Annotated in this window: 98 protein-coding genes, 1 tRNA gene and 1 pseudogene (2 of these 100 only partly in view); 34 read left to right on the forward strand and 66 right to left on the reverse strand. The window is 46.3% G+C overall.

The window, feature by feature from the left end; all coding sequences use genetic code 11:
* Nucleotides 1–35, forward strand: a pseudogene (locus tag RUMAL_RS22980) (hypothetical protein) (its annotated part extends 193 nt beyond the left edge of the window); the annotation flags it as partial.
* A 150-nt stretch (nt 36–185) separates the two neighbouring features.
* On the opposite strand, the gene RUMAL_RS13910 reads toward RUMAL_RS22980, so the two are convergent.
* Entirely contained in the window at nt 186–719 is a 534-nt protein-coding gene (locus tag RUMAL_RS13910) for a cysteine hydrolase family protein (protein WP_013499323.1), read from the reverse strand.
* A gap of 124 nt (nt 720–843) precedes the next feature.
* Between RUMAL_RS13910 and RUMAL_RS21875 the strand changes: the two genes are divergently transcribed.
* Together RUMAL_RS21875 and RUMAL_RS21880 are read left to right on the forward strand one after the other, a co-directional pair.
* A complete protein-coding gene (locus tag RUMAL_RS21875) occupies nt 844–981 on the forward strand; it encodes a hypothetical protein (RefSeq protein WP_154662897.1) in 138 nt (45 codons plus the stop codon).
* Between the two features lie 87 nt (nt 982–1,068).
* Nucleotides 1,069–1,377 carry a hypothetical protein gene (locus RUMAL_RS21880; protein ID WP_154662896.1) on the forward strand — a complete coding sequence of 103 codons (309 nt, stop codon included), beginning with the start codon at nt 1,069–1,071 and terminating at the stop codon, nt 1,375–1,377.
* Nucleotides 1,378–1,876: 499 nt separating this feature from the next.
* Here the strand turns inward: RUMAL_RS21880 and RUMAL_RS20890 are convergent, their stop codons facing one another.
* From RUMAL_RS20890 to RUMAL_RS13945, 5 genes are all read right to left on the reverse strand, one after another.
* Nucleotides 1,877–4,363, reverse strand: coding sequence for a glycoside hydrolase family 11 protein (locus tag RUMAL_RS20890; protein WP_013499324.1), 2,487 nt, complete (start codon nt 4,361–4,363; stop codon nt 1,877–1,879).
* 762 nt (nt 4,364–5,125) lie between these two features.
* Nucleotides 5,126–6,691, reverse strand: a complete 1,566-nt coding sequence (locus RUMAL_RS13930; RefSeq protein ID WP_013499325.1) for a glycosyl hydrolase 53 family protein — start codon at nt 6,689–6,691, stop codon at nt 5,126–5,128.
* A 201-nt stretch (nt 6,692–6,892) separates the two neighbouring features.
* On the reverse strand, nt 6,893–8,698 hold the full coding sequence (locus RUMAL_RS13935) for an SGNH/GDSL hydrolase family protein (RefSeq protein WP_013499326.1): 1,806 nt from the start codon (nt 8,696–8,698) through the stop codon (nt 6,893–6,895).
* Nucleotide 8,699: 1 nt separating this feature from the next.
* Nucleotides 8,700–10,604 carry a class I adenylate-forming enzyme family protein gene (locus tag RUMAL_RS13940; protein ID WP_013499327.1) on the reverse strand — a complete coding sequence of 635 codons (1,905 nt, stop codon included), beginning with the start codon at nt 10,602–10,604 and terminating at the stop codon, nt 8,700–8,702.
* 195 nt (nt 10,605–10,799) lie between these two features.
* Complete coding sequence (locus RUMAL_RS13945) at nt 10,800–11,675, reverse strand: IS1595 family transposase (RefSeq protein WP_013483548.1); 876 nt, start codon at nt 11,673–11,675, stop codon at nt 10,800–10,802.
* A gap of 477 nt (nt 11,676–12,152) precedes the next feature.
* Between RUMAL_RS13945 and RUMAL_RS13950 the strand changes: the two genes are divergently transcribed.
* Entirely contained in the window at nt 12,153–15,089 is a 2,937-nt protein-coding gene (locus RUMAL_RS13950) for a fibronectin type III domain-containing protein (RefSeq protein ID WP_013499328.1), read from the forward strand.
* 146 nt (nt 15,090–15,235) lie between these two features.
* Here RUMAL_RS13950 and RUMAL_RS13955 read toward each other — a convergent pair whose 3' ends face one another.
* The 16 genes from RUMAL_RS13955 to RUMAL_RS14035 all read right to left on the reverse strand — a co-directional run bounded on the left by RUMAL_RS13955 (nt 15,236) and on the right by RUMAL_RS14035 (nt 33,324).
* The gene (locus RUMAL_RS13955) at nt 15,236–16,513 is read right to left on the reverse strand and encodes a leucine-rich repeat domain-containing protein (RefSeq protein ID WP_013499329.1); all 1,278 of its coding nucleotides are present in this window, start codon (nt 16,511–16,513) and stop codon (nt 15,236–15,238) included.
* Nucleotides 16,514–16,799: 286 nt separating this feature from the next.
* The gene (locus RUMAL_RS13960) at nt 16,800–18,590 is read right to left on the reverse strand and encodes a peptidoglycan DD-metalloendopeptidase family protein (protein ID WP_013499330.1); all 1,791 of its coding nucleotides are present in this window, start codon (nt 18,588–18,590) and stop codon (nt 16,800–16,802) included.
* Nucleotides 18,591–18,717: 127 nt separating this feature from the next.
* The gene (locus RUMAL_RS13965; RefSeq protein ID WP_013499331.1) at nt 18,718–20,304 is read right to left on the reverse strand and encodes a murein hydrolase activator EnvC family protein; all 1,587 of its coding nucleotides are present in this window, start codon (nt 20,302–20,304) and stop codon (nt 18,718–18,720) included.
* A 184-nt stretch (nt 20,305–20,488) separates the two neighbouring features.
* Nucleotides 20,489–21,394 (reverse strand): permease-like cell division protein FtsX, encoded by a 906-nt coding sequence (gene ftsX, locus RUMAL_RS13970; RefSeq protein ID WP_013499332.1) that lies wholly within the window; start codon nt 21,392–21,394, stop codon nt 20,489–20,491.
* The gene (ftsE, locus tag RUMAL_RS13975) at nt 21,384–22,073 is read right to left on the reverse strand and encodes a cell division ATP-binding protein FtsE (RefSeq protein WP_013499333.1); all 690 of its coding nucleotides are present in this window, start codon (nt 22,071–22,073) and stop codon (nt 21,384–21,386) included. The genes ftsX and ftsE overlap by 11 nt, the downstream gene beginning before the upstream one ends.
* A 55-nt stretch (nt 22,074–22,128) precedes the next feature.
* Nucleotides 22,129–23,214, reverse strand: coding sequence for a PucR family transcriptional regulator (locus RUMAL_RS13980; RefSeq protein WP_013499334.1), 1,086 nt, complete (start codon nt 23,212–23,214; stop codon nt 22,129–22,131).
* Nucleotides 23,215–23,618: 404 nt separating this feature from the next.
* On the reverse strand, nt 23,619–23,891 hold the full coding sequence (locus RUMAL_RS13985) for an HPr family phosphocarrier protein (protein ID WP_013499335.1): 273 nt from the start codon (nt 23,889–23,891) through the stop codon (nt 23,619–23,621).
* A gap of 295 nt (nt 23,892–24,186) precedes the next feature.
* On the reverse strand, nt 24,187–24,921 hold the full coding sequence (trmD, locus tag RUMAL_RS13990; RefSeq protein ID WP_013499336.1) for a tRNA (guanosine(37)-N1)-methyltransferase TrmD: 735 nt from the start codon (nt 24,919–24,921) through the stop codon (nt 24,187–24,189).
* Nucleotides 24,918–25,436 carry a ribosome maturation factor RimM gene (gene rimM / locus RUMAL_RS13995; protein WP_013499337.1) on the reverse strand — a complete coding sequence of 173 codons (519 nt, stop codon included), beginning with the start codon at nt 25,434–25,436 and terminating at the stop codon, nt 24,918–24,920. The genes trmD and rimM overlap by 4 nt, the downstream gene beginning before the upstream one ends.
* A 75-nt stretch (nt 25,437–25,511) precedes the next feature.
* On the reverse strand, nt 25,512–26,345 hold the full coding sequence (locus RUMAL_RS14000) for a polysaccharide deacetylase family protein (RefSeq protein WP_013499338.1): 834 nt from the start codon (nt 26,343–26,345) through the stop codon (nt 25,512–25,514).
* A 187-nt stretch (nt 26,346–26,532) separates the two neighbouring features.
* A complete protein-coding gene (locus RUMAL_RS14005) occupies nt 26,533–27,723 on the reverse strand; it encodes an SGNH/GDSL hydrolase family protein (RefSeq protein WP_013499339.1) in 1,191 nt (396 codons plus the stop codon).
* Between the two features lie 248 nt (nt 27,724–27,971).
* On the reverse strand, nt 27,972–29,207 hold the full coding sequence (locus tag RUMAL_RS14010; protein WP_013499340.1) for a phenylacetate--CoA ligase family protein: 1,236 nt from the start codon (nt 29,205–29,207) through the stop codon (nt 27,972–27,974).
* 694 nt (nt 29,208–29,901) lie between these two features.
* A complete protein-coding gene (locus RUMAL_RS14020) occupies nt 29,902–30,876 on the reverse strand; it encodes a hypothetical protein (RefSeq protein WP_013499341.1) in 975 nt (324 codons plus the stop codon).
* Between the two features lie 3 nt (nt 30,877–30,879).
* Complete coding sequence (locus RUMAL_RS14025; protein ID WP_013499342.1) at nt 30,880–31,203, reverse strand: cyclic-di-AMP receptor; 324 nt, start codon at nt 31,201–31,203, stop codon at nt 30,880–30,882.
* A gap of 95 nt (nt 31,204–31,298) precedes the next feature.
* Nucleotides 31,299–32,714 carry an aminotransferase class I/II-fold pyridoxal phosphate-dependent enzyme gene (locus RUMAL_RS14030; RefSeq protein WP_242843393.1) on the reverse strand — a complete coding sequence of 472 codons (1,416 nt, stop codon included), beginning with the start codon at nt 32,712–32,714 and terminating at the stop codon, nt 31,299–31,301.
* Between the two features lie 274 nt (nt 32,715–32,988).
* Nucleotides 32,989–33,324 (reverse strand): sigma factor-like helix-turn-helix DNA-binding protein, encoded by a 336-nt coding sequence (locus RUMAL_RS14035; protein ID WP_013499344.1) that lies wholly within the window; start codon nt 33,322–33,324, stop codon nt 32,989–32,991.
* Nucleotides 33,325–33,799: 475 nt separating this feature from the next.
* On the opposite strand from RUMAL_RS14035, the gene RUMAL_RS14040 reads away from it, so the two are divergent.
* From RUMAL_RS14040 to RUMAL_RS14065, 6 genes are all read left to right on the forward strand, one after another.
* Nucleotides 33,800–34,021 carry a DUF896 domain-containing protein gene (locus RUMAL_RS14040; protein WP_013499345.1) on the forward strand — a complete coding sequence of 74 codons (222 nt, stop codon included), beginning with the start codon at nt 33,800–33,802 and terminating at the stop codon, nt 34,019–34,021.
* 1 nt (nt 34,022) lies between these two features.
* Nucleotides 34,023–35,009: a helix-turn-helix transcriptional regulator gene (locus tag RUMAL_RS14045; protein WP_013499346.1), complete on the forward strand. Its 987-nt coding sequence runs from the start codon at nt 34,023–34,025 to the stop codon at nt 35,007–35,009.
* Between the two features lie 145 nt (nt 35,010–35,154).
* A complete protein-coding gene (locus tag RUMAL_RS14050; RefSeq protein WP_013499347.1) occupies nt 35,155–35,574 on the forward strand; it encodes a hypothetical protein in 420 nt (139 codons plus the stop codon).
* Nucleotides 35,575–35,589: 15 nt separating this feature from the next.
* Nucleotides 35,590–35,883, forward strand: a complete 294-nt coding sequence (locus tag RUMAL_RS14055; protein WP_013499348.1) for a hypothetical protein — start codon at nt 35,590–35,592, stop codon at nt 35,881–35,883.
* Nucleotides 35,884–35,885: 2 nt separating this feature from the next.
* Nucleotides 35,886–36,713 carry a purine-nucleoside phosphorylase gene (locus RUMAL_RS14060; RefSeq protein WP_013499349.1) on the forward strand — a complete coding sequence of 276 codons (828 nt, stop codon included), beginning with the start codon at nt 35,886–35,888 and terminating at the stop codon, nt 36,711–36,713.
* A 242-nt stretch (nt 36,714–36,955) separates the two neighbouring features.
* Nucleotides 36,956–37,516, forward strand: a complete 561-nt coding sequence (locus tag RUMAL_RS14065; RefSeq protein ID WP_013499350.1) for a TIGR04002 family protein — start codon at nt 36,956–36,958, stop codon at nt 37,514–37,516.
* Nucleotides 37,517–37,601: 85 nt separating this feature from the next.
* Here the strand turns inward: RUMAL_RS14065 and RUMAL_RS14070 are convergent, their stop codons facing one another.
* From RUMAL_RS14070 to RUMAL_RS14090, 5 genes are all read right to left on the reverse strand, one after another.
* A complete protein-coding gene (locus RUMAL_RS14070) occupies nt 37,602–38,231 on the reverse strand; it encodes an MBL fold metallo-hydrolase (RefSeq protein ID WP_013499351.1) in 630 nt (209 codons plus the stop codon).
* 81 nt (nt 38,232–38,312) lie between these two features.
* Nucleotides 38,313–39,971 carry a sensor domain-containing diguanylate cyclase gene (locus RUMAL_RS14075; protein WP_013499352.1) on the reverse strand — a complete coding sequence of 553 codons (1,659 nt, stop codon included), beginning with the start codon at nt 39,969–39,971 and terminating at the stop codon, nt 38,313–38,315.
* 77 nt (nt 39,972–40,048) lie between these two features.
* Nucleotides 40,049–40,759 (reverse strand): hypothetical protein, encoded by a 711-nt coding sequence (locus tag RUMAL_RS14080; protein ID WP_013499353.1) that lies wholly within the window; start codon nt 40,757–40,759, stop codon nt 40,049–40,051.
* 604 nt (nt 40,760–41,363) lie between these two features.
* On the reverse strand, nt 41,364–42,572 hold the full coding sequence (locus RUMAL_RS14085; RefSeq protein WP_013499354.1) for a hypothetical protein: 1,209 nt from the start codon (nt 42,570–42,572) through the stop codon (nt 41,364–41,366).
* A 143-nt stretch (nt 42,573–42,715) separates the two neighbouring features.
* Nucleotides 42,716–44,716: a hypothetical protein gene (locus tag RUMAL_RS14090; RefSeq protein ID WP_013499355.1), complete on the reverse strand. Its 2,001-nt coding sequence runs from the start codon at nt 44,714–44,716 to the stop codon at nt 42,716–42,718.
* Between the two features lie 311 nt (nt 44,717–45,027).
* Here RUMAL_RS14090 and RUMAL_RS14095 point away from each other — a divergent pair, with 311 nt between their 5' ends.
* The 4 genes from RUMAL_RS14095 to RUMAL_RS14110 all read left to right on the forward strand — a co-directional run bounded on the left by RUMAL_RS14095 (nt 45,028) and on the right by RUMAL_RS14110 (nt 48,126).
* Nucleotides 45,028–45,621, forward strand: coding sequence for a cytidylate kinase-like family protein (locus RUMAL_RS14095; protein WP_013499356.1), 594 nt, complete (start codon nt 45,028–45,030; stop codon nt 45,619–45,621).
* On the forward strand, nt 45,621–46,103 hold the full coding sequence (gene ybaK, locus RUMAL_RS14100; protein ID WP_013499357.1) for a Cys-tRNA(Pro) deacylase: 483 nt from the start codon (nt 45,621–45,623) through the stop codon (nt 46,101–46,103). Before RUMAL_RS14095 ends, ybaK begins: the two co-directional genes overlap by 1 nt.
* A gap of 147 nt (nt 46,104–46,250) precedes the next feature.
* Nucleotides 46,251–47,057, forward strand: coding sequence for a hypothetical protein (locus RUMAL_RS14105; RefSeq protein WP_013499358.1), 807 nt, complete (start codon nt 46,251–46,253; stop codon nt 47,055–47,057).
* Nucleotides 47,058–47,142: 85 nt separating this feature from the next.
* Entirely contained in the window at nt 47,143–48,126 is a 984-nt protein-coding gene (locus RUMAL_RS14110) for a leucine-rich repeat protein (protein WP_013499359.1), read from the forward strand.
* Between the two features lie 416 nt (nt 48,127–48,542).
* Here RUMAL_RS14110 and RUMAL_RS14115 read toward each other — a convergent pair whose 3' ends face one another.
* Together RUMAL_RS14115 and RUMAL_RS14120 are read right to left on the reverse strand one after the other, a co-directional pair.
* On the reverse strand, nt 48,543–49,475 hold the full coding sequence (locus tag RUMAL_RS14115) for an alpha/beta hydrolase fold domain-containing protein (RefSeq protein ID WP_037304040.1): 933 nt from the start codon (nt 49,473–49,475) through the stop codon (nt 48,543–48,545).
* A gap of 221 nt (nt 49,476–49,696) precedes the next feature.
* Nucleotides 49,697–51,637 carry a cellulase family glycosylhydrolase gene (locus tag RUMAL_RS14120; RefSeq protein WP_013499361.1) on the reverse strand — a complete coding sequence of 647 codons (1,941 nt, stop codon included), beginning with the start codon at nt 51,635–51,637 and terminating at the stop codon, nt 49,697–49,699.
* Between the two features lie 217 nt (nt 51,638–51,854).
* On the opposite strand from RUMAL_RS14120, the gene metF reads away from it, so the two are divergent.
* Nucleotides 51,855–52,712: a methylenetetrahydrofolate reductase [NAD(P)H] gene (metF, locus tag RUMAL_RS14125; RefSeq protein WP_013499362.1), complete on the forward strand. Its 858-nt coding sequence runs from the start codon at nt 51,855–51,857 to the stop codon at nt 52,710–52,712.
* 204 nt (nt 52,713–52,916) lie between these two features.
* Here the strand turns inward: metF and RUMAL_RS14130 are convergent, their stop codons facing one another.
* Complete coding sequence (locus RUMAL_RS14130) at nt 52,917–56,357, reverse strand: glycoside hydrolase family 2 TIM barrel-domain containing protein (protein ID WP_013499363.1); 3,441 nt, start codon at nt 56,355–56,357, stop codon at nt 52,917–52,919.
* A gap of 331 nt (nt 56,358–56,688) precedes the next feature.
* On the opposite strand from RUMAL_RS14130, the gene RUMAL_RS14135 reads away from it, so the two are divergent.
* Nucleotides 56,689–57,501: a hypothetical protein gene (locus RUMAL_RS14135; RefSeq protein ID WP_013499364.1), complete on the forward strand. Its 813-nt coding sequence runs from the start codon at nt 56,689–56,691 to the stop codon at nt 57,499–57,501.
* 127 nt (nt 57,502–57,628) lie between these two features.
* On the opposite strand, the gene RUMAL_RS14140 is transcribed toward RUMAL_RS14135, so the two are convergent.
* From RUMAL_RS14140 to RUMAL_RS14170, 8 genes are all read right to left on the reverse strand, one after another.
* Nucleotides 57,629–59,053: an ABC transporter substrate-binding protein gene (locus tag RUMAL_RS14140; RefSeq protein WP_013499365.1), complete on the reverse strand. Its 1,425-nt coding sequence runs from the start codon at nt 59,051–59,053 to the stop codon at nt 57,629–57,631.
* 385 nt (nt 59,054–59,438) lie between these two features.
* Nucleotides 59,439–61,802: a glycogen/starch/alpha-glucan phosphorylase gene (locus RUMAL_RS14145; RefSeq protein ID WP_013499366.1), complete on the reverse strand. Its 2,364-nt coding sequence runs from the start codon at nt 61,800–61,802 to the stop codon at nt 59,439–59,441.
* A gap of 46 nt (nt 61,803–61,848) precedes the next feature.
* On the reverse strand, nt 61,849–61,995 hold the full coding sequence (locus RUMAL_RS21885; protein WP_154662774.1) for a hypothetical protein: 147 nt from the start codon (nt 61,993–61,995) through the stop codon (nt 61,849–61,851).
* Nucleotides 61,988–62,518 carry a hypothetical protein gene (locus RUMAL_RS14150; protein ID WP_013499367.1) on the reverse strand — a complete coding sequence of 177 codons (531 nt, stop codon included), beginning with the start codon at nt 62,516–62,518 and terminating at the stop codon, nt 61,988–61,990. The genes RUMAL_RS21885 and RUMAL_RS14150 overlap by 8 nt, the downstream gene beginning before the upstream one ends.
* A 53-nt stretch (nt 62,519–62,571) precedes the next feature.
* Nucleotides 62,572–63,324: a DUF4241 domain-containing protein gene (locus RUMAL_RS14155; protein WP_013499368.1), complete on the reverse strand. Its 753-nt coding sequence runs from the start codon at nt 63,322–63,324 to the stop codon at nt 62,572–62,574.
* Between the two features lie 31 nt (nt 63,325–63,355).
* Nucleotides 63,356–63,832 carry a hypothetical protein gene (locus tag RUMAL_RS14160; protein WP_013499369.1) on the reverse strand — a complete coding sequence of 159 codons (477 nt, stop codon included), beginning with the start codon at nt 63,830–63,832 and terminating at the stop codon, nt 63,356–63,358.
* Nucleotides 63,829–64,575 carry a DUF4241 domain-containing protein gene (locus tag RUMAL_RS14165; RefSeq protein WP_013499370.1) on the reverse strand — a complete coding sequence of 249 codons (747 nt, stop codon included), beginning with the start codon at nt 64,573–64,575 and terminating at the stop codon, nt 63,829–63,831. Before RUMAL_RS14165 ends, RUMAL_RS14160 begins: the two co-directional genes overlap by 4 nt.
* A 210-nt stretch (nt 64,576–64,785) precedes the next feature.
* Nucleotides 64,786–65,571, reverse strand: coding sequence for an HAD family hydrolase (locus RUMAL_RS14170; protein ID WP_013499371.1), 786 nt, complete (start codon nt 65,569–65,571; stop codon nt 64,786–64,788).
* Between the two features lie 463 nt (nt 65,572–66,034).
* On the opposite strand from RUMAL_RS14170, the gene RUMAL_RS14175 reads away from it, so the two are divergent.
* The gene (locus tag RUMAL_RS14175; RefSeq protein ID WP_013499372.1) at nt 66,035–68,308 is read left to right on the forward strand and encodes an LTA synthase family protein; all 2,274 of its coding nucleotides are present in this window, start codon (nt 66,035–66,037) and stop codon (nt 68,306–68,308) included.
* Between the two features lie 502 nt (nt 68,309–68,810).
* Here RUMAL_RS14175 and rpmB read toward each other — a convergent pair.
* A complete protein-coding gene (rpmB, locus tag RUMAL_RS14180) occupies nt 68,811–68,996 on the reverse strand; it encodes a 50S ribosomal protein L28 (protein WP_013499373.1) in 186 nt (61 codons plus the stop codon).
* 288 nt (nt 68,997–69,284) lie between these two features.
* Here rpmB and RUMAL_RS20895 point away from each other — a divergent pair, with 288 nt between their 5' ends.
* The 10 genes from RUMAL_RS20895 to RUMAL_RS14230 all read left to right on the forward strand — a co-directional run bounded on the left by RUMAL_RS20895 (nt 69,285) and on the right by RUMAL_RS14230 (nt 79,663).
* Nucleotides 69,285–70,076, forward strand: coding sequence for a site-2 protease family protein (locus tag RUMAL_RS20895; RefSeq protein ID WP_013499374.1), 792 nt, complete (start codon nt 69,285–69,287; stop codon nt 70,074–70,076).
* Between the two features lie 14 nt (nt 70,077–70,090).
* Nucleotides 70,091–71,797, forward strand: coding sequence for a segregation and condensation protein A (locus tag RUMAL_RS21415; RefSeq protein ID WP_013499375.1), 1,707 nt, complete (start codon nt 70,091–70,093; stop codon nt 71,795–71,797).
* 14 nt (nt 71,798–71,811) lie between these two features.
* On the forward strand, nt 71,812–72,381 hold the full coding sequence (gene scpB, locus RUMAL_RS14195; protein ID WP_013499376.1) for an SMC-Scp complex subunit ScpB: 570 nt from the start codon (nt 71,812–71,814) through the stop codon (nt 72,379–72,381).
* Nucleotides 72,382–72,436: 55 nt separating this feature from the next.
* Nucleotides 72,437–73,411 (forward strand): hypothetical protein, encoded by a 975-nt coding sequence (locus RUMAL_RS14200; protein ID WP_013499377.1) that lies wholly within the window; start codon nt 72,437–72,439, stop codon nt 73,409–73,411.
* Nucleotides 73,412–73,427: 16 nt separating this feature from the next.
* Complete coding sequence (locus RUMAL_RS14205) at nt 73,428–73,853, forward strand: GerW family sporulation protein (protein WP_013499378.1); 426 nt, start codon at nt 73,428–73,430, stop codon at nt 73,851–73,853.
* Nucleotides 73,854–73,942: 89 nt separating this feature from the next.
* Nucleotides 73,943–75,091 (forward strand): D-alanyl-D-alanine carboxypeptidase family protein, encoded by a 1,149-nt coding sequence (locus RUMAL_RS14210; protein WP_013499379.1) that lies wholly within the window; start codon nt 73,943–73,945, stop codon nt 75,089–75,091.
* A gap of 55 nt (nt 75,092–75,146) precedes the next feature.
* On the forward strand, nt 75,147–75,752 hold the full coding sequence (locus tag RUMAL_RS14215) for a hypothetical protein (protein WP_013499380.1): 606 nt from the start codon (nt 75,147–75,149) through the stop codon (nt 75,750–75,752).
* Nucleotides 75,753–75,796: 44 nt separating this feature from the next.
* Complete coding sequence (locus RUMAL_RS14220) at nt 75,797–76,531, forward strand: pseudouridine synthase (RefSeq protein ID WP_013499381.1); 735 nt, start codon at nt 75,797–75,799, stop codon at nt 76,529–76,531.
* A 16-nt stretch (nt 76,532–76,547) separates the two neighbouring features.
* Nucleotides 76,548–77,552 carry an SGNH/GDSL hydrolase family protein gene (locus tag RUMAL_RS14225; RefSeq protein ID WP_013499382.1) on the forward strand — a complete coding sequence of 335 codons (1,005 nt, stop codon included), beginning with the start codon at nt 76,548–76,550 and terminating at the stop codon, nt 77,550–77,552.
* 491 nt (nt 77,553–78,043) lie between these two features.
* On the forward strand, nt 78,044–79,663 hold the full coding sequence (locus RUMAL_RS14230) for a SulP family inorganic anion transporter (RefSeq protein WP_050793318.1): 1,620 nt from the start codon (nt 78,044–78,046) through the stop codon (nt 79,661–79,663).
* A 145-nt stretch (nt 79,664–79,808) separates the two neighbouring features.
* On the opposite strand, the gene RUMAL_RS14235 is transcribed toward RUMAL_RS14230, so the two are convergent.
* The 6 genes from RUMAL_RS14235 to RUMAL_RS14260 form a co-directional block, all read right to left on the reverse strand.
* Complete coding sequence (locus RUMAL_RS14235; protein ID WP_028504221.1) at nt 79,809–80,711, reverse strand: AEC family transporter; 903 nt, start codon at nt 80,709–80,711, stop codon at nt 79,809–79,811.
* 170 nt (nt 80,712–80,881) lie between these two features.
* Nucleotides 80,882–81,589 carry an acyl-[acyl-carrier-protein] thioesterase gene (locus RUMAL_RS14240; RefSeq protein ID WP_013499385.1) on the reverse strand — a complete coding sequence of 236 codons (708 nt, stop codon included), beginning with the start codon at nt 81,587–81,589 and terminating at the stop codon, nt 80,882–80,884.
* Nucleotides 81,590–81,646: 57 nt separating this feature from the next.
* Nucleotides 81,647–82,435, reverse strand: a complete 789-nt coding sequence (locus RUMAL_RS14245; protein WP_013499386.1) for a CpsD/CapB family tyrosine-protein kinase — start codon at nt 82,433–82,435, stop codon at nt 81,647–81,649.
* On the reverse strand, nt 82,422–83,210 hold the full coding sequence (locus tag RUMAL_RS14250) for a YveK family protein (RefSeq protein WP_013499387.1): 789 nt from the start codon (nt 83,208–83,210) through the stop codon (nt 82,422–82,424). Before RUMAL_RS14250 ends, RUMAL_RS14245 begins: the two co-directional genes overlap by 14 nt.
* Before the next feature lie 212 nt (nt 83,211–83,422).
* Complete coding sequence (locus RUMAL_RS14255) at nt 83,423–84,184, reverse strand: SH3 domain-containing protein (protein WP_242837707.1); 762 nt, start codon at nt 84,182–84,184, stop codon at nt 83,423–83,425.
* Entirely contained in the window at nt 84,181–84,981 is an 801-nt protein-coding gene (locus tag RUMAL_RS14260) for an amidohydrolase family protein (RefSeq protein ID WP_013499389.1), read from the reverse strand. The genes RUMAL_RS14255 and RUMAL_RS14260 overlap by 4 nt, the downstream gene beginning before the upstream one ends.
* Before the next feature lie 217 nt (nt 84,982–85,198).
* Here RUMAL_RS14260 and RUMAL_RS14265 point away from each other — a divergent pair, with 217 nt between their 5' ends.
* The 4 genes from RUMAL_RS14265 (at nt 85,199) to RUMAL_RS14280 (ending at nt 88,326) form a co-directional block, all read left to right on the forward strand.
* Nucleotides 85,199–85,741 carry a DUF6106 family protein gene (locus RUMAL_RS14265; RefSeq protein WP_013499390.1) on the forward strand — a complete coding sequence of 181 codons (543 nt, stop codon included), beginning with the start codon at nt 85,199–85,201 and terminating at the stop codon, nt 85,739–85,741.
* The gene (acpS, locus tag RUMAL_RS14270; RefSeq protein ID WP_013499391.1) at nt 85,741–86,118 is read left to right on the forward strand and encodes a holo-ACP synthase; all 378 of its coding nucleotides are present in this window, start codon (nt 85,741–85,743) and stop codon (nt 86,116–86,118) included. The genes RUMAL_RS14265 and acpS overlap by 1 nt, the downstream gene beginning before the upstream one ends.
* A gap of 54 nt (nt 86,119–86,172) precedes the next feature.
* Nucleotides 86,173–87,762, forward strand: coding sequence for a bifunctional ADP-dependent NAD(P)H-hydrate dehydratase/NAD(P)H-hydrate epimerase (locus tag RUMAL_RS14275; protein ID WP_013499392.1), 1,590 nt, complete (start codon nt 86,173–86,175; stop codon nt 87,760–87,762).
* A 63-nt stretch (nt 87,763–87,825) separates the two neighbouring features.
* On the forward strand, nt 87,826–88,326 hold the full coding sequence (locus tag RUMAL_RS14280; protein WP_013499393.1) for a hypothetical protein: 501 nt from the start codon (nt 87,826–87,828) through the stop codon (nt 88,324–88,326).
* A 48-nt stretch (nt 88,327–88,374) separates the two neighbouring features.
* On the opposite strand, the gene RUMAL_RS14285 is transcribed toward RUMAL_RS14280, so the two are convergent.
* The 3 genes from RUMAL_RS14285 to RUMAL_RS14295 all read right to left on the reverse strand — a co-directional run bounded on the left by RUMAL_RS14285 (nt 88,375) and on the right by RUMAL_RS14295 (nt 90,875).
* The gene (locus tag RUMAL_RS14285; RefSeq protein ID WP_013499394.1) at nt 88,375–89,382 is read right to left on the reverse strand and encodes a hypothetical protein; all 1,008 of its coding nucleotides are present in this window, start codon (nt 89,380–89,382) and stop codon (nt 88,375–88,377) included.
* 227 nt (nt 89,383–89,609) lie between these two features.
* On the reverse strand, nt 89,610–90,494 hold the full coding sequence (locus RUMAL_RS14290) for a cyclic di-GMP-binding domain-containing protein, MshE-related (protein WP_013499395.1): 885 nt from the start codon (nt 90,492–90,494) through the stop codon (nt 89,610–89,612).
* Nucleotides 90,495–90,875, reverse strand: a complete 381-nt coding sequence (locus tag RUMAL_RS14295) for a response regulator (RefSeq protein WP_013499396.1) — start codon at nt 90,873–90,875, stop codon at nt 90,495–90,497.
* Nucleotides 90,876–91,125: 250 nt separating this feature from the next.
* Between RUMAL_RS14295 and RUMAL_RS14300 the strand changes: the two genes are divergently transcribed.
* Together RUMAL_RS14300 and RUMAL_RS14305 are read left to right on the forward strand one after the other, a co-directional pair.
* Nucleotides 91,126–91,209, forward strand: a tRNA-Leu gene (locus RUMAL_RS14300).
* A gap of 113 nt (nt 91,210–91,322) precedes the next feature.
* Nucleotides 91,323–91,910, forward strand: a complete 588-nt coding sequence (locus RUMAL_RS14305; protein ID WP_013499397.1) for a helix-turn-helix domain-containing protein — start codon at nt 91,323–91,325, stop codon at nt 91,908–91,910.
* Nucleotides 91,911–91,976: 66 nt separating this feature from the next.
* Here RUMAL_RS14305 and RUMAL_RS14310 read toward each other — a convergent pair whose 3' ends face one another.
* The 18 genes from RUMAL_RS14310 to RUMAL_RS14395 all read right to left on the reverse strand — a co-directional run bounded on the left by RUMAL_RS14310 (nt 91,977) and on the right by RUMAL_RS14395 (nt 113,354).
* On the reverse strand, nt 91,977–92,894 hold the full coding sequence (locus RUMAL_RS14310) for a hypothetical protein (RefSeq protein ID WP_013499398.1): 918 nt from the start codon (nt 92,892–92,894) through the stop codon (nt 91,977–91,979).
* Nucleotides 92,891–93,226, reverse strand: a complete 336-nt coding sequence (locus tag RUMAL_RS14315; RefSeq protein ID WP_013499399.1) for a hypothetical protein — start codon at nt 93,224–93,226, stop codon at nt 92,891–92,893. The genes RUMAL_RS14310 and RUMAL_RS14315 overlap by 4 nt, the downstream gene beginning before the upstream one ends.
* Nucleotides 93,227–93,229: 3 nt before the next feature.
* Nucleotides 93,230–95,986 (reverse strand): glycoside hydrolase family 3 protein, encoded by a 2,757-nt coding sequence (locus tag RUMAL_RS14320; RefSeq protein WP_013499400.1) that lies wholly within the window; start codon nt 95,984–95,986, stop codon nt 93,230–93,232.
* A 53-nt stretch (nt 95,987–96,039) separates the two neighbouring features.
* Nucleotides 96,040–97,824 (reverse strand): Rqc2 family fibronectin-binding protein, encoded by a 1,785-nt coding sequence (locus RUMAL_RS14325; protein ID WP_013499401.1) that lies wholly within the window; start codon nt 97,822–97,824, stop codon nt 96,040–96,042.
* Nucleotides 97,825–97,855: 31 nt separating this feature from the next.
* Entirely contained in the window at nt 97,856–98,377 is a 522-nt protein-coding gene (locus RUMAL_RS14330; RefSeq protein WP_013499402.1) for an NAD(+) diphosphatase, read from the reverse strand.
* Nucleotides 98,378–98,573: 196 nt separating this feature from the next.
* The gene (locus RUMAL_RS14335; RefSeq protein WP_013499403.1) at nt 98,574–99,191 is read right to left on the reverse strand and encodes an SseB family protein; all 618 of its coding nucleotides are present in this window, start codon (nt 99,189–99,191) and stop codon (nt 98,574–98,576) included.
* A gap of 43 nt (nt 99,192–99,234) precedes the next feature.
* On the reverse strand, nt 99,235–100,191 hold the full coding sequence (locus tag RUMAL_RS14340; protein ID WP_013499404.1) for a glycosyltransferase family 2 protein: 957 nt from the start codon (nt 100,189–100,191) through the stop codon (nt 99,235–99,237).
* 29 nt (nt 100,192–100,220) lie between these two features.
* Nucleotides 100,221–101,021, reverse strand: a complete 801-nt coding sequence (locus RUMAL_RS14345; RefSeq protein WP_013499405.1) for a TatD family hydrolase — start codon at nt 101,019–101,021, stop codon at nt 100,221–100,223.
* A 172-nt stretch (nt 101,022–101,193) separates the two neighbouring features.
* Nucleotides 101,194–102,795, reverse strand: coding sequence for a PASTA domain-containing protein (locus RUMAL_RS22570; RefSeq protein ID WP_013499406.1), 1,602 nt, complete (start codon nt 102,793–102,795; stop codon nt 101,194–101,196).
* A 4-nt stretch (nt 102,796–102,799) separates the two neighbouring features.
* The gene (locus RUMAL_RS14355) at nt 102,800–103,276 is read right to left on the reverse strand and encodes an RNA polymerase sigma factor (RefSeq protein WP_013499407.1); all 477 of its coding nucleotides are present in this window, start codon (nt 103,274–103,276) and stop codon (nt 102,800–102,802) included.
* 262 nt (nt 103,277–103,538) lie between these two features.
* Nucleotides 103,539–104,228, reverse strand: a complete 690-nt coding sequence (gene araD / locus RUMAL_RS14360) for an L-ribulose-5-phosphate 4-epimerase (protein ID WP_013499408.1) — start codon at nt 104,226–104,228, stop codon at nt 103,539–103,541.
* A gap of 22 nt (nt 104,229–104,250) precedes the next feature.
* On the reverse strand, nt 104,251–104,703 hold the full coding sequence (locus tag RUMAL_RS14365) for a GNAT family N-acetyltransferase (RefSeq protein ID WP_013499409.1): 453 nt from the start codon (nt 104,701–104,703) through the stop codon (nt 104,251–104,253).
* The gene (locus tag RUMAL_RS14370) at nt 104,663–105,082 is read right to left on the reverse strand and encodes an MmcQ/YjbR family DNA-binding protein (protein ID WP_013499410.1); all 420 of its coding nucleotides are present in this window, start codon (nt 105,080–105,082) and stop codon (nt 104,663–104,665) included. The genes RUMAL_RS14365 and RUMAL_RS14370 overlap by 41 nt, the downstream gene beginning before the upstream one ends.
* Before the next feature lie 18 nt (nt 105,083–105,100).
* Nucleotides 105,101–106,681, reverse strand: coding sequence for a xylulokinase (locus RUMAL_RS14375; protein ID WP_013499411.1), 1,581 nt, complete (start codon nt 106,679–106,681; stop codon nt 105,101–105,103).
* A gap of 34 nt (nt 106,682–106,715) precedes the next feature.
* On the reverse strand, nt 106,716–107,321 hold the full coding sequence (locus tag RUMAL_RS14380) for a hypothetical protein (RefSeq protein WP_013499412.1): 606 nt from the start codon (nt 107,319–107,321) through the stop codon (nt 106,716–106,718).
* A gap of 213 nt (nt 107,322–107,534) precedes the next feature.
* Nucleotides 107,535–110,939 carry an FtsX-like permease family protein gene (locus RUMAL_RS14385; protein ID WP_013499413.1) on the reverse strand — a complete coding sequence of 1,135 codons (3,405 nt, stop codon included), beginning with the start codon at nt 110,937–110,939 and terminating at the stop codon, nt 107,535–107,537.
* Nucleotides 110,940–110,944: 5 nt separating this feature from the next.
* Nucleotides 110,945–111,649 (reverse strand): ABC transporter ATP-binding protein, encoded by a 705-nt coding sequence (locus tag RUMAL_RS14390; protein WP_013499414.1) that lies wholly within the window; start codon nt 111,647–111,649, stop codon nt 110,945–110,947.
* 181 nt (nt 111,650–111,830) lie between these two features.
* Nucleotides 111,831–113,354: an ATP-binding protein gene (locus RUMAL_RS14395; protein WP_013499415.1), complete on the reverse strand. Its 1,524-nt coding sequence runs from the start codon at nt 113,352–113,354 to the stop codon at nt 111,831–111,833.
* Nucleotides 113,355–113,858: 504 nt separating this feature from the next.
* Between RUMAL_RS14395 and RUMAL_RS14400 the strand changes: the two genes are divergently transcribed.
* Nucleotides 113,859–115,343: the 5' portion of a vWA domain-containing protein gene (locus RUMAL_RS14400; RefSeq protein ID WP_013499416.1), read on the forward strand. Its footprint extends 864 nt past the window's final position; only the first 1,485 of its 2,349 coding nucleotides appear in the window; its start codon is at nt 113,859–113,861; its stop codon lies off the right edge, out of view.

Genomic DNA, 115,343 nt, shown 5'->3' on the forward strand with positions numbered 1-115,343 from the left:
TTTACTATCAGTGGAAAACGGAGAGTGGTAAATAAAAAACAGCAAGGGTGTCCTTGCTGTTTGGGGATAGCTTTACAAATTAGAATTTGTGTAGTTGGCGTTGGTGATATGTTTACTATCAGACAGTACAATCGCCCCTGCGCAAGGCGTTCCGGGCACTGTGCCTGTCCGGTTATGCAGATCAGTCAGGATTTCTCATCCATCATCAAGCCGATTGCTTCATCAAATGAAATGCACTTGGCATATCTTCCATTCCATATGAATTCATTGTAGTACTTGTATGTCATTTCAGAATCCATGAACCGATTATCAAATGTACTGTTCGTGTTTTCTGGCACAATCATTTCAAAGCCGTGTTCAAATCCGCTTTTAATCGTGGCATCAATGCAATACTCTGTTTGCAGTCCGATAATCACAATGCTTTTTTCATTTTTTCGCTTCAAATATTCTGACAGGCCGGTATTGATAAAAGCACTGTTTACGTATTTATCAAAAATAGCCTCATTGTCAGCAGGGGTAAAATCAGCATATATTTCGTAGCCATCCTTTCCTCTTGTCAGCTCGCTGTCTGAACCGTCATCATGTCTTACGTAAATGACTTCAACATGATTCTTCCGGGCAGTATCAATCAGCTTTTTCACACTGGAAACAAACAGCTCAAACTGATACAGTCTGTTGTTTACGATCGCTTTTTGCGTATCAACAACCAAAAGCACCACAAAACCATCTCCTAAATTCCGATTTGTAGGGCAGTCAACCCGCCCATTACTCACCCTTATTATACCAAACCGCCCCGAAAAAGTCAATCGCTTGCGGTGCTGAATCCAGAAAGGAGTGTTCATTATGAACAGTAACCAGCTTGCGGAAGTCGCAAAGTCAACGGGTATCACCATTGAACAGATCGCTGTCTGCCGCTTTGCACAGATGATGAACAAGAACTATGCTGATGCCAAGCGTTTCTGCAAGAGATTTCAGCGGTAGAAGTTCAGCATAATCGCTGCCATAGCTACTGTCCGTTTCGCTCCGTACCATCTGCAACGTATCGATGACCACCAACCGCAGGTCATCATGTTCAGACTTGAACTTTACTATCTGTTCTTCTCGCTGATGGTGTCTGCTTTCAGCGAGAAGAACAGCTTCTCCGATGGCTCATCGGTCAGTTCATACAGCCTGGATTGTATTCTCTGCCAGCTGTCCTCGAGACAAAAATACAGCGCCAAGCCTTGTCGTGTCGAACGATCAAGCAACTTTTCTCCTTTCGATATTGCAAGACATAGCTCAAGCGCAAGCTACGATTTCCCCACCTTTGGTGAGCCTGCAAGAATGTACAGTCCCTGCGTGATGAGTCCTTCTACTGCGAACACAGTCGGCTTGTAAAGCGTGGTCATGATCTCTTCGAACGTTTTGGTTTTCAGTTCTCTCAATATATCGACCTCCTTTTCACTTGTATACCAAGATCAAAATTTAGATTTGATTTATGAAGAAGGCTCGTTTGATAATTATGAAAGCGCTGAGATATTGGAAAGCCCTTATTATATCAATAAGTATCTATATACTGATAGAGGATATGCGGAAGGATCGACAAACGATAATGAAAGTCAAGTATATGGTGTATATAATGGCGTAACTGTTGGTGTAATAACTGATGCTAATGGCGGGCTGACCACGACTATCGGAACGATCTTTCCGGATAGTTTACAGAGATCAACAGGAGATTTTTGATTGATATGATCGATACAAAAAAGGCTAGACTTTTGGTATCTGAGCGGCAAAGACCTGTTCTCCGCTACTTTTGGTGTGTTAAAAGTATAACCATATATGAAAAAGCCATCGGAACAATCCCGAGGGCTCTCATCGTTATTCTATAATAGAAATTTTACTGTCCTTCATGGAAGAAAGAAGGAAGTGCATCGTAAACATAGTGTCTTACGTAGCCCCACCAGTGTGTTTTGCCTGATGCAACAAGGAAGTAGAGATTACCCTTGGAGAAGTCAGATGTGTAAACGAACTGGCTCATCTTCTTCATTTCATTGATCTGAGGATTTACGTTGGGATAAGCTATATCGTCCGAACCTGTTGCTGCGAAGATGAAGTACTGATTCTTCTGAAGACCTGATCTGTCTATCGCATTGGCTATGGACTTAGCCTTATCGTAACCGGAGTTTCCGTTCCAGTGGTCGCCGCTGAGAGGCATGAAGTAGCCGACGATGTCAAGGCAGTTCTCCATTACAGCCCATGTTGAAACGCCACCCATCGAGAATCCGCCGTATGCTCTGTGCATTCTTGAAGCCTGGAGCGATGACTGTGAAGTATTTCTGCCTGCATAGGTAGAATATTTTCCTTCAACGAAAGGAACAACGCTCTGACGGAACTCGTTGTAGAATTTGCCTGCCTCAGTCTTGTTGAAGGTAGGTGTAACAACGATCAGAGGATCGAGTTCGCCGTTCTTTATCATGTTGTCGAAGAGATTCTGCATCATTGTATCATCCTGATAGAACAGAGTATTCTCATTCTCTCCGCCGCCGTGCATCAGGTAGAAGATGTTGTACTTCTTGCTGCTGTCATAGCCGTAGGGGAGATATACATTAAGTGAGTTATATCCGTTGATGCCGTTATAGGATTCCTTTACTACCTTGCCGGCCTGTGAGCAGCTGTTGAAATAGTAGCCGGGAGCTTCCTTGAACTGCATATTTGATGCGTAGTTATAAGAAGATGTCTCAGGCTGCTGATTGTTGTTAGTGTTTGTGTTTGTATTAGTATTAGTATTTGTGTTTGTGTTAGAAGGTGTGTGATACTGAATGTTGTTGTAGGATCTGGTCGTAACAACAACATAGTTGTCAATAGCAGCTGTAGTATCCCACTTGCCGTTTACTCTAGCAGCGATAGCTACCTTGTAAGACATACCGGGTGTCAGTCCCTTGGGAGTAGTGTAGGAAGTACCGGAGATGTTGGAATCCTGAACTCTCCACTTGCCTGCCAGGTATACTGCGATGCCGTACTTGTCAGCGCCATTTACAGCGTCCCAAGTAAATCTCATCTGCTTGTACTGGCTGTTGTATTCCATCTTTACGTTGGAAGGAACATTAGCATTGTTGTATACCGGGGTATCACCGGAAGCAACATAGCCCTTGTCTGCGATTATAGCTCTGTCAACATAGATGTCGCACAGGCTGTCGGGAGCTTCAACATACATCTTTACATTGGATGCGCCCGAAGGTATTGTGAAGCTGGTGTTTTCCAGCTTGGTCCACTTGCCTGCTGTGCAGGAACCCTCAGCTATCTGAGTGTACTTTGTAGTACCGTTCTGATCATACTGCATGGAAAGCTGAACAGTTGTGCTCTCGGCAGGATTTACCATAGCGCTGAAGCTGTAGGAGTTGCCGGGCTTGAAAGTAGATGTATTGACTTCTACTTCGCCGCCGTTCCAGTTAGCAGTTCTGCCGCTTACATACAGGGACTTACTGCCCTCATAAGCCTTGGAAGAAGATGATGCTACACTAGCAGAACCTCTGCCGCTCCAGTAATTGGTACCGTTCTCGAATGTAGCTGAGTACAGTGTACCTTCGATCTCCGACTCCTCCGGCTCGGGATCGGGATGGTAGCCACTTTCGCCCTCATACATATTCAGAGTAACATCAGCCTGACCGTCGGACTCCCAGCCTTCAACGTTGAAAGCAACTTCGTACAGGTTGCCCATCTTCATACCCATGGACTCCCAAACCTTGAAGTGCTCGGAAACGCTGATGGTACCCTTGGTTCTCAGGTTCTGACGGATGCTTATATACTGTGTGAAGTTCTTGTTGCCTTCAATGGTGTAAGAATTTCTGCTGGTAGTATATACCTTGTATACACTGCCGTCGATAGTGGTCTGACCCTTGTACTGTGCAGAACCGTCCTGTGCAGGTGACCAGTTCTTCCAGTCCTCGATGATGTAGTACTCTACCAGAGGATTCTGTGCCCAGCCGTAGATACAGATACGGGAGTTACCGGATGAACCTGCATACCAGCTGCAATCGTAGTCACAGTAGAAAGGCTTATAATCCTTATATGTCTTGGGGTTATTCAGGCCCCAGTACAGACCACGACGTGCAAGGAAGTTACCTCTCGAGTTGTTAGGTCCGCACTTCCACTGTGTGCTGAAACCGCCGTCATTATCGTGCAGTGTCATTGTAGAAGAGTTTGGGGTATCTGCCTGCCAGATCTCATGGTGGTAGTCATTGTACCAGCCGACTTCCTGTGTGTGTGACGGGCTCGTAGTGAGTGTCTTAGCAGCAGATGCTGTAACTGATGATATAATAGGTGAAACCATCAGCACTCCGGCAACAAAAGCGCTGGCAATACGCTTTGAAACGGGTTTCTTCATAAACTAATTACCTCGCTTTCTAAAAAGATTAAAACTATAAACCATAAAATAAATACTTAAATGATACGGCACATTGACTCTTGCGCTTCAATGTTAACTGCTATATCATTTGATTATATTTTATAATTTATTAGTCATTGGTTCTAATCAAATTTTGCTCATTGTGATATAGGCAGCACCAAAAATTGCGATTTTCACCTTTGGTACATTAATTATTTACTATTTAAATTATAATTATCGAAAATCTTTTAATCTTTTCCGAAATAATCATTTAACACATAAAAGCCCTGAATTGCGCAATTCCAACCGATCAACAGCATAAAAAATGTATGTTCACAAACAAGGATCCACCTGACATTAATGTAATTTTTATGTCAAATTCTTAACATCTTTCGCGCTAATATTGAGAAGTTGAAAACCGTTCATCATGATCAGAGTTTCAGTTGGAAAATATGCGAAGATAAATACATTACCTGAATATTATAACTCCGCAGCACACGATCGACACCACCACCTATAAAAACTCCTACGATATTTCAGCGTTTTTTCTTTAGCCTTTTTTTGCGTTATTTATCATTATACAGAAAAAGAACAGGTAACAGCGACTGTGTCGGCTGTGACCTGCTCTTTGTGTTTATTCTGCTTTTCTCTTCCTGCCCTCTGTCATGATATCAGCCAACGCTCACAGCGCCTGAGCTTCACGATCCCGAAGGGCTGCGGCATAGATATCAAGTGTAACATACCATAAGCCACATCTTTTTATCACTTGAGTTCAAAGCTCCTGCTCTTGCCAATAAGATCCATACCGCTTCCATGCTTGTTGGAAAGATATCTGTCCAGCAGGATGATATCATTGATATCCACCTTTTTATCAGCATTGACATCGCCTACCGCGAACTGCTCATCATCAAGCTTGCATTTTTTTATTACGGCATTTTTCAATAGCGTGAGATCAGATCTGCTAAGCGAGCCGTCACCGTCGAGATCGCCGTACAGACGGGTCTTCCATTTAATTTCGGGCTTATTTTTTTTCGGGTAAATACGGGTGAATACATCAAGCGACTCAAGAGGATAGCCCCTGAAATCGAACAGTGCCTGATTATCAAAGGATGAACCTCCTGCCGAAGTGACGTCCTGATCGTACTCAGATGCATAAGATGATGCCCAGCCCGAACCGTATCTGTCCCAGTTATCTCTCTGCTGCGACTGCGAAATACCGCTGACACCCAGCCATGCAGGCTCCCAGTAGAATACGCCTATACCCTTTCCGCCGCAGTTTGCGATCGCCTGAAATGCATCTGTCAGGGACTCTGCCTGTCCTTCAACGGATATATCATAGTCAAGATCAACACCCGTAGACCATTGTGAGATAGTATTGCCGAATCCGTCACTATCATCGGAGGTATACGGATATGCCGTTTCAGCGACCATGACGTATTTGTTGTATGTGTTGCCAATGGTACTCAGCACGTTTGTGAGGTTTTCAGGTGTGCCGTGCCAGTACGGATAGAAAGATGCGGCAAATACATCGTAATCGAGCTTGCATTCGTTCATGATCTTTGCATACCAGTAGAAGTGATCTGCTTTTGCAGGATTTGCAAAATGATGAGCGATCAGGATATTCCTGTCAAAGTCACGCACCGCCTTGTTACCGCTTGCAAACAGCTCACATATCTTATACATATCCGTTTCGCCGCAGAAGAAGCAGTTTGTCTCGTTGCCCACCTGTACCATACCTATATCGCCGCCCGCCTCTGTGATAGCTGTCAGCACCCAGGTAGTCCATTTGTATATCTCTCCCGAAAGGGTATTGTGATCGTGAGAAGCCCAGTATTTCGGGCGTGTCTGCTTGGCAGGATCAGCCCAGAAATCCGAATACTGAATGTCCACCAGCAGCTTCATACCATATTTTGCCGCACGTCTGCCGATCTCACAGGCAGTTTTCACATCGTTGTTTCCGCCGCCGTATCCGTGACCTTTACCGTCATTCGGTTCGTTCCAAACACGTACACGGATGTAGTTCACATCATGGTCGTAAAGCACACGGAATATATCTTCCTCATTTCCCTTATCGTCATGGAAAACTACTCCTGCCTCCTCGATAGCTAAAATGGAAGAAATATCCACGCCGCGGATAGGCTCACCGCCATTTACCGCCGCAGGGAAAGTATCAAAGGTGACGCTCCTGTTATAAGAAGAAGTTCCCGCCCGAGAATAAGCAGATGATGTCATAAGATTTGCGGACGATGTCATCATCAGTACAGATGCTGTCAGTGCCGCACAGATCTTCACTGAACGCTGAAATATTTTAGTATTCATAACACTCATGGTTATTCCTCTCTTTACTGTTTGTATCATCGCCGTTTTGGCAATCATATTATAACAGCAATTTCGTCACTTGTCAACCTCAAAAAATATCACGCTTTCTGTGCACGTATCAAAAATACCGCCTGTCGTATACACAAAAGACCACAGACGCATATCCGCATCTGTGGTCTTATAGCTTTTATGTGGAACACTCTGCTCTTATCATGCAAGAGCCCTGATATTCTTTACCTGTGCCGCAATAAGCACAACATCAGTAATATTTATATTGCCGTTGTGATCCGCATCTGCACAAGCCGTACCTTTTTCAAGGATATTATTGCCCTTTACATACGAAGCCGCAAATGCGATATCCGATACGTTCACAACACCGTCACCGTTTATATCACCGATAACACCTTTATCTTCACCCGCACTTACTTCAGCGCCGTCAGATATTGTAGTGTCATCAGCCACAGGCTGCTTACCGCCATTCATTCTTGCTTCGGCAGTTTTGGAAATATCAGCAAACAGTATATCAGCTATTTCCTTATGTCCGTTGGCATTTGGGTGAGGGTCAAAGTCTGTTTCGGGCGAGATGTTGTATACATCAACATATACCGCACCTGTTTCAGCTGCTATGGCTTTCAGCTTCTCGTTAAGCAGCTTTATCTGAGGGTCAACGTTCTTCCCTGCCATCTGCATAGCAACAGGCTCAGCTATCTGCTGTGCAAAAGCCTTAGCCTCAGCTGCAGCTTCTGAATTGCTGAACTGTCCGATTATCTCTGCCACATCAGGAAGCTCGCTTACGTCCGCACCGCTGCTTATAACACCGATGATATTCCTGAGTTCTTCTATGTCCACATACTCACCGAGCAGATCGTTCAGCGCCTTGATATCTGCCATGTTCTCATCTGTTGCAAGTGCAGCAAGGTTCTTCTTTAACTGATCTATATCCTCAGCCAGTGTGAAGGCATCTATTACCTTTGTCATCTTCTCGTAGTCAAACACCTTATCCAGTGCCGCCTTCAGCTCTATGATCTTGTTTACCTTATCGTTGATATTCTCGGTGAATTCCTTGGTAGGCTCACCCTTTGCATCGGTCTGATCCTCTGTTTCCGCTGCGGCATCAGATGCCTCTGCAAACAGCGGTCCGATAACGGAGAATATATCCTCCTGTATATCTTCTGATCCTTCTGCTGTGCGGTAAGGGTTGAACAAACTTACAAGAGCGATATCAGCTTCACCGTTCACTTCCTGTACAGCCTTTACAACGCCCTTTACCTGCTCTGCAGAGTTGTTGACCATATTCTCCGCATTCTCGCCCACGTTCTTCATATAGTTTGCAGCCTCAAGGAAAGCATCTGCTGTTACCTTGTCCTTTTCCTCGTTTATCACCTGTAAGCCGGCACCGACTGCTACTTCGGGCTCAGCCCCGAACAGTGTCATCATAAGTGACATAGCAGATGCCTTGATAACAGGATTCTCACTCTGCAGCATCTCAGGTATTATGCTCATGATGATATCATTTCCGCCAAGCTGTATGCTCACAAGGTCAGCCTCTGTAAGATAACTTGTATAGATATCGTGGTACGGAGCCAGTACTTCGCTTGTTCCCTTTCCCACAAAGCTTTCGAGTATCTGTGAAGCAAATTCACCCTTGTAGCCTGCCTGTCTGATGACCTTCTCTATATCAGCCGCACGGAATGCAGTTGAAGCCAGATTTGTACCCTTCACTTCAACACCGTTCTTTTCACCCAGTTCCTTCAGGTATCCTGTGAATATTGCAGGGTATGCACCCTTTACAGGGTCAGCCAGCAGCTTATCGGTTATCACCAGTGCAGGGTCGCCCATAATACCCTTGTCCTTGTTAAGACCATAGCCCGCTGCGATACTGTCACCCAGCGCTACATAGTTATAGGTCTTTTTTTCTGCAGCCTTTTCCTCATTTTCAGCAAATGCCGAGATCCCTGCAGTTGTGCTCAGCATAGCTGCTGCTGTCAGCACCGATAATATCTTATTTCCTCTCATCTTAGTTGTCCTCCTTGCTCTTCTTTTCGTTTATCTCTATTTTATGATCTTTTCTTATCCTTATCTTTACAGTGTCACCGTTTTCCGAATAGTTTATCAGCATGAGATGGTTCTTGCTGCAGGGAGCATAGTATCCGTCATAGTCGTGAGTAAGGAGTATGTAATCTCTCTTTGCCGTTATCTCACCTATCTCAAATTCGTTATAGAACTTTACAGCATCAAGACCGTATTTATTGCAGAGATATTCTACCAGTTCAGGTGTGGGTTCTGCACGATCAGGGTCGAGTATGATCTGTCCTACTACATCATAGCTGCCCTTGTCATTTTTAAAAGCACTTATCTCCCACTCGCTTATGGGATCATTCTCGTCCAGCGAACTTTCTTTCATAAAGAGGTATACACGTTCGCCGTTCTCGTTCACGTATGAATCCGAACCTCTGCCCATTATGGTGTAGGAGCCGTCTGCGTGCCTTACAGCGATATCTCCCGTAACGCCCCACTTGGTACCGTCCTCGTCATAGTACCAGCGTGCCGCAGTAGCCTCGGGATCACCAAGGTAACGGTCAGCCGATGCAGGGCTGGTAGCGTGCAGATTTGCAAGCACCTCATTCTCCTCAACAAGATCTCCGTTATCGTCCACCAGCTTGACATGAACATGGGGTTCAAGGGGCTTGCCTGTTTCATTGGTCTTGGTCTGTTCATCCATGAAGTATGTGACCAGTGTTACGCCGCCCTCTTCGCTGGCACCGCCGCCGAGAGAATATCTTACATTACAGCCGTTGTCACTCAGCCACTTATCTATCTTGCGCACCGCACTTATATTTACAGCCTCACCGCCCGATGCGGGACGCTTCAGGCACTCCAGTGCAGTAGGCGAAAGCACTCCCTGTCTTACGCTCATCAGGTAGAAGCTTGCAGTTGCTACCACACAGTTGCATCCCGTCTCCGAAAGATCTCTTGCAAATGTGTATTTGTTGTATATAGGTCTGGGAACAAGAGTGCCTCCCCTAGCCAGCGGCATTATACCGCACACTCTCTCGCCTGTCATATGCGTAAGGGGTATGCACTGGAAATTTCTCTCTCCCACATAGTTCTGTGTATCAAGTCCTGCGTGCATCTCTACGTATGCATTCAGGGAATATTCTTTATATACCACGCACTTGGGTCTGCCCGTAGTGCCGCTGGTGTAGAAATAGCTTATATCACGGTCAAGATCGGTGGGTCCCAGATCGAGAGGTATATCGCTCTCCTCTCCTGCCTTTCTGAGTTCCTCAAGCTTAATGAACTCAACGCCCTTGATCTTGTCAAGATCGTTCAGGCACTCCACTATCTGCCCGATATCAAATACCTCCTGCATCTGTTCGGGCATCTCGGATGTATCAAGGAACATCCCCTTTTTATCCTCGGGAAGAAAATCATCAAGGTTCATCACGATGACCTTCTTTACACCGCTTCCGCTGAGATGATCTACGAAGTAAGGCAGAAAAGCATCCAGCGTTACTATCACCTCAGAACCCTTGTCCTTTGTGTAAAGATCAAAATCATTCTTCAAAAACAGGAAGTTGACATTGTTGCTTATCGCCTTGACAAGGTTCACCGCGAAAAGCATCATCATGTTCTCGATGCTTACAGGCATACAAAGTGTGACCACGTCGCCCTCTTTTACTCCTGCCAGCTTCAGACCCCTCGCATAAGACTCGCGCAGTGCAGGCAGTTCACCGTATGTAACTATCCTTCCGAAATAGTCAAAAGCCGCTCCGTCAAGGTTGTCCTGATTGAATGTCATGATATTGTCAAAAATATTCATGTTGTAGATCTCAACGCCGTTTATGACGCGGTCTACCCTTGCCCACTCGGGAAACTTCCTCTCGATGGTACAGGTGTTGATCTGTGTTGTCGTTCTCATTGTTTTGTCCTTTCTGTTCATACACCGGGCAATTTTTTATATCTGCGCCCGTATCGGTCTTTTCTTCTGACTTCTCCCCTTTGGGATCGGTACCTTATCTGTTCCGACAGCTTTATTATAGCATATAATTCTTAAATAATCCTTAACTTCTATAAAAAATAATATGGTTATCCCTTTAACACACCACAAGTAAGATCACTGCACCAAAGCAGCCAAAAGCCTTAAATACGCACTGTTTCCCAGCTTACGACGGTTGAATTTGTAGCAGTATTCGGCAGCATATAACGCTGTGTGGATCTTTTCGTTTCCGTGGTAAGTTCCCATGATCATTGCTTTGAAGTTTGATATAACTTTATGCATCCAGTTCAGCTGACCGCTTGTCGGATCATATGTTTCAAAAACATGGAAGTATTTCTGTGCCAACGGTTTCTTGTAACTTCGAGCATTATCACTCTCGATCTTCGAGCCTGCGCGGATATTATCCCTGGCAAATCTACCAACAGTTATACCCTTTAAATTCGGCACATCGCTCATTTTAACGTACTCGGGATTTCCTGCTGCGTTCTTTGACAAAGCTACTATCATCTTGACTTTTTCAGTTCCTCTGCCACGCTTTTTACCGTGAGTCGGAGCACCGAGATACGTGTCATCAAGTTCAACGATCCCGTCAAGCAAATAGCGTTCTTCACGGCATTTCATAGCTTTTCTGATGCGATGAAGGATGTACCATGCAGTCTTGTAGGTCACCCCCAAAGACCTCATCAGCGTAACAGCAGAAACGCTGCATTTGTTGCTCATAATGAGGAATGCGGTGACTATCCACAGTCTGAGCGGAATATGTGTTCTGTGCATAAAAGTTCCGTTTGTGGCGGATATATCTGCTTTACAGAACTTGCATCGCAGCAGATGGCGTGACCTTATCCTGCGGTACTCAGAGCCACCGCAAAACGGGCAGGCAAAACCCTTTTCAAAGCGGATATCAAGCAGAAAATCCTTGCAAAAGCTTTCATCTGCGAACTTTGAGTATATCCCATCAAGTGTGATCTCAGGTTTCGGAAATCTTTTTGACATAGCGACAGCTCCCTTCGGTTTCTGTCACTATTATACTATATTTTCTGAGTTTTGAGGTCTGTTTATTTGGACAGCATTGTAAATTATCTGTGGTGTGTTAAAGGGATAACCATGAAAAATAATAACTCAAAATAATTCACATTTAGCGCTTCAGCCTCACGATTTTGCACATATGATTTTCAAAATATTTGATTTTTGTTACGATTTTAATTCGTTTTCAGCGATTTTTCGTCGAATTTTATGAACGCATTCTTAATTAACGCAAATATTTTGAATTATTTCTGCGGTTTATTAGTATATGCAATAATATTAAACTGCTTTTGCAAACATCCCGGCGCGCTGAAAATCGGGTCAAAAGCCCCATATCCATGTAAAAAATATTTAAAAATTTACCGAACATTCGCAATAATACTATGATAAAATTACAATATCTAAAGGTAAAATGTTATGACCAATTATGATCAAGGAGGTATATCTATGAATTTATTCAAGAAAACGCTTGCAGGTATAATGGCTGTATGCCTGACAGCGTCTGCTGTGCCTTTCGCAGACATGAGCATCAACACTGTAAAAGCGTCCGCTCAGGATATTTCATCGTCTATGGAATGGGGTACGCTCAGGATAGGCGGCGGCGGATTCGTATCGGGCATCGTTACGGGCAAGGACGTTATGTATGCGAGAACTGACGTAGGCGGAGCTTACAGGTATAACTATGATACCGAGTGCTGGGAGCAGCTCTTCGGCTTCATCAATGAGGCTGACCGCGGTCTGCTCAGCGTTGACGCTATGGCTGTCGATCCCACTGATGACGATACCGTTTACTTCCTCTGCGGCTGTGCTTACTTCTCCGCTGAAAAGACCGTTATCTTCAAGACCACCGACGGCGGCAAGACCTTCAAGGAGATCGACGTTACAAGCCTCATCAAGGTAATGGGCAACGGTGACGGCAGACAGTGCGGCGAGTCCATAGCTGTAGACCCCGATAACCCCAATATCATCTATGCAGGCGGCGACGTTACTTCCGATGCGAACTCCAAGTCCGCACTCATCAAGTCCACCGACGGCGGCAATACCTGGAAGCCCGTTATAGGCTATGATGATCTCGGTCTTTTTGATAAGACTACCAAGTGGCCTACATGGGGTAATGTCAATGCACGCTCCGTTACCGACGGCGCATACCAGACACAGAACGGTGTTGCAAATATCGCCATAATAGGCGGCAAGGTCTATGTCGGCACATCCAAGAAGGGTGTTGCGAATGTACACGTTGCTAACGTCAAGGATGATAAGTTCAGCGTACTCAGCGCAGACCTCCCCACTGATGTATTCCCCTCAAGGATAAATATCGACCCCAACGGCGATCTGCTGATAACCTATATCGCAGGTCTGGCATTCAACGGTGCAAGCGGCGGCGGCTACAAGTACTCCCCCAAGACAGGCAAGGTTTCTCAGATATTTGAATCGGGCTTCGGTCTTGGTTCTATATGGGCTGACCCCACAAACCCCGACCACCTCATCGCAGGCAGCTGCGGCAAGTGGCAGGCACAGCTGTGGCAGGAATGGACTGACCAGCACGGCGCTACATGGGGCGACCAGTACTTCCGTTCATTTGACGGCGGCAAGACCTGGCAGAACTTCTCCCCCGGACAGACCTACGGCTGGAACCAGCCTCTGGTATCCAACTACCTCCGGGACGGCGGCTATGACTGGATAGTTGATAAGGCTATACACTGGTCAGGTACCGTTGTTACCGATCCAAGGAACCACAACAGGATGTTCATAACCTCCGGTAACGGCGTGTTCGTATGCGATAATCTGTGGAGCACAGATCAGGATAATCTTCCTACCTTCACATTCCACCCCGACGGCATCGAGGAAGTTGTATCTCTCGACTTCGTAAGCACCCCCGACGGTCTTGACCTTTCGGCAATAGGTGACTATGACGGCTTCGTTCACGAGGAGGATGACAAGATAGGTCTTCAGTATCAGCCCAACATGGGTTCTACCTCTGCTATAGCTGTATGCCCCCAGAACACCGATGTATGGGCAAGAACAGCCGAAAACGGCAACAGCGGCGGCAGTGCATATTACACCCTCGACCGCGGCAAGACATGGACTGCCTTCACACCTGCCTGCACAGGCGGCAAGCTCTCCATAACCAAGCTGAAGAACGGTGCTTACAGGATCATAAATACAAGCACTAACGGTGCAGTAAGCTATAGCGATGACTTCGGCAAGACTTGGAACAAGTCAAGCGGCATCGATGCTTCAAAGACCGTGTATACCCTCGTTGACCCCAAGGATCCCTCGATAGTATATGGATCGGGTGTTAAGTACAATGATTACTGGGCATCTGATATGACCAAGACCGAGCCTACCCTTGACGAGTGCCACTACAGCTTCTACATAAGCACCGACTACGGCGCTACCTTCTCCGCAAAGACCGTTTGCAAATATGATATGTGCGACAGCACAGGCGATCCCGCTTATCTTGGCGACGGCTCAATAATAATCGCAGGCGGCTGGAACGGTATGTACAAGGTATCAGACAAGGGCTCAAAGATAGAAAAGCTGGATAATGTATACTATGCCAAGACAGTCGGCTACGGCTGCCCCGAAAAGACAGGCGGCATAAATACCCTCTTTATGTACGGCAGACCTTCCGCGTCCGACCCCGAGGGCATCTACCGTTCAACTGACGGCGGCGCAAGCTGGGATTGCATCAACACAGACCACCTCTACGGAGGCACAGGCAACGGCAACTATCTGGTTGGTGATATGGACGAATTCGGCAAGGTATATATGTCTACCGTCGGATGCGGAATAGTTTACGGAAAGATCTCAGGCAATACATCCAGCGGAGATATCAAGGCTCCCAAGATAACAGCAGATGCACAGGATAACAGCATAAAGCTCAGCTGGAACAAGGTATCGGGCGCAACTAACTATGCTGTGTACGGCTATCAGAACAATAAGTGGGCAAGGCTTGCTGTTACAGACGGCACTACTCACACTATCAAGAACCTGACACCCGACACAGATTACAAGGTTGCTGTCCTCGTTTATGCAAACGGCAAGTGGAACAATGATTACTCCAATGCTATCACCGTTACCACTAAGTCTGCATCCAATGATGGAACATACCCCACCAACATCAAGGTTAATTACAGCGAGAAGTTCCACCAGCTGCAGTTCGTATGGGACAAGGTACAGGGCGCTGACAAGTACGGCATCGCAGTATACCTTGCAGGCAAGTGGAGAATACAGACTTCCAACATTACTACAAACAGCTTTGTAACACCCAAAAACCTGACTCCCGGCATGACCTACAAGGTAGCTATCGCCGCAAGAGTAAACGGTACATGGGATACTGCAAACGCTATCAAGAACGCGGTAACAGTAACTGTTAAATAATGATACGCATATAGAACTATGTCCCGAAGCATTCAAGGTGCTTCGGGACTTTTCTTTTTTGCATAAAGAAATATGCCCCTCTGCAAAACGTGCAGAGGGGCAGAAATAAGATAGAATATATTCAAGCCTTTTATAGGCTACCGTTATTACCTTACTGTTACAGTAACAGCGTTCTTGACGGACTCATAAAGTGTCCATTCACCGTTGATCTTAGCACCGAGAGCGACCTGATAGGACTTGCCGGGTGTAAGATTCTTAGGAGTCATATATGAGAAAGTATTGCCGGAAAGCGTACCGCCCTGAACTCTCCACTTGCCAGCCAGCTTAACAGCTATAGCGTAGTTTGTAGCACCGCTTATCCTGTTCCAGCTGAATCTGATCTGATGATACTGGGAGTTGTACTCGATATTCGAGAACTTGGGGCTCACAGTAGGCTGAGGGTCGGGGGTGTAGTGGCTCTCATCGAATACCACGTTAGCATTGTTGAGGAATGTACAGCTGGGCTTTTCCAGGCTGTTCCACTTTGACTGACTTCCGTAGAAGGTTATTGTAGCAGAATTGTTTGTATCCAGGAAAGCAAATTCATGGATGTATGAAAGATCACCGGATACCTTCAGCTCTCTCAGGCTGGAGCAGTCACCAAGTGCCAGAGCCTCTATCCTTGTAACAGAGGGCAGATCAACAGATCTCAGGTTAGAGCACATATAGAATGTGTCATCGCAAAGCTCGGTAACACCTGCAGGGAATGTGACCGATGTTATAGCAGTGTTTCTGCTGAATGCACCGGGGCATACATACTTGACATTCGAGGGAACGGTAAAATCGCCCGAAGCCTTGCTTGCATCCAGAAGTGCGCCGTTTATTATAACGTATGTATTGCTGTTCTTCTGTGCGCTGAGCCATGGTGTAGAATCAAAACACTTCTCGTGTATCTTTACCAGCTTGCTTGGGAAGTTTACTGTATCAAGATTTGAGCAGTACTCAAATGCGTGCATCTCCAGAACTTCAAGACTGCTTGGCAGGGTCACAGAAGTAAGACTGCCGCAGAAGCCGAAAGAATAGTATCCTATAGTCTTTATAGACGAAGGGAATGTTATGCTAGTCAGGTTGCTGCAGAACTGGAAGCTGTTGCGTGCAACGGCTGTAACAGGCACACCGTTAACTGATGAGGGTATCACCAGTGATGATGCAGATGTATTGCCCGAAGAAAAACCGCTTACCTCAGCATGATCGGAATACTTATTGAATTTCAGTCCGTTATACTCAACGGTGGTGTAATTCATATCAGCGTCTTCATAAGCATATGCAGTTATTGCAGCAGGCTGAACAAAACTGTTCTGCACTGAAGGAGCAGCAGCAAATGTCAGCATAAGTGCAGCTGTCAGTGCTGTTACCTTTAACATTTTTCCACTAGTATTTTTCATATCATCTTTCCTCCCGATACGGATAACGTTTCTTTGAACATATCACACAACAGTTTTCATTTGATTTGATTAAATATGTTTCATCCGCATAAAAGCATTATAGCATATAATACGTAATTAATCTTTATGATTATATGAATGGGCAAGTAATTTTTTTATTTTTTTGTTTATTACACAATACATATTATTTTAAGGCTGTCCCTTAATCCCCCGTTTTTATGTATCATGCCCCATTAAAAAGAGCGGGAACCGTTCTTCCCGCTCTTAAATAGCAATTTACCTTGTTTCAGGCAGCATTCGGATCTTCTTCTGCTTTGGAGTTTTCTTCCTTTTTAGAACTTTCTGCCTTTTTATCCTCAGCCTTTGAACTCTCGTCATGCTTCTCTTCGGCCTTTACAGTTTCCGAGTCATTATCCTTCTTTCTCTCCGTAACGATTATCTCATCCTTGTCATCAACGATAGGTCTTCCCCTGGAGGGATCAATAGAAAGATCCACATAGTTTATGGGGTTGAGTATATATCCCTGATACCTTATCTCAAGGTGCAGGTGTTCGCCCGTAGAGTAACCCGTCGAACCCATAAGTCCGATGAGATCGCCCTGCCTTACCACATCTCCCGGCTCTACAAGTACCTTTGTCAGGTGACCGTAAAGCGTCAGGAAATCATTTCCGTGGTCTATTATTACGAAGTTTCCGTAACCGCCGCCGCAGCCGCAGGACTCGTACTTGCCGTAGTCATGTGTGCAGGTGGTGTTAGTCATTATAACAGTACCGGTTTCGCAGGAATGTATCTCGTAGCCGTGATTGCCGTTGATGTCTATACCCGTGTGATAGGTACCCCAACGCGCTCCGACACCGGAATTTATGGTATGATCCTGAGGAACAGGCCATGCGAAAGTATACGTCGGTTCACTTTCGGGTATCTCCTCACCGTTCTTCAAGCGCTCCTTGATGCTGTCATGGAGCTCTTTCAGCCTCTCGTTTGCAAGTTCCTCTGTTGCCGCAACCTCCTCATCGAAGGGCACCGCGCCTATGGTAGGTTTAAGTATAGTGCCAAGGCTCTCAGCCGTCTTTATCTTTTCAAGATTGAACTGTGCTTCCTGCTCCTTCAGCTTCTTCTGCTTTTCTCTCAGCAGATCCTTCGCCTGGGTGGAGGAATTGTATATCTCATCAAGCTTGGCTTTCTTCGCATCAAACAGTGCGTACTGCTTATCCAGCTCAGCCTGCTGATCATCCAGCGCTGCCTGCTTTACGCTGCAGGTCTCCTGCAAAGCGTACAGCTTGTCTATAATGTTGTCATCATGTTTAGCTACCCTTTTGATAAGCTCCATTCGCATGAGTATATCATAGAAGCTGTCAGATTCCAGCAGTACCGTGGTATAAGAATCCGCGCCCGAAAGATAAAGCGCTCTCATCCTCATTTTCAGACGTTCCACACCGTCCTCGATATTGCTGTTTATACGTTCAAGCTCGCGCCTGTTGCTGTTAACACGAAGTTCCAGCGCAGACATTGATCTGTTGAGTATATACAGTTCGTTGTCCAGCTCCTCGGTGCGTTTTCTGATGCTCTTGAGCATCTTTTCCTCTTCACGCAGAGCCGTGTCCGCATCGGATATCTCCACCTTCAGCGCCGACTTCTTGCCGATCATATACCTCAGATCCTCGGATATCCTGGTAATATCGCTTTTTCCGGCAGGTACATCTGTTACCGTCGTTGTGTCAGCCGCCGATGTATTATCTGTCGTGCCTGCATTCGGATCCGTCCAGGTCTGATTCGGGTCAGTCCACGTCTGATTCGGGTCAGTCCACCCGTAATCGCCGCTGTAGCCATAGTCACCGCTGTAGCCGTAGTCGCCGCTATAACCGTAGTCACCGCTGTATCCGTAATCGCCGCTATAGCCATAATCACCGCTGTAATCATAGTTGGTATATCCGCCGTAGTCATATCCGTAATCATAACCGTAGTCATAATCCGCCCTGACCCTTTCAGCATCTATACCGCTGCTTACCGCAGTAAACGTAATGCATACCGCCGCTGTCAGCGACAGTATCCTGATAAAGCCCTTTCGCTTGTTCATTTTACACTCCTTTTAGGCAAAAGAAGGTTTCTCACCACATAAAAATATCATATAAACAACAAAAACTCACACCCATCCCGACAGCAGTGTTACTGCCGTCGGGACAAGTGAAAGAAAGCAATAAATATTATACGTAGTTAGAGGGATCCACCTGACCCATATAACCGCCCATATCCACCTGTACCTCAAAATGAGTGTGAGGACCTGTGGAATGACCTGTTGAACCTACATAGCCAAGTACCTGTTCCTTTTCTACGCGCTGTCCCACAGATACGATGATGTTGTTTGCGTGGCCGTAAAGAGTCCACTTGCCGTCATCATGCTCGATTATGCAGTATCTGCCGTATCCGCCGCCGCAGCCGCAGGAATAGTTCTTGCCGTAATCGTGAGGACAATAGTTCTCTGCCCTGATAACGACACCTGCCTCAGCAGCGCATATCTCTGCATTGTATATCTGACCATCGTAGATATCTATACCCTTGTGGTTACCATAAAGTGAACCGGAATTACGCCATCCGAAACCGAATGATATATTGTAGTGACCGGGTACAGGCCATGTGAGATTGGATTTAGAGTTTGTGTAGCCGTAAGCTGCGTTCTTGCCCACCGTAGGTATCGGTGCAGGGGGAACGTACTCACTGCTGTCATTACCTGAGCTGCTGTTATCACCGTAACTGCTGTTGTCGGTATCATTTCCGCTGTTATCGGTATCGTTACCGCTGCTGTTCTGGTCATCATCGTTATTCACGATCTCAGCCGCCTTCTTAGCCTCTGCCTCCTGGCGCAGTCTTTCCTCTTCTTCCTTCTTCTTGCGTTCTTCCTCCTGACGAGCCTTCTCCTCGTCAGCCTTCTTCTTTTCAGCTGTCTTGATCGCCATACGTTCACTGTACAGCTGATCAAGTTCCTTCTCAAACTGAGCTCTCTCCTGCTCGATTATAGCAAGATTGTTCTCATAGATCTCCTTGTCGCCATTTTTCTGATCAATTATGATCTGACTCTCGTTAACAAGCTGAGCCAGCTTGTTTCTCTGACCTTCGTTAGCTTCTTTCTGAGTTTCAAGGTCAGCCTGCTTAACTTCCAGTTCAGCCTTCTGTGAATTGAGTTCAGCCACATCAGCCTCATACTTGTTCTTCAGGTCAACAAGACCGTCTATCATATCATCATCGTGCTCAGCAACTCTCTTGACCAGCTCCATCTTCATAAGCATATCATAAAAGTCCGAAGCACCGACGATTATATCCGAATATGTATTATTGCCGGCAACGTACATGGTCTTGAGCCTTACCTTGAAGTCATTCACACCCTGTACTATCTGCTCGTGCTGCTCTTCTACCTGGGTCTCCTTCTCAGCTATGGATGTTTCCAGCGCAGAGATCTCATCCTGTGTTGCAGCTATAGTTTCATTCAGTGCAAGTATGGTCTTCTGCACTGTTGCTACCTGTTCCTCGATAGCTTCCTTGTTTTCCTTCTCGGACTGTATATCGTCCTTGGTTTCAGCTATCTTCTTGTCAAGTTCTTCCTGCTTAGCTATAAGGTCAGCTATGTCCTGCTTTTTATCAGAGATGTCGTTCTGATTTTCCTTCAGCTCCTTGCTTACGGCATGGGCATTGTCAGCATTTATCATGCCTGCACCTGTGCCTGAAAAAGCCGATATACATATCATAACAGCAGCAGTACAAGCAACAACTTTCTTAAAGCCTGTCAGTCTGTTCATTTTGAATTCCTCCATGGTCACTGCAGCTCTGTCTTTATATTTTACCGCAGATTTTTACACAAAACGTCGATAACTAATTTTCTTTGGAATATTTTGGTATTCCTAAAGGAAAAGGCAGAAAACGATCGACCCCGTCCCCTGCCTGATTGTCAATTATGCAAGCGCTTTTTACACGCCTGCTTTATTACACTTTAAGGTGTTTGCCGGTGCTGATAGAAGTACCCACCGCGCCGATAACAGCGCCTGCTGCAAGATAAGATATACTTACGGGGACCAGCAGATCCTTGAAGGAGTAGAGCTTCTTCATACCCAGTATGACCCATATAGCTGAATCATCACTAAAAATATTATATACGCCTTCGTATGCGAACTTAGTCATCAGCAGCGCACCGATAGCTGCCAGAATACCTACTATCATACCCTCCACGAAGAAAGGTATCCTTATGAAGGAGTTTGTCGCACCGACGTACTTCATTATATTTATCTCCTTGCGTCTTGCAAAAACGCTTGCCCTTGTGGTGTTGGAGATAATTACCAGACTTACTACGACAAGTGCCGATACAACAGCCACAGCTATGATACTGAATATCCTTCTTATGCTTATGAGCACATCAGCGAAGGATGTAGGTGACTGTGTAGAATCAACGTAGTCAAGTGTTTCTATCTGAGCCGTAGTATCGCTCATTATCTCTATATCCTTGACTGTCAGTCTGAATGTATCGGGCAGAGGGTTCTCATCTGCATACTTGAAGAATGCACGTTCCTCCTCTGTCATGCTTTCGAGCATACCCTTCCAGGCTTCATCCTTGCTGTACAGCGAAATGCTGTTGATGTTCGGTATAGCCTTCAGGTGCTCCTCCAGCTCTTTCTCATTTTCCTTTGTGGCGTTATCGCTTATAACGACAACTACCTCACTTTTATCCTCAATGCCCGTGATTATCCTTGTAAGGTTTATCGCGGTAAGGCTTGCCAGACCAACCATAAGCAGGCTGACAAGGAGTATACAGAACGATGCAAAGGTCATCATCCTGTTTTTCCAAATACCCGTTACGCCCTGATGGACAAGATAACGGAAGCTGCTAGCCTTCATCCTGTGCACCTCCCACTACCTCGTCGAAATCAACAGATCCCTTGTTTATGTTGATTATACGTCCGCCGAAATAACGCACCAGATCATGCTCATGGGTAACCATTAGTATGGTAGTGCCGCATTCATTTATGCCCTTCAGCAGTTCGACTATCTCATAAGAAAGTGCAGGGTCGATATTACCCGTGGGCTCGTCTGCGATTATCAGCTGGGGGTCATTGACAAGTGCCCTTGCCAGTGCCACACGCTGCTGTTCACCGCCCGAAAGCTCGGTAGGATAACATTTAGCCTTGTCTGAAAGTCCCACAAGACTTATAACGTATGGGACTCTGCTCCTGATATACTTTGCGGGAGCGTCTATAACACGCAGCACGAATGCCACGTTCTCATATACCGTCATAGTAGGTATGAGCCTGAAATCCTGGAACACAACGCCGATAGTTCTTCTCAGCGCAGGAACCTTGCTTCTTCTCATCTTTTTCAGGTTGAAGCCGTTTACCAGGACTGTACCGCTGGTCGCATCTATTTCTTTAAGTACCAGCTTGATAAGGGTGGATTTACCCGCACCCGAGGGTCCGACCACGAAAGCGAAATCGCCGTCGTTGATCTTGAGATTAACTTTGTTTAGCGCGTCAACGCCACTTGAATTGTAAGTGACGGAAACGTCTTGAAACTCTACCAAAATTTTACACCGCCTTACAGTTTACGGACTTACGTCCGCGCCCATAAGCTTGTCCTTAGAATTTGACAGGATTAGCGGAGAGATACTTCTTCACCATCAGTGCTATCTTGAATATGATAGCGTGGTCAAATTCTCTCAGGTCAAGACCTGTGAGCTTCTTTATCTTTTCAAGTCTGTACACCAGAGTATTTCTGTGTACAAACAGTTTTCTCGATGTTTCGGACACGTTCAGGTTGTTCTCGAAGAACTTCTGTATAGTGAACAGTGTTTCGTGATCGAGAGAATCTATTGAGCCCTTCTTGAATACTTCCTTCAGGAAAGTCTCACACAGGGTAGTAGGCAGATGGTATATCAGCCTTGCGATACCCAGATCGTCATAGGAAACGATATTCTTGTCAGTATCAAACACCTTGCCGACTTCAAGAGATACCTGAGCTTCCTTGAAAGAACGCGCAAGATCCCTGACGCCCTCGATAACAGTACCGATGCCGACATTTACTCTTGTATAGAACTCACTTGACAGAGTATCAGAGATACTTCTTGCCAGCTTCTCCAGATCCTTTGTTTCAACGCCCGAAGCAACTTCCTTTACAAGTACTATATCGCTCTCGGTGATATTGAATACGAAGTCCTTGTTCTTGTCGGGGAACAGGTTCTGGATAACATCGTAAGCGGATACATCGTTGGATGATACTATCCTTATCAGCAGTACGACTCTTGATATATCCGAGCTGAAGTGGAGTTCTCTAGCCTTTACGTGTACATCACCCGGCAGTACGTTGTCGAGCACTACATTCTTGATGAAGTTGTTTCTGTCGTACTTCTCATCGTAGTACTGCTTGATGCTGGACAGAGTGATAGCCAGTATGCTGGCATACTTGGCAGCCACCTCATCTGTACCCTCAACGAATACAGCATAATCGGGCTTCATGTGAGCGCCGAAAGGCTTGTAGGTATAACCGTCACGTACAAAGATGTCATGGGAATCTCCCAGATCCAGCGAAACGAACTCATTGGTAGTGCCTACCTGTGCCAGTTCCGAGCAGGCGATTATGGTCGCAGTCTCGTCAATAACACCGATAACGCAGTCGATGGTGTCTCGCATCTGATGAACAACGCTTTGAAATAATCTGTTTGACATAATTTGATCCCCTCTACTTGCATTTTATTGTCTTGTTCTGTTTTGCATTTTTCGCAAAACATTCGCTTACAATAATTATAACAAAAAAAATAGGATTTTGCAAGTGGTTTATAGTAAAAAGTGTAGATTTCTCAAAAAAAACTTTTCACTTTATCCGAAATCGCCTGTCGGGGACTTCGATATGTTACAAATTGTAACATATTTTTCTCCTGAATGTGTGAATATATTGTAAAATTAAAAGGTTCATTGTGTATTTTCCACAAATTCAGCCAATGAAAATCTACGGCATCAATACTATTTTGTAACCATTGAACATTTTGTTGAAATGTTTTCCAAGCAGCGATATGATACAAAAAAAACAGACCATCACCACGGACAGTCTGTTATTTCTATTCTTATCCTTATTATCTTGCTTCCTCAGCAAAGCCGCTGTCAACCAGATCAACCAGACCCTTTACAGCCTCTTCCTCGTCAGCGCCGTCAGCAATTATCTTGATGGTAGTTCCGCCAACGATACCCAGTGAAAGAATACCAAGCAGGCTCTTAGCGTTTACTCTTCTGTCCTCTTTCTCGATCCAGATGGATGACTTGAACTCGTTAGCCTTCTGAATAAAGAAGGTAGCAGGACGAGCGTGCAGACCTACCTGATTCTGAACAACAACAGTATTCTGTAACATGATGCGATCTCTCCAATCCCAATAAGTTTATAAAACATTTTCACAGTCCTTATACGGAGCGGGGAGTTTTTCCTCCCTGTTCCATAATATATTATACCCGACAACGTTCCTTTAGTCAACGCAAAATTTAAACAAACCACCGCCGCGGCCAAGATTTTCGTTGCTTTCGCCTACAAACCGTTAACAATCGTCGATACTCTAAGGCTAACTTGCACAATAAGTCAATATATTTTGTATCACTCTGTCCAAATCTTTTTAACATCTTTATCAGTTATGCCCAATAAATATCAAACGCTTATTTGTCAAAATTCACAACTTTGTGTATTATTGCCAAATCATCGTCGGAAAGTTCTAGTTTTTCAAGCAGCTCGGGGCGCTTTCTCGCTGTGGTTATAAGAGCCTGTTCATGCCGCCATTTTTTGATGTTTGCATGGTGTCCCGAAAGCAGTATCTCGGGCACTCTCATATCGTGCCACACCTCGGGTCTTGTGTACTGAGGATACTCCAGCAGGCCGTTATAATGACTTTCGTCCTCATAGCAATCGGGCTGGGAAAGGGTGCCCTCCAGCATACGCACTACCGAATCCACAAGCACCAGCGCAGGCAGCTCTCCGCCTGTGAGCACATAGTCACCTATGGATATCTCCTCGTCCACCAGAGTTTCTATGATACGCTCATCAACGCCCTCATAGTGTCCGCAGAGGATAAATATATCCTCCATCTGCGCCAGCTCTCTGCACCTCTGCTGAGTAAGTGTACGTCCCTGTGGTGACATATATATCACATGAGGTTTTCTGCGCCCCTCTGTCACTGCCTCATAGCAGTTGAATATGGGGTCACACTGCATAAGCATACCCTTCTGCTCGCTGTAGGGCGTATCATCGACCCTCCTGTGCTTATCCTTAGTATATGCACGTATATCGTGACATTTCACAGTGAATATATCCTTTGCTCTCGCCCTGCCCACTATGCTCTGTGAAAGATAATTCTCCAGCATTTCGGGGAACAGCGTTGCGATATCTATATTCATCTTATTTCCTCCGCATCGTCAAAAAGTCCCTCCAGGGGAGTTATCTTCATAACGCCGCCCTCAACGTCGGTTTCTGCGATGACCGAGGGTATTGCAGGAATGTAGTACATCTTGCCGCTCTCGCTTTTAATATGGTATACATCGTTAGCACCTGTCTCGCTGACTTCAGTAAGCACACCGTATTCCTTTCCGCTGTTCAGGTCGATGACTTTCAGACCTATCAGGTCCTGTACGAAATAGGTATCCTCGCCCAGTTCAACGTCTTCCCTGTCGAGATAAAGCACGCGGTTGCGTATCTTCTGGGCTTCTTCCACCGAATCTACGCCCTTTATCTTCATAACGACTATATTCTTCTGAACTCTCGCACGCTCAACCTCAACAGGCGTACCGCTCTTGTAGTACAGCGTGTCGAATTCACAGAGAAAGTCAGGGGTATCACACCAGGGCTGTACCTTGACCTCCCCTTTCAATCCGAACACCGATACTATCTTTCCTGCTTCAAGCAGTTTATTCATAATGTCACATCCTTATTAAATGTATATCTGTTCTTTTATCTCCGCTATATGAGGCTGTTCGCTTTCAGTATCGGCTCAATACGCCGTATCCTGTTCCGCCCTTGAATAAAGTATGCCGTCTTCCTGCGGCTCAATGCCCTTGGCATGGAAAAGCTCCGACACTGTAACAAGCTCATATCCCTGAGCCTGCAATTCGGGCACGATGGTCTTCAAAGCTTCTGCCGTGCGTGTGTTTCTTCCGCCGTCATGCAGAAGTATTATCGCGCCGTCCTCAGCCTGTGCAAGCACGCTTTCGGCTATCTTTTCAGCCGATACACTCTTGTTCCAGTCATTACAGCCCAGACCATTGATGAAGGGCTTGTCTATCGTTTCATACATGGTATCGTTCACCGCAATGTACGGCGGACGGAAGAATCTTGGCACAGTACCTGTCAGCTCGGATATCTTTTCATCGGTATAATCCATCTCCGCCTTTATCTCATCGGCGGTCATCTTGTTCATATAGGAATGTGTCCGCGAATGGCTGTTTATCTCAAAACCAAGCTCCGCTTCCCTTTTGACGGTATCAGCGGTGCTGTCGTTTATATTGTCGCCTATCAGGAAAAAGCTCGCCTTAGCGCCGTTTTCCTCAAAAATATCAAGTATCATGTTGGTAGATACACTATCGGGACCATCGTCAAAAGTCAGTGCAATGACCTTGCCGTACTCCTCGGGTGCTTTAAAACTCGTCACTTTTGGGGTCACTTCCGTTTCCGCAGGTGCTGTGTCCTGCTGTACCTTACTTTCAGTGAGTTCACTGCTCTCCTTTTCGGGAGCGCCGCTTTCATTTTTCGCCGAAGCCGCACAAGCTGTCAGCGACATCGCGGCTGCTGTCATCATCAGCATTGCCGCCGTTCTCAAATTACCCATAATATCCTCCTTTTACCCTGAATGCACCTCATCTGCATTCACCATTTATTGCTTTTACGACACTTTCTTCTTATCATAAGCTACCCAAACCGACACTGCGATGATAACCGCAATGCACGGATAATAAATGTAAATATTACCTCCTTTCGCCGTCTGCGAAATGGTATTTATCAGCGAGTGGACTATATTACCAGCCCATCACGCGCTTTATTTCAGCGGTAAGTGCTTCTGCCGCCTTGGTATGTGTGACCTCAGTGGGGTGATAATCTGCTACAAGTCCGTCCTCGGGCTTCTGGGGCTCAAGGTGGAAAGCGGATATATTAGCATCCCCAGTTTCGGCACTGTAATCCGCAACTGCCTTTTCAACGCAGGGATAAAGGTTATCGCCCATTATGCCAAGTGTACAGAGTATCCTTGAATCGGGGTTATCCTTGCGGACGGTCTTTAAGAACTCCACATAATCCGATACATAAGCCGCCTGCTTTTCCTCATCGGACTTGCAGTAGCTGTCATCGTTGGTGCCGAGATTTATAACTATGAGTTCAGGCTGAAAACGTGAGAAATCCCAATCAACGGACTGCGCTTCAACATCGCCCATAGAACCGAAGGAGTAGCCTGTCTTTTCATAGTATAAAGGTATACGCTGATCCTCACGGCGCTTACCGTCACCTGTCCAGCCCGAATGTATGCCCCAGCCGCTTATGGAGAACATACTGCAGTCAGCATCAAGCGCCTGCGCTGTTTTGTAAGCGTATGCCTTTGTAACGTCCTCGGTTGAGGTGGAAAACGTATGTGTGGGATCCTCGTCATCCACACCGTAGCCGCAGGTTATGGAATCGCCTATGAATTCCACCTTATGGGCTTTGGGTGCGGCAGGCTTTATGGAAGCGCCCTCTTCAAGATTTATCGGCAGTATGCCGAAGCATGACATAGCGGTTTCGGAAAGCTTGATTATCTTCACCGTTTTTGTTACCTCGGTATCTCCCTGTATGGGGGTATACTTTTTTATGCCCTCGTTCAGCATATCATCCACTACACGCTCACCGTCAACCAGTACAGCTATACGCGAATAGTTATCTCTCGAACCTGATGACACAGTCTTATCGCCCTCGACGATGATATCCAGAGTTTTGCCCGTGAATTCAAATTCAGCACCAGAACCGCTCAGTCCGCACCAGAGAGTTCCTTCATCGTCCAAATAAGTTCTGCCTGTCAGTTTTGCGTTTTCTTCTGTAAGCCTTGTACCCTTCATGCCTTTTTCCTCCTCGACGCTGCTGTTAGCTGTGCTTTCGTTACCTGCTTTGTCACTTTTGCCGCAGCCTGCAGCAAACATACAAAGCGCCAGTGCACAAAGCAATACCACTTTTTTCTTTGTCATAAAACATACTCCTTCATTTACCCTTTAGCAATACCCTGCCCTTACGGGCTTTACTCTACTGCGGTCATCCCATGAAACACCACAGGGATGTCCGTATTTTGTATATTATACCATGTCCGGGTCTTTTTTTCAAGTGGTCAGGGGGTATATGCATAAATTTACATCATGTCAATATCATTGTAAAAAGCACCTGCACCGTCAAAGGACCCGACGGTTTTCACACATCGGGTCCTGTACAGCTTTGTATATCAATCGAACCTTTCGTCGATAACGCGGGCGGTCTTTTTCATGCTTCTGGGAAGAACGCCTATCTCAACTACCTTTACTATAGGTGTGAAGCCTATCTTGCTCTTGACACGTTCTGCTATGTGCTTTGAAAGCTCGGCAAAATCAACATGACCGTTGGTCTCAACGTAGATACGCATGGTATCCTTGCCGTCCAGGTGGGATATACGTATCTGATACTCGCTGGATATCTCATCGAATTCTGCAAGCACTTCCTCGATCTGGTTCGGGAATACATTTACGCCCTTGATCTTCATCATATCGTCAGTTCTGCCCCTGATAGTATCTATGCGGGGATACTTTCTGCCGCAGGGACATTCACCGGGTATGATACGGGAGAGGTCATGTGTTCTGTAACGGATAAGGGGTGCGCCCTCCTTGACGAGGGTGGTTATAACTATCTCGCCCCACTCGCCGTCAGGAACATTCTCACCTGTCTTGGGGTCGATTATTTCAAGATAGAGGTAGTCATCCCATATATGCATACCTGTGTTATACTCACAGTTTATGCCGATACCGGGACCGTATATCTCCGTAAGACCATAGATATCATAAAGTTCGATGCCAAGTTCGTTGGATATGCGCTCACGCATCTTATCAGACCATCTCTCGGAACCGATAACACCCTTTTTAAGATGTATCTTATCCTTGATGCCCCTCTTCTGAATCTCCTCGGCAAGGAGAAGTGCATAGGAAGAAGTTGAGCAAAGTACGGTAGTTTCCAGTGCCTGCATCATCTCAAGCTGTTTCTCGGTATTGCCGGGACCCATAGGCACTGCCATAGCGCCCAGTTTTTCGCAGCCGTTCTGGAAACCGATACCTGCTGTCCACAGACCGTAGCCGGGAGTTATCTGTATCCTGTCCTTATTGGTAATGCCTGCCACCTCATAGCAGCGCTTGAACATTTCGCCCCAGTCGTCAACGTCCTTGGCGGTATAGGGTATTATTACGGGAGTACCTGTTGTTCCCGATGATGAGTGTATACGTACTATCTCCTCCTCAGGGGCGGTCATAAGTCCCAGAGGGTAAGCGTCGCGGAGATCCTTTTTCTCTGAGAACGGGAGCTTTGCGAAATCCTCAGGGGTATGTACCTCGGTTATACCTGCTTCTTCCAGTTTTTTGCCGTAGAAGCTGTTTGATGCTATCAGGGCGCGTATACGGTCATTGACCTGCGCCAGCTGAGTTTCTGTTATCTGCATTTTAATTCCTCCTTATGGAAGTTTTTTCAACTTTATAATTATAACACATATAATCGCAAAAGTAAAGATACCGTTATGTTTTTTTCTTTTATGATAAGCTTATTGCCAAGCGTGGACGTCTTTATTATGAGCCGCGTATAATGCCGCATATATCCCACGTCATTATACGATTCATGAGGTATGATCTCAAGACACTGCTCCATATAGTCTTATAGATCGGAGATATTATTATTCTATTGTCAAGCTGCAGATGACCTCTGTACAGTATAACACGTCGCTTCATATCCCCGTAGTCATAGTCAGCGTCAGCCTGCCATCGTGCGTACAAAGATCTATATATGTAAACGGCATTTTGGATGCCGGGATCTTTATGCCCTTCTATATACAGCGAAAAACCTCAAAAAGTTGTACGTTTTTGTACAACTTTTGCAGAAATATGTCCGAGTTAAATTTAAAATCATTTGTTTGTACATATGCCACGCATACGTTTTGTATGGTATGTACGACATATCGAAGTCTGTTTATGAACAAAAATACAGCCGCACCACAAGGCGGGTACCCATAGAGAATATTTATGGTAACTACTGGAGGAAACCCTTTTTCAAAAGGGTTTCCCTCAATAATTTTCATAAACGTTCTGTATATGTACCCGCCTTATGGGTGCGGCTGTTCGTTTTATACTATATTATAACAGTCATGAAAAAAGCTCCGCGCACAAACTGTTGCAGACAAGTGACAAACTGCAGTTGGCATCTATCCTGCGGACTGCACCCGTGAGTATATCATAAAGTTCGGCACCTGCGGAAAGTGTGAGCTTTCGGGAGAGTGCTTCGGCTGAATGAGTATCACAGCCTATGACTTCGCCATTTGTAAGTATCGCGCAGGAATCGCGGACTATCTCGGAGAAAAGATATACACCCTCACGCAATAAAGCTTTTTTGCCGTCTGCGGCAGCAAGTGCTTTAAGTACACCGTACTCACTGCCCTCACAGAATGCGGCGGCTATACCCTTTGCAAGCGCTACGGAATCATAGTACTGTTCTTTTTCCAAATAAGCGCGGCATCGCCCGATATTGCCTTTGCCTGCTTCCAGTGCTTCGCGTATCTCGGTGATATCGCGGTCGGGGTAATTCTCCTGCAGATACTCCCCGCTTTCCTGCATGGTCACAGGGGCGGCGGCAAGGCTGACGCATCGTGAGATTATGGTGTAAAGAAAAGTTTCCCTGCTGCGTGCTGTGAGTATCAGCGCAGTATGGTCGGGTGGTTCTTCTATCAGTTTCAGCAGGATATTCTGGACCTGAACGGTGGTCTGTACAGAAAGGTCAAGGTCTGGGATGACATAGACCTTGATATCTCCCTCATTCGGGGCAACGGGTGCATCTGCCACTATGGTATCGCGGATATCCTCAACATAGTAGTTGCCCTTATCGTTGTGCTGTGCAAATATAAGGTCGGGATGAGCACCCCTGTCTATAAGCTGGCAGCTGCGGCATTTTCCGCAGGGTGTGCCGCTATGCTCCTCACACATAAGCTGCGCTGCGATATACTTCGCTATCGCCTTTTTGCCCAAGCCCTTCTCGCCGTGTATTATTATCGAGTGAGGCTCACGCCCTGCGCTGACCATACGTGCCGTCTGTTTAAGCAGGGTCTGATTGCCGTATATCTTCATCTGTTATACCTGTTCAAAGCGTTCGATATCGGTGACGAATATAGTCGCACCGCCTATAGCTACTTCCACAGGAACTGAGCGCTCACCGTTAGGTTCGGTGACTGCCGACGAAGGAACGAACTGCTTACGCTTGCGTGAATGCTCTTTCAGCACCTCTATGACCTTATCTACCTGAACATCTTCACAGCATATCATAAAGGTAGTATTGCCTGCCATAAGAAATCCGCCTGTGGAGGAAAGCTTTGTGGCACGTATACCCACCTTTTGCAGACCTTTGTTGACAGCATAGGTGTCATCGTTATTTACTATCGCATATACAAGTTTCATCGGAGTACCTCCTAATTTTTCCGCCGAATCTTCAGGCGGATGTTATACTATTATACTATATTATAGCATTTTAAGCATCAAATGTAAAGACCGTTTCACTTCAAAACGCTTACCGTATTGATACCGTATCTTTTGAGGATAGATATTATATCGGGCGTTATCTCCTCACCGCTTACAGCGATGGGCACTGAGGGCTGACAGCTTGTTACTGTCATGCCGCATATCCTGCCTGCAGCTTCATCTACAGGCACTTCCTGCTGAAGCGAGAATGCCGCTTTGCGTATGGGCATACGCACTATCGCCTCGGGTATGCCGTCAAAGGAAAGTGCTGTTCCCTCCGACAGGGGTATATCAGCCATGGCAAATTCAAGCCTTGCGTAGTCTTCTTCGGTATTGAATGGGGTGGTCATGAGCACTATGAGGTCGGGGTCGGTGTACTCGGGCTCGATGTTTTTCATACGAAGCATATCCCCCAGTGCGTCACCGCTTATGCCGCGTTCTGCTGAGGCTATGGTGATCTTGCATTTTTCATCTCCGATGGTGCGCCAGCCCATATCGTTAAGACGGCGCTTGCAAAGTTCGGTACGGGCGGCTGTTTCTGCAAGGGCTGTGCGATAATCCCCTGCAAGATATTCAGCACAGAGGTCAAGACTTTCCATTATGAGGTACGAGGGACTTGTGGAAGCAAAAAGGGACATCATAAGTTTGGAACATTCCACAAAGCCTGCAGGTGCGTTTTGTGAGATATGAAGCATGGCTCCCCCTGTGTAGCATGGCAGGGTCTTGTGTGCAGAATCACAGCACATATCTGCACCGAGAGTTATCGGGTGAGTGTCCGCATCAAGGAATTTAAGGTAAGCGCCGTGGGCATTATCGACTATAAGGGGGACTCTGTAACTTCTGCAAATCTCGGCTATGGCAGGGATATCCGCGATGAACCCAAGATAATCGGGAGATGTGATATACACCGCATCTATTTTGCGCGGACATCTGCGAAAAGAAGCCCATATATCATGGGCGGTCACTCCCGATGAACACAGTGAGCGGCTTTTCTCGGCGGGATATACCCATTCAACGTCGATATCAAGCAGTATGCAGGCATTGATGAATGCCTTGTGGACGTTTCGCGGCGCCATTACAAGCATACGCTCAGACTTGTCCTTGCGGCAGTGGTCAGCTATGGCGAGCATAGTCTTTATGCAAAGGCTTGACCCTTCGGTGGAATAGAGTGTCTTAGCTGTGCCGTAAAGTGCGGCGGTGCGTGCTTCGCTTTCAGCGATTATGCCCTCGGAACCGAAAAGATAATCAGCGCCGCGTATCTCGGTGAGGTCAAGTGGTTCAAGTCCGTGGAAAGGCTTGCCCTTATGACCGGGCATATGAAAGCGTGAAACGCCGCTTTCTGCGTATTTTTTTGCAAATTCGTATATGGGTGCAGACATGGCTTTGTCCTTTCTGAAAAATAGTCGGTAGTGTCGGTTGCGTGAGAAGGTGATCTTTAGCAGATGTAACAATGGAAATATTTCCATGAAATTGCAGAGTGCTTCCGATCCCTTTACGGGCTGATAGGTGCAAAATTGATCTATTGCTTTGATGCACCATAAGTTCCCCCGTCCGTAAAATATACCTTATATAAAGGGACGTTCAAAAAAGTGTACACCCTGCCTGACCCAAAAACAGTACCGTCACAAGAGGGTGACCGCAATTTCGGATAGGCAGATATCAATAGTGGCACAAAAAACGGACAAGCAAACAGGCATCCCGAAATGCGGGTAATTTTACAGACAGTCATTTTTTGGAAAAAAGCCGGCTCATGGCAGACCTGCCTGCACTGCCGACTATGCGCTGCCTGCCGCGAGTGATCGTCCTTGATACGGTAGACTTGTCAATGCCGAATTTTTCGGCTATCTCACTGACAGTGAGCTTATCCCTGTAGTATAATATTATATAACATTTTTGCTTTTTCGTCAAATTGTTTTCAAGCAGAGCGTACAGTGCTTTCTGATACCTGCGACGGTCATCGGAGGGGGTATTTTCTTTATCACGGAACATTTCCTCCTCAAAGCTTACACCCTCCGACAGGTACTCAGCACCGGTATCATACGAGAGTCTTTTTTTGGTCAAGATAGCTGAAACCTCCTGTTTTTTCTCTGAAAGAGAATTGTAACCAAAATGTAAATTTTCAAATCCAAACATTTGTTCTTATTTTTAGTATACCATATATTGTGGTCAAAGTCAATAGTGAACGCAATTTTAAAAAATTTTGGGCAAATTGAGTGAAAAATATCGGACTGTTTGTGCAATTTGTGCTTGATTTTTGTCGAAAGGTATGCTATAATAGGTCTTGCAATAACGGTTCGGGGAATTTTATCGGACATATCAAAACCAAAAGACATAAATAAATCGGAAACAGATGTGTGATATTATGATCCGGGCAGTGAATGCTCCGTGAGGGTACTGTGTAAGCCCACGCGGAGGTCGGGTATTGTGTAAGCCCGAATGCACCTATCATAATGGGTCGCTTGCGCTCAGTTTGGTTACAAAGAGATTACAAAAGTTACAGACGAGTCACAGCGGCAAAGGAGCAGTGTAAAGATCTATGGAGAAAAAAAAGCTTGACAGAATATCTGAGCTGACAGCAATTTCCAGACAGAGGGAGCTGACCGACGAGGAGAAGTCCGAGCGTGAGGCACTGAGGATGGAATACAGGCGAAGTGTAACGGCGAATTTCACCGATACTCTGGAGCATACCGTGATAAAGGAGCCCGACGGTTCCATGGTCAAGGTTAAGGATATGAAGCGGAGCGGGGAGGATAAATAAAGTGGCAGTACAGTCAAGACAGAAGCAGAAGCTTCTTACGATGAAGAAGCTGTTCGAGGCTAAGACAGACGAGAATCATTCATTTACCGGTGCCAAGCTCATCGAGATACTCGGAGATATAGGCATCAAGGCAGAGCGTAAGACCATTTATGATGATATCAAGACGCTCTGTGACAGCGGTATGGACATCGTGACCGTCAAGGACGGACACTCCAACGCTTACTATCTGGGCGAAAGGACCTTCCAGCAGGAGGAGCTTTTTGTGCTGGCTGATGCGATCGCTTCAAGCAGATTTCTCACAAAGAAGAAGTCGCAGGAGCTTATCAAGAAGCTGCAGTCGCTTACCAGTGAATACAAGGGCAAGCAGCTGCGCAGACAGATACACGTAGATAACCGCGCAAAGAACTTCAACGAGCAGATATACTACTCCGTAAACAAGATACAGGAGGGTATTTTCGATGAGAAGGTGATACGCTTCAGGTACACCGAGTTCAACCCCGATAAAAAGCAGATACTCAAACACGGCGGAGATTTCTACACTGTATCCCCCTATTCGCTGGTGTGGGAGAACGAGAATTACTACCTCGTATGCTGGTGCAACAAGCACGAGAAGATCTGCCGCTACAGAGTTGACAGAATGATAAACGTCGATGTGACCGAAGAAAACATCAGAAGGCTCAGTGATGACGAGAGAGCTGAGGTAAGCAATCTGCAGTCGCTTTACGGTATGTTCGGCGGCAAACTGGAGAGCGTTACCATGCAGTTCGATAATTCGCTGGCTAATGTTGTTATCGACAAATTCGGCATGAACTGTCACCCACACAGAAATTCCGACAGCACATTCTGCCTGACAGCAGATGTACAGATCGCGCCTACTTTCTGGGGCTGGTTCTTCCAGTTCGGAAAGAAGGCCAAGATACTTGCGCCCGATAACGTCATCGAGCAGGCTAAGGAATATCTGGAAGAAATATCCGAGAGCTATAAATAAGCTTTCAGGACCGCGCTTGTAAAACCGGAGAGGACGGGGAGATCCCCCGTAAAGCGAGAAAGAGATCATATGATAAGCAAAAGAGCCTCCCGTCGTAAGGTCAAGCCTTGCGGGAGGCTCAATTGTTATAACGGGAGGAGATATCATGATTTTTATAATTACAGTTATTGTCGCGATAATAGCCGTATTCTTCGGGCTGTTTGCAACACTGGGCATCGCGGTGGCAGTTATATGCGGTTTATTCATGGGCATAAGCGTAACTATCATAAAGCTTTTCATACTGCCGAGATTTGAAGCAAGGGAAAGACTAAGACTTGCCAACGACAATGTCCGCCTTTCGCCCGAAAAGCTGGAGGTCAGGTATGACAGCTACAAGAACGGCTACGTTATAGACTGTTTCTATACCTCACCCGAAACGGGAAGGAAATTCGTGTTCAGCACACAGCCATTTGCTACAGACCCTACGCCGTATCTGTTCGATGCAAAGCTTACGATAGTGGCGAACCGTGTGGATTACTCCAACTATATCGTTGATACCAACGGTCTGGATAATATTATAAGATAAGGCGGTAACAGTAATATGAAAAATTTCAGACAACTATGCATCATGCTGATAGTACTGCTGGTATTCATACTTACGATGACAGTTACTGCGGCACTTACCAAAGGCGTAAAAGAGGGCAAGATAAGCGCAAGCGTTCTGGCTGATGCTGTGATGGTGATATCCATCGCTGTTGCGGCAGGGATCGTGTTTGCCGTGATAAGGCTGTTCAGGCGGCACAAACAGCACCTGAAGCAGGCGAGCTCGGCGGATATACTGGCTGAGATAATGGCTATGAAAGACGATAATACAAAATCCGATAAGGAGGACTGAATATGAGTGACATCCCTGAAAGGCTTGAAAAAGCCGTTGAGTATATCAGCGCAAGGGCAGGTATGACCCCCGAGGTGGGTATAGTGCTTGGCTCGGGGCTTGGAAACTTCGCGGAGAGGGCTGAGATAATATCTGAGATACCCTATGAAGATATCCCAGGATTCCCACGCTCAACTGTTGAGGGGCACAAGGGCTGTTTTCTGTTCGGCAAAGTCGGTGATACCCCTGTGGTGATAATGCAGGGACGTGTACACCATTACGAGGGCTATCCTATGGAGGAGGTGGTCATGCCTGCAAGGGTAATGGGGCTTATGGGCATAAAGACCCTGCTGCTGACCAACGCGGCAGGCGGTGTCAACAAGTCCTTCAAGGCAGGTGACCTGATGCTGATAACAGACCATATCTCTGCATTTGTTCCTAATCCGCTGATAGGCAGAAACTTCAGCGGCCTGGGAACAAGGTTCCCTGATATGAGCGAGGTATACGACAGCGCACTCAGCGGCAGGATAAAGGCTTGCGCGGAAAAACTCGGCACAGAGCTTAAAGAGGGAGTGTACTGTCAGCTGACGGGACCTTCCTACGAAACACCTGCGGAGATAAAGATGCTGTCATTCCTGGGTGCTGATGCTGTGGGTATGTCAACTGCAGTGGAAGCTATCGCGGCACGTCACATGGGTGTGCGTGTATGCGGAATATCGCTGATAACCAATATGGCTGCAGGGATATCAGAAGTGCCCCTCTCACACGAGGAAGTAAAGGAAGCTGCCGATGCGGCAGGCGAAAGATTCGGGGCGCTGGTGGAAAGCTTCGTTTCGGGGCTTTCGGAATGATTCTACCTTATGTACATAAGAAAGCGCAGTTAAAATGACTTTGGCTGTGCAGTTTGTCAATGAGGTCAAATGCCACGAAAACCGCGGATATATTCTTTGTGCGCAAACAACTTAATGAAAGTATGTTCCTGCATACCTTTAGTGCAATATGCAAAAAAGGTATGCAGGAGTTTTTGTTTTTTGAGGATTTGCATTTTTCCTACCGTTATGATATGATAATTTTCAGAAAAGGAGTGGTGAAAATGACGATCACAAACAGGGCAGAAAACCGAAGGACAGACAGAGGCAGACTTATATACCTGACACTGGCAGGTGTTTTTGCTGCCATGATATATCTGCTGACAGCATTCGTGAAAGTACCTACGGGCGCAGGATATACTCACGCAGGTGACAGCGCAGTATTCCTGGCTGCTTGTATACTTCCTGCACCATACGCGGCAGCTGCGGCGGCGATAGGCGCTGGGCTTGCAGACGGGCTGGGCGGATTCGTGGTATGGCTGCCTGCAACGCTGGTGATAAAGGCATTGGCAGCCCTTTGCTTTACCTCAAAAAAGGATACTATCATAAACAAGCGTAACATACTGGCTCTTATACCTGCGCTGGTACTGTGTGCTGTGGGCTACAGCCTGTATCAGGGCATATTCATGTCGGGCGGTATATCAAAGACCGCTTTTGCAGCGGCTTTCGCCCAGATACCTGCATACTGCGTACAGACAGGTATAGGCGCTGCGATATTCATAACCGCAGGCACAGCCCTTGACAGGATGAAGATAAAGCGCTCTCTCGCCAAAAAGACATTATGACAGGCGCTCATAAAAAGATATCGGTGGACAGTCATACATTGGTACGGCTGTCCACCGATATTTATTACAGGTAATAATGTGCTTTTCAGAGTTTTATGACCACCTGCACAGGGGGTGCTACGCACGATGCAAAAGTATCCGCATCAGAGGGTCTGCCTACCAGACTGCCGTAATGTATCGGGACCGCTATGGCAGGCTTGACAGTATTCACAAGTTCGGCTGCCTGTTTTGCACCGATAGTATAAGTGCCGCCTATGGGAACACATATTATATCACACCTTACAGCCTTTGCCTCAGGAGTATTATCCGTATCGCCGCACACATACACCCGCTTGCCCTCAACGGTGACCACATACCCAAGCCAGCCGTTTTTCTTTGGATGGAATGGCTTCAGCAGATTATAGGCTGCTATGGCATCTATGGGGATACCGCAGACCTCAGCGCTGTAGCCCGGATGCATGAAGGTAGTCCTGTCCTCACCGATACCCGCTTTGGCAAATGCCTTCATCATTGTATGTGGTACAACGAAACGTGTACTGCTGTTGGAGCACTTTTCTATATCCTCAGGTGAAAAATGATCGTAGTGGTCATGGGTGATGAATATTATATCAGCATCGTGATCTGCAGAAGCAAGGTGGAAAGGATCAAAATATATCACCTTATCTGACCCGATGCGTATGCTGCTGTGTTCGTTTACGGTCAGCTTATCTATCATAGGCTATACCCTCCTTTTTTATATACAAAGGACCTCTTCCGCTTTTGCGAAAGAGGTCCCGGGACTTTACATTATGACTTATCACATCTCGCGGTAATCTATCATACCGTATGTAGCTTCGCCCTTTCTGTTAGTCATATCCTTCAGTGCCGCAACTACGGAAGTATCTGCGGGACCGCTTCTTCTGATGACAGCGATCTTATACTTAGGATATATAGCACCAAGATTGTCTATCTTCTCGGGTACCATCAGCTGTCTGAATGCGGTATTAACGTCATTCATTATCTGATCGGGAGCAGGCTGTCCACCCTCGGAAGGTATCATTACTACGAATTCATCTGAACCTGTACGATAGATAGCTCTTCCAGGGAAGATATCCTTCAGGGTATCAACAGTACGTACCAGCAGCTGGTCACCTGCATCGTTACCGAATCTGGTATTGATCTCACTGAATCCGAGTATATTGAACATCATGAAGTAGCAAGGCTTCTGCTCGCTTACGTCAGCACTTTCCATATCCATAGCGAAGGATACACGGTTGTTTGCATTTGTAAGCACGTCCTTGAACATCGCGGTGTTCAGTGACTGTCTTGTCTGAGAGTTCTTTGCGATGGTAGATACCAGTTTCTGGTTGATCTTTTCCTGTCTCTTATTGATGAAGAAGAATACTACTGTCAGGATGAGGAGGATGAAACCGAATATGATAAGGTACATTCTCATGCCGTTTGTCAGAGCGTAAACGTCATCTGTGGGAGCGTTAACGAGGAACAGCCACTGATAATCGCCCATAAAAACGTAAGAAGAAACATACTCCTTGCCGTTTACCTTGTACTCGATCTTACCTTCATATTCGCCTTCATTGTCGTTGCCTCTGCTGCCTTTAAACTTTTCACAAAGCTCTTTCAGTTCAGGTATATCTACCTCGGCGTTAACCTTCTCCTTATCAGCTGTGAACAGATACGTAGCGTTTTCTGTATCGAGCATATAGTAGGTCGCATTTCTGAGGTCGGATCTGTCAAACTTAGCCTTTACCTTTGGATCGTTAAGGTTCTTGTTTGCACCTGAGATTTTATCCAGAGTGTTTATCAGACCGTCAGTCTTGATACCCATACCAACCATACCGATAGCCTTACCGTTCTTGTTGTATATAGCCCTGCACATCGAGATTATCTGAGTACCGGTCGAGCGCGATGCGATTATACCGTTATTAACAACGCCCTTTTTTGAAAGAAGTTTTTGGTGGAGCTGTTCAAGTTCATTGGGATCTTCTTCGAGCTGCATACCTATCGACTCTTCCGAACTGTTGTGTGTAAGTATGTGAGTATCCCATGTACCTATCCACACACTCTCTGCTGTAGGTATATCACCTGCAAACAGACCTGTGTAAGCCTGTGCCAACCCAGTGAGTTCCTCAACAGTAGCATCCTTAACGCCTGCAGGCAGATCATCATCACTGAGGTGATTATCGCGGTTATAGATCTTGTTGAGCAGGTCAGTCACCTGTCTTGCCTTTGAAAAGTCAGTCAGCTGATGCTCAGACATTTCAACGTAGTTCTTTATAACCTGCGAACGCTCTGTTGTTGTCATCTCCATGTGAGCATCCGAACTATCCCTCGTCCTGTTACTTACGGTATTCGTAGTGAAGAGAGATATGCCGAGCATTACTATCAGCTGTATGATAAGCACCAGGTTCAATGATATCTTGAATTTTTTCTTTTCCTTCTTCTTAGCTTTTGCCATATTCTAACTACCCTTTCTCTTCTCGGGTACATACAGCCCCGATTAATAATAAGTCTTTATATTATCCGGAATGCTTACTAACCAAACAGACCGAACAGACCTTTCTTCTTTTTGACGTTGAGCTCTTCAAGGAATTCCTCATCTTCTTCATCGTCATTCTCCGCTACGCTCATCAGCTTGCTGACACGGTTCTTCAACAGATCATTCTTTGATGAACCGCCTCCGCCGCCCTCATAATACGACGAAGTCACAGAAGTCAACGGTGATGAGGGTACCGGTGCTTCCGAACCGTAGGGCATTGATTGTACCGGTGTTCCGCCGTACTGCATGGACACATATCCCGACTGCACAGGTGCGGCTGCAGGCATACCGTTCGGCATACCGCTGAAAGCCGAATTGTTCACATAGCCGCCTGTCATTTCGGACAGCGGGATCATTCTGTCAGGCATTACGATACATCCCATGGAATTTTCAGGATTCATGGATACTATGTAATTCAGGCAGCCCGAGCAAGGGAGCATGGGACTGCGGTTAACAGTATCTATGAGGACCATCGAATCTACAGCCGTTTCGTTACCGTATGTCTGCATATTGCGCATAGCCTCGATCTCAGCATGGACACTCACGGGTGCGCCGTTCATCATTTCTTTACGGCTGACGCCGTTATACACCCTGCCGGTCCTTGAAAAGATAACACATATAGTTTCGTCGGGTGCTATGACCTCCCCACTCTGTGAACGGGCATTAGCGACCTCGAGCGCAATATTGTAAATGGCTTCAAATGTCATATCTTCAAACCACCTTTCATTTAGTCTGTCTGACGCTTCCAAAAAAACAGAAACAGACCCTTTCGTGAGTATTATTGTATACCTTGACCAACAAATTGTCAATAGGATATGCTACCAATTAAGAAAATACAGTAAAACTTCGTATGATTGCACAAATTTAACCCACTGTCCCATGACATTATGACAACACTTTACAAGATGAAGAAGTGCGAAATTTTGTGTAATATGCTTTATAATTTAAGTTAATTCTAATTGTTTGATAGTTTATTCATACAGTTTTCGTAAAGTCCAGAAAACGTTTTAGTTGACAATAGTCGCCTGCCGTCAAAATGCACAAATTCTCCGTAAACGATTATTTTTTTCAGACGAATTATGCATTTTGTAAAAATGGAAAAATCAGAACATAAAATGACAGACGGGGTATTATCTTGAAATGTTAATAATTCAGCACATACGCGCTATCAACGCATCTTAAAATGTGTCGCATATATGGACAAAACAGCACGTTTTTGATACATATATGATTTTTCTGACATGTCAAAAAAGAGCGTATGCAGGCATTTGCATACGCTCCTTGATATTTGTATTATACGGGTAACTATGATCAATCGTTATCCTGCGGGTACTGAATGACAGTTTTGGCGTTACCTCCGACTGTCCTTACTTTTGTGCGTGTATTATCCTGAGCGTACTGAACTACAGTCTGACCGTCGGGGCTTTCTGCCTTCACATAAATGCCGTCACCGTCTTCATTTAATCCAACATATACAACGATACCCTCATAATTGAATTTCAGTCTATCGTTGATGAACTTATCAAGCTTGGAGGGAGATGCTTTCATGTCTATCTTCAAACCTTCCTTTGAGATAGCCTGAAAACCGCCGTTTTCAAGAACGCTATGATAATCACAGCCTTCGTTCTCCGGATCGTTAAGATATTCAATCACACTATAAAGCGCTTCCTTAACTGCGAAATCAAGCTGAGATTCGCTGAAAACCGCATATACAGGCGCATCCAGGTCAAATATGCCCCATTCAGCAGTGCCGTCTGTCCAGCGCGGATACTGACCTACTTTTCCCGTCCTGTTATCCTTTACCTGAACAAAGTAAGTATCCTCGCCGTCAATTTCCGTCCTGCCAACGAATAAGCTGATATTGCCGCGTGCAAACATAGATGCTACTACATTCATCTCTCTGTCAACTTCAGATTTGTATCTGTAATTGAAGCCCGTCTTCATACCGTCTTTTGAATTTAAATTCGCAAATACCCCGTTCTTGAAACACTCTTCTAATGAGATGCCCTTAGCTTTGTAATCATTGAGAATTTGGTCAATACCATTATAGCAGGCAAATGCAGTTTTGTTCAGGTCTTTGACAGAGTTTGATTTGTCAAGATCCGAGTAGACCTTTATACTACCGGAAATAGTATTTTTATTATCCGGATCCGATATTGTATAGCTGAAAGAAACGCACTGGTTCGGGGCAACACGACCATTAGTGCCGTCGTCCTTGATCACATGGATCGAATACCAGTCAGGAGTAAATTGCCTGCCGTTCTTTACGCTTTCAATTTTACCGTAGTCACCCAACCTTACTGCCCAGTTATTTATTGTTTTCTTGCTGGTGTTTTTAAGTGTTACCTTAACTGTGGTCTTGCCGTCCTTAACAGAAAGCACCTCGTACTTTGCCATATAGCCGGCGCCCTTGTAAGCCCTATAATCGCCTGTTTTGAGTTCGGCTGATGCTGTGATAGCCAGTCCGCAGGACAGAGCCAGTGCGGTTACACCGGAAAGTATTCTTTTGATCTTGTTCATTCTTTTGTCCTCCTGTTTTTTACCATATATATGGTATTCTCATACGCCCTGATTATATCATAAAGGTTATACTGTGCCAATGTGATATATCAACAAATACGGCGCTGACGTATAAGCGGGAATAGTATGAGGTTATTAAGTTATCAGAAATCAGGATGTGTACCCCATGTTGCTGAGTCTTTTGTGGGGTCGGGATACTGACCTACTCTGCCCGTCGCATCTTTTACCTGAACAAAGAATGCATAATCGCCGTACTGGTCCTTGCTGCTCAAATCCATGCCAACATAAACAGTAAGACCATCATATCCACGCCCATTGTATTTCAACCCATCATTGATAGCCTTATCGCCATCAGTGTACTCAGCTTCCTGACCTATCTTCAAGCCTTCGATTGTGCTTGCCTTTGCAAAACAGCCGTTTTTATAGCACTCCTCGATGTCATATCCTTGGGTCTCCAGATCGGCAAAATATTCTGATACTGCATTGTATACGGTCTTAGCATCGCCGTTAAGAGACTTTTGGTCGTGAACCAATCTTGGAACTGCATTTGAATATGTGCCCCATTCAAGATCTCTGTGATCAGGTGTGGGATACTGACCTACATTACCGGTAGTGTTATCCTTTGTCTGAACAAAGAAATACTCCTCACCGTTGATAGTTGTCAAGCCCACATATACACTGACATCACATTTGTAAGCATTTGTGAGCAGTTCATAGTTTATGGCAGCATCGCCTTTAGTAAGTTCTTTTGTACCTATTTTCAGACCTTCCTTGGTGTTCGCCTGCGGAAATTCGCCGTTGTCAAAAATCTCCTGCAAACTATTCAAGCCATGTTCTGTTTCATAATCTGCAATATATTCAGCAACGACATTATACGCAGTCTTGGCATTGTTGTCGAGCTGCCTTGAAGTTAACGGCTTAGTGCCAATAGGTGTATTTTCATCGAATGTGCCCCATGTTGCTTCGCCCTGTGTGGGGTGAGGATACTGACCTATCTTTCCGGTCTTGGGATCTTTTGCCTGAACAAAGAATTCCGGATGTCCGTAAGCGTCGATACCGGTTTTGCCCACATAGACTATCATGCCGTCATACATGAATTTCAGCTCATCGTTGATGTACCTTTCACCCTCAGTAAACGATGAATTATAGTCTATCTTCAATCCGTCCTGAGTGTGCGCATTCGGGAAACCGCCGTTTTCAAAGCTGCCCTCATAGTCAAGTCCTTGTGTTTCCAGATCGCATAGATATTCAGCTACAGCATTATATGCTTCCTTAGCTGCGTGGTTAACATCATCGGTACTATAATTCGTGTATATGGGTGAATTTGGGTCAAATGAGCCCCATTCAGCGGTGCCATTCGTAGGGCGGGGCCACTGACCTATCTTGCCTGTCTTGTTATCCTTTACCTGAACAAATGCATGCTCTTCACCGTTAGTTGTTGTTCTGCCTACATATACGCTTATATTGCCGCGGGCATACTTCGATGCTTCGATATTTACTTCGTTGTCGCCTTTAGCAGTATATTTGTAATTGAAGCCTGTCTTCATTCCGTCTTTTGAATTCGCTTTTGTGAATTCCCCGTTCTTGAAGCAATCCTCTAAACTGAGGCCCTCACATTCGTAAGCCCAAAAGATCTCATTAACAGCTTTGTAGCATTCACTGGCTGCTTTGTTCAGACCGTCAACTGTGTTTGATTTATCCACATCTGAGTATACTTTGAGCCTTTCGGGAAGTTCATTGTAGCCATTCTCGTCTGTCATGGTAAATGTGAATGAAACACATTCATTCGGTGCAACTTTGCCGTTGGTGCCGCTGTCCCTGATCACATTGTACCCATATGCATAACCGCTGTTATACAAGTAGTTTGTATCGAATATCCTGCCGTTCTTTAAGCTCAGGATCCTACCTTCGTGTTCAAACCCTACTGCCCAGTTGTTTATTGTCTTTTTGCTTGTGTTCTTCAGGGTGATCTGAACAGTGGTATAACCGTCCTTAGCAGAAAGCACCTCGTATTTTGCAAGATATCCTGTGCCTCTGTAAGCTCTTGAATCACCTTTGTTCAGCACGGCAGATGCGGGCAGAGAAAGTCCGCAGGTCAGAGCCAGTGCGGTTACACCGGAAAGTATTCTTTTGATCTTGTTCATTCTTTTGTCCTCCTGTTTTTTACCATAATATATATGAAATTCTCATATGCCTTGATTATATCATAAGGGTTATACTGTGTCAATGTGATATATCAACAAATACGGCGCTGACGTATAAACGGGAATAGTATGAGGTGGCAATACACGCAGGAAAAACGAACATTAACCGCCTTTTTACGTTGTACAATATAATGTACTGCAAATAATGCTGCTGATATACACTTGACAAATCACGCATAAAGTTTTATAATATTTATAGATAATTTATATAATTTAAATGAACGATCATCGAGGCGAAAGGAGAGAAAAATATGAGTAAGATAAAAGTTGTTACTATCGGCAGACTTTACTGTTCGGGAGGAAGCTCCATAGGAAAGATGGTTGCCGAGAAGCTGGGCATACCCTGCTATGACAGGGAGATAGTCGAGATGGCGGCGGAAAAGAGCGGTATCTCTATGGCGGATATAAAAAAGTATGAGGAAAGCGTGCTCAACCCTCTGAAAAAGCAGGTGTCTTTTTTCAAGAGCAGTGAGGATATCACCGAGAAGATATTTGCGGCGGAAACGCAGGTAGTATATGAGCTGGTGGAAAAGGGACCTTGTGTTATAGTCGGCAGGTGTGCGGATTTCATACTAAAAAACAAGGTAAAGACACTTGATGTGTTCATATATTCTTCCCTTGACAAGCGCAAGCAGACGGCTATGGCAGCCCCCCACAACATACCTGAGGACGAGGTGGAGAACCGTATTAAAAAGTATGACAAAAAGCGCGGTGATTACTACAACACAAATACCAACAAGCAGTGGAGCTCGAAGTTCAGCTATGATCTTTGTCTGGACAGCGGCACACTCGGGTATGATATGTGTGCTGAGATAATCGCTCATACAGTGGAGGCTTCTGAATAATGGCAAAGGAAAAAGATGTCAAGACGAACGCTATGCGGATACTTGACAGGAACAAGGTAGTATACAAAGTGAACACCTATGAATGCGACGAGTTCATTGACGGTGTACACATAGCTGATATGCTGGGTCAGCCCCATGACAGCACATTCAAGACACTGGTCGCACAGGGCAAAAGCGGAGGATACTATGTATTCGCCATACCCATAGATGAGGAGCTCGATCTGAAAAAGGCGGCAAAGTCGGTGGGTGAAAAATCCGTGGAGCTGATACACGTAAAGGATATCAACAAGGTGACAGGCTACATACGCGGCGGATGTACACCGCTGGGCATGAAAAAGCAGTACCCCACTGTGGTAGACAGCTCGGCTGAAAAATTCGGTGAGATCATCATAAGCGGCGGAAGACTGGGCTCGCAGATATTCCTTGACCCTCAGGATCTGGTAAAGGTCACGGGAGGAAAATTTGACAGCATAATATTTTAAGTTACTTACAGTGGGCAGTTTCGGCTGTCCGCTGTTTTGGTTGGTAACAGTTAGGAGAATTTACTGTTTGTTCATAAACACTTTTGAATGGTGTGGTATAATATATGTGTTTGTAAAGACCATACGAGAATACGGAGGTTAAGTAAAATGAATATAAAAGCACTGGCTGCACTTGCGGCAGCGGCAGTTATGGCAGTTTCCGTCTCTGCCTGCGGCAAGAAGACAGACAATAAGGATAAGACCGACAGCAAGGCTGAAACTACTGCCGAAGAGGATATCGAGAGCACCCCTGAGGAGGACAGCGCGGCTGAGACCACTACGGCTGCAGCAGAATCCAAGCCTGATGAAAAACAGGATGAAGAAAAGATCAAAAAGTACATAGGCGAAAAGGATGCCAAGAAGTCCGACTACTCCGTAGAGCTGACAAACGGCACTGAGAACGTGATAATCGGTTTTGCCATAAACTACGGTGACGGGGAATACAGTGAGAACCTGATCCCTGCAAATGAGGATTTCGAGATAGACGAGGTAAGGCTGTTAAACTGGTCGCACACGGTATCGGGCGATGTGATGACACTTGGTGATTTCAATGTTGAGATCACGCTGGAGGACGGCAAAAGATTCGAGCTCCACGGTTTCCCGCTGACAGATATGCTCTCGGGCGAGATAAGACTGATGGACGAATACGCTTTCCTGGTATACACCAACAAGATCGGTGACAGCAAGGACACGATGAAGAAGGAAGCTGATATAGCAGAAAAGGAAAGGGAGAAGGAGGAGGCAAAGACCGCTACTACCACTACCACGACAACTCCCGAGCCTGAGCCGGAGCCTGAGCCTTCCGAGGAGGATACTGATACTACCACCGTTACGACAGTGCCTGAAAGCCAGGCTGAGGAATCTCAGGCTGAACAGCAGTACGATGATCAGCAGCAGGGTGAAGTAATTTATTGATATACACAAAGTATCGGAGAGCAAAAGTGCTCTCCGTTTTTTTACAGCGGTATATACATATCAGCAAAGCGGAAGGAGTTAGTCCATGAGAAAGCTTATTTACGGGATCACGGCGGCTATAATGTTGTTTGGCACAGCTTATACACCTGCTGACGTTAATTTTTTTGATGCGGTCATTTCAGCGGATGCGGCTGAAGCCGCTGAGTATACAGAGGACGGATTCGGCTGCGTAAACACCGGGGACGGAGTCAGGATAGTATCATATACGGGCACAGACACTGATCTTGTACTTCCTTCGGTCATAAGGGGCAGGGATGTTACTTCCATAGCCCCTTACTGCTTTGAATTCAACAATACCCTCCGTCATGTGACCATAAGCGACAGCATCAAAGATATAGGCGATCATGCATTTTTCGGCTGCCGCGGTCTTATCAGCGCGGATATACCCACAGGTGTGACAAGTATAGGCAATTCATGCTTCTGGGGATGTACGAAGCTTGAAAAAGTACATATCCCCGACAGTGTCACCGTTTTGGGACCCCTTGTATTCTCCGGATGCACCGCACTCACCGATGTGGCGCTGCCATCGGGACTTGAGGTACTGCCCGATTACACCTTCAACAGCTGCAGGTCACTTTCGGATGTGACTATCCCTGAAAGTGTGACGGAGATACGCTACAAGTGCTTCACGGATTGCACATCCCTTAAAACACTGAGGATACCGAAAGATGCAAAGATAGCGGATCACGCTGTGGGTTTTTATACTGAGGGCAGCAGCTGCAAACTAACTGAGGGATTTACGATGTATGTTTATCACGGCTCCCCTGCTGAGGAATATGCAGTGAGATCAGGAGTTCCTCACTTATGCGCTGATGCTGTTGCCGGCGATGTGAATGCTGACGGCACAGTAAACGTAAATGACATAGTTCTTATCGCTGCACACATAAAAGGGATCGCACCTATGGACACGGGATCGGCTGCAAGGGCAGATGTCAATGGTGATGACCATGTTACAGTGACAGATCTTTCAATGACCGCAGCACACGTCAAGGGCAAAAAGAGCCTGTGACAATATGTACAGGATATACCTTTTGACGATGATCAAATAAATTGCAAACTTTTGTTGCGCAACTGCCCGCAAAAGTTGCTTGACCCGAAGCCGCTTTTGATATATAATATAACCCAAGGAAACAACAGCAAGCGGCGAATAAACAAAAAGACGCCGTAGAGCAAAAGAAAGATAACAAAATATCCCGGAGGATGCCCCTTTACATATGCGGAGAGATATTACATAAAAACCGCAAAGGGATGACCGTGATACGGCAGCCTTCGGGATAGGCCGAAACGGCAGTACGAGCATTGGCAGGCGACGATGCTATGCCGCAGATCTCATATCTGGATAATGAGATGTATGTAAAAAAACAGCGAGAACTTCCCTATAATATGAAAACGGCTCGGCAGCGGCGGCTCCCGAGTCGTTTTTTCTTATTGTTTTCCTATCAGATCATAGTTTTTACTGCCCTTTACAGCAGATACGATACGGGCATATTCATACTTGCTTTTCTTGAGCAGAGCATAGTCATGGGCTCCGCCCTTTTTTTCTATATACTCATGGCTATGCCCCTCTTTTTTCAGCTTGGCGGCAAAGCGTCTTGCAGGGATATTCATAATATCATGCGTTCCCGATATCATGGTGATATGCGGCAGTCCGCTGAGATCGCCGTTTTTGACATCTGCCCTTTTATCGTTTTTGTCGATATCGCTGTACCACAGTTCGCTTATCTTATCAACGGGGAAATTCCCGAGTATGGCATCGTGCTTTTTTATATATGCGGCTCTCCTGCGCTCTTTTTCCGTAAGCTCACCAAAAGTAAAGCCCGGTGATATCAGTACTATCTCGCCTGCAAGCGGCAGACCCATATCCCTTGCCAGCATGGAAAGCGAAAGCGAAAGGGTACCGCCTGCTGAATCTCCCATAATGGTAAGATCTTTGGGATCACCGCTTTTTGCGAATGCTTTGTATACCTCCATAAGCATTATATGGGAGGCTCTCGCACCGCATTCGGGTACCATGGGATACTGTGGGAATATTATGGTACAACCGGTATCTCTCGCAAGCCTTTGGCAGAATCTCCAGTGCAGCGGCATCGCCTCCAGAAAGAAGCCACCGCCGTGAATGAACATGACTGTTTTTCCGCTCCTGTTATATTTATCTTTGGCGACATAGTATACACCGCCTTTTACTTTTCGTCTGATGACCTCCATTTTCCGTCTTATATACGTGGGCGGAGCGGAGGTCATGGGGTGTCTGACTTTATACTCTGCCAGTGCTTCTGCAAATGCCGGGCCTTCCGTTCTGAATACCGTCAGGAGATCCCGCATATAGAACCTGATGAACTTTTTTATCAATATATTCATGGCTGTCTCCTTTACTTTACATGGCTGTCCTTTCAGCACACCACTTTGTGCGCCCTTATAACCGGGAACATTTATTGCATCCGCAGGATAACCATATTTTTTAATAATTATATCACTAAATATCCAAAAATGCAAGGTGATACCATGGCTGTACAAAACACAAGGAGCGTATGCGAAATTATGCATACGCTCCGATATACGTCTATTGAACGCTAAGTTCATCAAAGACCTTTTGCCTTTGATAATGTAATACCGTTCTTGCCGAGTGCGATCTTATGGTCAAGTCCGACAAACTTGCCGTCCTCCTGCCACAGTACTTCCTTTACGAAATCATACTTCTCTTCATCCCATGTGGTGAAGTCATCAAGAACAAGTCCGCCTGTGTCACCCGAGTTTGCATTGAAGCACCAGAAGGTGTGGTTCAGGTGGTTCTCCTTTATCAGCTGGCGCATATATGTCATCCAGGTGATGTTAGGCTCGGTCATGAATCCGCCCCACTCACCTATCAGCAGAGGCGCAGTCTTTTTCTCGTGGATGTACAGCCAGTTATCCTGCCAGCAATCCTTTTTCAGGCTCTTGAAATCATAGCTGCCTTCAAACCAGGGCTGTTCGTATACGGTAGGGCCGTAGTCGTGTGGAGAATATACCAGCTTATCCTGGTGTTTGCCGAGGTCTATGGGATAGTCCTTTACGCCGCGGAGGTTTCCGCCCCACCAGTTGAAGTAGTAATCCTCGTTATCCTGTGACTTATAGTCGCCGTTTTTCTTGATGTTCTTGGGATATATCTCGATGCCCTCTACCATTATAAGTACGTTGGGGTTCTTTGCCAGAACTTTCTTAGCGGCAGTTTCAGCAACATACTTCCAGTTATTGTCAGCCTTGCTGTTGTTCCATATAGCTGCCTGATCGCCCTCGGCAGGTTTGCCGTGAGGTTCGTTCTTCAGGTCAAAAGCGATGATCGTATCGTTGTCCTTGTAGCGGTCTGCCATCCATTCCAGTGCAGCATAGTATTCCTTGGCGCTGACCCTGTCAGTATACCACAGATTTGCATTGTGACCCGATGCATCGGTATTTGCCGAATGGATATCGGGCATTACCTTCATGCCGTTCTCTTCTGCCAGTTTAAGGAAATAGTCAAATATCTGCAGAGAGTTCATAGAGTTGAGTTCCTCGTTATAAGCGTTGTTGTAGTTTGCCTGAGGATACTCTCCTGCTGCCCACTGGTTTATAAGTTCGGCAGACATAGGTACACGTATAAGGTTGAAGCCGTGGTCTGCTATTGCCTTTATGGTAGGTTCAAACTCGCTGTTCCACAGGCCGTCAAAGGTATTGGTGCCTGTGTTGTAACCGAACCAGTTGACACCTGTCAGCCACACCTGCTTGCCGCTTTCATCGAGTATCTTATTGCCGTCGGTATGCAGCCAGTCATCACCCTGCTTGGCATCTTTGGAACGCTTCAGCAGCTTCTTCACATCAACGTCTTTCTTCTCGTTGTTGTTGCCGCCGTTGTTATTATTATTGTTGTTATTGTTATTATTGTTGTTCTGGCTGACCTTGCCCTTTTTAAGTGTGCAGTCAGTTCCGTTGAGCTTAGCTGACTTGATATTCAGCGCACTGCCTGTACCGATGTTGCATCCGCAGGTAACAGAAGCTCCCTTTGCGATATCGGCGTTATAATCGGCATTGGTTATGGTAAGCTTGTTGCCGTCCACCTTGAATGTGCCGTTCCAGCCGTCGCAGGACTTCAGGTCATCTATCTCCAGTTCAAGCGTCCAGCCGCTGACTGCACTGTCAGAATAGTTATTGATGCCTATATCAAGGCCGCTCATCTTTTTATCGCCGTCTTCCCAGCCGTTGCCTGATGACCAGCTGATAACATAGCCTTCCTTTTTGACATCGTCCTCTTTTTCCTCTTCAGAGCTGTCCTCCTCAGCTTCGGAGTCCTCCTCTTCTTCATCCTCTTCATCAGATAAATCTTCATCTTCTTCGCTGTCATCAGCTGCAGAAGATACCATTTCCGACTTTTTCTTCGGCTCGGTCTTTTTCCAGGAATCATCATTCTTTCCAAGATTTGTCACTACCAGAGCGATTATGAGCCCTGCGATAACAACACCCATAGCGACGAACCCTGCGATGATCTTTTTGGAAATACCTCCGTTCATACCCATTCTCCTAACATAAAATAATTACACCTTATCCCTTTGGGCAAAAAGCCCGACAGATAGATTATAGCACATATACCGGCAAATGTAAAGGGGGGGATTTTTCGGGTATAGCTTCAGGTTATACCACCCATGTGATATTTTATATTTGACTATTTGCGACAAATGTGGTAATATATATAGGAATGTACACATTACACGAAAGGACAGATCCACAATGAAGACCTGTGAGATATTTAAAAATAAAACTTCTTTATCTTTTGAGGTATTCCCTCCGCGGAGCGATACACCGATAGACAGCATATACAGCACTGTTGACGAGCTTGCTCACCTTAAACCTGATTTCATCAGCGTGACATACGGTGCAGGCGGCAACGGAAGCAACGCTACTATAGGTATATGCGAGATGATAAAGGAAAAGCATTCCATTGAGCCTGTTGCTCACCTTGCCTGCATAAATCTCACACGTGAGAAAGTGCTGTTTGAACTGGCGCAGATGAAAGCTGCAGGTATCGAGAACATACTTGCCCTTCGCGGTGATGTAAACCCGAATATACCGCCCCATGATGATTTCAAATACGCATCTGAGCTTATCGAGCTTATAAAAGAGAACGGCGATTTCAATGTTATCGGCGCCTGCTATCCCGAAACTCACCCCGAAGCTGCTTCGGGCGTAGAGGATATAAAACACCTGAAAGAAAAGGTCGATGCCGGCTGTTCACAGCTTATATCACAGCTTTTCTTCGACAACGAGGACTTCTATGCATTCCGTGAAAAGGCTGCCATAGCAGGTATAGATGTACCTATCGAAGCAGGTATAATGCCTGTGACCAATCCCAAGACTATCGCAAGAATGGCAACACTCTGCCATGCAAGGCTGCCCAAAAAGTTCCTCACTATAATGCAGAAGTACGAGAACGATCCAATTGCCATGCGCGATGCGGGCATTGCCTATGCCGTATCTCAGATAGTTGACCTTATAGCCAACGACGTTGACGGCATACACCTTTACACTATGAACAACCCCTACATAGCCTCAAAGATATGCGAGGCTGTACAGACACTATTCAGATAAGCTGATCATCCCCCAAACATATACACAGTCAGAAATATCCCGTGAGAAGAGCTTCTCACGGGATATTTTGTTTTATGGTATCCCTTTAGCACACAACCACAAAGTGCTATATAACAAGGGAAGGATAACCGCCAAGTATTTCAAGTTCCGATATAACACTGATCAATTGGGTGTGTCAGCGGGATAACCGTATTTTATTTTGCCTTATTCAAATCTGAGTGAATACAGATCTATATCGCATCCGGGCAGGAAAACCAGTTCGACAGTTCCCTTGCCGCTTATACCATCGGCTGAAAATCTTCTTGCGGTATACTCTGCCGCGCCTTCAAATTCGCAGAGTATTCGCTTTTCACTGCCGTCCTCAGCCTTGAACAGCAGATTTATACTGTTCACAGGCAGCTCGGAGCGAGCCTTTATAACAAAGCTTTCGGGGCTTTTTGCAAAATCAAAGCTGCCAAAGCATATATTGACATTATTGCCGATGCCTGTTACAGCTTCGTTCTCAACAGTGAATCTGTCACCGTAGATATTCTCAGCCAGCGCTGCACAGAGTTCTGCCTTCTCCTTTGGGTGCTGCTCAAACACGAAGCCCTGAACATCCAGATCAAACTGAGATGCTATACTTATTGTATGCACACCTCTGAGAGGCTTTTTAAGACGGTAGGTCTCTGCCTGATATGTGAGCCATATAGATTTTTTGTAGTACTCATAGTCCCCAAGCAGCTCACCGTTATCGGGAGTGCCGTCCCATAGCTGTATACGCACAGGGGTCGCGTAATTTGCGAAAATGGGCAGGGTCACGGTATCGCTGCCGATGCTGCCGAAGTCAACTCTTTCAAAGCCGCACCACGCACCGCTGCGCAGATTAACACCCTTTTGTATACCCGGTGTCACTCTGCCGTGTTCAATGGTATAAAGTCCGCCCATTACCATTTTATACGGGTCGTTGAATGCCCTGCCAAGCCCCTCTGCAGTCAGTCTTACAGCGGATATAATATGGAACTTGTCGGTGCCGTTTTTAGCCTGCGCACGCAGATAGAACTCACCGTCACCAAGACATTCCACGGTAACGCTGTTTTCATCATAGCACACTATCCTGCCAAGGTTTGAATCTATGCCGCACGCATTGGTAAGCCTGAGCACTATATCCCTTTGGGTCGCATCTTCCGGCAGAAGTTTTATACCGAAGGTAAGCTGCCGCTTTTCGGGAGAAAAGATCTTTTCCCTGCCGTAAAGCTCTATCTTCCTTATGGGTATATCATCTTCGGATATTCCGAAGTCATTTGGCACAGACCTGTTCTCATAAACACAGGGATACCCCTTGCTGTCATCGCCTGTTTCTTCTGCGGACAGCGTGAGCACAGCCTCGGGGAGTCTTGGTGAAGTCACCTTTACCGTGATATCGCCGCCCACATCCTTTGCGGCTATCATGGCAAGCAGCTTGCCGCTGAACAGTCTGCGTGATGTACCCTTATAGCTGTCATAATCGGTGGAATCACCGTTATCAAGACCGACGAGCCTTCCTGCACCGCTGACTTCCACCGTAACACGGTCATTGGCATTGGCAACAAAGGTACCGTCCTTGTCATAAGCGGATATATCAACGAATATCATATCACAGCCGTCGGCTTTCATAATGTGCTTATCGGGGGTGAGCCTTATCACGGCAGTATCACCGAAGCTCCTCTGTACATCGCGGCAAAGCTCTGTGCCGTCGGTATCATAGGCTATTGCAAGAAGTTCACCCTTATGGTAAGGCAGCTGTGCATCAAGGGTCAGCTGAGTGCAGGTATCTCTGTCGAAATCTCCCTCGGCTATTTTCTCACCGTTAAAGTAAAGTTCAACACGCGGTGCATTTGATGCTGCGCGTATATCTATGATCTCGCCCTCGTTGAAATCCCAGTAAGGGAATATATGTACAAAAGGTGCATCCTTGTAGCTTGTCCATGCCGAGCGGAAAACATAGGCGCTGTCCTTGGCAAAGCCTGCTGTATCATACTGACCGAAATAGCTGTTCTTGGTGGCATAGGGCGTAGGTTCACCTATATAGTCGAAGCCTGTCCATATAAACTGCCCTGCGCAGTATTCTGCATCTCTGTCGGGGATTATGCAAGCTTCCCAGTTTCTTGCAGCCCAGCCCGGTGCGCTGTTGCCCAGTGACGAGCACTGTTCATCATCCTCACTGACTATGGACTGTGACCGCGGGAAATGGTATACTCCCCTGCTCTGCACCACCGAGGAAGTTTCGCTGCCGTAGATAGCCCAGTCGGGGTGTGCAGCATGGTGTTCATCGTACAGGCGCTCGGCATAGTTGTAGCCGGGTATTTTCAGGATATCTGCGCATTTCTGTGCATTCTCGCTAACCATATAATTCGAACCTATGGTGATAAATCCGTTGCCGCGCGGATCATGGAGCTCAACCAGCTTTTTCAGCATGGAGGTCACTTCCTGTCCTCGCTCACTCGCATGGGTATCATATATCTCGTTGCCGATGCTCCAGCCTATCACGCAGGGGTGGTTCCTGTCACGGCGCACCCATGATGCCACATCCCTCTCACACCATTCGCTGAAAAATCTGCCGTAGTCATATTCCGTCTTTGAAAGCTCCCACATATCAAACGCTTCATCAAGTATCATAAAGCCCATCTCGTCAGCCAGTTCAAGAAGCTCTGCCGCAGGAGGATTATGGCTGGTGCGGATAGCATTCACGCCCATTTCGCGGAGCTTTACAAGCTGACGCCTTAACGCGCACCTGTTTACAGCAGCGCCCAGTGCACCAAGATCATGATGCATACAAGCTCCATGAAGCTTGACGTGCCTGCCGTTCAGGAAAAAGCCCTTGTCGCAGGTCATCTCCGTTTTGCGGAAACCGAGTCTGCCCTCGGCGGTATCTATAACTTTGCCGTCCTTCAGTAGTTCGACCTTCCAGTTATAAAGGTGCGGAGCTGTGATATCCCACAATTCAGGGGAATCTGCCTTTGTTATCATGGTATTGACGGAATACTTGCAGCCCTTGTGCACAACAGCTGCAGGCATAACGCTCATATCAACAGCACAGCAGGGACAGGAAGTTTCCGCAACGGTATTTCCGTCCTTGTCATATACCACAGCTTTCAGCGAAAGTCTGTCCACGGTAATATCAGCCGGACGCTCCACCTCGGCTGTAACGGTGATCATACCATTACTATCAGCAGATATATATACACCGTCCGCAAGGATATGTTCGGGTGCATACTCATTCAGCCATACATTTCTGTATATTCCTGCTCCCGAATACCAGCGTGAATTTGGTTCAAGGTAGTCTGCACGCACAGTTACGGTATTTTCGCCCTCTCTGAGGAATTCGGTGATATCCACATCAAAGGTGGTATAGCCGTACTTGTTCTCCCCTGCCGGCACACCGTTTATATAGACCTTTGAATCCATATAAATGCCCTCGAACCTCAGAGAACGCCTCATACCGTCCTTGTTCACACGGAAGGTCTTTCTGTACCAGCCTGTTGAATCTTCATAAAGAGCACGGGCATCGTATATCAGCCAATCGTGGGGGATATCAACTTTTTCCCAGCCCGAGGCTTTATCATGATCTGTTCCGGGAGGGTTCTTGCTGAACTCCCAGTCACTGCAGAAAAGTGTTCTTTTCATATTCTCTCACTCTCCGTTTTTATTATGGCGGAAACAAACAGTAGTGCCGCCTATATCACAGTTGCTGCCTTTCAAAAGTGTTACAATGTTACCGTCTTGTAATTACAGCATGAATGCTTTTTTGCTGATCCTATATGCTGCTTATTTATATTATACAATATTCACGTTGTTGCTTCAAGTGATTATGTAAAAAACTAATTATTAAATATCACAAATAACAACCTTTTCTATTGTGCAAATTGACATCAAATAGTAATTGACTTGGATAGGGAATGGTGCTATAATGATGTATGTAAAAAAATGAGACATACTCATAGAGGAGGAAACAACCATGAGAAACAAAATACTTACTACACTGATATTATCTGCATTACTGACAGCTTCACTGGCATCATGCGGTGATACCAAAGAAAAGAAGGATGACAGCAGCAAGGCTGCAGCAGTCATCACCGATGATGAGACCACAAGTGATGAAGAGGTCACCGCAGACGAGGATACGACCGATGTTCCTACCGCTGACGAAGACAGCTCCGCTGCACCTGCTGAAACCACTGACAGCAAGGCTGAGACCACATCTTCCGCAGCTGATACAAAGTCCCACGAAGAATGGCTGTCACAGATCGAGGCGCATACTTTCGATAACGGCAGCAGCTTCCTTGAGCTGAATGCTATGGGTCTCGGCAACGTTTATCAGGAGGGCAAGGCATTCGCTGTAGTACCTTCTGACGCAGCTGCCGGCAGCCGCTACTACAAGGTATACAATTCTACCGACGGCGGCAAGAACTGGCTGGATTGCGAGGACTACCGCGAGGTAAACGGCGACAATACTCACATCGCACTTGATGACGGCGGACTGCTGCTGTTCTCAAATCACTCCGCAAGATCCGAGGCTTACCCCATCGTAAGCTACCTTTGCTTTGACGGTATAGGCATAAAGGCTTATGAGCTCAACGAGGTACTGGCTCAGACCGTACTCGATGACGAAAGACTTCTCAAGGATGTTGAAAACATCGACTACACTGTATCTTACACAGGCGGATACAGCGTTCAGCTCACACTGACCGATCCTGCAACAGGCGCGGTAGTATGTGACAGAGAGTTTGACTTTGCTCCATCCATCGAAAGTGCACTCAGCGCTCAGTAATGATCATACATACAGACAATATTATGGGGGACAGCGTACCTGATAGTACGGCTGTCCCCCGTTTTTTTATACTGAGATCATCAGCCGAACTGCTTATGCCGATATTGGCATAAAACAGTTACGTTCATTATTTTTCAGGAGACTCCATGTTCTCGTTGACTTCCTTGATGATGTAATCAACAGCTGAAGCGTTTTCCTCTACGCAGGTAGTCCAGGTGCCTGCACCGCCGCCTGTTATCATAGTATACTGGTTAACAGCAGACATCATAGTTTCAAGCTCACTTGAAACGCCATGCTGGAAATCATATACAGGATGCTCATTAACGAGCCTGTATACCTCGTTTCTCATATCGATCATTTCATCGTTCCACTTGTAGTCATTCCTCAGCTGCTGCTCTGTTACCTGAGAAGCCTCTGTGTCGCAGACCTTCAGACAGTTCATATAAGCTACTACGCCCATGGGGTTGGGAGCGTTACTTACCATATGGTAACCATCGACTCTGGCTGAAACATAGTGGGTATCCGAATCATCAAGTCTTGGCATGGGGCAGAACATTATCTCGCCAGCTTCAACATCACCGAAAGGCTTTACGTTTTCAGGTGAATTCTCTATGCCCCAAAGTCCTACAGGTATAAACAGTGTCTGATAAGTGCCGAGGCCCTCACCTGTTGCACCGTCGCCTCTGGTACTCCAGTTATTGGTAGAACGATCAAATACCACATTGTTCTTCTGGAGCTCATACATCAGATTCTGCACCTTTGCAACACCGGGATCCTTCATATTGTTTACCACCTTGCCGTCCACCAGACCTATAAGGGGCACACCGCAGGTATCGTTAAGTGCCTGACCGTACCAATAGCCGTCCAGAGCGTACAGATCATTTTCCGAATCTGTAAAATCAAGGCACATCTCAGTAAACTTGCTCCATGTCCACTCGTTGTTGTAGTAGAGCGTAGCAGGATCTTCATATCCGTTGTCCTCAATAGTCTTGGTATTGTATACACATACAAAATTAGGCGAAGACTTTATCGGTATAACATAATGACCGCCGCCGAAAGTGAATGCATCGCTTGTAGCCTTTACATCAGCCCACAGATCGCTTGAAAGATCTATGTAATCATCAACAGGTTCAAACATACCCTTTATAGCGCCCTTTGGGAAACCGTCCATATCAGAAGCCGGGAAAAAGTCAGGTGAATCATTCGACATAACATACTTTGCCAGGTCAGTGTAACGATTGTCCCATGTGGTCTGTACAAAATCTATCTTGCCGTTGTAGGTGTCCTTGAACATCTGCAGTCCCGGAGGTGTAACGTTGCCGTCACCGGGATTGATGTCATAATGCGCCATCCACTTTATAGTGGAATTATCCAGTTTCATTTCAGGCAGCTTGTTTGCAGCCTCATCTACCACAGCCTGCTGTTCCTCATTGAGCTTTATAGCATTTGCGGAACTATCTTTGGCATCATCGCCGTCTTTTCCGCAGGCAGATATACCTGCACACATCATCAGCGCCAGTACCCCTGCAAAAACTATCTTCATCTTATTCATGGTCATATCCTCCTCTGAAAAAAGACCGAGCGCAGCCATACCATGCGGCTGCGCTCAATGCCCGCCGCATATCCCCCTTACCCTATGGAGGATAAGCGGCTCTATCCTTCTTTACAATTTTATGTTATCATAATCTTACGAATTATTCAATCGGCATTGTGCATTATAAATTTTTACACTGTTTGTAAATCTTAAATAAAAATGGGCACTTTAATTAACGTATACGTTTACAGTAAACGTTTCCAGTTCCAGGAAATAAACTATTTAATGAAAAGTTTACATGACCGTTTCATACATAAAAAACACACGGTATCCTTTGGCTTGCGGATACCGTGTTGATCGTTATAAAAAGGCAGAATAACCGATATCTCATCGGTTATGAGTGCTATATTTTCCAGATATTTTCGGCGTAGTCCTTGATAGTTCTGTCAGAACTGAATTTTCCTGCGTTGCAGATGTTCAGCCAGCACTTTTTCGCGAAAGCAAGGCTGTCCTTGTAGTCTGCATTAAGACGCAGCTTAGCCTCCACATAGCTTGTAAGATCACCGAGAACATAGTAATGATCGGGAACGTGCCAGCTTGCACCGTCGGTGAGGGCTTTATAAAGCTCAAGGAATGAACCCTCCTGATCCGAGGGTACACCGCCGTCGGAGAATGTGCCGTCTATCAGCTTGTCGAGAACCCGCTTGATCTTTTCATCTTTGAAGAGTATCTCGCGTGGGTCATACTCGGGCATTATCTTAGCAAGTTCTTCCACCCTCGCGCCGAAGATATACTCGTTCTCCTCCCCTGCTTCTTCGGCTATCTCAACATTAGCGCCGTCATAAGTGCCAAGAGTTACCGCACCGTTCAGCATCAGCTTCATGTTGCCCGTGCCGCTTGCTTCCGTGCCTGCTGTTGATATCTGCTCGGATACATCAGCCGCACATACCAGTTTTTCAGCGTATGATACATTGTAGTTCTGTACGAATACAACTTTCAGCTTGTCGGCTGTCTCGGGGTCAGCATTGACAAAATCTCCTATCTCGTTGATAAGCTTGATTATCGCCTTAGCCCTGCGGTAGCCGGGTGCAGACTTAGCACCGAAGATGAATACAGTAGGTGTGAAATCCTTTATACTTCCGTCCTTTATGCCGAAGTAGATATAAAGTATGCTGAGGGCGTTGAGAAACTGTCTTTTGTACTCATGCAGACGCTTTATCTGAATATCGAATATCCAGTCAGGGTCGATATCCTTGTCATCATGGGTTTTTACAAATTCTGCCAGCTGATGCTTTTTAGCTTCCTTGATAGCCATGAACTCTTTCAGCACATTTTCGTCATCAGCGTACTTTTCCAGCTTTTTCAGTTCGTCAAGGTCTTTCACCCAGTCCGCATTACCGAGGAGCTTGGTTATCAGCGATGAAAGTTCGGGGTTGCACAGTGCCAGCCAGCGGCGCTGTGTTATGCCGTTGGTCTTGTTCTGGAAACGCTCGGGATATATCTCGTACCACTCTTTGAGAGCGTCATTTTTCAGTATCTCGGTGTGTATAGCCGCAACTCCGTTGACGTAGGAACTTACAAATATCGCCATGAACGCCATTTTCACCTTGCCGTCCCCGATAGGTGCCATATCGCGTATCTGTGCCTTGTCCATGCCGCGTGCATACATATCGGCATAGAATTTCTCGTTTATCTGGAGTATAACCGCATAAACATCGGGCAGAACTTTTTCAACCACCTTGCTGTCCCACTTTTCAAGTGCTTCTGCCATTATGGTATGGTTTGTATAGTTGAACACCTTGTGTGCGATACCGAAAGCCGCATCAAAGGTATAGCCCTCTGCTATAAGCTGACGTATAAGTTCGGGAATAGCTATAACGGGGTGAGTATCGTTCAGCTGTATGGTCACGTAGTCTGCTAAGTTATCCAGTGTGCCGAAACGCGCCTTGTGCTTGCGCAGTGCATCGGTCACGGAAGCCGCCGAGAAGAAATACTCCTGTTTCAGGCGAAGCACCTTGCCCTTGTCGGTATTGTCATTGGGGTAAAGCACCTTGGAGATATTCTCAGCATCGTTCTGGGATTTTACCGCGCCGTCGTAATCGCCGCTGTCAAATGCCGCAAAATCGAAATCCTCAGCACTCTCAGCCTGCCAAAGGCGCAGATTGCCGATATTCTTGGTACCGTAGCCGATTATGGGCATATCATAAGGAACAGCCAGAACTTTCTGGTCGCCGTAGGTTATCTCAACTGCGTCCTCCTCGCGCCTTACTGACCAGGGGTCGCCGTACTTTGTCCAGTTGTCGGCTTCCTCATGCTGAAAGCCGTCCACGATGGACTGCTTGAAAAGTCCGTATTTGTAGCGTATACCGTAGCCGTCCAGCGGTATATCATGAGCCGCCGCAGAATCCAGAAAACAAGCCGCAAGTCTGCCGAGACCGCCGTTGCCAAGTGCCGCGTCCTCGATATCTTCAAGCTCGGCAAGGCTTCTGCCGTGAGCTTTCAGCGCTTCATCAACTACCTCTGTCAGCCCCAGACACAGCAGATTGTTGTACACAGCCCTGCCCATCAGGAATTCCATAGACAGATACATAGCTCTCCTGCCCGACATATGCTGTTCGGTGCTCTGCTTCCACTGCTCGGAGATATTCTCCATAACAACACGGGATATGCTGTCATGAAGTTGCCATACCGCGGCATTCTCCGCCGTTACGCCGAAACTGCGGGAAAGTTCGCTTTCAAGAGCGCCCCTGAATTCATTTGTGTTCATTTCTATCTACCCCTTTCGGAAATATTTTCATACATATTATATCCATTCAGTCGGTGCATACACCGACGATATTTTCAAACGGTTCTTTTGGTATACCAGGACGTGCAGTCGCATCATCTATCATGCAAACGCAGTCGAAAGATGCCGCCTGCTTCACGAGGATATGAAAAAAGCTCTGCTCATATTTATTCACTCAGAAAATCGTAATACTCGCTGTTTCCGAGACCTATGGTCGCCCAGTGAGAAGCTCTTCTCTTTTCAAATTCAAGAACTTCATCATCTATCTCTTCGCCGTCCTCTTCGTACTCCGCTATCATCTCATCTATACTCTCTGGGGTGGCATCTCGTGTAATGCCTATGCCTATATCGGGGAAGGCGTAGCTGTAGCCGTCTTCCTCGTCGATGATATCCCCGCCGTTCTTTTCTGTGAGTATATCCAGAACCTCGTCCGCATCTGTTTCAAATACGTTAGTGCCGTATATCACGGGTCTCAGTTCACCCTCAAAGCCCAGAAACTCTATAAATTCCAGCACACCGTCCTTGTCAATATCGAACCTCAGCTCGCTTTCAAAGTAAAAAAGACGTGTGATATCGTCCTCGGTGTATTCATCCTCGGGCTGCCCGAGGACAGCTTTGATTTCCTCCGCCGATGACCCTAAGCATATCCTTTTGCCGTCAAATTCTATGCCTGTTGTGGGTAATATTGTAATTTTCATATCCGGATCTCCTTGTTTTTGGGGTAAGTTTCTGAAATATGTGTATCGCTGTTTTATCTGTCACCGCGGCGCAGTTTTTTAAAGAAACTGCCTGTCCTGCCGCGGGGTTCTTTATTGCCCTGAAGTTCTTTAAGGTCGAAGTCGAATATCATGCAGCAGATATTATCCTCCTTGTCAAAGCCCCAGTATATCGGGTGATGTCCGCCGCCCTCGCCGTTGAAGAATATAGGGAAATGTGCGTCATCGGCTTCAAGATAGAAATCCATAAGTCCGCTGCAAAGGGGTGCTTCGGTGCAGGTGCTTTTCTCTAAAAGGCGCTTCTTGCCTTCTTTTTCGTAGTAATCATTACCGCCGTAGTTTTTTCTGAGATATTCCAGCAGATCGGGCATAAGTCCCTGATCGGCTACGATTATCGGAGAAGCCGTACAGGATTCATAGAATAATATGCGTCCTGCTTCAAGATCGCTTATGCAGTCAAGTTCCTCAGCAGTTCCGATGAGTGCAAGTTCATAGCGAACGGCCGGTGCATCGGAAAATACTATCCTCACCGCCGCGTTTCTGCCTGTGGAAGACCTTGCAAGCTCCACAGTATGTGTACCTGCGGGGGCTCTGTAATAATACTCTATATATCTGCTTTCGTCCGCGATGCTTTCAAGGGGACAAGCAACCATCCGCCCGGAGGTCAGTGTGATACTGCCTGCTTTTTCGGCACCAAGGTTCTGAAAAAGCGCTTCGTAATCTTTAACAGCCGCTATCTTTTTGCGGTGTCTTTTCACCAGTTTCATGTATCTCTCTTCGTCAACCATGATTATCCTCCTATACGCTGTGGGTAGTATATCATGAAATATATACAGAATAATATCCGTCTTTTTCCTCAGCAGCACCGGAAGTGCTGTTGTGTTCCCTGAAAGGCAGTTCGCCTGTTGTCACAGATGACTCGGCTGAATAGCTTACGCCGTTTTCAGATATCGTGAAGTCGATATCCGCATCCACCAGTTCATGCCAGTCCCACTTCTTTATGCGAACCTCCAGCGGCTTGCCGGCACCGTCTATCCGCAGAGAATATGTACCGTATTCGTCGGCTTTTACCGATACTTCGGCGGTATCGCTATCTGTCTTTACAGTAAAATCATCTTCGCCCGGTACCCTGTTATCTAAGGTGAACTCAAGCGCCTCGGCTTGTGTTCCCTCAACGCGGATATTCAGCTTTATCCTGTCGCCTCGGTGAAAGCGGGGCATGATCAGTGCCGCAGTTACAGCAAGCGCAAGTATTATCACAACAGTGACCGTCAGTGCTATCTTCTTTGTTTTCATTTTTCGCCTCCGTAAGCCAGTTCTATATCTATGAACTGCACGACTATCTCGCAGACCTCTCCGTCAGCATCAAAGCCCCAGTAAGTCGGGTATCTGCCGTCACCGAAGCCCGAATTGCATATTGGTATGTGAAGCTTTGTATCGGGTATCACAAGATCCAGCCTGTCACCGTTTTTACGCTGATATTTCGGATCGTTCTCATAGCTTGCCTTAAACAGTTCTTCCATAAAATCGTAATAGGCATTGAAACCGTCACCGTGTACAGCCGCAAGCTTGCGCAGATGTTCTACATAAGCCCTTTCAGCTGCCCTGTCGCAGATACAGCCAAGTCCTGCATCCACGGGAAAGCCCCAGTAATCGCCCTCTTCAAATCCGTCCAGTTCGGAAGTATCCTCCGTCCCTGTCAGCGCCAGAGAATACCTGACTGCCCTTTTCTCGCTGAATCTCACCCGCATAGCGGCATTCCTTGCACAGTCTCCGTTCATTTCGGGGATAATGCAAAGTTCCGCAGGATATTCCCCGACAGGCACGCGGATATAAAAACTTTCACTGCCGTCATAAAGGTACGCAAGAGGGTCAGCCGCTATTATCTCCCCCGTAGGCACGCTTAACGTACCAAAGGGATAGCGGACGATACTCACACCCGATATCACGTCGTTTTCAAAGTATTCGTTAAAGTCCACAGGACTTTCCAGTACTTTTCGGTACTTTTCAACATCTGAGAACCATTTTTCACTCGGCATATCGTATCCTCCACGGTGCTCATTTCACATAACATAAAATTGTAAAAAAAGTATAGCTATATTATAATATATAAATCACGTTTTGTCAATATATTACAACATCGCTCAGTGTCAAGCTGTGCAAAACGTCAGTATTTTCATGCCTGTAAATAAAAAACTCCGCGGCAGAAAACTGCACACGGAGCGTATGTATCAAATATGTACGGGATCTCAGAAACAAAGCTTGATTATCTCTTTCATCACGCTGTTGTCATTGTTTGAGCCCGTAGAGAAATTCGCAGCCTTTTTGACCAGGGCATGAGAATTCTCCATAGAGAAGCTGTAATAGGAATTTTCCAGCATCTCGATATCATTGAGATAATCCCCGAAAGACATGGTCTCACCGTAATCAACACCCAGCCTGTCCTGCATCTTGTGGAGTGCGGAACCCTTGGTTATGCCGCGGTTCATTATATCCACCCAACGATCTCCCGAAAGCTGAACGTTGAAATAATCACCATAGCGGACACGCAGCTTGGGATAAGCTGTACTCTCGATACTTCCCTTTCTCTCAAAAACAGCCACCTTGAATATCTCATCGCTGAAGGATGAAAGATCATCCAGATACTGTTCGTTAAGGTAATACTTCCTGATCTCCTCCAGTTCCTCAGCAGAACTGCCGTTGTGCCACGTACCGTGTTTACCGCAAAGGAGTATCAGCAGCCCCTGTTCTTCACAGTAGCGGATGATATTGTGCACCGCATCATCGGGCAGCACCGACATTGATACTACCTCACCCTTATCATATACGTAAGCGCCGTTATCACATATAAAAATAAGATCGTCCAAATAACTTTTGAACTGCTGCTTCAGCGTGCAGAAACTGCGTCCGCTGGATACTGCGAACCTGATGTTCCTGCGGTTCAAATCCTGTAATACAGCATCAAAATTTTCAGGCAGGCGCTTGCTGTCATCAAGCATTGTGCCGTCAAGATCGGTGGCTATCAGCTTTATCATCAATTACCTCATTTCTGCCCTTAGCAAGGGCGTTTTCCGCCGTTCACAAACAAGCATATTATAAGATATTTCAACAAAGAAATCAACTGTTTTTTATGCAATATGGAAAAGTTTGTAGATATCTATATATTTACCCCGATGAGATTAAGATAGTTGAATATTTTGCATAAATCCATCACATCAGCATACAATTTACAGATCACTCCGCACTTCATTACCCGCAGCTCCAAATTTTCCCTGATGTGACAAACAACTGAAAAATTTCTCCGGGACATTGACAAGCGCATAAAATGTGCTACAATGTTAACTGAGATAATATAAAAACCATGTGGTTTTACGAACATTGGCAATTGTTTAAAACGCCGAAAATGACCAAGCGTTCTTGACAATTATCACAAATAGGATTAAAATAGTATTCGTATTACGGAACATTATAGAGAATAAGTAGACCAAGGGGAATCGGATGATGAAATTTATAAAGAAAATAGGCAGCAAGCTTGGCAGGTTCTGCAAGGATAATCCGCTGCTGCTCTCATTTGTTGCTATCTCAGTGCTGAACGCTTTTTTACTGAGGATATTCACGGTCAAATTTGCCTATAATCAGATCAAACCGCTGCTGGCAGATATTGCTGCGATGCTGCTGATGGGCTCTTTTTCCTTCTTTTTCAAAACACTCAAAGGACGTTTCAGATACCTGATGACAATGAATGTAATAAACGTTATATTCGTTGCGGGCAATTCGATATACTACTCGAACTTCAAGTCATTCCTTTCGTTCTCGCTGCTTTCCACAGGTTCGCAGCTCCCGGGCGTTATGGATGCTGTCTTCAAGAACATAATGGAGGCTAAGGATCTCCTGTACCTGTGGGCGATACCCGCACTGGCAGTGGTATACCACTTCAACAAGAAGAAGACACGTAAATACGAGGGTGAAACGAAGCAGAAGCAAAAGCGCGGAAAGAACTTCGGATTCACGGTCGCCTGCGGACTGGTCATCCTCGGTATATTTGCCGCTACCCTCACAGGTACGGATTATTCAAGACTTCGCAAGCAGTGGAACAGAGAATACGTACTTGGCACCTTCGGTATGTACGTATATCAGACCAGTGATGCTGTATCCAGTGCATATTCCAAAATAAACATGGTATTCGGATATGCAGAAAAGAAAGAGGCTTTTGACGAATTCTACGAAGAAAAAGACGACAAGACCGAAGTAAATGCATCAGTCGCAAAAAACGATTATACCGATATATTCAAAGGCAAGAATGTTATAGTCATACACGGTGAAAGTATGCAGCAGTTCTGCATGGACACCTATATAAACGGCGAGGAGCTTACACCAAACCTCAACAAGCTTGCCAGAGAGGGTCTGTATTTCAGCAACTTCTATGCACAGGAAAGTGTAGGAACAAGTTCTGACTCAGAATTCACCTTTGCATCGTCACTGATGCCCGCATCCAGCGGTACAGTGGCTATAAACTACTGGGACAGAAATTATGCCACCACACAGAAGATGCTGAAAAACAAGGGCTATTACACATTCAGTATGCACGGCAACAACGGCTCTTACTGGAACAGACTCAATCTCCACAGTTCTCTCGGCTATGATAAATTCTATAACTATACCGATGATTTTGTCATTGACGAAACTATCGGTCTCGGACTTTCGGATAAAAGCTTCTTCAGGCAGGCAGTACCGAAAGTCAAGCAGATAGACGTTGAGCATGACAACTGGTACGGCTGTTTCCTTATGCTGACTAACCATACTCCGTTTACGGATATAGAACGTGTTAGTGATTATGACATATCATTCAGGTATAAAAAGTACAACGAAGAAACAGGTCTTTACGAAGATATCTCAGCACCATTCATTGAAGGCACAAAGCTGGGTTCTTACTTCAAATCGGTACACTATGCCGATGAAGCGCTGGGACAGTTCCTTTCCGACCTTGATAAAGAAGGTCTGCTGGAAAACTCCATAGTTGTACTGTACGGCGACCACGATGCAAAGATAAAGGCTGCTGAATATGAGTACTATCTCAACTATGATCCCTTTACCGATACTGTCCTTACCGAGGAAGACGAGGGCTATATCCCCGTTGATGATTTCTACTACAACATCAACCGCAACACACCTTTCATAATATGGTCAAAGGGCGGTGAATGCGAGCCAAGAGAGATCAGGCAGGTAATGGGTATGTACGATATCCAGCCCACACTCGGCAATATGCTGGGCTTTGAGAACAAGTATGCTCTTGGGCACGATATATTCTCAATACCCGAAGACAAGGAAAATGTGGTAATATTCCCAAACGGCAATTTCATCACCGATACCATCTACTATGACAGCCAGAAGGGCACCTATTTCGATCTGGATGGTTACAAGAACGTTATGACTTCCGTTTCCTGCAATCAGGTATTCAAAGATACGCCCAACCCGATATACAGTGAGGATAAGCATGGCAGTTTCAAATCTGCAGCAGATCAGGATTACTGTGCTGAAAGCTGCGAGATGCGAATAAATGACGGTGCTGTGGATGACGAATATATACAGTCCTATGCAAGCTATGCCGAGGAGATAATAGATATATCCAACGCTATAATCTTCTACGATATGATAACCAAGACCGAGGAAGGCTTTGAGCAAAATATGGATGCTCAGTTCGATGATGACAGCCGAGCTGAACTGTTCAATCCTCCCGAGCCGGGAAAACGCCGCACAGGCATACCTATGTAGGAATTCACAATTCACAATTGTTGACAGGAAGATAACGCAGAAGTACTAAGGATAATAATGCCAAGGGAGAGAGCTTGAGGGGAGCCTCTCGGTCAAGGCGCAAATCCATAAAGCAAAGCGAACTATAAGAGAACAGCAATACTTCCTACCCTGTCAAAAAAAGCGTGGCAATAAAGATATTACGAGCGTGGACAAAATCAACCGTCCACGCTCTTTCTTTGTCTTTGTGCGTCAAATTATTGCTCGCGCATCGTCCCGAGGAACGAGGTGCGAACACCGGCAAACTTTTGCCAATAACTTTCTCCAAAAGTCCTGTTTATACCAGCACGTTCACAGAAAATACAACCGACATCAAAGATATACGAAAGGATGCGACTGTATACCATAACGTACTTGTGGCATCCAGTCGATATGATATCGCTATGCAAAAGTATAAAAAAATACGCCTGCGTACAAAACGCAAGCGTACTGTTCACTGTTTGTTTGCAAGCCGAAACTGCAATTATGCTCTTTCAACCTTGCCCGAGCGCAGACATCTGGAGCAAACATAAACGTGTGTGGGAGTGCCGTTAACAACAGCCTTAACTCTCTTTACGTTGGGCTTCCAGGTTCTGTTGGTTCTTCTGTGAGAGTGAGATACCTTAATACCGAAAGTAACACCCTTTCCGCAAACTTCACATTTTGCCATATCGGTGCGCACCTCCTTTACACGAAATTTAAGCTGACCGATCTAAGCCGACAGCTTAAATCCAATCACATGATACTAGAGTATTATAACACATATCACACAAAATTGCAAGCCCTTTTCAAAAAAAATTTAAAAAACTGCCGATTTGATGAAAAATGACAAAAACAGTCCCTTTGCACTTGAAATATTCTTGTAGATGTAGTATAATATATAATGTATTTGTGTATCAACAGACAAATTCTGCCAATGCTGAATACGGCAGAAATAACAATGAAATGAGGAAAGAAAATGACCATAGACTATCTATTGAGATACGGCTCACGTATTCTGATACTTATGATGTGTATACCCGTACATGAATTTGCCCACGCATGGGCTGCTACAAAACTCGGGGATGATACACCTGCCTATCAGAAAAGGCTCACACTGAACCCCATAGCCCACCTTGACCCCATAGGCTCCATAGGTATACTGCTCTGCGGTTTCGGCTGGGGCAAGCCCGTACAGGTGAATCCCGCAAGATTCAACAGGAAGATATCCATGAGGGCAGGCATGGCGATAACGGCTGCGGCAGGTCCTTTATCAAACCTTATCATGGCGCTGTTAGGAACGATAGCTTACAAATTCCTGCTTGGGTCGATAGTTTACAATAGCAACACCATTAGAGTTGACAATCTGATTTTCAACGCTAAAGAATTGTTATATAAGTTTTTTGTTCAAAACACCGGGTATGTAGATTATTATGCAAAGCTCCTAGCCGAAGCCAACAACAATTTGGCGCTGTACTGGCTTTTAGTGATATGCGAGGCTTTTGTATTTATAAACATCGGTCTTGCAGTGTTCAACCTTATACCCGTTGCACCTCTGGACGGTCAGAAGATATTCTCATACTTCCTGCCGGACAGGATAAACGCAAAGATAGCCAACTATCAGTTCTATATATCCCTGATAGTTATCGGTCTTCTGACATTCAGCGACCTGCTGAACGGTCCTGTATTGTGGATGGAATCAGGTATATTCTGGGTGCTGAACAAGATAACATTCTTCATCGATCCGCTGGTGACGATGATATTCAAGTAAGGCGGGGATAGGCGATGTCAACAGCCAGATTCAAACTGGATATGTTTGAGGGTCCTCTAGACTTGCTGCTCCACCTTATCACCAAGCACAAGCTGAACATCTACGATATCGAGATAGCGGTGCTGCTGGAACAGTATCTGGAGTACATGGCAGGTCTTGAAGAAGAGGACTACGAGGACGCAGCTGATTTTCTGGAAATGGCTGCAAGGCTCATATATATAAAGACAGCTTCGCTTCTGCCCAAGGATGACGAGGGCGAGGAGCTGAAAAAGGAATTGCAGGGCAGCCTGATAGAGTACTCACTCTGCAAGATGGCTGCTGCACGCCTGAAAGAGCAGTACGCAGGCGGAGATATATTTGTGCGTGAGCCTGTGAAACTGCCTGTTAAAAAGGTCTTTACAGGAGAAAAAGATCCGCAGGAACTGCTGGCGGCTTATCTCGGCATGAGTGAGAAAGCACGCCACAGCAAGCCGCTGAAAGCGGAGATGTTCAAGCCTATACTCTCACGCAGGATAGTATCTGTGACTTCAAAGATAATCCATGTGCTGAAAATGCTGATAACAAGGGGCGAATGCTTCCTGGACAGTATGTACGACGGCTGTGCGGACAAAAGCGAGAGAGTAGCAGTATTTCTGGCTGTACTTGAGCTTACAAGGTCGGGCAGGATATTCCTGAACGACGACAACACCCGTGTGTACATGAATTCAGCTTCAAAGAAGCGAAAGATATCTTCTGCCTTTGATGAAGCCGAGATAGCTGCCGAAGAAACGGCACACGGATCAATTGATACCGATATCAGCGAAGAAGAAGGAAGTACTGTGGATACAGAAGCACCTGAAAGTACACTTTCTGACGATATTGCGGAAAGCAGCCGTCTTGCTGATATTCGTTCCTATGACCGCGGTTTCTCGGGACAGAACAGTACAACGGTACCTTACGATATGTACGAACCGCCTGCAAGGACAGTATATAAAAGCGAAAGCAGACAGCGCAGCGCTCTGCCTGTGCTGAAAATAGAGCTTTCTCCCGAGCTTCAAAAAATAGTTGAACAGGGCAGAAAGGATATGCCGCCAGATATGGCGGACGAAAATGCGGAGATCACTACTGAAACATCACCGATCGTAAGTTTGGCAAAACCTGTCAGCGAGGAAACACCTGTCACGACAGCGGCGGGATCACTGCAGGAGAACACCGAAAATGCGGAGATCACCGTTGAAACGGCACCGACCGTAAGTTTGGCAAAACCCGTCAGCGAGGAAACTCCTGTCACGACAGCGGCGGGATCACTGCAGGAGAGCACCGAAAATGCGGAGATCACTGCTGAAACAGCACCGATCGTTAATTTGGCAAAACCTGTCAGGGAGGAAACTCCTGTCACGACAGCGGCGGAATCACCGCAGAAGAGCACCGAAAATGCGGAGATCACCGTTGAAACGGCACCGATCGTAAGTTTGGCAAAACCTGTCAGGGAGGAAACTCCTGTCACGACAGCAACGGGATCACTGCAGGAGAACACCGAAAATGCGGAAATCACCGCTGAAACATCACCGATCGTAAGTTTGGCAAAACCTGTCAGCGAGGAAACTCCTGTCACTGAGGAAGCTCAGGACAATGCAGAAAACACCGTACATAACGAGAGCACTCACATGAGGACTGATCTTTTCGGTTTCAGATACTACTGGGGCGCATACGGCTGGCTGAACGGTCGGCTGAGAAAATAATAAGGAAAATAAATATGGAGATACAAGAACTGGCAAATACATTGGAAGCTGTTCTTTTCGCCTCGGGTGAGGCTGTGGAGAGCAGACGGCTCTGTGAGGCGCTTGGTACTGATATCAGTGCGCTGGAAGAAGCTGCGGCGGTTTTAGAAAACAGGTACTCCGAGGGAAGCGGTATAAACCTTCTGCGGCTGGACAGTGCTTATCAGCTTGCTACCAAGGAGCAGTATTCACCGCATATCAAGGCGGTGCTGGAGATAAAGCGTTCATCAGCCCTCTCCCCTGCTGCTATGGAAGCACTGACCATAATAGCGTACAATCAGCCTGTAACAAAGGCTTTCGTTGAAAGTGTCCGCGGAGTGGACTCATCGGGTGTGGTGAATTCACTGGTAGAAAAAGGACTGCTTTGCGAAGCAGGAAGGCTTGACCTTCCGGGACGTCCCATAGCCTACGCGACTACAGAGAATTTTCTCAGAGCATTCAGGTTATCAAGCCTGAAAGACCTGCCGCCTCTGCCCGAACAGAGCAGTCAGGTAACGATAGACGAAGTTATTGAAGCGGCACAGGCAGCCGAAAACGAGGAATGATCCCCGGAGAATAAACAAAAACAAGGCGGTGATAACAACGATAGTATTAAAAATATTGCTTATAATAATAGCGGTCATTGTTATCCTGCTGCATTTTTCGGTGACGGTATACCTACGCGGCGGAACCAGAAGTAAATTCGAGATCAAAGTGAAGTATCTGGGCATAACACTTTATCCTCGGAAAAAGAAGCCGAAAAAGGACAAGAAAAAGCGCCGGAAAAAAGCCCGTAAGGAAGACAAGAAAAAGGATGATATCCTTGATGAAGCACTTGAAGAAAGTGCTGAGGAAGCCCCTGTTTTTGAAGATGCCGATATCGTGACCGAGGAGGAGTCTGAAGATATCTCCCCTGTCGAAAGCATAGCTGAGGACAAGCCGGCGGAAACTTTGTCGGAAGAATCTGCCGAAGATACATCGGCAAAAGAAGAAACCGCTGTGGAAGAATTATCCGAAGATAAGCCCGAAGATACTTCTGATGACGAAAAAAAGAAAAAGCGTCGCAAGAAAAAGAAGCCCCAAAAAGAGGAAAAGCCCCGTGAAGATAAGGATGAGTCTGCAGACGGCGAAAAAACAAGCAAGCTTGAGGGGCTGAAAAAGAAATGGGAATTCATAAAGCCATATATCCCGCCTGCGTGGAAGTACAGCAGGAAATTCTTGAAAGCCATACGTTTCGAGGATGTTAGTATATCCATAGAGACCGGCAAGGAGGATGCTGCGGAGAGCGCAACGTTCTACGGAAAATTACAGGCGGCACTTTTCAACACCCTGAATCTGCTGGCGATGATATTCACAGTGAGGGTAAAAGAAGCAAACGTAAAATGCTTGTTCAATGTTAAGAAGCTTGATGCTGAGGGTGCAGTTACTATAAGAGTAAGACCCTCCACCATGATAGCGATAGCATTCTGTCTGCTGTTCTGTGCGGCTAAGATATTCATACCGTACAAGCTGAAACAGCGCAGAGCGCGTAAAAAAGCAAAGAAAGAAGCTAAGAAAAGAGCGGCAGTTTCTGCCGTGACAGAAGAAACTGCATAAAGAAAGGTTGTTTAATATGAACGAGAGCACTAAGATAGAAGCACTGGTAAATACTGCCATGTCCAAGGTAAAGGAACTGGCTGACGGCGAAGCAATCGTCGGAAAGCCCATAGTTACAGGTGACGGTACTACTATAATACCTGTATCCAAGGTAAGCGTAGGCTTTGCATCGGGCGGTTCGGATCTGCCTACAAAATCCACAAAGGATACCTTCGGCGGCGGTTCGGGCGGCGGAGTTACCATAACTCCCGTGGCTTTCATCGCAATATACAAAGGTGAGGTCAAGCTTTTGCAGATAACCTCCAATTCGCCTCAGGGCAACGCTATCGTTGATATGGTACCCACTGTAATAGACAAAATAACCTCTTTCATTGACGGCAAAAAGGGCGGAAAGAAGGCTGCTGACGAGATAGCTGACGATTACGCTGATTTTGAGGAATGATATTATAATAAACGACAAATTTTTCCGATAATTTTTCGTTATGCCGCGGATATACTACTTCCGAGAGATAAATTCGGGAGAGTGATGATATGAGGCATGACAGGCTGAGATTCTGTGCAGGTGCGGCGGTACTTGTATTGCTTATGATATTCACGCTGAATACCATAAATGCGAAGGCAGAAAGCAAACTGCAGATATCTGCGAAAGCTGCGATCGTATACAACGGCAGTACGGGGGAAGTTCTTTTTGAAAAGAACGCAGACGAACCTCTGCCAATGGCATCCACCACCAAGATAATGTCGGCGCTGATAGTGCTTGAACAGGAAGATCTTGATGAGAGATTCACGGTGGACAGCGAAGCTGTAAATACCGAAGGAAGTTCCATGGGGCTGCGTGAGGGCGATGAAGTATCCCTGCGCGACCTTGCCTGCGGTATGCTGCTGCCCAGCGGCAACGATGCAGCCAATGCGGCGGCTGTCCGTGTAGCAGGAAGTATTGAAAATTTTGTTGGGATGATGAACGAAAGGGCTGAAAAGCTGGGTCTTGAAAGCACCCATTTTGTCACGCCCTCAGGTCTGGACGACTACACCGACGACCACTATTCCACCGCCAGAGATATGGCGGTATTAGCCGCGGAGGCTATGGAGAATCAGGATTTTCGCGATATCTGCGGACTTCAGCGGGTGAAGCTTGAATTCGGATGTCCGCCTTATGAAAGATGGCTGATAAACACCAACAAGCTGCTGAAAAACCATGGCATCACGGGGATAAAAACAGGCTTCACCGACAAAGCACGGAGATGTCTGGTATCATCGTGTATGCGTGAGGGCTGTGAACTTATCTGCGTTACCCTTAATGATCCCGATGACTGGAAAGACCATATGGCACTTTTCGACTATGGGTTCTCTCATGTGGAACAGGTGAAGCTAAGCCCGAAGCAGCATGATATCCGCCTTATGACCGCCGACGGCAGGCAGGTGCTTTGCAAAGTTCCCGATATGGTGATAACCATGACCCGTGATGGTGCATCGCGTTCCGAAAGTAGGGTATATCTGCCTGATTTCATCTATGCCCCCGTAAATAATGGCGATAAGGTCGGGGAGATAGTATATTATCTTGACGGCAGAGAGTTAGGTAGGCGGGAAATCACAGCGGCTGAAAATATCAGTGCGCCCAAGACGAGTAATGGCGTCTTTATTGTAATTTTAAGAAATATCAGACAGTTTACAGGGCTGTAAAAAGTACGGAAGATAACTAAAACCGATGAATGACCGAGTTTTTATGGAGAAAAATATGGAAAACATCACAGCAGAACAACTGAAACTCAGACTTCGTTCGCTGACTATACTGGATATGGCACTTACCTCCGATGAATGGCTGAGGCTGATGTCCGCTGGACGTGAGGGCGACCTTATCTGGCATATATTCGATAACGGCGGCGGAGACCGTATGTGGATATATATAAAAGGCAGCAGCATCGTTATAAAGGGCTTCGACCACGAAAGCGAACTTAATCAGCTTGCCGCGGCTATACCTAACTTCGGTTTCTTTGAGAAAACTTTCAGGGGTATGCCCAGTGTACTGATAAGGCTTTTTGAACAGGACGAACTTGATGAGACCACTTTCTGCCTGTGGACGACAGATGGCGGTGAAACATGGGTGGAAAATCCTGCTGAAAACACCGACGGCGGAAAAGACTGGCTGATGGGTTATCTCACGGACGATGCGGAAGAATTCTGTCAGTGGGCAAAGGACTACTACGGCAAAGACCTGCCCTTTGAGATAACGAAAAAGCTCGTGAGTGACGGCAAACTCTCAAACGATGAGCTGAAAGCACTAGGAGCTTCGGATGAAGCTTTGCAGGAGATAGAAGAATACGAGAAGATATGGGCTCTGTAAGAGCGTGATATTTTTTCAGATAATAGTTTTTAAGGAGTAAAAATATGGAGAAGGTAAGAATACAGAAAATAATATCCGAAAGCGGATTCTGTTCACGCAGAAAAGCAGAAGAGTTCATAGCGGCTGGCAAGGTAACTGTCAACGGCAGACCATGTACGCTGGGCGACAAGGCGCTCCCCGGCAAAGACCTGATAGTTGTGGACGGCATAAAGATAGATCAGCCCAGAAAGCGTACTCTATACTACATAATGCTTCACAAGCCCCGCGGCTACGTTACAACAATGAATGACGAACTTGACAGAAAGTGCGTTACCGATCTGCTGACAGGTCTGCCGGAAAGAGTATATCCCGTGGGAAGACTTGATAAGAATTCCGAAGGTCTGCTGCTGCTGACAAATGACGGTGCTTTCGCAAACGATATAATGCACCCCTCAAAGCACGTAAACAAGACCTACCGCGTCACAGTGCGCCCCGATATCAATGATGAACAGCTGGTAAAACTGGCTTCGGGCGTTGAGATAGACGGCAGGATGACCTCGGAATGTTCAGTAACGGTGCTTGATAAACAGCCCGGCAGAGTCGTGCTGCAAATGACGATCCACGAGGGCAGGAACAGACAGATAAGAAAAATGTGCGAAGCTGTGGGACTTGAAGTCGCAAGGCTGAAACGTACCGCTATAGGTCCGTTAAGACTTGGTATGCTGAAGCCCGGCGAGTACCGCGAACTGAAGCCCGATGAACTTCGTGCAATAAGAACGGCGATAACAAAAGGCAAATAAAAGGAGGTGCATCCCTATGATAAAAAGGCTGACAGCTTTTGCAGCAGCCTGTGCTGCAGCCTTCAGCTTATGCTCATGCAGCCTGAAGACACATGATATGGTCGAAGAAGCTAAAAGCGTACCTGTACCGCCAAAGCTGGTATTTCTTGGTGATTCCATAGCTGCGGGCTACGGTCTGGAGGGCTACGATAAATCAGACCTTTACAAATGTGATTCATACGCTAATATCCTCAGCAAGGAGTATGCGGCTTTAATGGCAGATGAAGACTGCGGATACATAATGAAGAATGATGCAGTATCGGGTGATACCTCCCAGGATCTCATTGATCTGCTGGACAGCGGCGCTGTAGATGACGATCTGCGCGGCAGTAATGCTGTTGTAGTATCCATAGGCGGAAATGATGTTCTCCATATAATATTCTCAGCGGCAGAAACTCTCGGCTGGGATGAGACCACAGGAGATTTTGATTTTGACAGAGTCAATATCAAGGATGCTATATCAAAGCTGACTTCCATGAGTGAAGAGATAGACGATGCGCTGAAAGGCTTTGAAAGCAATCTTCCGATAATCGAAGAAAAGCTTCGTGCGCGTACTGACGGTGAGATATACATACAGACACTGTACAACCCCGTGGAGTACTTCAAAGACTGGAAAATGCTTGTAGAGTATGCTGAAGGAAAGATAGATAACTTCAACAAGATAGTTAAGGACGGTGCTGAAAAGGACGGTGTACATCACTACAATGTCATCGACGTAGGCAACCAGTTCGAGGGCAGGAATTCTCAGCTGACTAACATAGCAGACTACGATATCCACCCGAATGCAGAGGGACACAAGGTCATCGCAGACACCGTGGATAAGGAACTGCGCAAGGGAAAATACTCCTATATGGTCACAGTACCGGGTAATGAACACTGGACTTCGGAAGCAAAGACGGGATTTATCATACTGACAGCAATCGTAGTATTAGCTGCAGGCGGGATCATTATCGTGCTATTGAAGAAGAAAAACCACGGCTGATGCCGCGGTAAACATCATAGGATATACTGTTACGGCGGGCGGTCACAGCAACAAGTGACCTGCCCGCTGTTTTTGTATGCAAATCTCCCCAAGAGATGAATTTTATAAAATGCACACAAATCCGTATTAAATCCTATGAAATATAAACAAAGCTACAAAAATATCCAGGTCATAAAAAATTCATTGAAATCCGCGATATATAGTAGTATAATGTATAAGCTGTGCCGTTTTCGGCAAAAAATATTATGGTTATCCCTTTAACACATCATTACAAAGTGCTATATAACAATGAATCATCATGTTGATATTATCCTTTCTCCGCCTGCGGCGGGGAAAGGATAACCGCCGAGCATTTCTAGTTGTGATATTACACCAAATTAATTGGTGTGTAAACGGGATAATCAGAAAAAATATTATGGAGATGAAATAATTTGGAGCAGGTCAGAAAAAAGCCTACCGAAAGCAAGCTGAAACCAAAGCTTTTCTCGGTAATGAAAAACTATTCAAAGGGTCAGTTGGTAAATGATGTCACAGCAGGTGTGATAGTCGCTATTATCGCACTGCCGCTTTCCATCGCGCTGGCGCTGGCATCGGGTGTAGGTCCTGAACAGGGTTTGTATACCGCCATCGTTGCAGGATTCATAGTTGCATTTCTGGGAGGCAGCCGCGTGCAGATAGCGGGTCCTACCGCCGCATTTGCCACCATCGTTGCAGGCATCGTTGCCACAGAGGGTATGGACGGTCTTGTGATATCCACCATTATGGCAGGTGCTATAATGATCGTCATGGGCTTATGCCGCTTTGGTGCGCTGATAAAGTATATCCCCGGCACTATAACCAGCGGCTTCACCTTTGGTATAGCCGTGACCATTCTTATCGGTCAGATCAAGGATTTCTTCGGACTGACCTTCAAAAACTCCCCTGTTGAGACCGTTGACAAGGTAAAGGAGATAGTTCTCTGCTTCGGCAGCCTTAACCCGCAGGCACTTCTTGTGGGCGCTGTATCACTGGCAATACTCATCTTCTGGCCTAAAAAGCTGGAGAAGATACCTGCTTCGCTAATAGCTGTAATAGTCGGTTCTGTTATGGTAGGCGTGCTGGATATGAAGGTAAACACCATAGGAAGCCTGTACAAAGTTTCAAAGGATCTTCCTCCCTTTACAGTACCTCACTTCACATTTGCAAGAGTAAGGGCACTTCTGCCCAACGCTTTCACCATAGCAATACTCGCGGCTGTTGAATCACTGCTTTCATGCGTTGTTGCTGATGGTATGATAGGTTCAAAGCACCGCTCCAATATGGAGCTTATCGCACAGGGTGCTGCAAATATCGGCTCGGCGCTGTTCGGCGGTATACCTGCAACAGGCGCTATCGCACGTACCGCAGCCAATGTCAAGAACGGCGGCAGAACTCCGATCGCAGGTATGGTACATTCTGTCGTAGTACTTATAATACTCTGCCTGCTGATGGATAAGGCATCGCTGATACCAATGCCCACCATTGCGGCTATACTCTTTGTGGTAGCATACAATATGTGCGGCTGGCGAAATATCCGCAACACCATTAAAACCGCACCCAAGAGTGATATCGCCGTACTTTTCGTAACACTGATATTCACCGTTGTATTCGACCTCGTAGTAGCCATAGGCGTAGGCATGGTAATGGCTTCACTGCTGTTCATGAAGCGTATGGCTGATGTTACCGAGGCTCATGCATGGGTAGATGTTGACGATGAGGACACCGACCCCGATAATATACTCCTGAAAAAGATACCAAAGAATACCAGAGTATTCGAGATAAACGGACCTATGTTCTTTGCGGCTGCCGATAAGTACAGCTATATGCTGTCGGATGAAAATATCGACGTTCTCTGCATACGTATGAGAAACGTGCCCGCAATTGATGCCGCCGGTGTCGAAGCACTTATGGGTATCGTCAAGCGCTGCGAAAAGAACGACGTGAAGGTAATATTCTCACACGTCAACGAACAGCCAATGCACGCCATGGAAAAGGCTGGCTTCATCGAACACGTGGGCAAGGAGAATTTCTGCGACCACATAGATACCGCACTCATGCGTGCCGAAGCCATCGAAAACAGCATCAGCAAATAAAAACCAACGCTCATTAGGGCGGATACTTATATAGAACGTTTGTGATCATTATTGAGGGAAACCCTTTTGAGAAAGGGTTTCCCTCAAACTCATAAATATTCTATATGAACATCGCCCTAATGAGCGTTGTATTTATGTGGTATGCTCAGAGCATTTCGCCCAGCATTGTAACTATCGGCAGGGTGATACCGCTGAGCAGAGTTGTCACTGCGAAGAATTCCGAGCAGCGTTCGGGATTCTTATCGAACTGTATGGCGAACATGGTGCCTGTTGTTGCAACGGGGCAGGCGGATGCTATCAGCACCACCATTTTCACCATGTGGGGAGCAGGCAGGAAATGCACCAGCAAAAACGCTACCAGCGGCAGAGCCAGGAGCTTATAGACAGACACCATATAAAGCGCTTTATTTTTCAGGGCTTTAATGATATTTGTCTGTGCGGTTGCTGAACCTGCTATCAGCATAGCCAGCGGAGTATTCATATCAGAAACATACTGCAGAGAGGTATGAAGTACATCGGGCAGACGTATCTGAGCGAGGTAGAAGACAAGTCCGATAAAAACGGCAATTACCGACGGTGAGGATGCCGCCTTGACAAAGGACTTGAAGTCGCGGCTCTCTTTCATGGTCATGTAGCCGTGTGTCCACACGAGGATATTGAAAAGGGTGATGTACGCTGTGAGGTAAAGCACGCCCTCGGTGCCGTAAATGCCGCGTATCAGCGGCATTCCGATGAATCCGCAGTTTGAATACACCACCGAGAAGCGCTCCAGCGAATGTTCGGGGCGCTTTTGGCTTATTATCAGCGTTGAAAGCAATATCATCACACCAAAGGAAATTCCCGACAATAAGAATGACCACAGCAGACCTTTCAGCAGTGTGCTGCTGTACTCGCAGTCCTGGTATGACATGAATATCAGCATGGGATTGACGATATAAAGAGCGACCTTTGAGAGCTGCTTATTGCCCTCCTTGGTGATAAGCCCTTTCATACTGCACCCAAGTCCGATGATGAGTATAATGAACATAATGACTATCTGTCGTAAAATAACTTCTGCTGCTTCCGTAAAAAGCCCCCCAAAATAATAATATCACTACATCAGTATAAAATTATAATATGAATATTTCGACTGAATTTTCTGAAAATACCTGCAGACAGCTGCACAAAAGAAGCGTAGGATACCATACCCACGCTAATGGTATTCTCCGATTTACGGTCCTATATGCTATAGGACACTGTACAATACACTTTCCCATGTTCATCTTTAAGGGATATTATACAACCATCTTCCGTATCATATCTGTAGGCAAATACCCTGTCACCATGCTTTATCGGGAATTTATATTCTGCACGAAGACGTTTAGCTTTGTGGCACTCGTTATATAGCTCATCAGTGATATCAAAATATCTTGCATTGTTGACGTGCTCATTCATATCTATATCGCTTCGTCTTATCGGCACCTGACATACTATTGACGGGTCTTCATCAGGTATCGCTATCTTGCGCGGAAGATACTCCATTTCCAGCTTTTCATAGCTCCTGACCTGTGCTATGAGATCAGCAGACACCCTTATGGGTCTGCCTGTACTCATATCCATGAACGCGCCGCCTGCTATCGAACGTATGCATACATCGCCTTTTTCGCCAAGTACCAAAGTGTTTCTGGAGCCATACATTCTGTTGAGTTCATACGTCCATGTCTTTGTACGTATATGCTCACCGTACTGAGGACGTCTTATGATATCCACCTGACGATGTGTAAGGAACATCACGCTGCCTGTTTCCCTGAAAAAAGGTGCCAGTACAGGGTGTTCCATAAGGTGCCTGTCAGATGTATCCTGAAGGATATCTACAAGACCGCTGTTGCGCACCTGTCCGCCCTCACCTATCTGCGAACAGTATATTCTTCTGTCAGTTTCAAACATAATGACCTCCCAAGTGTATAGTAATAAAAAAGCAGCCGCTGCGGGCTGCTATTTATTTTATTCGTCGTTTTCCCCTTCATCAGAGGGTTTTCTGGAATAGCTGTAACCGTAGCCATAGCCGTAGCCGTATCTATAGCCATACCTGTACCTATAGCCGTACTTTCCGCCGTATTTTCCGCTCATAACAGAAACATTGTTAACAACTACACCAAGCAGCGAACCATCCGCCATCTTTATCGCTTCGATAGCCTCCTGAAGAGCATCGTAAGTTGACTGCGCGAACTTTGCAATAAGCAGTACGCCTGCTATCGAATCCAGAAGTGTAAGACAGTCGGTAACGATATTTATAGGGGGGGTATCAATGATGATGTAATCATAGTGAGCAGAAAGCTGATCCAACAGCTGCTTCATATTATCCGAACCCAGCATTTCTGAAGGGTTGGGAGGGATAGGACCGCAGGTAACTATATCGAGATTGTCGATAACATTGTGGTGTACTATCTCCTTAAAGGTGTTGGTACCGCTTATCAGCGTAGAAAGTCCAAGATCATTCGTCAGTGAGAATACTCTGTGCTGAACAGGCTTTCTCAAGTCACCGTCGATCAACAGTACATGGTTATTGTTCTGTGCGAGAGTTATGGCGATATTTGCAGCTACTGTGGATTTACCCTCAGAAGCCAGTGCACTGGATATAGCAAATATCTTATTCTTTTTGGTAGAAAGAGCAAAGGAGATATTGGTTCTAAGGTTCTTGTATGCCTCAGTAACAGGGAAAGCCACATTCTTATCCATAAGTGTTCTTCTTCTGTTCCTGTTACCGCCAGGGATCTTCTTAGTATTTGCCATACTTGCCGTTTCCTCCCCTCTCGTCCATGAAAATGTCGGGTATCTCTGCGAGGACAGGTACGCCGAAACGTTCCTTTATATCCTCACCGCTCTTAACTGTATTATCAAAGAAGCTGGTGATCAGCGCGAAACCTACAGACACTGCAAGACCTGCGATAAGACCGAGCATCAGATATTTTGATATATTGGGTCCGCTGGGTGTTGTCGGCACCTTAGGAGGTGATACCGTTTCAACCGAACCTGCCTTGGTGGTACGTGTGATGACTTCCTGAGCAAGCTCTGAGATATAGGAACATATATCTGCCGAGAACTTAGGCACCTGGCTGGTAACTGTTACCTGAAGCACCTCAGTATTATTTACTGCAGATATATTTATAAGCCTTTTGATCTGTCCGTAGGGTATATACTCATTGCCCTTTTCATCGACAGATATGGTGAAGTAGTTCTTGAGATCGTCTACATCATAATCTTTAAGCAGCTTATCTGAGATAGACTCATACAGCAGCGGATCGTCAAGTATTACGATATATGTTGTCGCAAGGCTTCTCGCAGTATTAAGATCCTGAGCGTTTATAAGATTATCATCATTATCCTGATCACCGGTCTTACCGTTTGTTACGTATATCTTAATGCTGGCAGTATACTGGAGAGGCAGTACGAACTTTGCATAGCTGTATCCCACGATACCTGCAAGTATCGTAACAACGATTATCATTCTGATATGGCTGAGCAGTATGCCCAGTATTTCCTGTATACTTATCTCTTTTCCTTCCATTATTTGCAACACCTACCTGATAATTTGACCTGATATTTTATTTAGACGATGTCCCTGCCAAGAGACAGCACGGACACATATAATAACGCACTATATAAGTATACACTATACCGCGGATTTTGTCAATCGCATTAACGCCAAATTTTCCATGTATAAAAATGTTTTATTTAATTATACTGTCAAAGCTTCGCAATATTATGGGCGGCAGTCTGTCAATAGCCGAGCAGTTCTCTCATTACCCAGCCAAAAGTTCCGTTATAGCTGGTATATACCCATACGTTGCCGTCAGGGCCTACAGTTTCTCCTATACCGAGCACCGAATATCCGTCGGGTATAGTAGTCTTTATGTCATAATCCTTGGACGGTCCGTATCTCAGGTTCAAATAAGTAGTATCTGAGGTAACGGTATATTTTCTGCCTGAATCATATCTCATATCAGGCTTCATCTCAAACATCTTATCCGGCGCAAAAGATGTGGTTGTGACCGCAGAAGATCTCCTTGTGGCACGTGCCGAAGGATCTTCTATGGCTATCGTTCCGTTCGCGGTGGTGGTAGTCTTTTCAGCACTCACGGTCACAGCAGGTGCAGTAGTGCCGTTATGTTCCGGCAGTGAATAGTAGGTCTTCGCCACGGTCCGCTGTGTTGCGCGGATATCTTCGTCCACATCATCACTGAACAGCTGATCATTCTCCAGCGTACCTGTCACGGTAGTGGTGGTAGTATAATTACCGTCTGCATCGCCGTCATCAGCATCAATATCACCAACAGCAAAGGTAGCAGTCTTGGTAGTATGCACCGAACGCTTTGTGTAGGATACGCCCGAAGTGAATATAGGCTCAGTTTCAGAAGAATCGCCCTTGCCCACCTGACCGCAGCTGCCAAGAGCAGCCATTGTCAACACTGCAATAATTACTTTCCAGAAATTTTTACACATACTGATCTTTCCTTTCAAGCCGGTCGTCTGCTTTCTCATATCCCTCCAAGCAGACGCGCAGCGTTACCCGAAAATATCTTTTCCTTGTCATCATCGGAAATACGCAGCCGCATTATCTTTTTCTTTATCTCAAAAGGGCTGTCCCACGGGATATCGCTGGCAAACAGTATCCTGTCAGCGCCGTGTTTCCTTATGATCTTCTCCATCAAACTGTCAGGAAGGTATCTGCCTGTGAAAGCTGTATCAAAATACACCTCTCCGTCAACGCCCGCAAGTATCTCATGCACCTGCTGGTGACAGTCATTTCCGCCGAGATGTGCCAGTATCACCTTAAGGTGAGGATGCTTTTTCAGCATACGCAAAGCGGCCTCGGGCGGACAGTGTATCTTTGAAGGCGAAAATACATCGAACCCGGCGTGCAGCACAACAGGCAGACCGCGGCGCTCTATCTCATCATACAAAAGATCCACTCTGTCCTCATCGACCATAAATCCCTGATAATCAGGGTGAAGCTTGATACCGCGAAGCCCCAGCGATACTATCCTGTCCAGTTCTCCGGGGATATCCTCCGTATCCGGGTGTACAGTACCGAAGCTTATGAATCTGCCTCCGTTATTTTCGGCACACCAGTCGTTTATCACTTTCACCTGCGAAGGGCGGGTAGCCACTGACAGCAGTACTCCCCTATCTATGCCCCATTCATCCAGCCGTGCCTCGGTAGTTTCTATAAAGCCGTCCGTCAGCGGTTCTATGTCAGCGCGGTCTTTCAGCTGGGTTATTGCTTTTTCGGCTATTTTAGGTGCAAAACAATGCACGTGGAAATCTATAGTCAGCATCAACGCCTCCCTGTCTGTTTATATCACAGCGAATATTATAGCACAAAACCTCCCCGTATTCAAGTAAGGTCACAGAACTTTCGTTTTTTTCCATACATATATCACATAAATCAGCTTGCATTAACGCAAAAAATGTGCTATAATTATTAAGTATAATAAAGATCAGCCGCAGATCACAGAAATTCAAACTTTATCTGCGCAACGGAGGAAAGTATCAATGGACAGTTTCAAGGAACAGATAATCAGAAAAGAAAATACAAGCAAGGACAGCACTATGCGCTTTCTCATAGCATTTGCCTGTGTAGCACTGTCATTCGCGGTGATAATGTTCACCATAATGCTCTCGGGATTTTTTCCGATGGCACTATTCATATCAGGATTGATAGTTTACGGCGGAGTACATCTTATACAGAACCTGAACCTGGAATATGAATACATATTCACCAACGGTGACCTGGATATAGACAAGGTCATAGCTGCAAGGAGCAGAAAGCATCTTGCAACGCTGAAAGTCAACGATGCCACCGACATAGGTGAATACAAAGGCAGTGACAGCGGCAGCAGGACAATAATAATGGCTTCTGCAATGAACAGCGAGATGCAGGACTGGTATATGGACATAAAGCACGCTGATCTTGGGGATGTAAGGCTGATATTCACCCCTGATGACGATATGCTCAGGGTGATAAAGACCCACCTGCCCCGCACCATCCGCAGCAAGGTAAATGTATCCGACAAGCCCGCAGAGGACTTTGAATAATGGCTGCTTTCACAGTAGGCACTGACCTGGTGGAGGTAGGACGCATACGCAGGAGCTGTCAGAGAGAGAGCTTTATCAACAGAGTGTATGCGGAAGCCGAAAAGGAATACTTCAAAAAATTACGCGACCCTGCAGAGAGCATGGCAGGCTCATGGGCAGCCAAGGAGGCATTCTCCAAAAGCCTGGGTACGGGAGTCAGGGGCTTTGAACTTAACGAAGTGGCTGTGGTAAGGGATGAACTGGGCTGTCCGCACCTTGAGCTTACGGGCAGTGCAGAACAGATCGCTGCTGACCGCGGACTGGATTTCTCCCTTTCAATAACTCATACAAAGGAATATGCATCGGCAGTTGTGATAGCTTTCCCGAAAGAGGGATGACTATCATTATATAAAAAATCAAGCGGCATGACCGCAGGATAAGGAGGAACGGATATGATTAAAGATAGGATACTGACAGTTGAGCAGATGAAAGCCTGTGAAAAAAGGTCGGAAGAACTGGGTTTTCCCGCTTCTGAGCTTATGGCTAATGCCGGCAAAGTGCTTGCTTCGCACGTTATCAGCGAGACACGCAGAGAAGACCAGCCGGATACACCCGAAGTAGTTATACTTGCAGGCAAAGGCAATAACGGCGGCGACGGTCTTGTAGCAGCTAATTTTCTTAACAAGGCAGGCATAAGCACCAAGATCGTACTATGCTGCGGCAAGCCTGCGACACCGGCGGCGATCAATGCTTACGATTCACTCAACAAGGATATCGATGTACTTTTCTACGACGGCGACAACTCCCATCCATGGGCTGCTGCCATAGATGATGCTTCACTGGTAGTCGATGCCATTTTCGGTACAGGTTTCACAGGTGAGATCGAAAGAGATCTGCAGCCTCTGTTCATAAAGCTCAACACCTATGCCAGACGTGTCATAGCCTGTGATATCCCCTCCGGTGTAGATGCAAGGAGCGGTCAGGCAGGCGTACTTGCAGTACAGGCTGATATCACCGTTACCATGCACGCCAAGAAGCTTGGTATGCTGCTTTCTCCTGCAAAGTATTTCTGCGGATATATAAGGGTCGAGGATATAGGCATCCCTGCTGCGGCAACAACGGGAGATCCTATAATGGCAAATGAGATATACTCAAAGGCCTGTATGCTGAACAACCAGCAGCTCGGCGCTAAATTCCTGACCTCACGCAAGCCTTGGGCGCACAAGGGGACCTTCGGCAAGCTGGTATGCGTATGCGGAAGCAAAAGGTATATCGGTGCTGCAGGCATTTCAGCTTCTGCCGCTATGAGAATGGGTGTTGGTCTGGTTGAGATATGCACTCCCGGCAAAGTGATAGATTCACTTTCAGCTAATCTGTATGAATGCATATTCAACGAGATGAAGACAGACGAAAACGGCTTCATGACCTCAGAAAACGTACCTTCCATACTCGATAGCCTGAAAGATGCAAAGGCACTGCTTCTCGGCTGCGGCCTTGGAAATACGCCTGAGACACAAAAGCTGGTAGCTGAGCTCATAGAGAAGTCGCCTGTACCTGTGATACTTGACGCTGACGGAATAAATTCGCTTGTACCGAATATAGATGTACTGTTGAAGAAACAGTCAACGGTGATACTCACTCCTCATCCGGGCGAACTGGCAAGGCTCTGCGGTGTTTCACAGGATGAAGTACTGACAGACAGACTGAAATATTCCTACGGTTTCTCAAAGAAATACGGTGTCACGGTGGTGTCCAAGTCCTCTGAGACTATCGTATGCTGTGCTGACAGAACAGAGATCGTCACTGCAGGCAACACTGCACTGTCCAAGGGCGGCTCCGGAGATCTGCTGGCAGGTCTGATAGCTTCACTTACAGCTCAGACCAAGCGTTCCTCGCTTATCAACTGCATACTTGCCTGCATGGTACTGGGCAGATGTGCAGAGGAACTATGCGCAAAGCGTTCTGAGCGCGGTATACTCGCAAGGGATATAGTTGCTTATCTGCCGTTCTTCCTGAAACATCTGGAAGGCGGAGAGGATTGATATCTGCCAATTATACAAGCGGCTCTTCTTCACCGGAGAGCCGCTTTTTTCGGGAGGTATGTTATGAAGACAATTATTGGGATGACCGCACTGTGTACATCTATAGCGGCAATACTACTTACAGGCTGCGGCGCTGAAAGGACAGCCGCAAAGCCTGCCGCGCTCGATAAAAACTTTGACAAGACCGCGGTAATAGAATACTTCGGACGGGAATACACAGCAAAGCTGCGACGGGGCGGAGAAGGTGTATGGGAGTGCAGTTTCATATCACCCGACACCGTCGCCGGATTGAAAATGACATCTGACAGTGAAGTCTGCCGCATGGAGTTTGATGATATTGAATACCTGTGCAGCCGCGGACAGTATCCCGAATACGGGCTGTTGCCTCTGCTGACAGGAAGTCTGGATGCTCTCATCACAGGAGAAGATATAAGCTGCACCGAGCATAGAGATCACACCGAGGAAAAGGGCGAGACAGCAGGTCAGCCCTTCACCGCAAACATCAGCGGCGGCGAGCTCCTTGAACTGGAGATAGAGGGATGTATGAAAGCTGAGTTCACATAAAACAAAAGGCACTCCCATTAAACGGAAGTGCCTTCTTTATGGTTTGTATTACTTTTCAAGTACAACTGTACCGTCCTCAGCATACTCGATTATGCCGTCGGAATCTGCATCAACAAGTTCTTCCTTCTCATAGGAAGCTCCTCCGGGGATAGCGCCCTCAGGGAGTGCGATAACGTTACCGTTCTCGTCCTCAAATACGATGTCAGCGATGTACATATCGATATCGCTCTTTGTTACCCAGCTCATAACTGTAGTAAAGTTGGTTTCGTTAGCGTGGTTGAACTTAGCATTTTCTTTAATACCTATCCTTGCATTAACTACGCTGTGAGCCCACTGGTTGCACCAGCCGTCACCTGCATCGGAAGCCATTTCGATAGTAGCCATATTGCCGTTCCATTCGCCTGCATTGTTAGTACCCATAGCGCCGCCGAACCAGCCTACGGTAACAGGGCCAAGGCCATCATCATATATAGCCTGCTCACGTGCGATAGTAACTATCTCCATCTTGATATTGAAGATATCATCCATCAGCTCGGGCTGTGCTGCAAACAGCTTGTTCATATCGAACTTGACCTTCAGTACCTTATGACCGTTGTTCTGAGTATCCTCGGTATCATAGATCTCCTCGTCGCACTTCAGCATAGGCACGCCTGCAACTTCCTGTATTGAGAAGTTTATCTTAGCCTCATCACCTGTATAATCAGCATCGCCGGGCTTAGCTTCTTCCGAATCCTCATAGAAAGCGGATACTATGCCCTTGATATCGCTGTCTGCTGCAAATTTAACAGATGCATTATCATAGCACTCGAGAGAATCTGCGATAGCGGAAAGAGGCTTCCAGTTGGAATTATCAACTTCGCTGCCCTTATCCTCCTCAGCAGTAGTTTCATCCTCTGTGGTCTCATCTGCAGTAGTGTCCTCAGGTGCTGTAGTTTCAGCAGCGGTGGTAGTTGTGGTCGCAGCCTTTGACTCAGTATTATCTTCCGTTTTTCCGCACGAAGTGAATACCATTGCAGTAATTGTAAGAGCTGCGGTCATCGCAAGTATCTTTTTCATTTTTATATCCTCCATACATATTATTTATATGGGACAAAAGCCCCGATTTATTTACTATTGTATTATATCACTTTTCACATATCTTTTCAATATAACATTTTCACAATATTTTTCCCATTTAGAGGGCGATTTATGCTGATATCGTTTACAAATTGACACACATCCGCAGTAAACAAAACCACAGCACTTCCATACTTAACAGAAATGCCGTGGCTCTTATATCACTTTTATTCGGTAGAGATTATAAAATCTACTTCACCGAAACTGAATACAACAGGTATGCAGAATGCAGGCTTTTCAAAGCTGATCTTTGCATCCTCAACGACCTCCTGAGGTGTCATTGTCAGCTCTGCTCCGCCTTCATTTGACTGGTTTACAGCAAACAGACCGTTTACTACATTCAGGAATTCACCGACAGTCTCATTTTCAAATCCTGCGATATCCACGAAATTCTCACCTGCGAATCTCTTTGCGAACTCAAAGTAAACATCCTTATCCGCAGTGATGCAGGTAACCGCATCATATGTGCCTGTGATGCGCTGCTTTATAAGGTTCTCAGCATCGAATTCTCTTATAACTATAGCTTCCAGTGGCGTAAAATCACCGTCTATGAATCTTATGATGTTCTTGAACATCATAGTTACATAGTCTGTCAGCATTCTGGCATTCGATGCTTCCTCAAGATGATAGAACTCTGTTACCAGCTTGCTCAGGCTCTCATTCTTGCTGCCCTCAAGGTCACTGTCCGTCAGCTCATTATCAGACTTATAATCATTGATCGCCTGTTCAAACTGCGCGTTTGAAAGCACGCCGTTATTTACAAGGGTCTGTCCCAGCAGCAGATACTCGGTAGGCTGCTGTGAAAGCAGTTTGTCGACCTGCTCCTCGGTGACATACCCAAGCTCTACCGCAAGATCACCGAAACGCTTATCAACACTCTGCTGAGTTATATTAACGTGCTCGACCTGATCTGCGGTCATGAGTCCCGCATTGATAGCCAGCACGCCGAGACGCATCCTTGTATGCTTTTTGTCTTCAAAAGCCTGTGTCAGATCTTCAGAAGTGACCAGCTTTTTATTGAGAAGATATCCGCCAAAAAATTGTGCAAACAATTACAGCACCCCCTTAGCGGCGTTTTCAAGTATAGCCTTTGTATCCTCATCGGATATGGGCTTTTGCAGAAAATCTGCAGCGCCTGCGCGCAATGCCTCCTTCAGATGTCCCTGAGTACCAACGCTTGAAGCCATAACGACCTTAGCATCAGGGTCAAACTCAATTATCTGCTTGAGTGCCTCGATGCCTGTTATTCTTGGCATAATAATATCCATAAATACCACATCCGGCTTGTTCTCCTTGTATTTGGCAACAGCCTCTTCACCATCAGCGGCTTCAAATACTTCATTGATACCCAGTGCAGATATAGTCATGCTCATCTTTTTTCTAGCGAACATGGAATCGTCACAAATGAGGACTTTGAGATCTTGTATAACCATATATATACCTCCCTTGTACTTAGCTGAGGCAGTACAAAAGCAAACAGCAAAATTTAAATTTACATTTACTATAAATCATGCTACCTCTTCTTAATAATTCTAACATATTTTGACGTAAAAATCAACAGTTTTTTATGCTGTTTTAATAGTGATTATGCATAAATTTTTTGCAATATTATTTTGCCGATTACCCACTTGACTTTCGGTGCACTATGTGATATAATATTATGGTCAATTAATGCTAATATAAGCCGCTGTGGCGAAATTGGCAGACGCAGCAGACTCAAAATCTGCCGGTAGCAATACCGTACCGGTTCAAGTCCGGTCAGCGGCATACAGGTAAACGCAGACTCTTTCGGGTCTGCGTTTTTGTTTTATTCGTATCTACGGAGCGTGGATTGACTTTTCGCCTGCTGTGAGTTAAAATATAGGCAAGAGGTGAGGATAATGGATCAGATAAAAACTGGGGCTCTGATAAGGCAGCTGAGACTTGCGGCAGGGCTTACTCAGAAACAGCTGGCAGAAAAAGTCAACGTAAGCGACAAGGCGGTATCAAAATGGGAATGCGGCAACGGTGCCCCCGATGTTTCTCTGCTTACCGACCTAGCGGAGATATTCGGCACAGATGTGAACACCCTGCTTTCGGGCAGTAAAGATATAAACGAAAGTGAGAAAGGCGATATGAAAAAGATAAGATTTTACGTATGCAAGGACTGCGGCGGCATAATGACTTCGACTTCGGAGGCTTCTGTCAGCTGCTGCGGTAACAGGCTTTCACCCATAGTGCCCAAAAAGGCGGAGGGTGATGATGTTTTGAAAACCGAGGTGATCGACGGCGAACTGTTCGTGACTGCCGACCATGAGATGACAAAGCAGCATTATATCTCATTTCTGGCGTATGTCTGCGACAGTACGGTGATGATGTTCAGGCAGTATCCCGAATGGAAGATGCAGGCAAGGCTGCCCCTTGTGCGCAGGGGAAGGCTGATATGGTACTGCACCGAACACGGGGCTTATTTTCAGGATATCAGATAATATAGAATACCCGTTCTCCAGACGGTTTACGTCATGGAGAACGGGTGTATTTTTTCGCTCTTTAGTTTATTTATCCTCTTCCTCGTCATAAGATGTCCCTGAATAGCTTACCTCTGCACCTACTACCCATTCAGGACGTTCATCGTTTTCGTAAGTCGGATCCGGATACCTGCCTATATACTTTGAATCTTCGCTTTGGCGCCATAGAACAGTAAAATTCCAGTTCTCGATATCGCCCTCAAACTTTACGCCAACTATTCCGTCGTTACCGTATGCAAGTTCTTTTGCTGCCAACTCGGCAGCCTCCTGCTCGGTAGCCTCGGACAGTTTACCTTGTATTTCCATATCCGTAAGATATTCAGCCACTGCATTATAGCCTGTTTTTGCATTTCCGTTTGCGGTTTTCAGCTTTGATTTGGACACATAACCACCTGACAGCACATCAACTAAGGCATCACCGAAAGAACCGCCGTTTCCGTCTGAAGTACCTGCATTTTCAGATGCACTGCACTCGCCCTCTGCATTTACATTCCACGCGGGGCTGTCTTCAGGGGTTTGTGCAGGGTCGGGATATTGTCCGACTATCTCGGGTTTGTCAGCTGAACGGAACTGCACTGTGAAGTTTAGAAAGCCATAGTCATTCGCTTCATCGAACCTTACGCCCACAGTGCCGTTTATATCGCAGTTATTTTCAAGTTCTTTGAGTGCGCGTTCCGTTGCTTCCTGCTCGGTCGCTTCCGAGATCCTGCCTTGTGTTTCCAGATCGGCAAGATATTCAGCTACTGCGTTGTAGCCTGTTTTAGTACAGCCGTTAGCCTTTTTGAGTATTTCCTCATCGGAAAGAGAAGTTCCGCTGTTTTCTTCCTGCGATGCTGCAGCTGCAGCGGAAGATGTTTCTTCTGCTGGTTTATCTTTATCTTTTGAGCAGGCTGTCATGCCAAGTGCTATAACTGCTGCTGTAATGAGTGCTGTTGTTCTTTTCATTTTTGTTCCTCCAATAGATCATAATTTTTTGTACTGCCGTCTTCAAACGTCAGCCTGATGATTTTTGTATCTGTCTGTTCTGCGGATATCACCCATTTATCGGATATCTCGGTGCATACCATATCGGGGATACGGCAGACAACAGCTCCGCAACCGTATACTACTGCGAAGCTTTCGTCTTTGCTTATCAGTGCGCCCTCGGGGTCGCCGTACATATCGCATACGGGAAAAGTTCTGCCCGTTCTTTTATCGATAAGCACGGCGTCCTCGAAGCAGCTTTTTACTTTGAAATGTTCGCTTTCAGCCAGAAGTACGTCTGCGTTTGAAGCCATCTCTCAGATATCCTCAACGCACAGACCTGTGCCCTCGGCGGGTCTTATCTTTTTGAATACTATCTTATCCATATCAAGTCCGCCCAGACCGAAGTGAAGCCTGAATATAGTATACCGGGAGAACATGGGCATTTCTTCCACGGCGAAGGTCACGGGTTTTCCGCCTGTGCCGTTCCATGTGAATGTGCCCCATGCAGTACCCATGCTGAATACGGTCACGGGCATCTGTGCAAGCTCGCTCTGTGTGGAGCTTGCTGTCATTTCCATGCGGTACTGACCGAACTGTGCCACATCTACAGTGAAGCTGTAATCGAGATTTCTCTCGGTCTTAACACCACTCATATCTATGGTCAGGTCGCCGTCCAGCAGGAACACTCTGTCGCCCTCGCCGTCATCAACGGTCTCGGCAGGCTTGTTGATAACTTCAACAGCCTCGTCCTCGCCAAGCTTTCTTGCCATAGCATGAGTGCTCATCATAAATGAGAGTATGTTCCTTGCAGACCTCTGAAGTTCTGCGCGGGTAAGTCTGCCGTCTGCCAGTGCCGCTATAACATTGTCACTGCCGCTTTCACCGTCTGCGCATACCATATAAACATCATTCTGCGCACGTACCATAGCCGCAAAATTGTTCTTGTCAGGAGCACAGCCGCGGTCATTGATATTTGCCCACCAGTCAGTCATGGTAAAGCCGTCAAAGCCCCACTGCTTGCGGAGTATCATAGTATTAAGGTCAAAGCTGCCTGCTGTCCAGAGACCGTTTACCTTACCGTAGGTCGTCATAACAGAACGTGCCTTGCTCTTTCGTACAGCTATCTCGAATCCTTTGAGGTATATCTCACGGAGCGCTCTCTCACTTGCTACGGAGTCGATGAAATGTCTGTTGGTCTCCTGATTGTTGGCGCAGAAATGTTTTATAGTACCCTCAACGCCCACGCTGTGCAGACCTTCAAGTTCTGCCGCAGCCATTGTACCCGTCAGGAAGGGGTCTTCAGAAAAGTACTCGAAATTTCTGCCGTTGAGGGGGTGGCGGTGGATATTCATACCGGGTCCCAGCAGACAATCCACTTTATTTGCCCGCATCTCCAATCCGAGATATGTGAAAAGCTCGGTGATAAGAGACTTGTTGAATGTTGCCGCGATGAGTGTACCGTTAGGCAGGCTGAATGCCTTTGTACCTACATCAAGACGCATTCCCGAAGGACCGTCCGAACAGCACCCTGCAGGTATGCCAAGTTCTTCCAGGTGCTTAGCCACACCTCCGAATGCCGCAGCCGTACCGGGAGTGACCTTTGGAGAACACATACCCTCGCCGCGCACAAGGCAGTTAAGGTCATTGTCATCAAGCTGTGCTATGAACTCATCAAGGGTGTTCTTACCATGGGCCACATCGGAAAGGGCTATACCCTTATCACCTGTATATGCTGTTTCCGCAGGCAGATATCCAAGTCTGCGTGCAGCTTCGTCAACCTTTGAAAGAGGGGTATCCTCATAGGAAAGACCCTCTGCGGTGCGAACCATCCTCTTGAAAGGCGTAACAGGTGCCAGTGCCTGTTCAAGCTGTTCGATGACCTTGGTAGAATCCAGTGTGAAAGCAAAGCATTCCTTTGCACTGCGCACATCACTGCCTGCATAGAATGTGTACTCTCCTGCTTCCTCTACCCATGCGAAGGCATTTCCTGTAATGCCGCTGTCATCGTAGGAAGCTATATCACGCTCGGTGACTTCTATCGTCAGCGTCTGTTCTTCATTCGGTGCAAGTACCTTTGTCTTTTCAAATCCGCAAAGCACACGCGCAGCCTTGCCAAGCTTACAGTTGGGCGCTTCAAGGTATACCTGCACGACTTCCTTGCCTGCCGCACTGCCGATATTCTTCACTTTAGCAGTTATGACAACACCGTCATCAGTCTTTCTGCCCTCGGCACTTATCTCAAACTGCGTATAGCTAAGTCCGTATCCGAAGGGGAATCTTACCCTGTCCTTTGCAAAGGTATCAAAGTATCTGTATCCCACGAAGATATCTTCAGCATAGATATCCACATCCCTGTTGTGGAAATTTTTGTCAGAGGGATAGTCTGTGATATCATAAGCGATAGTATCGGGCAGCTTGCCGCAGGGAGATACCTCACCCAGCAGCACCCTTGCAGTGCCTGTACCGCCTGTCATACCACCCTGCCATACATACATTACAGCATCGGGTGAGAATTCGTCGATAAAGCCCATGTCGATTATATTGCCCACATTGAGCAGTATCACCATTTTGCTGAAATTATCCCTTACCTTGCGCAGCATAGCCTTTTCACCGTCTGTCAGCAGATAAGAACCTGCCTTGCAGCTGTTGTCCTGTTCCTCGCCTGCGGTGCGTCCTATAATACATATCGCTGTATCGGAACTCTCAGCCGCCCTTTTTACAAGGCTGTCATCAAGAGGCATCTCCTCCTGACACCAGGGCTCGCCGCCCCAGCCCTCGCCGTAATCGTAGGGATGTTCAGCAACATAGTCCTTGTAAGCCTTCAGCACATCCTCATTGAGTTTTGCACCTGCTTCTATAAGGCCATCGGTTATTCCCGTGACCTTTGCAACATTCACCATTCCGCCAGAGCCCGTACCGCTTTTATAATAATCCAGCTGTATACGTCCGAAAACTGCCGTAACGGCATTTTTATCCAGCGGCAGGACGCCGTTGTTCACAAGCAGCACTGCGCCCTCAGCGTTTACCTCTGCTGCCTTTTCGAGATATTCGTTCCAATCAAGCTTTATCATATCTTACCTCCGTATCACAGTCAGGTCAATTGACAAAGAAACGTCACAGGGATTCAGCTTTTGTGCATCAGTCCCAGTACTGTTTCTTCGTCAGGCTTTACGGTTATCGTATAATTATGTGTGAATATCACCATACCTGGCTTCGAGCCTGCAGGCTTCTTCACAAACTTCACGAAGGTATAATCAACATCACACCTTGATGAATTCTTAGCCTTTGAGTAATATGCCGCTATCATAGCCGCTTCCTCTATAGTGCGGTCAGGCGGCAGCTCATCGGGGGTGAACTTTGCAGCTTCTCCCCTGTCGGGACAGCTGATTATCACGTGACACCCGGTTATATCTTTCGCGTGCAGCCATACATCGGTCTTCTTTGAATCCTTGCAGGTCAGTCTGTCATTCTGGGCATTGTTCCTGCCGACACGTATATCGTACCCCTCGCTGGAGGTAAACCTCATGGGGGGCATAGCCTTGGGCGGCTTGCCTTTCTGTCTGCTCCTGCTGATATAGCCCTGCTCGGTGAGTTCCTGCCTCAGTGCGGCGATATCGCCCTCTGTTCTGGCACGGGTAAGTGCATCGAGGACAGTATCTAAGTATTTTGCTTCTTCCTCGCCCTGAGCTATCAGTTTTTCAAGGACTTTTTCCGCGGTATCAAGCTTGCGGTACTCCTTGAAGTACTTCTGGGCATTCTGGACAGGAGTCAGGCGCTTATCAAGCTTCACCGTCACTTCGGGCTGGGCTTCGTCGTAAAAGTTTACGAGTTTAGCCTCTGTCATGCCTTTTTCAAGGGCATACAGATTCGCTGTGATGAGGTCGCCGTACTGTTTCAGCTGTTCGCGCCTTGCACAGTCTTTCAGTTCAAGCTGTTGATTTTTTACTCTTGATTCCGTCCTGTCGATGGTATTCGCAAGCAGCCTGAAAAGGTCCTGAGCTTTCTGACGTGTACGCGAAAGGCTGTCACGCTCGGAATAGAAGTAGTCCAGCAGTGCCGAAGGGCTTTCAAAGTGTTTGGTCACCATAAGTCCGCCGTACTGGTCTATATTGCAGAAACAGAAATCCTTCAGTTCACCGCCCGTAGTCTTTATCACAGTGAACTTGTTAAGGCTGTTTTCAAGCTGTTCCCTTATCTTCTTTATGTAGAACCATAACCTGTCCTTATGGTCATCGGTCATATCCTCTACATTCACCTCAGCCGAATGGGATGTAAAGAATGCGCATTCTCTCGCAAACACAGGTGATATGCCCTGCAGGGTCTTCATTATGCCCTTTGAAAGCTCCTGCTTCGGGAACTCTGCAAGCCTGTCCTCGAATTCTTCCCTTGTACATCCTGTCAGCGATACTCTCCCGTCGCTTTCGGGCAGAGTGTACACAACTCCCGGCAGCACAGGTGTTTCGGATACCTCTGAGGATACTCTTTTTATACTGTCGATTATCCTGCCGTTTTCATCTGTCAGGAGAAGATTCGCTCTTCTGCCCATCAGCTCCACAGTGACCGTCAGTCTGACCATATCCCCCAGCTCGTTAGTTGCATCAAAATCAAGCATTATCACTCGTTCATGTTCAGGCTGTCTAATGTCTGCAAGCTTCGCACCCGACAGGTGCTTTCTCATCAGCATACAGAACATAGGCGGCTGCTTGGGATTTTCTATCTCCGCAGCTGTAAGGTGCAGCCTTGCCGTACCTGCCACCGTATTTATCAGCAGCTTCTTTATACCGTCATAGGTGCGCAGCGCAATGAGCAGCTCCCCCTTTGACGGCTGATGTATCTTATCCACCCTGCCGCCGATAAGCGGCATGAGCTCTTTTTTTATCTCACCGAGAAAAACTCCGTCCAGAGCCATTCACTTCATCTCCGTTTTCTGCTTGATCTTTTCACAGGACATTCTTACCTTTGAAATACTCGCCCATAAATTTCCTGTATATGGCAAATGCCGCATTTCCCGGCGAATCGGGAAAGATAGTTTCTATCACCTTTTCCGCAGGCACCCAGTCAGCCCAGTCAACCTCAGATGACAGCACCAGCGGCTGCTTTTTCACCCTTGCGATGAAACCATGCATAAGCAGACCCTGCTTCTCGAACCAGTAAGTTCCTGCGTAGTCAAGGCTGTCGATCTCAAGCCCTATCTCCTCCCTTACTTCTCTCACCGCTGTCTGCTCAGCATTCTCCCCGGGAGTTATGTATCCCGAAACAAAGGTCGTGTACCTGTCCGACATATAATCCTGCCGAAGCAGCGCTATCTCATCGAACTCATTTGCCGCCAGCACTATCGAACAGCTCGGGAACGTATCGAACCACAGCTTTTCACAGTCCTCGCAGTATGGCACGAACCCTTCATCGCCCGCAGGTCTTTCCACCAGCTTTTTTCCGCACTGCGGGCAGTAAATATACCTCATGCTCTTCCCTCCGCAAAAAAGGCCGGAACAGTATGCAGCAAATGTGATATCCTCACATTTGCTGTTATGCCGTCCCGACCGTAATGATTGTGGAACGTATGCCGTAACACTATTGCAAAATACGCATATAAAGCTCATACGAGCCTTATATGCGATGATTTTGTTATAGGGTCAGACAAGCTCCCCCTGATAAGCATTACTGCTCGTCAGAAGAAGATACTGTGATATCAGGCTTTTCGCCCTCAGCAGCCTCCTGAGCTTCAGCCTCAGCAGCGGCAACCATAGCAGCGTCCTTGCTCTTCTTAAAGTTTATAAGGGTCTGCTTGATGGATTCCAGCATAGGCTTGGTGAAAGGCAGGTTGTGCTCCCTGGTAAAGGGGTTTACAACAAAGCCTTCAACATTCGGGGTGCTCTCTGTCAGGAAAGCTATATCGCTGAACTTCATAGCAAAAGGTCTGTAAGACTGCTCTGTTTCCATCTTCTTCAGCTCTTCTGCATCTGTAAATACGGGGAAGAAAGATATTGTACCTGTCTGATTGCCGTTCTCGTCGCGTACAGCCTTGTTTACCAGCATGAACTTAGCTTCCTGCTTGTCCTTGAACTGTACGTGGTTGTTTTCGTCAGCCACCAGTTCCTGATTCTTCTCAATGATAGCGGGAATGAGGAATGTGGATCTCAGTGCATTGTTGATGACCTTGTTCTGTGCATCTGCACTGAATTCCTTTCTCATAGCGTTGATAGCCTCTACCAGTGCGGTATTATCTATCTTCTCATTGGAGACCTTTCCTGAGATCTGTAAATTCTGCTCTGCCATTTTTCTTACTCCTTTTTAAATGAATTTTATGATTTACTCAAACTTACTTTTCCTCTAAATTTATGTCAACAATAAACTTAGGTCTTGCCTTTGTTTCAAGATATATCTTGCCGATATATTCGCCGATAACTCCTATAGCCAGCATCTGCAGTCCGCCAAGCGCCCACACAGATGTTATCGTCGAAGCCCAGCCCTTTACAGTCGAGCCGAACGCCTTTGTGAACAGGAAGTATATCAGCATTATCACCGAGATAACGAATATGAACACGCCCAGCGCAGTGATGAATCTGATAGGCTTTACCGAAAGGGAGGTTATGCCCTCCACTGCGAAAGCCAGCATCTTTTTCAGCGGATACTTTGATTCGCCCGCTACACGCTCGTTTCTCTCGTACTTTACTATGTCGCTCTTGAAGCCCACCATAGGCACCATTCCTCTCAGGAACAGATTGACCTCCTTGAACTCTGCCAGCGTATCCACAGCCCTCTTGCTCATAAGTCTGTAATCAGCATGGTCGTAGGTTATCTCAACGCCCATGAATTCCAGCATTTTATAATAGCTTCTGGCTGTGTTCCTCTTGAAGGCTGTATCGGTCTCTCTTGAAGACCTTACGCCGTACACTATCTCACAGCCCTCGGCACGCTTTTCAAGCATACCGTCTATCGCATTGATATCATCCTGTAAGTCCGCGTCCATAGATATCAGTATGTCCGCATATTTTCTGGCTGTCATAAGACCTGCCAGAAGTGCATTCTGGTGACCCTTGTTCCTTGAAAGCTTTATACCCGTGAACATATTCGTCTGCTCCATATCATGCAGTTTTTCGATTATCTCCCAGGTATTGTCCTTTGAACCGTCATCCACGAACATTACTTTGCTGTCACTGCTTACCTTTCCCTCTGCAATAAGCCCGTCCATTTTTTTCATAAGAGCCTTTGCGGTTATGGGCAGCATCTCCTCCTCATTATAACATGGTATCACCAAATACAGTGTTTCCGCCAATTTTTTCATCTCCAGAATTTTTCTTTATTTTATCGGGCAAACGGCGCTATACCGAAAAGCCTGCAGGCATTCTCGTTTGTAGCCCGCAGTATCTCATCCGCTGTAACACCCTTCACCTCAGCCATTACCTTTGCGGTCTCGGCTATCATAGAGCTTTCGCTGCGTTCACCCCTGTAAGGCGGCGGTGCCATATAAGGACAATCCGTTTCCAGCAGGAGCCTTTCGATAGGCACAGCCTCGCAGGCACGTTTAGCTTTTTTGTTGTTTTTGAAAGCCAGCGAACCTGTAAAGCCTACGTACATACCAAGTCCCACAACTTCCTCAGCGGTCTCAGCCGAGCCCGAAAAGCAGTGCATAACTCCTGCAGGTCTTAGTTCGCTGAGTATCCTCATGCATTCCTCCGTCGCATCACGGCAGTGTACTATTATCGGAAGCCCTTTTTCGTTGGCAAACTTCACCTGACTAACAAAAAGTTCCGTCTGCTTAGCGGCATTGTAACCCTCATAGTGGTGATCAAGTCCGATCTCACCCACTGCCCTGAGTTTGCCTGTGCCCTCCGCTTTTTCATAGAGTGCCGTGAGCAACTCCATGTAATTATCGGGAACGTCATCGGCATACTCGGGATGAAAGCCTATGGAGGTATAATAATTTTCATACCTCTGAGCTGTTTCTATGCCGAACAGTGAGGACTTCTCATCTACCGCCGCATGAAGCATCTTATCGACCGTATGACCCTCATTCACAAGCAGTCTGTCCAACAGTTCATACCTGTCCTCATCGAAAGCCCTGTCATCATAATGACAATGAGAATCAAATATCAGTGCTGCCATAGATATCTCCTTCCTGTTCGCATATACTCAACAGATATTATAGCACATTTTTCCTCTTTTGTAAAGAACTTTTTTTGTTAATTTCGTGAAAAACCACGCAAAAAATGCGCCCACGTTTACGCAGACGCATTTTGCCGTTTTGTTGTCAGTTATGTTTTAAAATACTCTGTTTCTATTTTTGTGGAGTAATTGCCAGAAGTCCGTCCTTATCAAGACGTCCTACAAGCTCAGCAGTCTTATTAACGAAATTTACATTGAACACTGCGTAATCCACCGACTTTCCTGTGTCTTCACTTGTGATTTTAACTAAAAGAGTTTCGATCTTTTTACCGTAGATATCCAGCGTGATCGAGCCGCCTGCGACAGATGCACCATTAGCTATATGCTGGTAAGATATAGGGTTACCTTCTTTGAATACATCAACATTATAAGAACCACGCAGGCCTTCGGGCACAGGCAGGCTTATCGTCAGTTCAGAACTAGCGTCGACACTTTTGGATATGCCGATATTATCATCTTCGCCGTTATTGTTTGAATTCGATGTTTCGCTCTTCGGAGAATTGATTGCGAGCAATCCTTCCGTATCCAGACGGCCTGCAAGTTCAGCTGTCTTTTTATCATAATTTACATTGAACACTGCGTAATCCACCGACTTGCCTGTTTCATCACTTCTGATCTTCACAGTAAGTGTTTCGGTCTTTTTACCGGAGATATCCAGATCGATCGTACGGCCTGCATAAGCCTCGCCCTTTAAAATAGCCTTTTGATATACAACATTACCGTCTTTGTATACATCAACAGCATACGAACCGTTCAGACCCTCGGGCATAGGCAGACTTACCGTCAGATCAACAGGATCGGACTCACCGGTGGATACATAGATAGTGACTTCGCTGTCCCTATCAACTCTTCTGTCGCCCTCGATCGACTGATCGATAACCTTGCCCTTGTCACCGTCATGGGGCATTTCCAAAACCTTAACTTTCAGGTCGTTATACTCGAGGATATTTGTAGCTCTCTCCTTGGTCAGACCGACAACATCCGGTACCTTTACCTGAGTATCAAGAGGACCCTTGCTGATGTAAAGTGTAACCATATCATCGGCTGCAAATTCAGTACCTGCCGCCGGCTCGGTACCTATCGCCTGACCTTCCGAAACTTTATCGTCATACTTGGATCTGAGCATGACAGCAAATCCTGCAGCTTTAAGCTCACTTTCCGCCGCATCAGACTCATAGCCTGAAACATCAGGCACCTTGACTTTTGTCTTGCCGGCACTGATAAGAAGTTCGACTTCGTCTTCAGTACCTTCAATCAGTTCGGCACCTATTGCCTTACCCTCAGGCACTGTGAGATCATACTGTGTTCTGAGAGTTACAGTGTAGCCTGCCTCTCTCAGCACACTCTCTGCATCCGCCGCATCCATACCTGCTACATCCGGTATCGAAGCATAGCTGCCCAGCGGACTTGTACCGTCCTCGGCAGCCGACAAACTGCTTCCCGGATCTACTCTGTCATATCCGTCTTTGAGTAAATAAACTCCTCCGCCTACCGCAAGTACGCCTGCAATAGCTGCAGCAGCTATCCTGCCGCGTCTTCTTACCTTTGCCGTACCTGTTACTTTATTATTATCCGTATTGCTGATACTTATTGTTTTGTTCTCCATAATAATATCACCTGCTAAGCCTTTCCGAATGCGAGCCTTGACAGCGCTGTCTGCACGCACATTATCGAAAGCGGCTGTAAGCTTATTATCAAGATCCTTGTCTGTCATAGTCTCACCCTCCCAACTCTTTTTTAAGCTTTTTTCTTGCACGGTGTATATAGGAATATACTGTATTCTCACGGCATCTCATCAGCTTAGCGGTCTCTGCGGCGGTATAGCCCTCGTAGAGATTCAGGTAAACTGCCATTCTTTCATTCTCGGGCAGACGCATCACCGCGTCTATAACCTCCCTGTACTGAAAAGCCACACCCTTATCTGCCGCGGCATCAAGCTCTACATCTTTCCTGTGATGCCGCCTCAGCATATTCTTGCAGACATTCTGTGCCGTAACTATCAGCCACGCCTTGGTATGCTCTCCCATTTCGGGAACTTCGTTCGCTTCAAGGTAATGCATGAATACCGTCTGAGCTGCATCTTCCGCATCGGCAGAATGACCGTGGAAATACACGTAGCAGATCCTGTACACCATATCAAAATATTCATCATAAACGGCAGCAAAGCCGCTCAGCACGAAACAAGCTGTTTCCATAGTCAAACCACCCCCTTACTGTCCGCCGCCAAGGGGGAAGGCAGCGGTCGTTTTTGGTTTTCTGTATATAATACGTTTGAGAACTGCATTTCCTTGCAGCAAAAAAATATTTTTTTGAAAAAATTATTTCGATGTGCCAAAACAAAGCTTTTACCGCATTTTATACCGATATTTTTATTCTGCAACAGACGATATTTTATGACATAACATAAGCGCAGGCAAAGATCATGCCCACGCTCATTACCTTATGATCGTACATTCTTCAGTTCTGTCCGTAGTAAGCATTTTTGCCATGCTTGCGCAGATAGTGCTTGTCAAGGAGTTCCTGCTGTATCGGTGCGATACCAGGATTCAGCATAACTGTATGGAAATTCATGAATGCCGCTTCTTCAAGTACAACAGAATTGTGTACCGCATCAAATGCATCCTTGCCCCATGTGAAAGGTCCGTGGCTGTGTACAAGCACTGCGGGTATGCTCATAGGGTCGATGCCCTTGAAACGCTCAATTATGACCGTTCCTGTTTCTTTTTCGTACTCCCCTGCTATCTCCTCGGGAGTCATCTTTCGGGTGCAGGGTATCTCACCGTAGAAATAATCGCCCTGTGTTGTGCCGTATGGGATAACGCCCTTGCCTGCCTGGGCAAAGCTGGCAGCCCACTTGCTGTGGGTGTGTACTATTCCGCCTACCTCAGCAAATGCCTTGTAAAGCTCCAGATGTGTAGGTGTGTCGCTCGATGGCTTGTAATGACCCTCAACAACATTTCCGTCAAGGTCAACTACAACCATATCTTCTGCTTTCATTCCATCATATTCAACACCTGAGGGCTTTATAACTACAAGTCCACTCTCACGGTCGATCTCGGAAACATTTCCCCAGGTAAATTTTACAAGTCCGTACTTGGGCAGAAGCAGATTAGCTTCCAGTACTTTCTGTTTGAGTTCTTCTAACATGATCTTACCTCCTGTTATACTACTAGAAATTATAACACATAAAATTGCCGTTCTTTTTGAACCCGAAATCGGTATACAAAAGCACGCCCATATCCGACGCAGTAATGTGCACCGCCCCGCATCCTGCTTTTCTTGCTTCATCGACTACCAGCGACAGTAACTTTTTCGCTATGCCTTTTCTTCTGTACGATGGGTCTGTGAACATACTTGAAAGCAGTCCCAGTTTACCCGACGGGCAGCTGAAATAGGGCGGTTTCTCAACTATGGACATTCCGCTGGTACCGATTATCCTGTCACCGTCCAGCGCCAGCCACGAAACGAAGGTTCCGTCAGCCATATGCCTTTTGTAATAGTTCGCAAGGTTCGGGCGCAGGTCGATATCCTCCTTTGCACCCTCCTCCCGAAGCTGTGTTATACGCATGGTTATAAAAGTATCAAGGTCTTTTTCTTCGAGTTTTCTGTAGGTTATCTCCATCGTTTTTCTTGCCTTTCTTCTTATCCGTCAGCTGAAAGCTCTGCTCGATAAGCCCGAATATCTCGCCTTCCTCTATCTCGCTGTCGATGAGTATGCTCACCCACAGCCGCTTATTCATGTGGTACGCACGCAGAAAGCTCTCCCGCTGTACCAGTATATCTACCAACAGAGGGTCACACTTGACATTCATAACATCGACAGTACCCTCGCCTTCTATACCAAGTGTACTGCATTTGACTTTCATTATTATGCCAAACCATTTCTTCGTATCGTTATGACGGAAAACAGCTGTGTCGAAATCCCCCTCAAAGAGGTATTCGGGAGATACGCTGTATTCACTTTTTATATGTGCGATAACTGTTTCTCTTCTGCTTATCATTTTGTTCCAAGCCAGCTTTTATATCTCTCCGAAAGCCTTAGCACCTGCCAGACCTGCGGAGTAGTTTACCATATACTTCTTCCAGCCTGCATTACCTGCGGCATCGGGCAAAAGTGTTGACTTCTCCATGCCTGCGAAAGCACGCTTTTCTAGCCAGTCAGCAAGAGTTTCGCCCTGCTTTTCGATACCGAAAGCCGCCAGCAGAGCCATGCCCCATGCGCCGCCCTCGCCTGCGGTAGACATTACGCTCACATCGCTGTTAAGTGCGTCAGCAAGCATTTGCTGAGCCACGCCCTTAACCTTGAAAAGTCCGCCATGACCTGTTATGCTCTTAGGCTGAACGCCCTCTTTTTCAAAGAGGATATCGTTGCCCGCTTTCAGTGCCGCCATAGCACCGTAGAGTTCAGCGCGGAAGAAATCTGCCAATGACATAGTACTGTCGGGCTGACGGAAGTATGCAGGCTTGCCGTTTGCAAGACCTACAACAGGCTCGCCCGATATAGTATTATATGAAACCACGCCTCCGCAGTCGGGAGCGCCATTCAGAGCGTTCTTATACAGCAGTTCATAAGCTGTCGATACATCAACGGGATCACCTGTCAGCTTAGAGAACTCTATGAACATATTCACCCACTTGTCCAGTTCACCGCAGCAGTTGTTGCAGTGGACCATAGCAACATCTGCGCCGTCGGGAGTGGTAACAACATCTATCTGAGGATAATGACCTTTCATGGGCTTTTCAAGCACTATCATCGAGAATATGGAAGTACCTGCCGAAACATTTCCTGTACCCTCACGAACTGCATTTGTTGCCGCCATGCCTGTACCTGCATCACCCTCGGGAGGACAGAAAGGCACACCTGCTTTAAGATTTCCCGAGGGGTCGAGAAGCTTTGCGCCCGATTCGGTAAGTTTAGCTGTGCTGCCCTCCATAGCAGTATGTACCGCAGGCAGGATATCAGCGATATCCCAGCCGAAAACCTTCACCTTATCAAGTCCGCGGAATTCAGCCAGCATATCCTTGTCATAATCGCCGTCCCTGACAGGGAACATCCCCGAAGCATCACCAATGCCCAGTTCTCTTTCGCCTGTCAGCAGGAAGTGTACATATCCTGCAAGGGTATTTATATGAGCGATATCCTTAACGTGTTCCTCGCCGTTCAGTATAGCCTGATACAGGTGAGCAATACTCCATCTTTCGGGGATATTGAAGCCGAAAAGCTCGGTGAGCTCTGCTGCAGCTTCGCCTGTGATGGTGTTTCTCCATGTTCTGAAAGGCACCAGCAGTTCATCATTTTTATCAAAAGCAAGATATCCATGCATCATGGCAGATATACCCATACCTTTGAAAGTTGTCAGTTCAACACCGAATTTATCTGCAACATCTTTTCTGAGGTCTGCATAGCAATCCTGCAAACCACTGATGATATCTTCTTTTGAATAAGTCCACACACCGTTTTCGAGCCTGTTTTCCCAGCTGTGAGCGCCGCCCGCTACGGGGACAAGGTTTTCGTCCACCAGGCAAGCCTTGATACGTGTCGAGCCGAATTCAATACCCAGATATGCCTTACCCTGTTCGATGATCTCTTTAGTAGTCATGTCGATTCTCCTTTACGATATGATTTTTTACGTTTCAATTATTGTTAGTTTTTTTCGGAAGGTCCGCTTTATCATTGAATATGCTTTCATAGCCTGTAGCTATGGCTTTTCCCGATGCCAGCTCCATATATCTCTCCGCGTCCTTTGATTTCATTATACGCAGATCGCGGTCAGCACTGTGCTTATCAAACGGAAACCTCGGAAGACTTCTCAGCAGTTCAAGATCCGAAAGCACCACACCCAGTCTGAAATACGCAAACAGCAGATATGCCAGCATCAGCAATATCTCAGCTGTAAATTCACCAAACAGATACATCACGAAGGGCACCATCAATGCCGTCGGGAAAAACATGAGCCAGCGCCGTCTGATGCCGACAGTGCTCATCACCACACCACTGACAGCAAAGCCGATATAGTAAAATGCCCTGCCCGCAGTAAAGCTCATAGCGCCCTTGACAAAACCCGAAGCTTCATATGTCAGAAAGCTCGTCCAGCCGATAAATCCATATACCACCAGTGCAGGCAGCAGAGGTACGAACGTCATACGCGCCAGCCGCTTCTGCTCCTTCAGCCTTTTGCGGTATATATCTTTCAATTCCTCGTCAGGCATAGTCAGACAGCATTCATGAAGATCCTCCATATCATTCACTCCTTAAAATTGTACTTACAACTCATTATACCACATCACAGAGGTAATTACAAGTCAATGATCGTTGATCTTTATTCATAAATTGTTGTGTTTTTCACCAATGATACGCTCCATATGATCTCAAACCAGAACATATATTCCACACGGAACATTTTTACCTACGCAAAAGGAGCAGTAATGCATCACATTACTGCTCCCGAAATATCATTCAACAGATTTAAGGCTCTCTGCCATATTTATCTTCTCCAGCTTGTTTTCCATTACAAGATTTACCAGAAGATTGAATATGACCGTAAGACCTATGCTGTATATGTAGCTCTTGAAAAGTATACGTTCCTTGAAGCATACCATATCAACGACCAGGTAGGACATTACAAAGTGCAGCAGCATATTTCCCAGCACCAGACCCACAGCTATGCCGAGCCCTGTCAGGAACAGGTTCTCTCTCAGCACATAAGCCGAAGTTTCTTTCTTGAAGAATCCCAGCACCTTTATGGTGGCTATCTCCCTTTCCCTTTCGGTGATGTTTATATTTGTCAGGTTGTAAAGAACGATGAATGCCAGCAGTGCCGCACAGATTATGACCAGCAGCACCACGTAGTCTAGTGAAGCCATCGAATCTGTCATACGCTTTTTTACATCCTCGAACAGCGTGACATTCTTTACACTTTTCAGTTTCGATATATCTGTCTGTGCCTTGTAAGCATCCGTATTCTCAGGGAAGTTTATATAAGCTTCATTCAGCCCGACCTTCTCGCCAAGCTGTCTTTCCACAGCTTCATACGGCACAAAAACATAGTTGTATACATGATTATCGAATACTGCCTTGACCTTGAATTCCATGACACGCATATTCTCATCGCGCAGTGTGATGGTGTCGCCATCTTTCACACCGTATCTGTTCATGATACTTACGCATACAAGTGCCTCATCACCCACGGGAGCATCTATACTGCTGCCATCGGGTCTGTTGAAATTCATACTTCCTTCAAGCTCTGCAAAATCAACAGGCGCAACAAGGCTTATGCTCTTTACAGCATCCTTTGTCACCAGATCCCATGAACCTGTATAAAGCTCAGCATAGGAAGCACCTGTATTATCCAGCTTTTCTTTGAGCTCAACGGGCATATCACCGCTGCTGTCGGATGAATAAGTGACCGAAGCATCCGCAGTTACGATCTCCTCATACTGTACCACCGCAAAATCTCCGACCGAGTCGGACATACCGAATCCCGTGAGAAGCAGTGCCGTACAGCCGCTTATACCCACAACCATCATAAAGAATCTCTTCTTGTAACGGAAGATATTTCTTATGGATACCTTGTGAAGGAATTTCATTTTGTTCCATATAAAGGGTATACGCTCCAGCAGCACCCTTTTGCCTGCCTTAGGCGCTTTCGGGCGCATAAGTTCTGCTGCTGTTTCATTAAGCTCATATCTGCAGGACAGCCACGCCGCACCCACCGAGCATATCAGCGATACCGCACCTGCCAGCAGCGCAAGTTTCCAGTCAAAGAGATATTCAACATCAAGCTCGATATACATAAGCTTATAGTTCATCCATATTACCTGCGGGAATATATACGTTCCCAGTGCATATCCCAATGACCAGCCCAGTACTGCCGCACTGCCGGCATACAGCGTGAACTTGCTCATTATCGCCCTTTCAGAATATCCCAGTGCTTTGAGAGTTCCTATCTGGGTACGTCTTTCCTCAACCATACGGCTCATGGTGGTCATACACACAAGCGCCGCCACAAGTATGAAGAATACAGGAAACACCTTTGCAAGCTTGCCCACTATGGAAGAATCGTTCTCAAAGCAGGCGTAGCCTATGTTGGTATTCCTGTCCAGAAGGAACACATCGGGCTTTTTGAGATCGCGGAGTTCCTTTTCGCCGTCTGCGATATCCTGCTCCGCCTTGGCTATCTCCTCATCAAAGGAGGTCACGCCGTCCTCATATTCAGCCTCACCGTCTTCGTACTCTTTTAGTCCTTCTTCGTATTCGGCTTTTCCGTCCTTGTATTCCTTCCTGCCTTTTTCCAGATCTTTCCTGCCCTTTTCCAGTTTCTGCACGCCGTCCTCATACTCGGCTCTGCCGCTGTCGTACTTCGCCTTGCCCCGCTGATATTCCGCCAGGGAAGCGTTGTATTTCGCATATCCCTGACTGTACTGCACCTTGCCTGCTTCCAGCTGTTTCCTGCTTTCTTCAAGTACTGCACGCTGTGCATCAAGCTCTGCCTGACCTGCCGCAATTTCTTCCTGCTTCGCCGCAAGCTCCGCCTTTGCCGCTTCTATCTGAGCAAATCCATCATCTATCTGAGCCTTTGCAGCGGCTATCTGCTCAGCCTGCTCGGGAGGGAGCATATCCAACATTTCAAGATACTCGCCGTATTCCGCCATAAACTGCGCGTACTGCTCATTCAGTGCCGCAGACTGCACTTCTGTCTCCGCAAGACCTGCCGTTATCTGTGCCGCACCCTCATCGAGTTCAGCCTGTGCCTTTGCAAGTTCTGCTTCGCCGTCTTTGAGTTTTTTCTCATTGGTATCTATCTGCGCCTTGCTTGCTGCAAGCTGATTCCATGCATTGTCAAGCTGATATTTGCCGTTCCAAAGCTGTCTTTCACTGCTGTCGAGAGTTGACTTTGCATCGCTGAGCTTTTTCTCGTTATCCGCGATCTCCTTTTCGCCGTCAGCTATCTCTTTCTTCGCATCTTTGAGTTTTTTAGCAGCCTTATCCAGTTCGCTCTTAGCGTCATCCAGTTCAGCACGGGCATCATCAAGCTTCTGCTGACCCTCCTCACGGGCATCTTCCAGCTTTTTCCTGCCGCCTGCCAGCTCGTCCTCTGCATCTGATACTATACGGTCATACCTTTCCTCGGCAGCATCCTCGGCTGCCTTTTCCCAGCTGTCCTCACGTTCTGACATATAGTCCTTATACTCATCCGAATAGACCTCCAGTTCATGATCCAGCTTTATATAAAGTTCGGAATAGGCTTTCATATCAAAAGCGCTTCTGTTAAGCAGGATGAATCCGTTTATCGTGCCGTTGCCGAGTGAGGTGGTGCCTCTTTCAAAATGTACATACGCAGGTGAATACACAAGCCCCACAACAGTCACCTTACGCGGTTTGAAGCTTTCAAGAGTATCCTCCTCATTCTCACTGCTGACTGTAAGCACGTCACCGACCTTATAAGCTGTCTTACCGTCCATGACACATTCACTGTCATTTTCGGGCAGCCTGCCTTCCAGTATCTCAGGCACATTCACGCCTTCCGTCAGGGAATGGACCTTTATGACCACGTCTTTGCCGTTTCCGTCCCTGAACATCATATCCAGTGCGTAGGCACCATCTGCCGCACGAACATCCTCACGTTCACGCAGCGTTTCTACCTCGCTCTCCTCCCAGCCAAGGGTAGACACTATCCTGTAATCGAAAAGCTCATGGTCATCCATGAACCCGCCAAGTGTCCTCACCATCGCGGGAGTGGTTATCTTTACGCCCGAGAAAAAGCCAACTCCCAGCGCGATTATAGACATTATTGCCACGAATCGCCCGATAGTGCTTTTTATATCCCTGAGCGTGGAAACTCTCAGCTTAGACCTCATGTATATCACCACTCGATGTCTTCTACGTCAACTATCTCTGTGTTTATCCTCATACTCTCCACAGTACCGCTCTTAACGGTGATTATCCTGTCAGCCATAGCCGCAAGGGCGGAGTTATGGGTGATAACTACCACTGTCATACCCCTTTTGCGGCAGGTATCCTGCAGAAGCTTCAATACTGCCTTACCCGTGTTGTAGTCCAAAGCACCTGTAGGTTCATCGCAGAGCAGAAGTTTGGGATTTTTTGCCAGTGCCCTTGCAATAGCGACTCTCTGCTGTTCGCCGCCCGAAAGCTGTGCGGGAAAATTCTTCATTCTCTCCCCGAGACCTACCTGTTTCAGCACTTCTTCCGCATCGAGAGGCTCTTTGCATATCTGTGCTGCAAGTTCCACATTCTCCTTGGCGGTAAGGTTCTGCACCAGATTATAGAACTGGAAAACAAAACCGATATCATACCGTCTGTACGCAGTAAGCTCCTTTTTACCGAGAGTAGATATCTCCCTGCCATCCAGCTTCACGCTGCCCGAGGTCAGGGTATCCATACCGCCGAGGATATTGAGTATAGTGGTCTTGCCGGCACCCGATGCCCCGACTATGACACAGAACTCACCCTTCTCTATCTCGAAAGAAGCATCCTTTATGGCGTGTATCTCCACCTCGCCTGTCTTATAGGTCTTTTTTACATTTTTGAATTCAACAAAAGCACTCATCCATGATCCCCCTTACTGTAAAACTTTCACAAAAAACAACTATTGCTGATTATATCATATATTTCCGGAAAAGTAAAGATACGCATCCGGACGAAAACGTTTTATACACAAAACCACAGATCAAAATTTCCATTGTGGCAAAATAAAAAACTCCCCTGCATAAACAGGGGAGCAAAGTACATTATTCAAACTTGAGGCAGTCTTCCAGATTTAGCTCATACATATTGTTATAGGTAGGCTCAACTGCGGGCTGACCGATAAGTCTGTAGAACTCGTCAGAACCATACTTCTTGATGAAGTCAGTAGTATGACAGTTTACTGTCAGTTCTTCAAGAAGCTTCTTCATAACGGGACTGTCAGTGCCGTATGCTGCTTCCATAAATACGAACATATTCTTCAGACCTGTCATGGACTGGCTGGTAACGTTCTTGGCACCGTTAAGCAGATTGGTGAACGCATTCTGTATGATGATGGTACATCTCTGCTTGTTGTCACGGCCTTCGTTGGTACACTTGTCCATGTAAGCTTCCAGATTGTGGATTATCCAGTGCTGTATCTTCTTATTGGAAGGTGAGATGATACGCGCCTTTACAGCCATATCCAGATTCTTCCTTGTGGTCATGATATGCTCTGCGATTATCTGACGGCAGGAAAGACCTTCGTTGATCTTGATAAGGATATCCTCCAGCTTGGGGTGTATCTGTCTTATCATCTTCTCCATCTGGATAGTCGTTCTCATAGTATAAGTAACGCCGTCCATCAGCAGGTTCATCAGTGCCACAGCTTCTTCGATATCAGCCTTGCGTGCTCTGTCAACAGCTTCCTGAGTGATGTTGCCGTCCAGCAGATCATCGGGATCGTATACCTCACGCAGTTCATTGAATCTGCAATAGAATTCATAGAACATAGGAGCAACATCGTGATCCTGCAGATACTGACCTACCAGTTCAAGAGTAACAGCCATGCCTGCACTTTCGTACAGCTGGATCATCTCGGAGAGATCCTCCCATGCACGAGCGGTTATGATCTTGTAGTTGTGTCTGTCAGTAGCATCTATCTCGTAGAACAGAGTGGGGTGGAGTTCGAGGAAAGCTATTATGCTGGGGTGAACACCGCCGTAGTAAGCGTATTCCTTCCAGCAGAGGAATTCAGCATCGATCTCGACCTTCTTGAATCTGTCCCAAGTAACTATATCGAACTCATTAACAGATTTGTTGAACTGAGGGGGGTTACCTGCGGTAACTATTACCCATCCGGGAGGGATCTGGTGCAGACCGAAGATCTTGTACTGCAGGAACTGTAGCATGATAGGTGCAAGGGATTCGGATACGCAGTTGATCTCATCGAGGAACAGTATACCCTCACGGATATGAGTCTGCTCCATAGTATAGTAAATATTAGCAATGATCTCGGACATGGTATACTCTGATACCTTTACATCTGCACCGACAAAGTTTCTCTCAACGATGACCGGCAGACCCATCGCAGATTCTCTGGTCTGGTGAGCCATTGAGTAGGATATCAGGTTTACGCCCGTTTCCTGTGCTATCTGGTCCATGATAGCGGTCTTGCCGATACCGGGAGGTCCAAGCAGGAAGCAGGGTCTCTGATGCTCGATGCTTATCTTGTATTCACCAAACTCATCTTTTTCAAGATAAGCCTTGATAGAATCGAGCACTTGCTGTTTTGCGTCTTTTATGGTCATAAGCAAAAACTCCTTCTTGCACAGAATAGTCAAAAACTATCCCAAAAATTTTCACTTAACATTATACACTATATCCAAAACGCTGTCAATAGGAAAAATAAATTTCGGAAATGTGACTTATTTTGTTTAATTAAATATATGCAATTTGGCAATTCGGATATTACACCTATGATAACATCTGTGAAAAAACAACAATAGCGCCCTAAGACAGAAATCGCCGGAAGTTCACAGATGATATCCGTATCCTGCAGAAGCATAGGAAGTACCCCTTGATATTTTAAGATCTTTCATGTAAAGATATGAATAAATAAAAGGATCGGATCCGATTTATGTACGCAGAGTATAAATTCAGCACAATATTTTGTGTAATATTTTCCTAATTAACCGCTTGAAAAATAAACAAAATTATGTTAGAATAAACATATAACATAAGCTGACATAGCAAAACCTGACCAGAGGTCAGCGTGAGCTTTGATAAAAAACCGGAAGAACGGAGCAAGTGCAATGAAGATAAATCATAGTAAACCTACTGCTGATGATTTTGTCAAAAGCCTTGATAGAAGCATTCGCAAAAAAAGAATAACCTTGGTAACTCTGCTGGGCGTGCTTGCAGCTGTAGTGGTAGTTATAGCTTTAGTTGGCATGAGCATAAGCCGAAACAACAGGATAAATACTGCAAAGAACGCCATATCTCAGCTGGATATACAAAGTACATACAAAGAGCCCGAATTTCCCGAAAACGAGGACTGGGACGACGACGGGATAATGAATCAGCTTGAATCAGACTCTGAAACGAGCGTTCAGAATGCGGACACTGACGGTGACGGACTTTGTGACGGCGACGAGATAAAGCTGGGCACCGATCCTCTCAATCCCGACACTGACGGTGATGAGATGCTGGACGGCTACGAAGTAATAGCAGGAACGAGCCCGAGACTTGATCTGACGGACGGCAGCACCCCTGACAATACCCGTGTAATGGTAGTGGAAAAACGGCTGAACGGCTGTAAACTGCACCTGAGCGGCAACCCGAACATAGCAGGCGCTTCCATAGAAAAGCTGGATCTTTTTGGTATATCATCAAACCCCAGTGTGGTATCAGCGGCTTACGATTTTTACTCTGAGTATCCTTGCATGGAAGCGACTATTAAGATATCCGTGGATGAATCAAGGCTGAGAAAATGCGGCTGTGAATTCAAGGATCTCAAGGTGATGAGGTTCGATGTTGACAGCAGGGAGTATATCCCCCTTGAATCAAGGTCTGACAACAAAAGAAGATATGTTCAGGCAACTATCACAGAGCCGGGCACATACGTTGTAGGTGCAGATGCATCAGTGAATGAGGCCGCAACTACCAGAGTTGCTTTCCTTATCGACAACTCGGGTTCCATGTACCCGAAGGAGCTTTGTCCCACGTCATCGGAAAACGATGTGGATTTCAAGAGACTTGATTTCACACAGTCGCTGATAGACAAGTTCGACAGTGATTTCCGCATAGGTATAAGCAAGTTCACGGGAACATACACCCGTATGTGCGGCTTTACCGATGACAGGACAGCGCTAAGTGATGTTATTAAAAGGATAAGGACCGAAGATGAGATCTTCGACGGTACACATAACCAGACTGCTCTAAAAAGATGTATAGAGGAGTTTACCGCCACAGGTGACGGAAAATATGTTAATATCATCGTTATGCTCTCTGACGGAGAATCAGATGAAACAAATGCCGAGTCTATCAAAAACTTGGCAAGGCTTGCGAACGAAAAGTCGGTAATAGTTCTGACTGTTGGTCTTGGCAGAGAGATAGACCGCGCATGGCTGCAGGAAATGGCTTACTCCACAGGCGGAAAGTACTACTCGGCCTCGGAAGCAAATGCACTTGACGATGTATATAAGCAGATAGTGACCACACTTAACTACGACATAGTCTCATATTCGGATTCATCGGATACCATAACAGGTTATTCGCTGTACAATACGGGCTTTGAA

Origin of the sequence: Ruminococcus albus 7 = DSM 20455, assembly GCF_000179635.2 — a bacterium.
GTDB lineage: Bacteria > Bacillota > Clostridia > Oscillospirales > Ruminococcaceae > Hominimerdicola > Hominimerdicola alba.

Coding starts and splice junctions, on each gene's coding strand:
- acpS (WP_013499391.1), top strand. CDS start 85,741: ATGGCTGCTTTCACAGTAGGCACTGACCTGGTGGAGGTAGGACGCATA.
- RUMAL_RS14315 (WP_013499399.1), bottom strand. CDS start 93,226: ATGGCTTCAAACGCAGACGTACTTCTGGCTGAAAGCGAACATTTCAAA.
- RUMAL_RS14275 (WP_013499392.1), top strand. CDS start 86,173: ATGATTAAAGATAGGATACTGACAGTTGAGCAGATGAAAGCCTGTGAA.
- RUMAL_RS14040 (WP_013499345.1), top strand. CDS start 33,800: ATGGAGAAAAAAAAGCTTGACAGAATATCTGAGCTGACAGCAATTTCC.
- RUMAL_RS14070 (WP_013499351.1), bottom strand. CDS start 38,231: ATGATAGATAAGCTGACCGTAAACGAACACAGCAGCATACGCATCGGG.
- RUMAL_RS13945 (WP_013483548.1), bottom strand. CDS start 11,675: ATGTCAAAAAGATTTCCGAAACCTGAGATCACACTTGATGGGATATAC.
- RUMAL_RS14280 (WP_013499393.1), top strand. CDS start 87,826: ATGAAGACAATTATTGGGATGACCGCACTGTGTACATCTATAGCGGCA.
- RUMAL_RS14385 (WP_013499413.1), bottom strand. CDS start 110,939: ATGAGGTCTAAGCTGAGAGTTTCCACGCTCAGGGATATAAAAAGCACT.
- metF (WP_013499362.1), top strand. CDS start 51,855: ATGAAGACCTGTGAGATATTTAAAAATAAAACTTCTTTATCTTTTGAG.
- RUMAL_RS14140 (WP_013499365.1), bottom strand. CDS start 59,053: ATGAATAAGATGAAGATAGTTTTTGCAGGGGTACTGGCGCTGATGATG.
- ftsX (WP_013499332.1), bottom strand. CDS start 21,394: ATGAAGGCTAGCAGCTTCCGTTATCTTGTCCATCAGGGCGTAACGGGT.
- RUMAL_RS13930 (WP_013499325.1), bottom strand. CDS start 6,691: ATGAGTGTTATGAATACTAAAATATTTCAGCGTTCAGTGAAGATCTGT.
- RUMAL_RS14240 (WP_013499385.1), bottom strand. CDS start 81,589: ATGTTTGAAACTGACAGAAGAATATACTGTTCGCAGATAGGTGAGGGC.
- araD (WP_013499408.1), bottom strand. CDS start 104,228: ATGTTAGAAGAACTCAAACAGAAAGTACTGGAAGCTAATCTGCTTCTG.
- RUMAL_RS14205 (WP_013499378.1), top strand. CDS start 73,428: ATGAACGAGAGCACTAAGATAGAAGCACTGGTAAATACTGCCATGTCC.
- RUMAL_RS14145 (WP_013499366.1), bottom strand. CDS start 61,802: ATGAACACAAATGAATTCAGGGGCGCTCTTGAAAGCGAACTTTCCCGC.
- RUMAL_RS13955 (WP_013499329.1), bottom strand. CDS start 16,513: ATGAAAAATACTAGTGGAAAAATGTTAAAGGTAACAGCACTGACAGCT.
- RUMAL_RS14295 (WP_013499396.1), bottom strand. CDS start 90,875: ATGGTTATACAAGATCTCAAAGTCCTCATTTGTGACGATTCCATGTTC.
- rpmB (WP_013499373.1), bottom strand. CDS start 68,996: ATGGCAAAATGTGAAGTTTGCGGAAAGGGTGTTACTTTCGGTATTAAG.
- scpB (WP_013499376.1), top strand. CDS start 71,812: ATGGAGATACAAGAACTGGCAAATACATTGGAAGCTGTTCTTTTCGCC.
- RUMAL_RS14380 (WP_013499412.1), bottom strand. CDS start 107,321: ATGGAGGATCTTCATGAATGCTGTCTGACTATGCCTGACGAGGAATTG.
- RUMAL_RS14005 (WP_013499339.1), bottom strand. CDS start 27,723: ATGACAAAGAAAAAAGTGGTATTGCTTTGTGCACTGGCGCTTTGTATG.
- RUMAL_RS14095 (WP_013499356.1), top strand. CDS start 45,028: ATGAGTAAGATAAAAGTTGTTACTATCGGCAGACTTTACTGTTCGGGA.
- RUMAL_RS14110 (WP_013499359.1), top strand. CDS start 47,143: ATGAGAAAGCTTATTTACGGGATCACGGCGGCTATAATGTTGTTTGGC.
- RUMAL_RS14025 (WP_013499342.1), bottom strand. CDS start 31,203: ATGAAACTTGTATATGCGATAGTAAATAACGATGACACCTATGCTGTC.
- RUMAL_RS14150 (WP_013499367.1), bottom strand. CDS start 62,518: ATGAAAATTACAATATTACCCACAACAGGCATAGAATTTGACGGCAAA.
- RUMAL_RS14155 (WP_013499368.1), bottom strand. CDS start 63,324: ATGGTTGACGAAGAGAGATACATGAAACTGGTGAAAAGACACCGCAAA.
- RUMAL_RS14390 (WP_013499414.1), bottom strand. CDS start 111,649: ATGAGTGCTTTTGTTGAATTCAAAAATGTAAAAAAGACCTATAAGACA.
- RUMAL_RS14245 (WP_013499386.1), bottom strand. CDS start 82,435: ATGGCAAATACTAAGAAGATCCCTGGCGGTAACAGGAACAGAAGAAGA.
- RUMAL_RS13960 (WP_013499330.1), bottom strand. CDS start 18,590: ATGAACAAGCGAAAGGGCTTTATCAGGATACTGTCGCTGACAGCGGCG.
- RUMAL_RS14325 (WP_013499401.1), bottom strand. CDS start 97,824: ATGGCTCTGGACGGAGTTTTTCTCGGTGAGATAAAAAAAGAGCTCATG.
- RUMAL_RS14010 (WP_013499340.1), bottom strand. CDS start 29,207: ATGCAGATAACAGAAACTCAGCTGGCGCAGGTCAATGACCGTATACGC.
- RUMAL_RS14285 (WP_013499394.1), bottom strand. CDS start 89,382: ATGAAAAAGATACTTGCGATGACCGCAGCTCTTACAATTACTGCAATG.
- RUMAL_RS14265 (WP_013499390.1), top strand. CDS start 85,199: ATGGACAGTTTCAAGGAACAGATAATCAGAAAAGAAAATACAAGCAAG.
- RUMAL_RS14115 (WP_037304040.1), bottom strand. CDS start 49,475: ATGAATATATTGATAAAAAAGTTCATCAGGTTCTATATGCGGGATCTC.
- RUMAL_RS14050 (WP_013499347.1), top strand. CDS start 35,155: ATGATTTTTATAATTACAGTTATTGTCGCGATAATAGCCGTATTCTTC.
- RUMAL_RS22570 (WP_013499406.1), bottom strand. CDS start 102,795: ATGACAGACAAGGATCTTGATAATAAGCTTACAGCCGCTTTCGATAAT.
- RUMAL_RS14230 (WP_050793318.1), top strand. CDS start 78,044: ATGAAAAACTATTCAAAGGGTCAGTTGGTAAATGATGTCACAGCAGGT.
- trmD (WP_013499336.1), bottom strand. CDS start 24,921: ATGAATATAGATATCGCAACGCTGTTCCCCGAAATGCTGGAGAATTAT.
- RUMAL_RS13980 (WP_013499334.1), bottom strand. CDS start 23,214: ATGTCAAACAGATTATTTCAAAGCGTTGTTCATCAGATGCGAGACACC.
- RUMAL_RS14175 (WP_013499372.1), top strand. CDS start 66,035: ATGATGAAATTTATAAAGAAAATAGGCAGCAAGCTTGGCAGGTTCTGC.
- RUMAL_RS14355 (WP_013499407.1), bottom strand. CDS start 103,276: ATGGAAACAGCTTGTTTCGTGCTGAGCGGCTTTGCTGCCGTTTATGAT.
- RUMAL_RS14000 (WP_013499338.1), bottom strand. CDS start 26,345: ATGGGTAATTTGAGAACGGCGGCAATGCTGATGATGACAGCAGCCGCG.
- RUMAL_RS14135 (WP_013499364.1), top strand. CDS start 56,689: ATGAGAAACAAAATACTTACTACACTGATATTATCTGCATTACTGACA.
- RUMAL_RS14335 (WP_013499403.1), bottom strand. CDS start 99,191: ATGGCAGAGCAGAATTTACAGATCTCAGGAAAGGTCTCCAATGAGAAG.
- RUMAL_RS14365 (WP_013499409.1), bottom strand. CDS start 104,703: ATGGAGATAACCTACAGAAAACTCGAAGAAAAAGACCTTGATACTTTT.
- RUMAL_RS14210 (WP_013499379.1), top strand. CDS start 73,943: ATGAGGCATGACAGGCTGAGATTCTGTGCAGGTGCGGCGGTACTTGTA.
- RUMAL_RS14305 (WP_013499397.1), top strand. CDS start 91,323: ATGGATCAGATAAAAACTGGGGCTCTGATAAGGCAGCTGAGACTTGCG.
- RUMAL_RS14165 (WP_013499370.1), bottom strand. CDS start 64,575: ATGCCGAGTGAAAAATGGTTCTCAGATGTTGAAAAGTACCGAAAAGTA.
- RUMAL_RS14375 (WP_013499411.1), bottom strand. CDS start 106,681: ATGACTACTAAAGAGATCATCGAACAGGGTAAGGCATATCTGGGTATT.
- ybaK (WP_013499357.1), top strand. CDS start 45,621: ATGGCAAAGGAAAAAGATGTCAAGACGAACGCTATGCGGATACTTGAC.
- RUMAL_RS14260 (WP_013499389.1), bottom strand. CDS start 84,981: ATGCTGACTATAGATTTCCACGTGCATTGTTTTGCACCTAAAATAGCC.
- RUMAL_RS14330 (WP_013499402.1), bottom strand. CDS start 98,377: ATGAGGTATATTTACTGCCCGCAGTGCGGAAAAAAGCTGGTGGAAAGA.
- RUMAL_RS14120 (WP_013499361.1), bottom strand. CDS start 51,637: ATGAACGGAGGTATTTCCAAAAAGATCATCGCAGGGTTCGTCGCTATG.
- RUMAL_RS21875 (WP_154662897.1), top strand. CDS start 844: ATGAACAGTAACCAGCTTGCGGAAGTCGCAAAGTCAACGGGTATCACC.
- RUMAL_RS14160 (WP_013499369.1), bottom strand. CDS start 63,832: ATGAAAACAAAGAAGATAGCACTGACGGTCACTGTTGTGATAATACTT.
- RUMAL_RS14395 (WP_013499415.1), bottom strand. CDS start 113,354: ATGACCATAAAAGACGCAAAACAGCAAGTGCTCGATTCTATCAAGGCT.
- RUMAL_RS14345 (WP_013499405.1), bottom strand. CDS start 101,021: ATGGCAGCACTGATATTTGATTCTCATTGTCATTATGATGACAGGGCT.
- RUMAL_RS14320 (WP_013499400.1), bottom strand. CDS start 95,986: ATGATAAAGCTTGATTGGAACGAATATCTCGAAAAGGCAGCAGAGGTA.
- RUMAL_RS14170 (WP_013499371.1), bottom strand. CDS start 65,571: ATGATAAAGCTGATAGCCACCGATCTTGACGGCACAATGCTTGATGAC.
- RUMAL_RS20895 (WP_013499374.1), top strand. CDS start 69,285: ATGACCATAGACTATCTATTGAGATACGGCTCACGTATTCTGATACTT.
- RUMAL_RS13935 (WP_013499326.1), bottom strand. CDS start 8,698: ATGAGAGGAAATAAGATATTATCGGTGCTGACAGCAGCAGCTATGCTG.
- RUMAL_RS13950 (WP_013499328.1), top strand. CDS start 12,153: ATGAATTTATTCAAGAAAACGCTTGCAGGTATAATGGCTGTATGCCTG.
- RUMAL_RS14370 (WP_013499410.1), bottom strand. CDS start 105,082: ATGATAAGCAGAAGAGAAACAGTTATCGCACATATAAAAAGTGAATAC.
- RUMAL_RS20890 (WP_013499324.1), bottom strand. CDS start 4,363: ATGAAGAAACCCGTTTCAAAGCGTATTGCCAGCGCTTTTGTTGCCGGA.
- RUMAL_RS14080 (WP_013499353.1), bottom strand. CDS start 40,759: ATGACATTTGAAGCCATTTACAATATTGCGCTCGAGGTCGCTAATGCC.
- RUMAL_RS13985 (WP_013499335.1), bottom strand. CDS start 23,891: ATGTTACAGAATACTGTTGTTGTTCAGAATCAGGTAGGTCTGCACGCT.
- RUMAL_RS14220 (WP_013499381.1), top strand. CDS start 75,797: ATGGAGAAGGTAAGAATACAGAAAATAATATCCGAAAGCGGATTCTGT.
- RUMAL_RS13965 (WP_013499331.1), bottom strand. CDS start 20,304: ATGAACAGACTGACAGGCTTTAAGAAAGTTGTTGCTTGTACTGCTGCT.
- RUMAL_RS14250 (WP_013499387.1), bottom strand. CDS start 83,210: ATGGAAGGAAAAGAGATAAGTATACAGGAAATACTGGGCATACTGCTC.
- RUMAL_RS14020 (WP_013499341.1), bottom strand. CDS start 30,876: ATGAAGATATACGGCAATCAGACCCTGCTTAAACAGACGGCACGTATG.
- RUMAL_RS14310 (WP_013499398.1), bottom strand. CDS start 92,894: ATGAAAAGAACAACAGCACTCATTACAGCAGCAGTTATAGCACTTGGC.
- RUMAL_RS14105 (WP_013499358.1), top strand. CDS start 46,251: ATGAATATAAAAGCACTGGCTGCACTTGCGGCAGCGGCAGTTATGGCA.
- RUMAL_RS14060 (WP_013499349.1), top strand. CDS start 35,886: ATGAGTGACATCCCTGAAAGGCTTGAAAAAGCCGTTGAGTATATCAGC.
- RUMAL_RS14255 (WP_242837707.1), bottom strand. CDS start 84,184: ATGAGAAAGCAGACGACCGGCTTGAAAGGAAAGATCAGTATGTGTAAA.
- RUMAL_RS13940 (WP_013499327.1), bottom strand. CDS start 10,604: ATGAGAACGACAACACAGATCAACACCTGTACCATCGAGAGGAAGTTT.
- RUMAL_RS21415 (WP_013499375.1), top strand. CDS start 70,091: ATGTCAACAGCCAGATTCAAACTGGATATGTTTGAGGGTCCTCTAGAC.
- RUMAL_RS14085 (WP_013499354.1), bottom strand. CDS start 42,572: ATGAACAAGATCAAAAGAATACTTTCCGGTGTAACCGCACTGGCTCTG.
- rimM (WP_013499337.1), bottom strand. CDS start 25,436: ATGAATAAACTGCTTGAAGCAGGAAAGATAGTATCGGTGTTCGGATTG.
- RUMAL_RS14130 (WP_013499363.1), bottom strand. CDS start 56,357: ATGAAAAGAACACTTTTCTGCAGTGACTGGGAGTTCAGCAAGAACCCT.
- RUMAL_RS14065 (WP_013499350.1), top strand. CDS start 36,956: ATGACGATCACAAACAGGGCAGAAAACCGAAGGACAGACAGAGGCAGA.
- RUMAL_RS14055 (WP_013499348.1), top strand. CDS start 35,590: ATGAAAAATTTCAGACAACTATGCATCATGCTGATAGTACTGCTGGTA.
- RUMAL_RS14215 (WP_013499380.1), top strand. CDS start 75,147: ATGGAAAACATCACAGCAGAACAACTGAAACTCAGACTTCGTTCGCTG.
- RUMAL_RS14225 (WP_013499382.1), top strand. CDS start 76,548: ATGATAAAAAGGCTGACAGCTTTTGCAGCAGCCTGTGCTGCAGCCTTC.
- RUMAL_RS14090 (WP_013499355.1), bottom strand. CDS start 44,716: ATGAACAAGATCAAAAGAATACTTTCCGGTGTAACCGCACTGGCTCTG.
- RUMAL_RS14075 (WP_013499352.1), bottom strand. CDS start 39,971: ATGGCAAAAGCTAAGAAGAAGGAAAAGAAAAAATTCAAGATATCATTG.
- RUMAL_RS21880 (WP_154662896.1), top strand. CDS start 1,069: ATGTTCAGACTTGAACTTTACTATCTGTTCTTCTCGCTGATGGTGTCT.